Origin of the sequence: Rhizobium leguminosarum bv. viciae USDA 2370 (genome assembly GCF_002008365.1) — a bacterium.
Classification (GTDB): Bacteria; Pseudomonadota; Alphaproteobacteria; order Rhizobiales; family Rhizobiaceae; genus Rhizobium; species Rhizobium leguminosarum.
Genome location: NZ_MRDL01000037.1, coordinates 1 through 114,985, shown reverse-complemented (window position 1 = coordinate 114,985; position 114,985 = coordinate 1). Strand labels below are relative to the sequence as shown.

Annotated in this window: 104 protein-coding genes, 15 pseudogenes and 1 other annotated feature; of the genes and pseudogenes, 58 read left to right on the top strand and 61 right to left on the bottom strand. The window is 59.8% G+C overall.

Annotation, left to right across the window (positions count from 1 at the left end; translation table 11 throughout):
* Positions 1-325 precede the first annotated feature (325 nt).
* Positions 326-1,234, bottom strand: coding sequence for a LysR family transcriptional regulator (locus BS629_RS19565; protein WP_018245294.1), 909 nt, complete (start codon positions 1,232-1,234; stop codon positions 326-328).
* A gap of 251 nt (positions 1,235-1,485) precedes the next feature.
* Between BS629_RS19565 and BS629_RS19560 the strand changes: the two genes are divergently transcribed.
* From BS629_RS19560 to BS629_RS19540, 5 genes are read left to right on the top strand one after another with little or no spacing between them, the layout of a single operon-like run.
* Entirely contained in the window at positions 1,486-2,262 is a 777-nt protein-coding gene (locus BS629_RS19560; RefSeq protein ID WP_018245293.1) for a 5-oxoprolinase subunit PxpA, read from the top strand.
* Positions 2,263-2,280: 18 nt separating this feature from the next.
* Entirely contained in the window at positions 2,281-2,523 is a 243-nt protein-coding gene (locus tag BS629_RS19555; protein WP_018245292.1) for an acetyl-CoA carboxylase, read from the top strand.
* Positions 2,520-3,905, top strand: a complete 1,386-nt coding sequence (locus BS629_RS19550) for an acetyl-CoA carboxylase biotin carboxylase subunit (protein ID WP_018245291.1) — start codon at positions 2,520-2,522, stop codon at positions 3,903-3,905. The genes BS629_RS19555 and BS629_RS19550 overlap by 4 nt, the downstream gene beginning before the upstream one ends.
* The gene (locus BS629_RS19545) at positions 3,905-4,780 is read left to right on the top strand and encodes a 5-oxoprolinase subunit B family protein (RefSeq protein WP_018245290.1); all 876 of its coding nucleotides are present in this window, start codon (positions 3,905-3,907) and stop codon (positions 4,778-4,780) included. The genes BS629_RS19550 and BS629_RS19545 overlap by 1 nt, the downstream gene beginning before the upstream one ends.
* Positions 4,770-5,741, top strand: a complete 972-nt coding sequence (locus BS629_RS19540; protein ID WP_018245289.1) for a 5-oxoprolinase subunit C family protein — start codon at positions 4,770-4,772, stop codon at positions 5,739-5,741. The genes BS629_RS19545 and BS629_RS19540 overlap by 11 nt, the downstream gene beginning before the upstream one ends.
* A gap of 22 nt (positions 5,742-5,763) precedes the next feature.
* Here the strand turns inward: BS629_RS19540 and BS629_RS19535 are convergent, their stop codons facing one another.
* Positions 5,764-6,783, bottom strand: a complete 1,020-nt coding sequence (locus BS629_RS19535; RefSeq protein WP_018245288.1) for a GntR family transcriptional regulator — start codon at positions 6,781-6,783, stop codon at positions 5,764-5,766.
* Between the two features lie 559 nt (positions 6,784-7,342).
* On the opposite strand from BS629_RS19535, the gene BS629_RS19530 reads away from it, so the two are divergent.
* The 13 genes from BS629_RS19530 to BS629_RS19470 all read left to right on the top strand — a co-directional run bounded on the left by BS629_RS19530 (position 7,343) and on the right by BS629_RS19470 (position 20,224).
* A complete protein-coding gene (locus tag BS629_RS19530; RefSeq protein WP_018245286.1) occupies positions 7,343-8,431 on the top strand; it encodes an ABC transporter ATP-binding protein in 1,089 nt (362 codons plus the stop codon).
* A 37-nt stretch (positions 8,432-8,468) separates the two neighbouring features.
* Positions 8,469-9,368: an ABC transporter permease gene (locus BS629_RS19525; RefSeq protein ID WP_018245285.1), complete on the top strand. Its 900-nt coding sequence runs from the start codon at positions 8,469-8,471 to the stop codon at positions 9,366-9,368.
* 1 nt (position 9,369) lies between these two features.
* Positions 9,370-10,215 (top strand): ABC transporter permease, encoded by an 846-nt coding sequence (locus BS629_RS19520; protein ID WP_018245284.1) that lies wholly within the window; start codon positions 9,370-9,372, stop codon positions 10,213-10,215.
* Positions 10,215-10,952, top strand: coding sequence for an SDR family NAD(P)-dependent oxidoreductase (locus BS629_RS19515; protein WP_020493426.1), 738 nt, complete (start codon positions 10,215-10,217; stop codon positions 10,950-10,952). Before BS629_RS19520 ends, BS629_RS19515 begins: the two co-directional genes overlap by 1 nt.
* A 13-nt stretch (positions 10,953-10,965) precedes the next feature.
* On the top strand, positions 10,966-11,739 hold the full coding sequence (locus tag BS629_RS19510; protein ID WP_018245282.1) for an SDR family NAD(P)-dependent oxidoreductase: 774 nt from the start codon (positions 10,966-10,968) through the stop codon (positions 11,737-11,739).
* A gap of 103 nt (positions 11,740-11,842) precedes the next feature.
* Complete coding sequence (locus tag BS629_RS19505) at positions 11,843-13,078, top strand: ABC transporter substrate-binding protein (protein ID WP_018245281.1); 1,236 nt, start codon at positions 11,843-11,845, stop codon at positions 13,076-13,078.
* A gap of 105 nt (positions 13,079-13,183) precedes the next feature.
* The gene (locus BS629_RS19500) at positions 13,184-14,293 is read left to right on the top strand and encodes an ABC transporter ATP-binding protein (protein WP_018245280.1); all 1,110 of its coding nucleotides are present in this window, start codon (positions 13,184-13,186) and stop codon (positions 14,291-14,293) included.
* Positions 14,294-14,346: 53 nt separating this feature from the next.
* The gene (locus BS629_RS19495) at positions 14,347-15,228 is read left to right on the top strand and encodes a polysaccharide deacetylase family protein (RefSeq protein ID WP_018245279.1); all 882 of its coding nucleotides are present in this window, start codon (positions 14,347-14,349) and stop codon (positions 15,226-15,228) included.
* A 12-nt stretch (positions 15,229-15,240) separates the two neighbouring features.
* Positions 15,241-15,573 (top strand): hypothetical protein, encoded by a 333-nt coding sequence (locus tag BS629_RS19490; protein ID WP_018245278.1) that lies wholly within the window; start codon positions 15,241-15,243, stop codon positions 15,571-15,573.
* A complete protein-coding gene (locus tag BS629_RS19485; protein ID WP_018245277.1) occupies positions 15,566-16,606 on the top strand; it encodes a CobW family GTP-binding protein in 1,041 nt (346 codons plus the stop codon). The genes BS629_RS19490 and BS629_RS19485 overlap by 8 nt, the downstream gene beginning before the upstream one ends.
* On the top strand, positions 16,603-17,817 hold the full coding sequence (locus BS629_RS19480) for an ABC transporter substrate-binding protein (RefSeq protein WP_018245276.1): 1,215 nt from the start codon (positions 16,603-16,605) through the stop codon (positions 17,815-17,817). The genes BS629_RS19485 and BS629_RS19480 overlap by 4 nt, the downstream gene beginning before the upstream one ends.
* Positions 17,818-17,836: 19 nt before the next feature.
* Positions 17,837-19,210 carry an amidase gene (locus BS629_RS19475; protein WP_018245275.1) on the top strand — a complete coding sequence of 458 codons (1,374 nt, stop codon included), beginning with the start codon at positions 17,837-17,839 and terminating at the stop codon, positions 19,208-19,210.
* Between the two features lie 45 nt (positions 19,211-19,255).
* The gene (locus BS629_RS19470) at positions 19,256-20,224 is read left to right on the top strand and encodes a cyclase family protein (RefSeq protein WP_018245274.1); all 969 of its coding nucleotides are present in this window, start codon (positions 19,256-19,258) and stop codon (positions 20,222-20,224) included.
* A 213-nt stretch (positions 20,225-20,437) separates the two neighbouring features.
* On the opposite strand, the gene BS629_RS19465 is transcribed toward BS629_RS19470, so the two are convergent.
* From BS629_RS19465 to BS629_RS19395, 15 genes are all read right to left on the bottom strand, one after another.
* Positions 20,438-21,595, bottom strand: coding sequence for an iron-containing alcohol dehydrogenase (locus BS629_RS19465; RefSeq protein ID WP_018245273.1), 1,158 nt, complete (start codon positions 21,593-21,595; stop codon positions 20,438-20,440).
* 12 nt (positions 21,596-21,607) lie between these two features.
* Positions 21,608-23,359, bottom strand: coding sequence for a nitrilase-related carbon-nitrogen hydrolase (locus tag BS629_RS19460; RefSeq protein WP_018245272.1), 1,752 nt, complete (start codon positions 23,357-23,359; stop codon positions 21,608-21,610).
* 27 nt (positions 23,360-23,386) lie between these two features.
* Complete coding sequence (gene urtE / locus BS629_RS19455; RefSeq protein ID WP_018245271.1) at positions 23,387-24,082, bottom strand: urea ABC transporter ATP-binding subunit UrtE; 696 nt, start codon at positions 24,080-24,082, stop codon at positions 23,387-23,389.
* Positions 24,082-24,831 carry an urea ABC transporter ATP-binding protein UrtD gene (gene urtD / locus BS629_RS19450; RefSeq protein ID WP_018245270.1) on the bottom strand — a complete coding sequence of 250 codons (750 nt, stop codon included), beginning with the start codon at positions 24,829-24,831 and terminating at the stop codon, positions 24,082-24,084. The genes urtE and urtD overlap by 1 nt, the downstream gene beginning before the upstream one ends.
* A gap of 1 nt (position 24,832) precedes the next feature.
* Positions 24,833-25,972: an urea ABC transporter permease subunit UrtC gene (urtC, locus tag BS629_RS19445; RefSeq protein ID WP_018245269.1), complete on the bottom strand. Its 1,140-nt coding sequence runs from the start codon at positions 25,970-25,972 to the stop codon at positions 24,833-24,835.
* Position 25,973: 1 nt separating this feature from the next.
* Positions 25,974-26,867 carry an urea ABC transporter permease subunit UrtB gene (gene urtB, locus BS629_RS19440; protein ID WP_018245268.1) on the bottom strand — a complete coding sequence of 298 codons (894 nt, stop codon included), beginning with the start codon at positions 26,865-26,867 and terminating at the stop codon, positions 25,974-25,976.
* 144 nt (positions 26,868-27,011) lie between these two features.
* Positions 27,012-28,262 (bottom strand): transporter substrate-binding domain-containing protein, encoded by a 1,251-nt coding sequence (locus tag BS629_RS19435; RefSeq protein ID WP_018245267.1) that lies wholly within the window; start codon positions 28,260-28,262, stop codon positions 27,012-27,014.
* A gap of 246 nt (positions 28,263-28,508) precedes the next feature.
* Complete coding sequence (locus BS629_RS19430) at positions 28,509-29,117, bottom strand: ANTAR domain-containing response regulator (RefSeq protein WP_018245266.1); 609 nt, start codon at positions 29,115-29,117, stop codon at positions 28,509-28,511.
* Between the two features lie 11 nt (positions 29,118-29,128).
* Positions 29,129-30,280 (bottom strand): transporter substrate-binding domain-containing protein, encoded by a 1,152-nt coding sequence (locus BS629_RS19425; protein WP_018245265.1) that lies wholly within the window; start codon positions 30,278-30,280, stop codon positions 29,129-29,131.
* A 354-nt stretch (positions 30,281-30,634) separates the two neighbouring features.
* Positions 30,635-31,114: a MarR family winged helix-turn-helix transcriptional regulator gene (locus tag BS629_RS19420; protein ID WP_018245264.1), complete on the bottom strand. Its 480-nt coding sequence runs from the start codon at positions 31,112-31,114 to the stop codon at positions 30,635-30,637.
* A gap of 134 nt (positions 31,115-31,248) precedes the next feature.
* Complete coding sequence (locus BS629_RS19415; protein ID WP_018245263.1) at positions 31,249-32,280, bottom strand: 2,5-dihydroxypyridine 5,6-dioxygenase NicX family protein; 1,032 nt, start codon at positions 32,278-32,280, stop codon at positions 31,249-31,251.
* 59 nt (positions 32,281-32,339) lie between these two features.
* Complete coding sequence (locus BS629_RS19410) at positions 32,340-32,981, bottom strand: N-carbamoylsarcosine amidohydrolase (protein ID WP_018245262.1); 642 nt, start codon at positions 32,979-32,981, stop codon at positions 32,340-32,342.
* 13 nt (positions 32,982-32,994) lie between these two features.
* Complete coding sequence (locus BS629_RS19405; protein ID WP_018245261.1) at positions 32,995-33,747, bottom strand: maleate cis-trans isomerase family protein; 753 nt, start codon at positions 33,745-33,747, stop codon at positions 32,995-32,997.
* Between the two features lie 77 nt (positions 33,748-33,824).
* Positions 33,825-34,625 (bottom strand): alpha/beta fold hydrolase, encoded by an 801-nt coding sequence (locus BS629_RS19400; protein WP_018245260.1) that lies wholly within the window; start codon positions 34,623-34,625, stop codon positions 33,825-33,827.
* A complete protein-coding gene (locus BS629_RS19395; RefSeq protein ID WP_018245259.1) occupies positions 34,622-35,758 on the bottom strand; it encodes an FAD-dependent monooxygenase in 1,137 nt (378 codons plus the stop codon). The genes BS629_RS19400 and BS629_RS19395 overlap by 4 nt, the downstream gene beginning before the upstream one ends.
* 357 nt (positions 35,759-36,115) lie before the next feature.
* Between BS629_RS19395 and BS629_RS19390 the strand changes: the two genes are divergently transcribed.
* From BS629_RS19390 to BS629_RS19320, 15 genes are all read left to right on the top strand, one after another.
* The gene (locus BS629_RS19390; RefSeq protein WP_245268266.1) at positions 36,116-36,655 is read left to right on the top strand and encodes a (2Fe-2S)-binding protein; all 540 of its coding nucleotides are present in this window, start codon (positions 36,116-36,118) and stop codon (positions 36,653-36,655) included.
* Complete coding sequence (locus tag BS629_RS19385; RefSeq protein ID WP_018245257.1) at positions 36,652-40,194, top strand: molybdopterin cofactor-binding domain-containing protein; 3,543 nt, start codon at positions 36,652-36,654, stop codon at positions 40,192-40,194. Before BS629_RS19390 ends, BS629_RS19385 begins: the two co-directional genes overlap by 4 nt.
* 11 nt (positions 40,195-40,205) lie before the next feature.
* Positions 40,206-42,890 carry a hypothetical protein gene (locus BS629_RS19380; protein WP_018245256.1) on the top strand — a complete coding sequence of 895 codons (2,685 nt, stop codon included), beginning with the start codon at positions 40,206-40,208 and terminating at the stop codon, positions 42,888-42,890.
* A gap of 17 nt (positions 42,891-42,907) precedes the next feature.
* Entirely contained in the window at positions 42,908-45,145 is a 2,238-nt protein-coding gene (locus tag BS629_RS19375) for an MGH1-like glycoside hydrolase domain-containing protein (protein ID WP_018245255.1), read from the top strand.
* A 366-nt stretch (positions 45,146-45,511) separates the two neighbouring features.
* On the top strand, positions 45,512-46,588 hold the full coding sequence (locus BS629_RS19370) for an ABC transporter substrate-binding protein (RefSeq protein ID WP_032981498.1): 1,077 nt from the start codon (positions 45,512-45,514) through the stop codon (positions 46,586-46,588).
* On the top strand, positions 46,578-47,492 hold the full coding sequence (locus BS629_RS19365; protein ID WP_018245253.1) for an ABC transporter permease: 915 nt from the start codon (positions 46,578-46,580) through the stop codon (positions 47,490-47,492). Before BS629_RS19370 ends, BS629_RS19365 begins: the two co-directional genes overlap by 11 nt.
* Before the next feature lie 10 nt (positions 47,493-47,502).
* On the top strand, positions 47,503-48,282 hold the full coding sequence (locus BS629_RS19360; RefSeq protein ID WP_018245252.1) for an ABC transporter permease: 780 nt from the start codon (positions 47,503-47,505) through the stop codon (positions 48,280-48,282).
* Complete coding sequence (locus tag BS629_RS19355; protein ID WP_018245251.1) at positions 48,269-49,318, top strand: ABC transporter ATP-binding protein; 1,050 nt, start codon at positions 48,269-48,271, stop codon at positions 49,316-49,318. The genes BS629_RS19360 and BS629_RS19355 overlap by 14 nt, the downstream gene beginning before the upstream one ends.
* Before the next feature lie 2 nt (positions 49,319-49,320).
* Positions 49,321-49,917, top strand: coding sequence for a cysteine hydrolase family protein (locus tag BS629_RS19350; protein WP_018245250.1), 597 nt, complete (start codon positions 49,321-49,323; stop codon positions 49,915-49,917).
* A 52-nt stretch (positions 49,918-49,969) separates the two neighbouring features.
* The gene (locus tag BS629_RS19345; protein WP_018245249.1) at positions 49,970-50,449 is read left to right on the top strand and encodes a MarR family winged helix-turn-helix transcriptional regulator; all 480 of its coding nucleotides are present in this window, start codon (positions 49,970-49,972) and stop codon (positions 50,447-50,449) included.
* Between the two features lie 32 nt (positions 50,450-50,481).
* A complete protein-coding gene (locus BS629_RS19340) occupies positions 50,482-52,824 on the top strand; it encodes a beta-glucosidase family protein (protein WP_077988350.1) in 2,343 nt (780 codons plus the stop codon).
* Positions 52,825-52,837: 13 nt separating this feature from the next.
* Positions 52,838-53,167, top strand: coding sequence for an XdhC family protein (locus tag BS629_RS19335; RefSeq protein WP_018245247.1), 330 nt, complete (start codon positions 52,838-52,840; stop codon positions 53,165-53,167).
* Positions 53,167-53,874 (top strand): XdhC family protein, encoded by a 708-nt coding sequence (locus BS629_RS19330; RefSeq protein WP_018245246.1) that lies wholly within the window; start codon positions 53,167-53,169, stop codon positions 53,872-53,874. The genes BS629_RS19335 and BS629_RS19330 overlap by 1 nt, the downstream gene beginning before the upstream one ends.
* Complete coding sequence (locus tag BS629_RS19325; protein WP_018245245.1) at positions 53,871-54,068, top strand: hypothetical protein; 198 nt, start codon at positions 53,871-53,873, stop codon at positions 54,066-54,068. The genes BS629_RS19330 and BS629_RS19325 overlap by 4 nt, the downstream gene beginning before the upstream one ends.
* A gap of 300 nt (positions 54,069-54,368) precedes the next feature.
* Positions 54,369-54,986: a nucleotidyltransferase family protein gene (locus BS629_RS19320; protein ID WP_026242397.1), complete on the top strand. Its 618-nt coding sequence runs from the start codon at positions 54,369-54,371 to the stop codon at positions 54,984-54,986.
* Between the two features lie 163 nt (positions 54,987-55,149).
* On the opposite strand, the pseudogene BS629_RS19315 reads toward BS629_RS19320, so the two are convergent.
* Positions 55,150-55,365: pseudogene (locus BS629_RS19315) on the bottom strand (IS6 family transposase); the annotation flags it as partial.
* A 51-nt stretch (positions 55,366-55,416) separates the two neighbouring features.
* Positions 55,417-55,707: pseudogene (locus BS629_RS38405) on the bottom strand (class I tRNA ligase family protein); the annotation flags it as partial.
* 41 nt (positions 55,708-55,748) lie between these two features.
* Here BS629_RS38405 and BS629_RS19305 point away from each other — a divergent pair.
* Positions 55,749-56,086, top strand: a pseudogene (locus BS629_RS19305) (HipA domain-containing protein); the annotation flags it as partial.
* A gap of 78 nt (positions 56,087-56,164) precedes the next feature.
* On the opposite strand, the gene BS629_RS19300 reads toward BS629_RS19305, so the two are convergent.
* Positions 56,165-56,638: a VOC family protein gene (locus BS629_RS19300; RefSeq protein WP_018245242.1), complete on the bottom strand. Its 474-nt coding sequence runs from the start codon at positions 56,636-56,638 to the stop codon at positions 56,165-56,167.
* Between the two features lie 564 nt (positions 56,639-57,202).
* Complete coding sequence (locus tag BS629_RS19295) at positions 57,203-57,421, bottom strand: helix-turn-helix domain-containing protein (RefSeq protein ID WP_018245240.1); 219 nt, start codon at positions 57,419-57,421, stop codon at positions 57,203-57,205.
* A gap of 330 nt (positions 57,422-57,751) precedes the next feature.
* Here BS629_RS19295 and BS629_RS19290 point away from each other — a divergent pair, with 330 nt between their 5' ends.
* The gene (locus BS629_RS19290) at positions 57,752-57,958 is read left to right on the top strand and encodes a hypothetical protein (RefSeq protein WP_018245239.1); all 207 of its coding nucleotides are present in this window, start codon (positions 57,752-57,754) and stop codon (positions 57,956-57,958) included.
* 46 nt (positions 57,959-58,004) lie between these two features.
* Here BS629_RS19290 and BS629_RS19285 read toward each other — a convergent pair whose 3' ends face one another.
* On the bottom strand, positions 58,005-58,295 hold the full coding sequence (locus BS629_RS19285) for an AraC family ligand binding domain-containing protein (protein WP_280806753.1): 291 nt from the start codon (positions 58,293-58,295) through the stop codon (positions 58,005-58,007).
* 150 nt (positions 58,296-58,445) lie between these two features.
* Here BS629_RS19285 and BS629_RS19280 point away from each other — a divergent pair, with 150 nt between their 5' ends.
* Positions 58,446-58,742 (top strand): hypothetical protein, encoded by a 297-nt coding sequence (locus tag BS629_RS19280; protein WP_018245238.1) that lies wholly within the window; start codon positions 58,446-58,448, stop codon positions 58,740-58,742.
* A pseudogene (locus BS629_RS39830) lies at positions 58,732-58,997 on the top strand (hypothetical protein); the annotation flags it as partial. The gene BS629_RS19280 and the pseudogene BS629_RS39830, both read left to right, overlap by 11 nt.
* A gap of 177 nt (positions 58,998-59,174) precedes the next feature.
* Here BS629_RS39830 and BS629_RS19270 read toward each other — a convergent pair.
* Positions 59,175-60,104: a sugar ABC transporter substrate-binding protein gene (locus tag BS629_RS19270; RefSeq protein WP_018244093.1), complete on the bottom strand. Its 930-nt coding sequence runs from the start codon at positions 60,102-60,104 to the stop codon at positions 59,175-59,177.
* 710 nt (positions 60,105-60,814) lie between these two features.
* On the opposite strand from BS629_RS19270, the pseudogene BS629_RS39825 reads away from it, so the two are divergent.
* Positions 60,815-61,024 (top strand): annotated as a pseudogene (locus BS629_RS39825) (ISL3 family transposase); the annotation flags it as partial.
* 121 nt (positions 61,025-61,145) lie between these two features.
* On the opposite strand, the gene BS629_RS19255 reads toward BS629_RS39825, so the two are convergent.
* The 11 genes from BS629_RS19255 to BS629_RS19205 all read right to left on the bottom strand — a co-directional run bounded on the left by BS629_RS19255 (position 61,146) and on the right by BS629_RS19205 (position 72,351).
* Entirely contained in the window at positions 61,146-62,327 is a 1,182-nt protein-coding gene (locus BS629_RS19255; RefSeq protein WP_018245236.1) for an amino acid aminotransferase, read from the bottom strand.
* Between the two features lie 55 nt (positions 62,328-62,382).
* On the bottom strand, positions 62,383-63,165 hold the full coding sequence (locus BS629_RS19250; RefSeq protein WP_018245235.1) for an ABC transporter ATP-binding protein: 783 nt from the start codon (positions 63,163-63,165) through the stop codon (positions 62,383-62,385).
* Between the two features lies 1 nt (position 63,166).
* Positions 63,167-64,027, bottom strand: coding sequence for an ABC transporter permease (locus tag BS629_RS19245; protein WP_026188656.1), 861 nt, complete (start codon positions 64,025-64,027; stop codon positions 63,167-63,169).
* Between the two features lie 24 nt (positions 64,028-64,051).
* Positions 64,052-65,068, bottom strand: a complete 1,017-nt coding sequence (locus BS629_RS19240) for an ABC transporter substrate-binding protein (protein ID WP_018245233.1) — start codon at positions 65,066-65,068, stop codon at positions 64,052-64,054.
* A gap of 125 nt (positions 65,069-65,193) precedes the next feature.
* Positions 65,194-66,339, bottom strand: a complete 1,146-nt coding sequence (locus tag BS629_RS19235) for an alpha-hydroxy acid oxidase (RefSeq protein ID WP_077988348.1) — start codon at positions 66,337-66,339, stop codon at positions 65,194-65,196.
* Positions 66,340-66,342: 3 nt separating this feature from the next.
* Positions 66,343-67,632 (bottom strand): hypothetical protein, encoded by a 1,290-nt coding sequence (locus BS629_RS19230; RefSeq protein WP_018245231.1) that lies wholly within the window; start codon positions 67,630-67,632, stop codon positions 66,343-66,345.
* Positions 67,633-67,664: 32 nt separating this feature from the next.
* Positions 67,665-68,396 carry a histidine utilization transcriptional repressor HutC gene (gene hutC, locus BS629_RS19225; protein ID WP_018245230.1) on the bottom strand — a complete coding sequence of 244 codons (732 nt, stop codon included), beginning with the start codon at positions 68,394-68,396 and terminating at the stop codon, positions 67,665-67,667.
* Between the two features lie 36 nt (positions 68,397-68,432).
* The gene (locus BS629_RS19220; RefSeq protein WP_018245229.1) at positions 68,433-69,446 is read right to left on the bottom strand and encodes a zinc-dependent alcohol dehydrogenase; all 1,014 of its coding nucleotides are present in this window, start codon (positions 69,444-69,446) and stop codon (positions 68,433-68,435) included.
* Between the two features lie 4 nt (positions 69,447-69,450).
* On the bottom strand, positions 69,451-70,779 hold the full coding sequence (hisD, locus tag BS629_RS19215) for a histidinol dehydrogenase (RefSeq protein ID WP_018245228.1): 1,329 nt from the start codon (positions 70,777-70,779) through the stop codon (positions 69,451-69,453).
* 281 nt (positions 70,780-71,060) lie between these two features.
* Positions 71,061-71,831 (bottom strand): SDR family NAD(P)-dependent oxidoreductase, encoded by a 771-nt coding sequence (locus tag BS629_RS19210; protein WP_018245227.1) that lies wholly within the window; start codon positions 71,829-71,831, stop codon positions 71,061-71,063.
* 145 nt (positions 71,832-71,976) lie between these two features.
* A complete protein-coding gene (locus tag BS629_RS19205; RefSeq protein ID WP_018517409.1) occupies positions 71,977-72,351 on the bottom strand; it encodes a winged helix-turn-helix transcriptional regulator in 375 nt (124 codons plus the stop codon).
* A 94-nt stretch (positions 72,352-72,445) separates the two neighbouring features.
* On the opposite strand from BS629_RS19205, the gene BS629_RS19200 reads away from it, so the two are divergent.
* A complete protein-coding gene (locus BS629_RS19200; protein ID WP_018245225.1) occupies positions 72,446-73,192 on the top strand; it encodes an NADPH-dependent F420 reductase in 747 nt (248 codons plus the stop codon).
* A gap of 74 nt (positions 73,193-73,266) precedes the next feature.
* Here the strand turns inward: BS629_RS19200 and BS629_RS19195 are convergent.
* Both BS629_RS19195 and BS629_RS19190 read right to left on the bottom strand, forming a co-directional pair.
* A pseudogene (locus BS629_RS19195) lies at positions 73,267-73,535 on the bottom strand (transposase domain-containing protein); the annotation flags it as partial.
* 56 nt (positions 73,536-73,591) lie between these two features.
* Positions 73,592-74,179, bottom strand: a complete 588-nt coding sequence (locus BS629_RS19190; protein WP_018245223.1) for a TetR/AcrR family transcriptional regulator — start codon at positions 74,177-74,179, stop codon at positions 73,592-73,594.
* 98 nt (positions 74,180-74,277) lie between these two features.
* On the opposite strand from BS629_RS19190, the gene BS629_RS19185 reads away from it, so the two are divergent.
* From BS629_RS19185 to BS629_RS19165, 5 genes are all read left to right on the top strand, one after another.
* Positions 74,278-75,390, top strand: a complete 1,113-nt coding sequence (locus BS629_RS19185; protein ID WP_018245222.1) for an efflux RND transporter periplasmic adaptor subunit — start codon at positions 74,278-74,280, stop codon at positions 75,388-75,390.
* A complete protein-coding gene (locus BS629_RS19180) occupies positions 75,390-78,500 on the top strand; it encodes an efflux RND transporter permease subunit (RefSeq protein WP_018245221.1) in 3,111 nt (1,036 codons plus the stop codon). Before BS629_RS19185 ends, BS629_RS19180 begins: the two co-directional genes overlap by 1 nt.
* Positions 78,501-78,502: 2 nt before the next feature.
* Positions 78,503-79,126: a TetR/AcrR family transcriptional regulator gene (locus BS629_RS19175; RefSeq protein WP_018245220.1), complete on the top strand. Its 624-nt coding sequence runs from the start codon at positions 78,503-78,505 to the stop codon at positions 79,124-79,126.
* An 83-nt stretch (positions 79,127-79,209) separates the two neighbouring features.
* Positions 79,210-80,043, top strand: coding sequence for an SDR family NAD(P)-dependent oxidoreductase (locus BS629_RS19170; protein ID WP_018245219.1), 834 nt, complete (start codon positions 79,210-79,212; stop codon positions 80,041-80,043).
* Positions 80,044-80,438: 395 nt separating this feature from the next.
* Positions 80,439-82,145 (top strand): SulP family inorganic anion transporter, encoded by a 1,707-nt coding sequence (locus BS629_RS19165; protein ID WP_018245218.1) that lies wholly within the window; start codon positions 80,439-80,441, stop codon positions 82,143-82,145.
* A 290-nt stretch (positions 82,146-82,435) separates the two neighbouring features.
* Here the strand turns inward: BS629_RS19165 and BS629_RS39260 are convergent.
* A pseudogene (locus tag BS629_RS39260) lies at positions 82,436-82,710 on the bottom strand (IS5/IS1182 family transposase); the annotation flags it as partial.
* A gap of 235 nt (positions 82,711-82,945) precedes the next feature.
* Between BS629_RS39260 and BS629_RS19155 the strand changes: the two are divergent.
* The 3 genes and pseudogenes from BS629_RS19155 to BS629_RS39815 all read left to right on the top strand — a co-directional run.
* A complete protein-coding gene (locus tag BS629_RS19155; protein WP_026188655.1) occupies positions 82,946-83,650 on the top strand; it encodes a carbonic anhydrase in 705 nt (234 codons plus the stop codon).
* 7 nt (positions 83,651-83,657) lie between these two features.
* Positions 83,658-85,184, top strand: coding sequence for a SulP family inorganic anion transporter (locus BS629_RS19150; RefSeq protein WP_018245215.1), 1,527 nt, complete (start codon positions 83,658-83,660; stop codon positions 85,182-85,184).
* Between the two features lie 26 nt (positions 85,185-85,210).
* Positions 85,211-85,426 (top strand): annotated as a pseudogene (locus BS629_RS39815) (IS3 family transposase); the annotation flags it as partial.
* Positions 85,310-85,417 (top strand) — a sequence feature (AL1L pseudoknot). (Overlaps the previous pseudogene by 108 nt.)
* Positions 85,427-85,826: 400 nt before the next feature.
* Here BS629_RS39815 and BS629_RS19140 read toward each other — a convergent pair.
* The 3 genes from BS629_RS19140 to BS629_RS19130 all read right to left on the bottom strand — a co-directional run bounded on the left by BS629_RS19140 (position 85,827) and on the right by BS629_RS19130 (position 87,840).
* A complete protein-coding gene (locus tag BS629_RS19140; protein ID WP_018245214.1) occupies positions 85,827-86,351 on the bottom strand; it encodes a metallophosphoesterase family protein in 525 nt (174 codons plus the stop codon).
* A gap of 66 nt (positions 86,352-86,417) precedes the next feature.
* Positions 86,418-86,963, bottom strand: a complete 546-nt coding sequence (locus BS629_RS19135; RefSeq protein ID WP_018245213.1) for an MOSC domain-containing protein — start codon at positions 86,961-86,963, stop codon at positions 86,418-86,420.
* A 247-nt stretch (positions 86,964-87,210) separates the two neighbouring features.
* A complete protein-coding gene (locus tag BS629_RS19130; RefSeq protein ID WP_018245212.1) occupies positions 87,211-87,840 on the bottom strand; it encodes a hypothetical protein in 630 nt (209 codons plus the stop codon).
* A 62-nt stretch (positions 87,841-87,902) separates the two neighbouring features.
* Here BS629_RS19130 and BS629_RS39805 point away from each other — a divergent pair.
* Positions 87,903-88,026, top strand: a pseudogene (locus BS629_RS39805) (VOC family protein); the annotation flags it as partial.
* A 71-nt stretch (positions 88,027-88,097) separates the two neighbouring features.
* Here BS629_RS39805 and BS629_RS19120 read toward each other — a convergent pair.
* The 5 genes from BS629_RS19120 to ku (BS629_RS19100) all read right to left on the bottom strand — a co-directional run bounded on the left by BS629_RS19120 (position 88,098) and on the right by ku (BS629_RS19100) (position 92,810).
* Positions 88,098-88,889, bottom strand: a complete 792-nt coding sequence (locus BS629_RS19120; RefSeq protein ID WP_018245211.1) for an SDR family NAD(P)-dependent oxidoreductase — start codon at positions 88,887-88,889, stop codon at positions 88,098-88,100.
* 1,523 nt (positions 88,890-90,412) lie between these two features.
* On the bottom strand, positions 90,413-90,637 hold the full coding sequence (locus BS629_RS19115) for a hypothetical protein (RefSeq protein WP_018245210.1): 225 nt from the start codon (positions 90,635-90,637) through the stop codon (positions 90,413-90,415).
* A 91-nt stretch (positions 90,638-90,728) separates the two neighbouring features.
* Positions 90,729-90,977 (bottom strand): DUF982 domain-containing protein, encoded by a 249-nt coding sequence (locus BS629_RS40545; protein ID WP_370091266.1) that lies wholly within the window; start codon positions 90,975-90,977, stop codon positions 90,729-90,731.
* A gap of 109 nt (positions 90,978-91,086) precedes the next feature.
* On the bottom strand, positions 91,087-91,896 hold the full coding sequence (gene ku / locus BS629_RS19105) for a non-homologous end joining protein Ku (protein WP_018245209.1): 810 nt from the start codon (positions 91,894-91,896) through the stop codon (positions 91,087-91,089).
* A gap of 11 nt (positions 91,897-91,907) precedes the next feature.
* Positions 91,908-92,810 (bottom strand): non-homologous end joining protein Ku, encoded by a 903-nt coding sequence (gene ku, locus BS629_RS19100; protein ID WP_018245208.1) that lies wholly within the window; start codon positions 92,808-92,810, stop codon positions 91,908-91,910.
* Positions 92,811-92,993: 183 nt separating this feature from the next.
* Between ku (BS629_RS19100) and BS629_RS40230 the strand changes: the two genes are divergently transcribed.
* Positions 92,994-93,209 carry a DUF3606 domain-containing protein gene (locus tag BS629_RS40230; RefSeq protein ID WP_077988346.1) on the top strand — a complete coding sequence of 72 codons (216 nt, stop codon included), beginning with the start codon at positions 92,994-92,996 and terminating at the stop codon, positions 93,207-93,209.
* 90 nt (positions 93,210-93,299) lie between these two features.
* Here the strand turns inward: BS629_RS40230 and BS629_RS19090 are convergent, their stop codons facing one another.
* The gene (locus BS629_RS19090) at positions 93,300-93,755 is read right to left on the bottom strand and encodes an NUDIX hydrolase (protein WP_018245206.1); all 456 of its coding nucleotides are present in this window, start codon (positions 93,753-93,755) and stop codon (positions 93,300-93,302) included.
* A gap of 83 nt (positions 93,756-93,838) precedes the next feature.
* The gene (locus tag BS629_RS19085; protein ID WP_245268265.1) at positions 93,839-95,287 is read right to left on the bottom strand and encodes a CYTH and CHAD domain-containing protein; all 1,449 of its coding nucleotides are present in this window, start codon (positions 95,285-95,287) and stop codon (positions 93,839-93,841) included.
* Positions 95,288-95,427: 140 nt separating this feature from the next.
* On the opposite strand from BS629_RS19085, the gene BS629_RS19080 reads away from it, so the two are divergent.
* Positions 95,428-95,883, top strand: coding sequence for an NUDIX hydrolase (locus BS629_RS19080; protein ID WP_018245204.1), 456 nt, complete (start codon positions 95,428-95,430; stop codon positions 95,881-95,883).
* A gap of 123 nt (positions 95,884-96,006) precedes the next feature.
* Here BS629_RS19080 and BS629_RS19075 read toward each other — a convergent pair whose 3' ends face one another.
* Both BS629_RS19075 and BS629_RS19070 read right to left on the bottom strand, forming a co-directional pair.
* Positions 96,007-96,675, bottom strand: a complete 669-nt coding sequence (locus BS629_RS19075; protein WP_018245203.1) for a hypothetical protein — start codon at positions 96,673-96,675, stop codon at positions 96,007-96,009.
* Positions 96,676-96,819: 144 nt separating this feature from the next.
* Entirely contained in the window at positions 96,820-97,107 is a 288-nt protein-coding gene (locus tag BS629_RS19070) for a hypothetical protein (RefSeq protein WP_026188654.1), read from the bottom strand.
* A 505-nt stretch (positions 97,108-97,612) separates the two neighbouring features.
* Between BS629_RS19070 and BS629_RS19060 the strand changes: the two are divergent.
* Both BS629_RS19060 and BS629_RS39255 read left to right on the top strand, forming a co-directional pair.
* A pseudogene (locus BS629_RS19060) lies at positions 97,613-97,980 on the top strand (IS66 family transposase); the annotation flags it as partial.
* Between the two features lie 238 nt (positions 97,981-98,218).
* Positions 98,219-99,142, top strand: coding sequence for a hypothetical protein (locus tag BS629_RS39255; protein ID WP_018245201.1), 924 nt, complete (start codon positions 98,219-98,221; stop codon positions 99,140-99,142).
* Between the two features lie 174 nt (positions 99,143-99,316).
* On the opposite strand, the gene BS629_RS19050 is transcribed toward BS629_RS39255, so the two are convergent.
* Both BS629_RS19050 and BS629_RS19045 read right to left on the bottom strand, forming a co-directional pair.
* Positions 99,317-99,592: a hypothetical protein gene (locus BS629_RS19050; RefSeq protein ID WP_018245200.1), complete on the bottom strand. Its 276-nt coding sequence runs from the start codon at positions 99,590-99,592 to the stop codon at positions 99,317-99,319.
* A 94-nt stretch (positions 99,593-99,686) separates the two neighbouring features.
* A complete protein-coding gene (locus BS629_RS19045) occupies positions 99,687-100,013 on the bottom strand; it encodes a hypothetical protein (RefSeq protein WP_018245199.1) in 327 nt (108 codons plus the stop codon).
* Between the two features lie 39 nt (positions 100,014-100,052).
* Here BS629_RS19045 and BS629_RS19040 point away from each other — a divergent pair, with 39 nt between their 5' ends.
* The gene (locus BS629_RS19040) at positions 100,053-101,063 is read left to right on the top strand and encodes a hypothetical protein (protein ID WP_245268263.1); all 1,011 of its coding nucleotides are present in this window, start codon (positions 100,053-100,055) and stop codon (positions 101,061-101,063) included.
* A gap of 115 nt (positions 101,064-101,178) precedes the next feature.
* A pseudogene (locus BS629_RS19035) lies at positions 101,179-101,382 on the top strand (integrase core domain-containing protein); the annotation flags it as partial.
* Between the two features lie 291 nt (positions 101,383-101,673).
* Here the strand turns inward: BS629_RS19035 and BS629_RS19030 are convergent.
* A complete protein-coding gene (locus BS629_RS19030) occupies positions 101,674-102,699 on the bottom strand; it encodes a sensor histidine kinase (RefSeq protein ID WP_018245196.1) in 1,026 nt (341 codons plus the stop codon).
* A gap of 206 nt (positions 102,700-102,905) precedes the next feature.
* On the opposite strand from BS629_RS19030, the pseudogene lov reads away from it, so the two are divergent.
* Positions 102,906-103,962: pseudogene (gene lov / locus BS629_RS19025) on the top strand (blue-light-activated histidine kinase).
* Positions 103,963-103,964: 2 nt separating this feature from the next.
* On the opposite strand, the gene BS629_RS19020 reads toward lov, so the two are convergent.
* The 3 genes from BS629_RS19020 to BS629_RS19010 form a co-directional block, all read right to left on the bottom strand.
* Complete coding sequence (locus BS629_RS19020; RefSeq protein ID WP_018517405.1) at positions 103,965-104,786, bottom strand: DUF1206 domain-containing protein; 822 nt, start codon at positions 104,784-104,786, stop codon at positions 103,965-103,967.
* Positions 104,787-105,069: 283 nt separating this feature from the next.
* Complete coding sequence (locus BS629_RS19015; protein WP_018245194.1) at positions 105,070-105,576, bottom strand: Hsp20/alpha crystallin family protein; 507 nt, start codon at positions 105,574-105,576, stop codon at positions 105,070-105,072.
* A gap of 58 nt (positions 105,577-105,634) precedes the next feature.
* Positions 105,635-106,120 carry an Hsp20 family protein gene (locus BS629_RS19010; protein ID WP_018245193.1) on the bottom strand — a complete coding sequence of 162 codons (486 nt, stop codon included), beginning with the start codon at positions 106,118-106,120 and terminating at the stop codon, positions 105,635-105,637.
* A 444-nt stretch (positions 106,121-106,564) separates the two neighbouring features.
* Here BS629_RS19010 and BS629_RS19005 point away from each other — a divergent pair, with 444 nt between their 5' ends.
* Positions 106,565-106,876 (top strand): DUF982 domain-containing protein, encoded by a 312-nt coding sequence (locus BS629_RS19005; protein WP_077988345.1) that lies wholly within the window; start codon positions 106,565-106,567, stop codon positions 106,874-106,876.
* A 142-nt stretch (positions 106,877-107,018) separates the two neighbouring features.
* On the top strand, positions 107,019-109,664 hold the full coding sequence (gene ligD / locus BS629_RS19000; protein WP_026188653.1) for a DNA ligase D: 2,646 nt from the start codon (positions 107,019-107,021) through the stop codon (positions 109,662-109,664).
* Positions 109,665-109,773: 109 nt separating this feature from the next.
* Here the strand turns inward: ligD and BS629_RS18995 are convergent, their stop codons facing one another.
* The 4 genes and pseudogenes from BS629_RS18995 to BS629_RS18980 all read right to left on the bottom strand — a co-directional run bounded on the left by BS629_RS18995 (position 109,774) and on the right by BS629_RS18980 (position 113,772).
* Positions 109,774-110,979, bottom strand: coding sequence for an MFS transporter (locus BS629_RS18995; protein WP_018245190.1), 1,206 nt, complete (start codon positions 110,977-110,979; stop codon positions 109,774-109,776).
* A gap of 302 nt (positions 110,980-111,281) precedes the next feature.
* Entirely contained in the window at positions 111,282-111,890 is a 609-nt protein-coding gene (locus tag BS629_RS18990; RefSeq protein ID WP_018245189.1) for a J domain-containing protein, read from the bottom strand.
* Positions 111,891-112,274: 384 nt separating this feature from the next.
* Positions 112,275-112,477 (bottom strand): annotated as a pseudogene (locus tag BS629_RS18985) (IS66 family transposase zinc-finger binding domain-containing protein); the annotation flags it as partial.
* A 110-nt stretch (positions 112,478-112,587) separates the two neighbouring features.
* Positions 112,588-113,772, bottom strand: coding sequence for an MFS transporter (locus BS629_RS18980; protein ID WP_018245188.1), 1,185 nt, complete (start codon positions 113,770-113,772; stop codon positions 112,588-112,590).
* A 166-nt stretch (positions 113,773-113,938) separates the two neighbouring features.
* On the opposite strand from BS629_RS18980, the pseudogene BS629_RS40540 reads away from it, so the two are divergent.
* A pseudogene (locus BS629_RS40540) lies at positions 113,939-114,048 on the top strand (DUF4105 domain-containing protein); the annotation flags it as partial.
* A 123-nt stretch (positions 114,049-114,171) separates the two neighbouring features.
* Here BS629_RS40540 and BS629_RS18975 read toward each other — a convergent pair.
* Positions 114,172-114,584 (bottom strand): annotated as a pseudogene (locus BS629_RS18975) (IS6 family transposase); the annotation flags it as partial.
* Positions 114,585-114,715: 131 nt separating this feature from the next.
* On the bottom strand, positions 114,716-114,853 hold the full coding sequence (locus BS629_RS38930) for a hypothetical protein (RefSeq protein WP_155256964.1): 138 nt from the start codon (positions 114,851-114,853) through the stop codon (positions 114,716-114,718).
* Positions 114,854-114,985 lie beyond the last annotated feature (132 nt).

Here is a 114,985-nt window from a genome sequence, read left to right as displayed (position 1 = left end):
TCTGGCCACAAAGGGGCGACGGAGAGAACCATCAGACGTGCGAAGAATCTCGACATAATCATCGATGAGCTCGGTATCGACTATCTTAATGATCTGAGGCGCGCAAAGGGGCGCGACGATGGCTGTATAGCGGTGGTTGGCTTTGCCTGCGGCAGCAGCGTCGGCACCACAAGACTTGGCGCGAAAATCATTCCATTTCACGTTGGCGGCAAATCCTCCCGGCGTCCTCCTTGCCAGGCGCCGACGAATAGCCGCGGGAGCGCGTTGTATCATCAACTGGGCGCGCCGGCAGCCATTCCTGGCACGCCGAGTTTCGAAGACGAATTCATGCATTGGTGCCCGGCAGGCCGAACGCCTGCTGAAAATATCGGCGAAAGGCGTGCATGGCCGGGGTGAAGTCGGTTTTGGCGCGCCAGGCGAGGCCGACATCCATCGGTGGCACCGGATCCGTGATGTTGATCGTCTCGATCCGCCGGCCTTCCAGCGACCAGGGGCGGTGCACCATATCGGAGAGGATCGCGACGCCGAGGTTGTTGGCGACCATGGAACGTACCGCCTCGATCGACGAGGTGCGCAGAATCACCCGCGGCTGGTAAGGCGTCGTGCTCCAGTACTTCAATGACGAATATGCCGCCTCGTCCACCGTCAGCATGATGTAGGGCTCCTCGGCGATATCCTGCAGGCCGACGTCCGCACGCTTCAGCAGCGGATGCTGCGCGGACACCCAGAGCCTGCGGACGGAACGCAAAAGCGTCTCCGTGGTAAGTGCGTTATTCAGGATATTCGAAGTCAGCAGCACCGAAATGTCGTAGCGATTGACCAGCAGGCCTTCCTCGATCGACTCACGGTTCACCTCGTAAAGCTGGATGCGGAGCTTCGGATAAAGCCGCCGCATGCGCTCGATGTGGAGCGGCAGAAAGTAGCCGATGACCGTGTAGGTCGCCGCGACAGTCAGATCGCCCTCGATGTCGCTGCTGACATAGTTCAGATGCGTTGCCTCATCGACCTTGGCGAGGATCTCGTAGGCGTAGGAAAGAAATTGCCGACCGGCGGCGGTCAGTTCCATGCCCTGCGGCATGCGGGTAAACAGTGCGACCCCGATTGATTTTTCCAGCTCCTTAATTGCGGTCGTCACTGCCGATTGCGAGATCGAGAGTTGTGCAGCCGCATAGGAAATCTGCCCCTGCTCGGCAGTTGCGACGAAATAGCGGAGTTGTCGGAAACTGAGGCTCATGGTTCCGTATGTCCCATCGAATTATCTGAACTCAGCGTCAATAAATTCGATTGGCTGCATATGATTTATGCGCGCGCGTTGTGAATTGGTGGTGGAATCGAACTAGATCATTGGAAATCAACATAAAGTTTTTGCCTTTGATTTGAGCGCAGGTATCTCTTTTCTCGATAATGATGGCGCAAAAATTGAATTTTTCAAATCCTGTTTTGTCACGTAGCGTCTTCGCCAGATGACAACCGCGGAAAGACAGTTTGAAAAATATCGTCGATATCAACTGCGATATGGGAGAGGCCTTCGGTCGCTGGCGGATCGGCGACACGCAGGATGCCTTGCTCATCTCCCACATCAGCTCGGCCAATATCGCCACAGGCTTTCACGCCGGCGACCCGAACCTCATCGACGAGACCGTGGCACTTGCCGCGGCTCACGGGGTCGGGGTCGGCGCGCATCCTGGCTATAATGACCTTCAGGGCTTCGGCCGCCGCAAGATTCTCGGCAACAGCAAAGAGCTGGTCAACGACATCATCTACCAGGTGGGGGCGCTGCGCGAGTTCGCCCGCCGTCACAGCGTGCCGGTGCAGCATGTGAAGCCGCATGGCGCGCTTTACATGGAGATGGCGGTCAATTCGGATTTCGCCCAGATCTTCGTCCAGTATCTGCGCACAGTCTCGCCCAACGCTTTTGTCTTCTGCATGGGCGGCTCGGCGACGCACCGGGCAGCACTTGATGCCGGACAGCCTGTCGTGCGCGAGTTCTACGCAGACCGCGACTACGACGACAGCGGTTCGATCGTCTTTACCCGCGATGCCGGCCGTCCGGACCCGATGGTGCTGGCGCAGAAAGTGCTGCGCGCCTGCCAGGAAGGCAAGGTCCGCACGGTCTCAGGCAACGACATCGACATCGAATTTGAATCCATCTGCTTTCATTCCGATACGCTCGGCGCGCTCGATATCGTTTTGAGCATGCGCGAGCTTCTGATCGGTGCGGGAATTCGGATCGCGCCGGTGTCGCAGATCCTTGGCCAATAGATTTGTGGAGATCGACCAGTGAGCAAGATTGAAATCCGTTCGCCCCTGCCGGGCACCTTCTATCGGGCTTCGGCTCCCGATGCTCCGCCGTTCAAGACGGATGGTGATGACGTCTCCGAGGCCGAGACGATCGGCGTGATCGAGGTGATGAAGACATTCCAGGAAGTTACGGCCGGCGTTACCGGCAAGGCGATCACCTTCCTCGTCGACAATGAAGAGCCTGTCATGGCCGGGCAGGTCATTGCGGAGGTCGAAGCATGACGATCGGCTCGGTGCTCGTCGCCAATCGCGGGGAGATCGCCGTTCGCGTCATCAAGGCGGCGAAGGCGCTCGGCATCCGCACCGTGCAGGTGTACAGCGCAGCAGACGCAGATATGCTGGCGGTGCGGCTTGCCGACGAGGCGGTGAACATCGGCCCGCCGGCGGCGAAGAAATCCTATCTCGACATTGCGGCAGTGATCGCTGCCGCCAAGGAGGCCGGTGTCGATGCCGTGCATCCGGGCTACGGCTTTCTGTCCGAAAACGGCGATTTTGCCGATGCGGTTCGTGACGCCGGCATGATCTTTGTCGGCCCCTCGGGCGATGCAATCCGCACGCTCGGCGACAAAGTGGCGGCGCGGCAGGTGGCAAAACGCGCAGGCGTACCGACGGTGCCTGGCAGCGAAGGGCGTGTCACAGGGCTCGATGACGCCCGCTTGCTCGCGATCGAGATCGGTTTTCCTGTGATGATCAAGGCCGCGGCCGGTGGCGGCGGACGTGGTATCCGCATTGTCGATAGCATCGCTGAGCTGGAGCAGCAGTTTCCGCTGGCCACGGCCGAGGCGCTGGCCGCCTTCGGCGACGGCGGGCTTTATATGGAAAAGGTCATCGGCCGCGCCCGACACGTCGAGGTGCAGGTTTTCGGCGACGGGCGGAATTTCGTGCATTTCTTCGAACGCGAATGCTCGCTGCAGCGGCGGCGCCAGAAGGTGTGGGAAGAGGCGCCCGCCTTCCTGCTGCCTGCCGCCGTGCGCGAACGACTCTGCATGAGCGCCGTGGCGCTTGCACGCGAGGTCGGTTATCGCGGGGCCGGCACGGTCGAGTATCTCTACGACGACGATACGGGCGACTTCTACTTCATCGAAGTCAACACCCGCATCCAGGTCGAGCATCCCGTTACCGAGATGATTACCGGGTTCGACCTGGTGCAGGAGATGTTCAAGGTCGCGGGCGGTGCATCCCTTTCGGTCGCCCAGCGAGATATCGTGGCCAGCGGCCATGCGATTGAGTGCCGCATCAATGCCGAGGATCCGTTCAAAGCCTTCCAGCCGTCGCCAGGTACGATCGCGTCGCTGTCTGTTCCGGAAGGCGAGGGCATCCGGTTCGACACGATGCTTTACGAGGGCTACACGATCCCGCCCTTTTATGATTCCCTGCTCGGCAAGCTGATCGTGCACGCCGAAACCCGCAAGGCCTGCCTCGAAAAGCTTGCCGCGGCGCTGACGGCTCTCGCGATCGAAGGCGTGCCGACGACGGTGCCGCTGCATCTGGCGCTTGCCCGCGATGCAAGCGTCGGCGCGGGCGCCTTCCATACCCGCTTTCTCGAACAATGGCTGGAGCACGATTTTCCCGCTTTGGCCGGCCGGACCCAGGAGGTTGCCTGATGCCTGCGCGATATACGTTCGGAGGTGACGAACACCTCTTCGTCGAATGCAGCAGCGAGATGTCGCTGGAAGCCTTCTTCAAGAGCCTGTCGATGGCGACAGCGGTTCGGGAAAGCCAGATCAGGGGCGTCACCGAGATCTGCCCGGCCAACGCCTCCTTCCAGGTGAAGTTCAATCCCGATCTCATCAAGCCTGACGACATCCTGCGGGAGGTGCGGGCAATCGAGGGCGTGGCGGAAAAATCCGAGCCGGTCCTGAAGACCCGCATCATCGAGATCCCGGTCTTCTACAATGATCCATGGACGCACGAGACGCTGATGCGCTTTCGCGAGCGGCATCAGGAACCTGGCGGAACCGACCTCGATTATGCTGCGCGGGTCAACGGCTACGGCGGTGTAGAGGATTTTGTCGCCGCGCATGCGGGGTCGCCCTGGTTCGTGTCGATGGTCGGTTTCGTGGCCGGGCTTCCCTTCATGTACCAGATGGTCGATCGACAGCGGCAGATCGAAGTGCCGAAATATCTGAGACCACGCACCGATACGCCCAAACTGACAGTCGGCCATGGCGGCTGCTTCGGCTGCATCTATTCGGTGCGCGGCGCCGGCGGCTACCAGATGTTCGGCGTCACGCCGATGCCGATCTTCGACCCGACGCAGCAAACGAGTTACCTGCGCGATTTCATGGTGTTCTTCCGTCCTGGCGATATCGTCAAGTTCAAGCCCGTCGATCGCGACGGATACGACACGGCGGTCGAAGAGGTCGACAAGAGGCTCTTCAGCCCGCCGATCCGCCAGGTCCGCTTCGATCTTCGCGAATTCAGCAAGGACATTGACGGTTACAACGCCGCGCTGGAGGGTATTCTCAATGGCCATTAAAGTGTTGCACCCTGGACTATCGACGAGCGTCCAGGATCTCGGCCGTCCCGGCTATTTCCACCTCGGCATCCCGATCGGCGGCGCCATGGACCGCTACGCCATGCGTGCTGCCAATCTGCTCGTCGGCAACGACGAAGGGGCGGCGGGTCTCGAGGCGGTCTTCATGGGGCCGAAGCTCGAATTCGCCGAGGACAGGCTCGTGGCCGTCACAGGTGCCGACATGCCGGCCAAGGTCGACGGCGTGGGGCAGCCTGGCTGGACCGCTTTCAAGGTCAAGGCCGGCCAGGTGCTGAGCTTCGACTTCCTGAAATCCGGCGCGCGTATCCTGATCGCGGTCGCGGGCGGCATCGACGTGCCGGAAGCGCTCGGCAGCCGCTCCACCTATCCGATCGGCGCGCTCGGCGGCTACAAAGGGCGGGCGCTGGCAGCCGGCGACGAACTGCCCGTCGGAAAGGCCGACCTTGCCGAGGAAGGAGAAAGCGTCGCCGAAGAGCTGCGGCGCAAGCCCGGAACGCCGGCAGCGCTGCGCGTGCTGCCGGGGCTCTACTGGGACCGGCTGACGGATGCCGCCAAGGCGAGCTTCTTTGCCGACGAGTGGAAGGTGGCGCCTGAGGCCGACCGCATGGGCTACCGCTTCCGCGGCGGGCGCAGGCTCGAATTTATCGACCGCAAGCAGCCCTTCGGCGCCGGTTCGGATCCGTCGAACATCGTCGACAGCTGCTATCCCTACGGCTCGATCCAGGTACCGGGCGGGACGGAGCCGATCATCCTCCATCGCGACGCGGTCTCCGGCGGCGGCTATTTCATGGTCGGCACGGTGATCTCGGCCGACATGGACCTCATCGGCCAGTTGCAGCCGCATACGCCGGCGCGCTTCGTCGAGGTGACGATGGACGAAGCGCTGAAGGCGAGGGCCGATCGGGCAGCACTGCTCGACCGCCTCCGCCAAAGCCTGTCGTGAGGTGACGCCGATGGCCGGCCGCTCACTCGACGTGCGTCAGGTAATCGGCCGTCACGCTCGGGCCGGGGATGATGGCAACGATCTTCATCTGGGCGATCATGCGTTTCATCGAGGCGTCGAGATGGGTCTCCAGCATCGCGGCGGCCGCATCGACGGCGCCGCGCATCAAAAGCTCGACGATCAGCCGCATCTCGGTGATGGCGGTCGGATCGTCAGGCAGGCCGAGATGACGCAGCAGCCGCTCGGCGGCGTTGACGGGCAACAGGTTGTTGCGGATCAGTTCCCGCGTCTTCTCGTTTGTCGTCGTCAGCACGCAAATGTCGATCATCTGCTCCTGAAGTTCCTCGAGTTTTTCGAGGTGGTCGACCGGTTGCGAAGCTTCGAGGCCGGCCAGGCGAGTGAAGAGCTCGGTCAGGCGTTCGCGGTCGACTGCGGCAGCGCCGGCCTTGAGCGCGGCGGGCTCCAGCATGCGTCGAAGCGTGAAGTGATCCTTGATCGTCTGGGCCGTCAACGGGCCGGCGATCCAGTGGGAACTCTGGTTCTTCCGGACGAGGCCGCGTTCCTGCAACCGGCTGAGGACGTCGCGCACCACCGTGCGGCTGACCTTGAAATGATTGGCGAGTTCGATCTCGATGATGCGGTACTGGCCGAAGACGACGCAGCCGGCCACGTCGCGCTCGACCGTGTTGTAGATGCGCGCCCAGGACGACCGGCTCTGCAGCGCCTCGTCGGCATGCTGGGCTATGACCAGCCCGAAGGACTTGATGTCCGTGCGGTTTGGTGTGAGCCCTGCATCCTGAGGTCCGACCAGGAAGCCACGTCCCTGGAAACGGTGGACAAGGCCATCGGCCTCCAGGCGAAGCAGGGCGCGCTGCACCGGCGCGCGCGACGTTTGGAGGATATCGGCGATCGGCCCCTCGAGCAGGACCAGACCCACCGGCAGCTGTCCGCCGACGATATTGTCGCGCAGGATATGCTCGGCAATCTCGTACCGACGCTGGGCCGTCTGTGCTGGGAGATTGCGTATCATCGGGCGGGGCATCCTCCATCCAATCGCGGATGGCAACAAAGTCGGAATTCTCTTTAGTGTATTTTGCCGTTCCGGACTATGTCAAAATAAATGTCTTTTGCATACCAAAATTGCATTATTTCGCTGAGCGTCGCTTGAGGCGGCGTTTGGTCGTCGTCTAGGCCATTTTGCCCCGCAGATGGTCAGACGGGCGGATAGCGCTCGCGGAGAGAGCTCGGATGATGCAGAAATGCGTGATTTCTGGCGAAGCATTGCCGAAAAGCTGCGCATAATCGTCCGGAATGCCCGTATCTCGTTTTTCCGGAATCCCTGCTTCCATACTGCGGTTTTGTGACTCTGTGTTGCTCTGCACAAAATGTCGACCGTTTCATGAAAAAGCCTATTGAATACAAAAATCATTTATGTCATCAATTCTGCACAGGGATGCCGGTAGAAGCATTCCGAGGGTGAACGACAAAAAACGTCAGACTGCCGATCGATCTTCCGCCGTGTGCCTTGCCGCCCACGAACGGTTTCGGCTGCCGTTTCGCAAGGCGCGCGGCGGCCTAGGAGCGATCCGTGCTGGTGCAAAATGGAGAGGCTCTTGTCTTCGGTTCTCAAGCTCGCAGGTGTCACCAAGGCTTATGGTACGCTGAACGCGCTCGACGGCATCGACCTGTCGCTGCCGAACGACAGCTACGTCTCGCTTCTGGGGCCGAGCGGATCTGGAAAGACGACGCTTCTGCGCGTCATCGCCGGTTTCGAGCAGCCGGACCTCGGCACGGTGATCTTCAAGGGTCAGCGTATCGAGACGGTACCGCCGCACCGGCGCGACATCGGTTTCGTCTTTCAGAATTTTGCCCTTTTTCCGCATCTGTCGGTCTCCAGGAACATCGCTTTCGGGCTGGAAAACCGTGCCGAGAACTCCGTGACCGATCCTGATATCGTGCAGGTCAGGGTCAAGGAGATGATTGCGCTCGTCGGCCTTTCGGGCCTGGAAGATCGCGGCGTCGGGCAGATCTCCGGCGGTCAGCGGCAGCGCGTGGCGTTGGCGCGCACGCTGGTGACGGAGCCGTCGCTGGTGCTGCTCGACGAGCCGCTTGGCGCGCTCGACGCCAATCTTCGCGCCCGCATGCGCAGCGAGCTCAGGTTGATCCGCGAGCGCTGCGGCGTCACCTTCCTGCACGTCACCGGCAGCGAGAGCGAGGCGCTTGCCATGGGCGACATGGTGCTGGTGCTCGACAGCGGCCGGATCGCGCAGGCAGCAGACGCCGACACGATCTATAACCGGCCAAAATCGCTGTCGGTCGCGAGCTTCCTCAACTGCTACAATCTTTTCGAAGGCCGGCTCGCCGGGGAGAGCTTCCTCAGCCCCTATGGTGCTTTCCCGCTCGGCGACCAAATGCAGTTCCGCGACGACCGCACCGGTTACGCGATCCGCTACGACCGTGTTGCGATCCGCCCGGCCGAAGTGCCCGCCGCCGACGACGAGGTGAGGCTCGAGGCGACCTTCGTCGCCGACGAATATTCGGGCGCCGCGATCAACTCCTTTTTCTCGCTCGATGACGGCCGCGTCTTCGAAGTGGAATCTCATCTGAGCCAGAGCATGCCGCCCGCCTGTACGCCGCAGTCGCGCTACACGCTCGTCTGGAAGCGCCGGGATGCCCTCGTTTACGCCTGATACTCTTACCGCATAGCGCGGGACGGGAGACTGATTGATGTCGATAAGTGCCACAACAGCCGAGACCGAAACCACCGTGGAACCGGTCAAGAAGGCATCCAGCAAGACGCTCTGGCTGTTGGCGCCGGGCGTCATCTGGATGTTGCTTTTTCTGGTAACACCCATCCTGATGATGATCTACGTGTCCTTCTGGACGCAGACGACGTTCAAGATCACGCCTGATCTCACCGTCAAGAGCTGGGTGACCTTCTTCACCACGGACACCTATCTCAGCGCTCTTTGGACGACGGTCAGGATCTGGTTGATCGTGCTCGCCTCGACGCTGGTCGTCGGCTATCCGGCGGCCCTCTACGTCGGCCTCTTCGTCAAGAACAAGACGATCCAGACGGCGCTTCTCGTCCTCTGCGTCATCCCTTTCTGGACCTCTTTCCTGATCCGCGTGCTCGCCTGGCGACCGATGTTGGGCAAGGAGGGGGCGATCAATCTCATCCTGCAGGGTCTCGGCATCATCAACCAGCCGATCGAGGTGCTGCTCTTCTCCGAACTCTCGGTTATCATCGGCATGACGCAGATCTATTGCGTCTTCATGGTCGGGCCGATCGCCTTCATGATGGGCCGCATCGACCAGAGCGTCATCGAAGCAGCGCAGGATCTCGGCGCGGGCTTCTGGCGCATTTTCCGCACCATCATCCTGCCGCTCACCATGCCGGGCGTGGTGGTCGGCGCGATTTTCGTCTCCGTCATGGTGCTTGGTGAATTCGCAACTGCCGCCGCGCTCTCCGGCCGCAAGGTGAACCTTCTCGGCAATATCATCGTCACCCAGGTCGGATCGCTGAAATGGGCCTTCGCCGCTGTCGTCGGCGTCGTGCTTACCGTGCTCATGGGCGTCGTCGTCGCGGCACTCTTGCGCGTCGTCGACCTCAGGAAGGAGCTCTGACATGCAGGCTGGCGGCATCAAGCTATCACTCGGCATCTATACGGCGGTCTTCCTGATCTTCCTCTACGCGCCAATGGTGGTGCTGGCCATTCTGTCCTTCCAGACAGGGCCGGAAGGCGGACCGCAGTTCCCGATCATCGAGTGGTCGACCTACTGGTACAAGCATCTCTTCGGCCTGACGCCGCCATCGCGCATCGCGCCGCTGCCGATCAACGAGGCCTTGGTCCGCTCGCTGGTGCTTTCGGTAATGACGATGATCGCCTCCACCGTGCTCGGCGTCACCTCGGCGCAGGCCTTCCGTCGCCGGTTCCATGGCTCGGGCGTCGTCTTCTACCTGATCGTTCTCGGCATGATGGTTCCTGGCGTTCTGGTCGGCCTCGGCATGGCGCTCGTCGCCAATGCGCTGGGCATCGACCGGCATTGGTGGAGTACGGCCTTCGTGCTGCACGTTGTCTACACCTATCCTTTCGCCTTTCTCGTCATGCTGGCGATCCTCAACCGCTTTGACCAGAGTGTGGAGGAGGCGTCGTGGTCGCTCGGCGTGTCGCCGGCACGCACCTTCCGCAAGGTGACGTTCCCGCTGATCTTTCCGGGCGTGCTCTCGGCCATGCTCTTTGCCTTCACGCTGTCTTATGACGAATTCTCGCGCACCCTGTTTGCATCCGGCCGCGACTTGACGCTGCCGCTTGCCATCTACGGGACCTTCTCGGTGGAGGTGCATCCGAACGTCTTCGCTTTCGGGGTGCTGACGACGATCTTCTCCTTCGCGCTGCTCGGCGTCTACGCCATCTTGATGGTGCTTTCCATCAGGCGCGCCAAGCGCGTCGCGATCCAGGAGGAGGCGTGATGCCGGTACCTTCAGCCATCGTGACGGGCGCCGGTTCCGGCATCGGTCGTGCCATCGCCATCCGGCTGTCGCAGGACGGCTATGCCATACTCGTCAACGATCTCCACCTCGACCGGGCGCAGGCGGTTGCCGACGAGATCGCAGCGGCTGGCGGCAAGGCCGTCGCGGTTGCCGGGGACGTTTCTTCCGAGACAGATACGGCGAAGGTCTACGAGGTCGCAGTTTCGGCCTTCGGCCACCCGCAGTTGCTCGTCAACTGTGCCGGCATCGTCCATCAGGCGCTGTTTGAAAACCTTGAGGTTGCGGATTTCGACCGGATGTTCGCGATCCATGTGCGCGGTACCTTTCTCATGACCAAGCTCGCTCTGCCATCGATGCTTGCTGCCGGGGATGGTGTCATCGTCAACGTCGCCTCGCAGCTCGGCCAGATCGGCGGCATCGAACTCGTCCATTATGCCGGTGCCAAGGCGGCGATCATCGGCATGACGAAATCGCTCGCCCGCGAGGTCTCGAACCGCGGCGTGCGTGTCAATGCCGTCGCTCCAGGGCCGATCAACACGCCGCTGGTGCGCGAGCTCTCGCAGGAGTGGCGCGTCCGCAAGGCCGCCGAACTGCCGCTCGGTCGCTTCGGCGAGCCGGAAGAGGTTGCCGCCACCGTTTCGTTTCTCGCATCGCCCGCCGCCAGCCTGTTCGTCGGCCAAACGCTTGGCCCGAACTCCGGCGACGTCATGCTCTAGTCAGGAAAACAGAATGACCACGATCTCCTCGATACCCCGCATCGTGCTGATCACCGGCGCCGGCATCGGCATCGGCAAGGCGACCGCCAAGGCATTTGCCGCGCTCGGCGACCACGTGATCGTCACGGATGTCCTCAAGGTCGAAGGGCGCGCCGCCGTGGCGGAGATTGAGGATGCGGGCGGTTCGGCCGAATTCATCGCACTCGACGTCCGCTCGACGTCCGCCGTCGATGCCCTGGTCGCCGACGTGGAGAAACGTCACGGCCGCCTCGACGTGATCATCGCCAATGCCGGCATCGCCCACAAGGCACCCCTCGATGTGCTCGATGACGACAGGTGGGAGCTGACCTTCGACATCGACCTCAAGGGCATCTTCCGCGTGGTCCGTGCAGCCGCACCCGGCATGAAGGCGCGCAAATCAGGCACGGTGGTGGCGCTCTCCTCGATCATGGGAGTCGCCTACGGCTGGGACGAGCACGTGCATTATTCCGCCGCCAAGGCCGGTGTCGTCGGCCTCGTGCGCGGGCTGGCAGTCGAACTTGCCCGCGACGGCATCCGCGTCAACGGCATGGCGCCCGGTTACATCCGCACCGCACAGCTTCTTTCGGAAGAAAACTCGCTCGGACCGAAGGGCGCGGAAGCGGCAAGCGCCTTCATCCCGATGGGGCGGCTCGGCGAACCGGAAGACATCGCCGACGTGATCGTCTTCCTGGCGTCGAACAGCGCAAGATACATGACCGGCCAGACGCTGGTCGTGGATGGAGGGCTCCTCGTGGGCCGATACTGACGGCTGGCGCGTCGGGACCGATCCCATCCTGACGCCGATGCCGGACGAGAACGATGGGTGGTCATGAAGGCCATCCCGGGGAACAAAAAACCGGAGAACGACAATGACAATTTCGATGGACATGAATCGACGTTCACTGCTGAAGCGATCCGCAGGCGCGATGGCGCTTGCCATCGGCGGCGGCACACACTTCCTCTCTTCGCGGGCAGCTTATGCGCAGGCCGCCAGCCTCGCCGGCGAGCAACTGCGCACGATCGGCCTTTCGGTCACCGTACAGGAACGCATCCTGGCCGACTTCAAGACGGCAAGCGGCGTCGGCACGACGTCCGGCACGGCGGCAACCTTCCCGGACGCGCAGACCCGGATCCTCTCCGGTTCGAAGGATTATGACGTCTGGGAAACGATCGGCGAGCGCCTTCCCTCCGTCGTCATGACCGATAATGCCGACCCGATCGAGACCGCGGGCCTGAAGAGCTGGTCGAATATCCGCGAGATCTTCACCAAGCCTGATCCGAAGTTCGACCCCAAGGCGCAGATCGTCGGTCAGATCTGGACGGACGAGACGCAGACGGCGCTCTGGATGGTGCCTTCGGTCTTCAACTTCGACTCCGTCGGCTATAATCCGGACGTGCTCTCCGACGAGGAAGCCAACAGCTGGACGGCGATCTTCGACAGCAAGTACAAGGGCAAGTCCGGCCTCAACACCGACCCGCTGACGGCCTTCGGCCAGGCGGTCATGGCGATGAACACGCTTGGCCTTTCCAATGTCAAGAACCCCGGCAATCCGACCGCCGCGGAAATCGACGAAGCCGCGAAGTTCCTGATCTCGAAAAAGAAGGAAGGCCAGTTCCGGGCGCTCTGGGGCGATTTCGGCGAACTCGTCAACTTCCTGGCATCCGGCGAAATCGTCGTCTGCGACGCCTGGCAGCCGGCGGTTATGGCCGTCAAGGCGCAGGGAAAGCCTTGCAAATACGCCATTCCGAAGGAAGGCTATCGCGCCTGGTCCATCGGCAACACCATGCTGAAGGGCACGCCGAACAAGGAAGCCGTCGTCGCCTATGCGGACTATTGGCTGTCGGGCGAACCGGGCATCACGGTTTCCGAGCAGGGTTACTATTCGCCGACCACCAACATCAAGGAGAAGATGGCGCCGGAAAAATATGCCTTCTGGTACGAAGGCAAGCCGTGGGTCGGCGCGCCAGAGCGCGGCATCAAGGAGGGCGATCTTCGCGACGGCGGTTCGCTCGAGACCCGCGCGGCAAACGTCGCCTACTGGCACCAGTGGCCGGATGAATACGACCACCTCATCCAGAAGTGGGACGAGTTCCTCAACGCCTGATGCGTTACTCCCAGCGCCCCTTCATCCCATCTGCGATGCGGAGAAGGGGCCACCTGGCAGGCGGCTGCGGTCGCCTGTCCTTTAACCCGCAACGGAACGACCGACATGATACATGACCTCGAACTCTACCAGATCGGAAAGGTCTACGATAACGGAACGCCGGCCGTGATCGATTTCAACCTTGCCGTCGACAAGGGCGAGTTCATCGCGTTCCTCGGCCCGTCCGGCTGCGGCAAAACGACGACGCTGCGGATGATCGCCGGATTCGAAAGTATCTCGTCCGGCAATCTGATGGTCAGGGGCGAGCGGATCAACGATATCGGCCCGGCGCAGCGGCCGACCTCGATGATCTTCCAGAATTATGCGCTCTTCCCGCACATGACTGTGCGCAACAATATCGGCTACGGCCTCGACGTGAAGCGCATGGAGAAGGTCCAGCGCAATGCAAAGGTCGATCGCATTCTCGAAAAGCTGGGTCTCGAGGACGTCGCCGACAAGCGCTGCGACAAGCTTTCCGGCGGCCAGCGACAGCGCATCGCGCTTGCGCGCGGTCTCGTGGTCGAGCCTGATATTCTGCTGCTCGACGAACCGCTCGGCGCTTTGGACGCCAACCTGCGCAAGACGATCCAGAGCGAATTGAAACTGTTGCAACGCGAGCTTGGCGTGACGTTCGTTTTCGTGACGCACGCCCAGTCCGAGGCGCTGGCGCTTTCCGACCGGATCGTCGTGATGAACCAAGGCCGGATCGAACAGATCAGCCCGCCGCATCAGCTTTATACGCGGCCAAACACGCCTTTTGTCGCGCAGTTCATCGGCCGCAATACGATCTTCAAGGGTGCAGTCAAGGGCCACGAAAAGGGACATGTCGTGGTCGACACGCCGCTTGGCCTTCTCGCCGGCGATGCCAATGGCGCGGTCGCGAACGGAGACGCGGTGAGCGTCGTGATCCCTGCCGAGGCAGTCGAGGTGCATGCGCTCGACAAGGGCGGCCGCGATGCGATCGCTGAGGCCTGCAGCGGCAATGTCATCGACGCCAGGATCCGCCGCTTCGACGTCGTCGGGCATATCTCGCATCTTTCGGTCGCCCTGCCGGACGGACGCATGCTGGCGCTCGAAGCCCATGTCGACAAGTATCCGCCCGGCGCTTTTGCCGTCGATGCGCTGGTTGCGCTCGCCTTCAAGCCGGAAAACGCCACCGTCATTCCCGCCCACTGAAAAGCCGGCCGATCAAAGCCGGACCAACGAGAACATCACAAGGAGACCTCGCAATGGCAAAAGAAATCTTCTGCAGCTTCGGCATCGACGTGGACGCCGTTGCCGGCTGGCTCGGCTCGTATGGCGGCGAGGATTCCCCGGACGATATCTCGCGGGGCCTGTTTTCCGGCGAAGTCGGCAGCCCACGGCTGTTGAAGCTTTTCGAGCGCTTCGGCATCAAGACCACCTGGTTCATCCCCGGCCACTCGATCGAGACGTTTCCGGAGCAGATGCAGGCCGTCGCCGATGCCGGTCACGAGATCGGCATCCATGGCTACACCCATGAAAACCCGATCGCCATGACGCGCGAGCAGGAGACGGAGGTGCTCGACAAGTGCATCGAGCTCGTCGCCAAGCTTTCCGGCAAGCGGCCGACCGGCTATGTGGCACCCTGGTGGGAATTCTCCAACGTCACCAACGAACTCCTGCTCGAGCGTGGCATCAAATACGACCATTCGCTCATGCACAACGACTTCACGCCTTACTATGTCCGCGTGGGCGACAGCTGGACCAAGATCGACTATTCGAAGAAGCCGTCGGAGTGGATGGTGCCGCTGAAGCGTGGTCACGAGACCGATCTCATCGAGATCCCGGCGTCTTGGTATCTCGACGACCTGCCGCCGATGATGTTTATCAAGAAGGCGCCAAACAGCCACGGCTTCGTCAACCCGCACGACATAGAGCAGATGTGGCGCGACCAGTTCGACTGGGTCTATCGCGAAATGGACTACGCCGTCTTCCCGATCACGATTCACCCTGATGTCGCCGGCCGGCCGCAGGTTCTGATGATGCTGGAGCGTCTCTACGCCCACATGATCAAGCATCCCGGCGTCAAGTTCGTGACGATGAACGAGATCGCCGACGACTTCGCCAAACGGTTCCCCCGCAAGAAGTAAGAGGTAAAGGCGATGTGTTCGCTCTGCGGTATTCTGGGTGGTAACGAGCACTGGGCCGACGCGGTCGCGCGACCCGGGGTCTATACCCGCACCGCCGAGCGGATCGACCGCCGGCGCGAGCGCGCCCGCCGTGTTGCGATTGCCAACCGCGTCCTCGACGCCTTTGGTCTCTCCATGTCCGACTGGCAGGGATCCTCCTTCCTGCTGTCGACCCGCACCGGAAAGACCGAGATCATCGAAGATCTCGGACACCTGTGGCCGGCGGCCGAGCGGCTTGCGGGCCGGCCGCTCGATCCGCTGGCCGAGACGCTTCTCGACCGGCTGGAGGCGAACCGCCATGGCTGATGCGTTTCCGGCCTTCACGCCCGTCACGTTGCTGACCGGTTTTCTCGGATCCGGCAAGACGACGCTGCTACGCCGGTTGCTGGCCGACCCGGCGCTCTGCAACGCCGCGGTGCTGATCAACGAATTCGGCGAGGTCGGCCTCGACCATCACCTGCTCGAGCGCATCGACGAGAACATGGTGTTGCTGCAATCCGGTTGCCTTTGCTGCACGGTGCGGGGCGAATTGGTCGATGCGATCCGCGACCTGCATTCGAAGCGCGAGCGCGGCATCGTCCCGCCCTTCGACCGGATCATCATCGAGAGCACCGGGCTTGCCGATCCTTTCCCCGTTCTTTCGACGTTGAAGGCTGATCCGGTTCTGCGGCATCATTTCCGATCCTCGGGCGTGATTGCCACCGTCGATACCGTCAATGCCGGGACGCAGCTTGCCGCCTACCGCGAGCCGATGCGGCAGGTGGCGGTGGCCGACCTTCTGGTGCTGACCAAGGCCGATATCGCTGAAGCCGGCCAAGTCGCGCGGATCACAGCGATGATCCGGCAGATCAATCCTGATGCGCCGATCGTCCTGGCGTCGGATGATGTCATCAGTCTGCTGGAAGATACCACAACCTGCCGCGCCGAGGCGATGCAATCGCCAGGCGGCTTCTATTGCGACGATCCCGGGCCTGTTCTTGCAGGCGAACATTCCGGCCGCATCCGGTCCTTCGTGCTGGTGAGCGAAGGCACGATCGACTGGACAGCCTTCGGCATCTGGCTGACCATGCTGCTCAACCGGCACGGCGACCGTATCCTTCGGGTCAAGGGGATTCTCAACATCGAGGGCGAGGACTTTCCCGTGGCGATCCACGGGGTGCAGCATCTGGTCCACACGCCCGTTCATATGCAATCCTGGTCCGGCGGGGACCGGCGGTCCCGCATCGTCTTCATCGTCGACGGCATCGAGCCCGCGGCAATCGAGCGATCGTTTGACGCCTTCAACGGGCTCGGCGTGACACAAGTCGCACCGCGGCGGATCGAGGAAATGCAGCCATGAGAAAAATGCCGACGCCGAAGAGCTTTCCGACACCCGCCCTCCATACAGAGGGCCGGATCAAGCTGCGCATCCTCGGCACGGCGATTTCGCTGCTGGAAGAACTCCGGCTCGGTGCCGAGCGCGATCTGGGCATGGATATCGAATTCGACAATCAGGACTTCATGACCGCCCAGCACAAGGCGGCGCTGGAGCCGATGACCTACGACATCTACGACCAGTGCTTCCACAACCTCGACATCGTCTGGTACTGGCGCGCCGTGCAGCCGATCGAGATCGAGCGGATCACGCTTTGGGACGAGATCACCGATCTGACGAAAACGGGCCGCATCGGGCCGAATGCGCGGATCGGGCAGGGCGATGCGCCGGTGACCAAGCTTTTCGTGCAGCCGAACCTGGCGCTTGCCGAAACGCCCTCGCAGCGCATTTCGATGCTGCCGACGACCCATAATTTCGACAGCTTCGCCTACCGGACGGATGCGGCAAATTCCAACCAGATGAGCTCCTGGGCAGCACTGCTCGATCCGCGCTGGCACGGGCGCGCTGCACTCGTCAACGAGCCGGCGATCGGCATCTTCGACGCAGCACTTGCGGCGCAGTCGGCCGGGCTGATGACCTTCGACAATCTCGGCAACATGAGCATCGAGGAAATCGACCGGCTGCTGGATATTCTGGAAGAGCGCAAGAAGGCCGGCTTCTTCCGCGGCTTCTGGCGTTCGGCCGAGGACGCGGCGAACCTGATGACGAAGAGCGACACGCAGATCCAGTCGATGTGGTCGCTTGGCATCAGCAAGCTGAACCTGCGCGGCTTCCCAGTCGAACTCGCCAATCCCGCCGAGGGTTATCGCGCCTGGCATGGCGGGCTCTGCCTTTCGAAACGGCTCTCCGGCCGGATGCTCGACGCGGCCTACGACTATCTCAACTGGTGGATTTCGGGCTGGCCCGGCGCGGTGGTGGCCCGGCAGGGCTATTACATGTCGACGCCGGGACGCTCGCGCCCGCACATGACACCGGCCGAGTGGGACTATTGGTACGAGGGCCTGCCGGCTGCGACGGACCTGCCGGGGCCCGACGGGCTCCTCCGCATCAAGGCCGGTGCGGTGCGCAGCGGCGGCTCCTATTGGCAGCGCGCCAATTCGATCGCCGTGTGGAACACGACCATGGATGAACACAATTATCTGGTGCGCCGCTGGATGCAGTTCGTGGCGGCGTGAGCAAAGCGGGAAAGACAGAATGGCACACCCTTACGGCTCTCTCTCGATCGCCCAGCTCTCCGCCCTCATCCAGGCTGGCAGCGTCGATCCGGTCGCTGTGGCCGAACAGGTCTTTGCCGCGATAGAAAGCCATGACGACAAGGCGATCTTCATTTCGCTGACGCGTGAGCGGGCAATGGCGGAGGCCGAAGCTTCATCGAAGCGGCTGAAAGATGGTCGTTCGCGCGGCTTGCTCGAGGGCATTCCGGTCGCCTGGAAGGATCTCTTCGATGTTGCCGGCAGTGTCACGGCGGCGGGGTCGAGGCTGCTTCTTCGTGATCAGGCACCGGCTGCGGTCGACGCTGCCGTCGTCTCCGCGCTGGCTGGCGCCGGCATGGTCGCAGCCGGCCGGGTCAACATGAGCGAGTTCGCCTTCTCCGGCCTCGGCATCAATCCGCATTTCGGCACGCCGAAAAACCCCCGCGGTACTGATGTCGCCCGCATTCCCGGCGGCTCGTCCTCCGGTTCGGGTGTTGCGGTGGCAGCCGGTCTCGTGCCGGTCTCGATCGGCTCCGACACGGGCGGCTCGGTGCGTATTCCAGCGGCGCTGAACGGTATCGTCGGCTACAAGGCGACGCGCGGGCGTTATCCGATGACGGGCGTCTTTCCGCTTGCCGGCAGCCTGGATTCGCTCGGGCCGCTCTGCCGCTCGGTACAGGATGCCGTCTGGGTCGATGCGGCGATGCGTGGGTTGACAGCCCCGACGGCCAGCCACCGTCCGCTTGCCGGGCTCGAACTCGTCATTCCCACCAACGTCGTCTTCGACGAGGCCGAGCCGGGTGTTGTTGCGGCCTTTGAGGCGGCCGTCGCGCGTTTGTCCGCCGCCGGCGTCATCTGCACGCCACTGGAAATCCCGGCCTTTGCGGAAATTCTGCATCTGATGGCAAGCCATGGAGCCCTGGTAACGGCGGAGGCCTACTGGCTGCACCGGGCGCGGATCACCGGGCCGGATGCCGGACTGATCGACCCGCGTGTGGTCTCGCGCACCAGCTTCGGTGAAAAGATCACCCTTTCGCACTACCTCGACATTCTCTCTGCCCGCACGCGGCTGATCGAGGCGGTGGACCGGCTGGTCGGCGACCGGCTGATTGCCTTCCCGACTGTCGCGCATGTGGCACCGCTGCTCGAGCCGTTGAAGACCGACGACCAGCTCTTCATCGCCACCAACGGCAAGACACTGCGCAACACGCTGCTCGGCAATTTTCTCGACTGGTGCGGGGTGTCGATCCCCTGCGGCACGGGTGAAGCCGGCATGCCGGTTGGCTTCCTGCTATCGGGGCTGGCACGCCGCGACGAGCGGCTATTGTCGATGGCGCTCGTCGCCGAACCGGTCATTCGCGGCGAAACGATCTGAAGGTGGCGGCTGCGGCGGCTGCGACGGTCAACAAGGAGACTTGCAATGTGCATGGCGTGTTATGTCGACGAAGCGACCAAGAGCAAGATCATCGCCTACAATGCCGAATTCCATAAGGTGACGAAGAGCCCCTATGGCAGCGACGACGAGATCGGCATGCTGAACCTGATCGACGCCAAGTCGCGTTCCGCAATCATCGGCCGCACCGATGCGTCGAAAGTCTTCGACCTTTCGGTCGACCATTTCGTCGGCATGCCCGGCTGGTTCGGCGCCGGTGACCAGCCCTATCAGATCTGGATGACCCACACGCCGCAGGGCGAGATCGTCGCAAACACCATGGGCGTGACGCGCCAACAGAACGAACTCGTCGGCTATTCCGGCGACAGTATTTCGATGTACACCCATTGTGGCACGCATATCGATACGTTCAACCACTTCGGCTATAACGGCGAGATATTCAATGGCTTCACGGCGCGTGATCACCTCGGCAGCCGCGCCTGGGATATTTGCGGCCCGGAAAAATATCCGCCGATTTTCGCGCGCGGCATTCTCCTCGATATCGCGGCCATGCATGGCGTCGACACGTTGCCGCCGAGCCATGCGATCGGCAAGGCCGACATCGCGGGATGCCTGAAGAAGCAGGGATTGAAGATCCTGCCCGGCGACGTGGTGCTGCTGCGCACCGGCCAGATGCTCCTGTGGCCGGATATGGCCTTCACCCGAAACACGCCCGGCCTCAACCGCGAGGGTGCGGAGTATATCGCCAAGCACGGCGCGCTCATGATCGGCGCCGACAATCTGACGCTGGAGCAGACGCCATCGGCACACGAGCTCAATTTCTTCCCCGTCCATACCTACCTGTTGGCGGAAGCAGGCGTGCCAATCCTTGAGATGGCTTTTCTTGAGGAGCTGGCCGCCGAAAGACTCTACGAATTCGCCTTTTTCGGGGCCTGCATCAAGCTGCGCGGCGCAACCGGCGCACCGATGCGGCCCGTGGCAATGCCTCTGACATGAGTGCGTTAGGGACCCGGTATCCGCACGTCCGGGTCATGTCGATCGGCTTTCGAGCCGAGACCGGCAGTGGGCAACGCTGCCTCCCTTTGTGAAACATTGTGGGACGGCGGCTTTTCGTAGCCGCGCTTTTCTGACGATAGGAAATTTGCTCCACATCTTTTCGTCCGATCCGTATCCTCAACTATGGCGCGATCGTGACAGCAGGGCATCTTCTTACCAAGCCGCCTCATAGATCTGAGTGGCGTCCCACAGCGACACCGTGCGCGGATTGTTGACCAGCAAGCGGGTCTGTTCCATCGCACTTTCCGCTAGCAGGGGAAGCCCGTCCTTGGGAATTCCGACATCGCGCAGGCGTACGGGCAGGTTGAGGCGCACAGGCAGTATTGCCAATCCTTCGACAAAACCGGAAAGCCGCTCAGCCAGACCGGCGGGCCCAAGATGAGGAAAAAGGCAAGGTGCCAGTTCCGCATAGGCATCACCGCACACCGTCGCGTTGAAGCGCAGGACATGCGGAAGGACCAGGCTGTTGGAAAGGCCGTGCGCAACGTGATAGCGGCCACCGATCGGGTAGGCGAGAGCATGGACGGCAGCGACCGGCGAATTGGCAAAGGCCTGACCGGCCAGCATCGCGCCGAGCAGCATCGCCTGCCGGGCGGCCAGATCGGTTCCTCTCATCACTGCGATCTCTAAATTCGCCCCGAGAAGCCGAAGGGCCTCCTTGGCAAGGGAACGGGAAACCGGATTGTTGTTTGCACTCGCGGAGGTGAAAGCCTCGATGGCGTGCACCATGGCGTCAATCCCCGTTGCAGCCGTCACGGCTGGAGGCAGGCCGAGGGTCAACTCCGCGTCGAGAAGCGCCGCATCCGGCAGCAGGACTGGCGATACGACGCCTTTTTTCTCGTATGCGCCCGTGGTGACGATGGAAATCGGTGTGACTTCGGAGCCGGTGCCTGCCGTTGTGGGCACAAGCACCAGCGGCAAGCGCTGCCCGCTGACTTTGCCCACTCCATAGATATCATCGAGCGCTTCGTCGCTTTTGCAGAGCAGAGCCACAAGTTTTGCGACATCAAGCGACGAGCCGCCGCCGATGCCAAGTACACCCGTGGCGCCGAAACCGATCGCCTGCGCCACAGCCGCATGAATGATGGCGTCCGGCGGGTCGGCGACAACACCGGTGAAGATCGATATTTCAGCGCCGCCGTCCGCAAGGCTTGTCAGGGCCGGCTGAACGAGCCCCGCTTTGACGACCCCATCGTCCGAAATCACCATGACGCGCGGTCCAAGCCGGGTTTTCGTCAGCTCCGAAAGCCTCGTGATGCAACCCGGTCCCGCGATGATCTGCGGGACGGTCGCGAATGTGAATGTGGACATCTTGCCGGTCTCTCACTGATGCCATTTGACGAGCGGCTGATAGTGATGCGGCTGGCGCATGACGACAAGATCCTTTCGCCGCACGATGTTCGTCGGATACGGCGTTTCGAGATTGGTGGTGTCGACGGTTGCTGCCGCAATCCCGTCCTCGTCCAGGATTGCCGATTCCTGGCGCGGAAAGGCAAAGGAATCCGGCCCGAACACCGCACTCTTGCCCAGGTATCCCCGCGCCGCATCCAGGACATTGGCGAAGGCGAAATAGACATTGTTCTCGCCGCCGCGCACGCGCAACGCATGCCAGTGGTAGGGATCGGCGCCCTTGGGGATCGGATAGTTATGCGGAATTTTCGTGCCGTTGTGGCCGCCGGTGAAAGTGCCAGCTATGGCTGATGGGCAAGCGACCACGTCGCATCCCAACAGCGCGAGCGAACGGATGGCTTCCGGATAGAGCGCGTCGTGGCCGATCGCCAGACCGACGCGGCCGATCGCTAGATCGTAGACTTTCCATTCGTCGCCGGCCGTCGCCCAGATGTCGGAAATGCCGAGATGCGTCTTGCGGTAGCTTCCCACAAGCCCCTCGGGGCCAGCGAGAACCGCACTGTTATAAACCTTGTCCCCATCCGCCTCGGCAAATCCGGCGACAAGATAGAAACCGAGCTTCATCGCCAGACGAACGAAGGCCGATACCGTCGGGCCCGAGAGCAGCTCCGCCCGGCTTTGCGGCGCCTCCAGTCCGGTCAGCGACAGTTCCGGGAAAACCAGAATGTCCGGCGCTGTTGTTGCCTTCGCCTCGGCTGCCAGATGGGCGATGCGGGCGAGATTGTCTGCGACGACGGAGGAGGGGGCGAACTGGGCGACTGCGGCACGCGATGCGCGTCCGCGCGGGATCGGCTGGTAGCCATAGAGACGGAAGTAGTCGCCCGGGTTCCAGGTGAAGCTGTTGGTCATCATGTTCATGTAGAGTTCGGGCCGGCGGGACTCAAACACCGGTTCGCACAGGACCTCGCGGCGGCGGGCAAGAGCGAGATCGATAGTGCCATAGGCGATCCCGTCGCCCGTATCGATGGATGCGGCGACCGTGCCGTCGGGATCGATCACGCAGCTTCCGCCGGAAAACTGCACGGTTCTCTCGAGTCCCCAACGGTTGCTCTCGATGACATAGCAGGCGTTTTCGAAGGCGCGATTGATCCAGTAGGGTGCCGGCGTGCGCTCCTGCAGCCAGTTGGAGATATGGCAGATGATGTCGGCACCCGCGAGCGCCTCCAGACGCGCCGTCTCGAAGAAGTGCAGATCCATGCAGACCAGCATCGAGATCCGGCCGATTTCCGTTTCGAATACCTCGTGGACGATGTCACCGTTGGCAGCCCATTTCGGCTCCGCAATATAGGGATGTGATTTGCGATGCCGGCCAACGACGCCCTCAGGGCCGATCAGCACGGCGGTATTGTAGTAGAGTTCGCTCGCCGGGTCGACTTCCGGCATGCCGACGACGATATGGCAGCGGTGTTTGCTGGCAATGGCCTGGAAAACATCCGTGGTCGGTCCGGGGATAGTCTCGACGAAAGGTTTCACTTCGGCTCTGTCGAACCAGCAATAGCCGGTCGTTCCCATTTCGGGAGTGACGATCAGGCGCGCGCCTGCCTCCGCTGCCTCCTCGCAAAGGGCTGCCAGCCGGCTGATATTGCGCGCCTTCTCGAACATGGTGGGTTCGAACTGGATGGTGGCGGCGGTGTAGTTTTGTGTGGATGTCATTGTCGTTCCCATTGTCTTTGTGGAGGATAGCCGGCTGTTTCAGACAGCCATATGCCGGTGAACAAGCGCGTCGGAGAGAGCATCGATGGCGCCGACCGCGACCACGCGCCCCTTCTCAAGCATCGCGAACCGGTGAGACGCGTGCCGCGCAAATGCGACGTTTTGCTCGACGAGGATGATCGTCATGCCGATTTCGCGATTGAGCCGGATGATGATCTTTTCAATCTCCTCGACGATGGAGGGCTGGATGCCTTCGTTAGGTTCATCGAGAAGCAGCACTTTCGGATCTGCGGCCAGCGCGCGGGCGATGGCGAGCTGCTGCTGCTGGCCGCCCGAAAGCACGCCACCCGGCCGATCGAGATTGGCCATCAGGTATGGAAAAAGCTCTGGCACCAGCGCTGGAATCTCGCGTTTGCCATCGGTGCGGGCAAAGGCGCCCATCAGGATGTTCTCGCGGATGGTAAAATCGGGAATGATCTCTCTGCCCTGGGGGACGTAGGCGATGCCGGCCCTTGCCCTTTCATGTGTCGGGGATGCGGCCATGTCCTTTCCCTGCAGAAGCATCTCGCCCGTCATGCGGTCGGTCAATGCCATCAAGGTTTTCAACAGCGTTGTCTTGCCGGTGCCGTTGCGGCCGAGGATGCTCGTCACCTTGCCGGCCGGAACATCGAGGGTGACGCCGTGCAGGACATGGCTGCGGCCGTAATAGCTGTGCACGTCTTTCAACGACAGCATCAGGATATTCCTTTCGAACCGAGATAGGCTTCACGGACTTTCGGATTGCGTTCGATATCTTCGACGCTTCCCTCCGCCAGAACCTCTCCGAGATGGAGAACGGTGATGCGTTCGGCGATCTCGCGGACGAATCCCATGTCGTGTTCGACGACGAGGATCGTATGGCGGCCTTTGAGATTGTTGATGATCTCGGCGGTCTTGCGGGTTTCGGCCTGGGTCATCCCGGCTGTCGGCTCGTCAAGCAGAACCACCTTGGGATCCTGGACGATGAGCATGCCGAGCTCCAGCCACTGCGTCTGGCCATGGCTGAGATAGGCGGCCATCACATCGTGTTCGGCATCGAGGCCGATGAGGGCAATGACGTCGTCGACGCGGTTCGCCTCTGCACGCGAAAAGCCGAACCGAAGATTGGCGAGTACCGAAGGATTGCGGCAATTGGCGACCTCCAGATTCTGTCGCACGGTAAGGTCCCGAAAGACGCTGGGGATCTGGAATTTCCGGCCTATGCCGGCGCGTGCGATGCGGTGTTCGGGCCAGTTGGTGATGTCGGTGTCGTAGACGAAGACCCTGCCCTGGGTGCTGCGCGTCTTGCCGCTCACCAGATCCATCAAGGTCGTCTTACCGGCGCCGTTTGCGCCAAGCAGCACACGTAACTCGCCGTCGAAGACGGTGATGCTGACATTGTTGACGGCGCGGAAACCGCCGAAATCGACGCCGAGACCGTCGATGGTCAATGCAATGGCACTCATATCACAATGCCTCGCTTTGCCGCGGCAGGGCCGGAAGGGCCTCAGCTGGTTTGCGCCGGCGGACGAACCACCGCAGCACGTCATGCGCGACGCCGCCAAGGCCGCGCGGCATGAACAGAACGACCAGCACGAAGATCAGACCGATGATCGCTTTCCACGCCTCGACCAGCGCCTCGGTCTCGCTGACCTCCGCTTCGATCATGTTGATCAGAATTGCGCCGATGCAGGCGCCAAGCAGAGACGAGCGGCCGCCGACGGCAGCCCAGACGACCATCGTCACGGAGAAGGACAGATCCATGAAGGTCGGAGAGGCAAACTCCGCGACGACGACGTAGAGCATGCCGGCAACGCCGGCGATCCCTGCCGAAATGACAAAGAAGAAGACCTGGTAGAGCGAGACGTCGAAGCCGAGATACCGGGCGCGCACCTGGTCATCGCGGATCGCCTGCAGGATCATGCCCGCTCTGGTTTCCACGATAAGACGCGCACAGATGAGTGTCAGCGACAGGCTTACGGCGCATAGATAATAGGTCGCCCGGCTGTAGGGATCGAATTCGACGCCGCCGATCGTGAGCCAGCCGAGATCCGTCAGGCCGTTGAAGCCGTTCGTCACCGGCTGCGCATCGACCATGACGAGGCGGACGAGCAGAACGAGCGCCAGCGTGATGATCGAGACGAAAACGCCGGAAATGCGCTTGCGGAAAACCAGCATACCGAGTGCGCCGGCAATCACCACCGGAAGCGCGATGCCGAGCACAAGACCCACCGACTGGCTTTGAAAGGGAAGCCAGAGGAATGAGCCCTTGTTGATGCAGCAAAGTTCCGTCGGCGCGCCGGGCTCGGCATTCCAGAGCATGAAATCCGGAACCGGCTTGTCGGAACCCTGTTGGAGACTGGTCAGGCTCGACAGCTTCAACGACATGGCCAGCATGTAGGCGCCCAGGCCGAAAAACAGTCCCTGGCCGAGATTGAGAATACCGGCATATCCCCATGTGAGCGCGATGGCGACGCCCAGCATTCCGTAGACCAGGTATTTCGAAATGCGATTCAGCCAGAATTCGTCGCCGAAAACGGGGGCTGCAAAGATCACCGCGATGAAAAGCACATAAGCCGCGATCTGGAATTTCCGTTCAATTCTCATGTCAGCGTCCCTTGAACGAGAACAGCCCGCTGGGCTTGACGAGGATGACGAAGATGACGACGCCGAACACGACGGCGCGCGCCAGGATGTCGTTCGTACCGATGGCCACCAGGGCATTGATCTCGCCGAGCAGGCCTGAGGAGAGGATGGTGCCGAAAAGGCTGCCGACCCCGCCGGTCACCACGACCATGAAGCCGTCGACGACCATCGTCGTGCCCATGTCGGGAAAGACGGTCTTGAAGCCGGACATCATCACGCCGGCGACGCCGGCAAGGCCCGACCCGAACGCGAAGGTCATGGCGTTGACGCGTTTCACGTCGATGCCGCAGGCTGCGGCCATTTTCGGGTTCCGGATGATGGCGCGGACCTGCATGCCGGCCGCCGTCCGGTAGAGGATGAACCATGTCGCCAGTGTCAGCGCGGCGGCAACGGCGATGATGAAGGCGCGGTAGGCGTTGATATCAGCGCCGGCGAGCCTGAACGTGCCCTGCAGGTAGACAGGCACGGCGACGTTCTGCAGGCCGGCCCCCAGGCCTTCGACGTGAATGTCGAAAAAGGACAGGCCGAACTCGAGCCGCACGGCCTGCTGCAAAAGGATGGCTATTCCCCAGGTGGCGAGAAGCGTGTCCAGCAGACGGCCGTAGAGTCGCCGGACGACCACCCGCTCGATCAGCAGGCCGAGCAGGGCCGTGACGACGAAGGCCAGAGGGATCGCGAAGAGAAGGCTTGCTTTTAGCCAGATGCCGGAGAGGACGGCGACATAGGCGCCGATCATGACCATTTCGCCATGGGCCATGTTGATGACGCCCATGGCGCCGTAGGTGATGGCAAGGCCAAGCGCGACCAAAAGAAGGATCGAGGCGAGACTGAGGCCGATAAAGAGAATGTCGAGCATAACGCCACCGTTCGTGAGAAGGGCGGGCCGAACTCTCCTGCGCCTTGCCCATCCGGATGGCAGCTTGCGGAAGAAGAGGGGAGGCCGGCCTTACCGAGAGATGATCCCGCCATCCATGGATGGCGGGACGTCGCGGGGAAGGGGTCAGCCCTTGAGCTTTGCGGCGTCGAGACCGTTGCTGGTGCAGAATAGATTGCTCTCCGTCTCGCCATAGGCCGAATAGGGCAGGGGCTTGATCGGGGCCGGGTAGGCGTTCACCACCTTGCTCTGGCCGTCCGCCTGCCATTGCCCGATGCGCGGCGTCAGCCAGCAATGCAGGTTATCGGGATCGGTGGTCACCTTGCCGCCGGGTGCTTCGTAGGTTTGGCCGCGAATGCCGGCCCTGATCGCCTCCGCAGAAAGATCGCCGGATTTTTCGACGGCCTGCTTCCACAGGAAGACCTGGAAATAGGCGGCTTCGAGTGAATGGTAAGTAACGGCTTTTGGATCGTTGACGAACGTCCTGAAGCGGTCGATGAAGCTCTTGTTTGCCGGTGTGTCGATCGACATGAAATAGGGGAAGGAGGTATAGCTTCCTGCCGCATATTCGGCGCCCATCGCCGCGATTTCGATTTCGGAGGTGACCGTCGCGCAGATCGGCAGAACCTCCTGTGAAAGCCCCTGGTTCTTGAACTCACGATAGAAGGCGATGATGGAGTCGCCGACCACGTTGGACAGGACCACGTCGGCGCCCGATTCCTTGATCTTGCTGACCATGACGGCCCATTCCGAATGGCCAAGCTCCAGATATTCGTCCGCCACCCATTCGGCGCCGGCTGCCTCGATCAGCTTCTTGGAAACCTTGGCCATCTCGCGCGGATAGACATAGTTCGAGCCGACGATGAAGAATTTCTTCTTGCCCAGTTTCTCGACGATCCAGGGGATGTAGTTGGAGAGCTGTTGGTTCGGAACGGCACCGGAATAGACGACGTTGCGCGAGCACTCGAAGCCTTCGTAATGTGTCTGGTAGAACAGCATCGCGCCCCGTCGCTCGAAGATCGGCAGCACGGCCTTGCGGCTGGCCGAGGTATGGCAGCCGAACACGGTGGAGATCTTGTCCTTGAGGATCAGCTTCGAAGCTTTCTCGCTGAAGGTCTTCGGATCGGAAGCTCCATCTTCGACGACCACCTCGACCGGACGGCCGAGAACACCGCCGGCCGCGTTGATTTCGGCAACGGCCATCGTGACGCCGTTTGCCAGAAGCTTTTCTGCAACCGAAAGCCCGCCCGTTTGCGAATAGAGCGCACCGACCTTGATAGGATCGGCTGCGAAGGCGCGGCTGCCCAGAGCCGGCAGGGCGATCGCGGCAGAAGCGGTGGCTGCGGTTTTCAAAAATTCACGTCTGTTGAACACCATCTTGGTTCCCCTTTTTTTGATTGGCGCACGACGGCACGGCCCGCCGAACGGCGAGGCTTTCATGCCGGAAATGGGTAGAGAACTGACGTCACTGTCAGCAGACAACAAAAAACCCGCGAGGCTTGTCACAGCCTGCGGGCACCCTTGCCATCACCGCATCACGGCTGCGCCGTGTGCAACAGCGGCACATGGCTTCGTCAAGCGAAGGGATGTGCCGGAGGCGTTTCGTTCGAAACACATGAAAAACTAATCATGTTTCTGGGCTGGGCGCAAGAGTTGTTCGGCGTTGATAATCGAATTGGCGATTTCATCGATGGGCACGCGCCGGGCCATCGCCTGCTCGCGCATTTCGCGGTAGGCCTCGGTCTCGCTGGTGCCGCGGTTGGCCATCAGAATCGCTTTTGCCCGTGCCAGTTTCTGGTCACCTAGAACCTTGCGCTTGTACTTGCGTGCCTCCTTGACGAGCTTCTGGCGTTCGAGCCACAGGTTGCGGGCGATGGCCAGATTGGTGAGGAGGCCGAAGGGTTTGATCGGTCTTTCGACGATGGCAAGCGCGCCGCTTTCCAGTACGATCTGCAACGTTGAGGGGTTTTCGTAACCGACAATGGCAAGCATGGTCGGGGCCGGGTTGGGAAAGGACTTCAGCAGACGCTCGATTTCCGGTCTCGCCTCGTCTTCCATGGCAAGGAAGACGACATCCGTGCCATGCGGCAATTCGGCCGGCACCGGCCAGAGACAATTGACCATGCAACCGATACGGCGCAGATGATCCACGAGAAAATCTCCCTCGGATGTCCGAGGGTGGATGACCACAACTTTGAGATCCCGCAGATCCCTGAGAAGGGCGAATGACATCTCGCTCCCTCTCAAACCGGGACGCTATGCGGGGAAGACTGCGTGAAGTCCGGGCGATATTCGCGCATGAACGGATCAGGCGCGACCCGGAGCGACGGATCGTAGACGATGTCGTAGCTGCCCTGCGCATTCACCCTTGCCACTCTCGGCCACAGATGCGTGTGGTTCGTCAGCCGGTCTATCTTAACCGCCCCCTGCGGTGCATCGTACTCGACTTCAGAAAGAGCCGGCAGAAGCTCCTCGAGCCTGTCGCTGCCGGCGTGCTGCAAAGCCGCCGCATAGAGATAAACCTGGAAGTAGGCGGCTTCGGCTGGTGCTGTGGGCGGCATCTGCAAGCCATAGCGCCGTTCGTAAGCGGAGACGAAGGCGCGGGCGCGTGGCGTATCCAGAGACGCAAAGAAGGGGGCGGCGGTAATGTGCCCTGCGGCCACCTCCGGCCGCATGCGGATCACGTCGGCCTCGCTGGTCGACTGGCTCGAGATCGGCATCGTCGCCGCATCGAATCCGGCCTCCTTGAATGCTGTGTAGAAGGGGATGATACCGTCACCGACAATGGTCGAATAGATGACGTCCGGCTTTGCCGCGTGAATATGCCGGATGATTTTGGCGACGTCTTCGGTTTTGAGGTTCAGGGGAACATACATCTCGTCCAGCACCTGTCCGCCGACCTGAAGAAAAAGGTCGCTGATCGTCCGGTTGGATTCATAAGGATAGACGTAGTTCGAGCCCACGAGGAAAACCCGCTTTCCATAATGCCTGGTCAGGAAGTCGACCAACTGGACCGAGTTTTGGTTGGGGGCCGCCCCCGTATAGATGCAGTGCCGGGAATATTCGAACCCCTCGTACAGCGTCGGATAAAACAGCAAAGCGTCACGGGCCTCGATGACGGGAAGGACGGCTTTGCGGGTGCTCGACATATGGCAACCGAATACGACCCGGACGCGATCTTCGTCGCAAAGCCTGACTGCAAGTTCCTTGTAGAGATTGGGCGTCGATTGCGGATCGTACACAATGGGCTCGATAGCCCGCCCGAGCACGCCTCCCGCCGCGTTGATTTCGTCGATCGCCAGCAACGTTGCCGCCCTTTGGGTTTTTTCCACCGCTCCGGTCACACCCGTTTCGGAGAACAGCACACCGACACGCCAGCTTTCTGAATGCATCATCGTCCACCAAAAAATAAAAAAGCTCCCGCCCGTTTCCGGTCGAGAGCTACCCTGCTCATGGAATATCAGCGGCCCATTGGAGCCTGCCAGTCCATGATGGCAGTTTCTTTGTCGGGTGACAATAGCGGAACGAAAGGCCGTGCGCGGCTATCGGCTTGCATCCTCAAGCAGCATCGCAGCGCCTGTCATCGCGATAGTGCAGCGTTGCCGACCGAAGCGCCTCTCGATCGAAATATTTTCGTAATTGCGAGAGCGACTTGATTGCGCTGTATCGATCAACCTCCAGAAAAATTCGCTTTCGAGGAGCGGGGCGGTAGTTCGAATCCCTTCAAGAGCAGGGACCCCAATCAACACCTACTGATCAGTCTCATCGTCGGCGATTTTGCGCAAGAGATACAACAACGCGATGCGTTCCGCCGGATTGAGACGCGCGACAGTCTTTTCACTGATGAGGTAGGCTTGCGGATACATGTCCTGCAGCAGGGCTTCCCCCTTGGGCAGCAAAGAGATCACCACCTTGCGGCCGTCAGCCTCGTCCTTGGAGAGATCGATCAGTCCGCGGGCCTTCAGCCGCTCGACGATGCCACGGATGGTCGCCTGGTCGACGGACGTTGCCTTCACGAGCTCGACCTGCGAGCTGGGACCGAGATCGTGCAGCGCGCACAGCGTCACGAACTGCACCGACGTCAAGTCCGGATCGCTGGCATTGGTCTGGAAAATCGACAGATGGCGCTGATAGGCCTTGCGCAGGAGATGCCCGACTTGCTCCGTCACTTGGTAGCCATTTTGAGGCGCCGGAGCTTCTGGCAGCTGTTCGGTCTCTTTTGCGGTCATCGTCGATGTGGTCCATCAGTTACGGCGTCTTTGGCGGGAATGCAGGAAACACCACAGCATGTTGCGACGGTCAAGGCGTGGCACACCGCCAACCCGCTCCGCGCGATTTCACGCGGAGCGGCTGGCAAGCCCGGTTATTTGAAGTTGTGCTTCATTTCCTTCACGGCGATGTCGCCATCCAGAACCATTGGCTCATCATCGAGGAACAGCGAGCAACCGCGCATCGGGATATCCAGATGGCACGCGGTGTCGTTCGGGCCGCCGAGCTCGTTGTTGGGGCCGGTTGAAAACATCACGTTGCCGTAGAAGGAGCGTGCCTCCATTCCCATGCCACCGGGGAATTCGCCCGGTACCATGCGATGCCACTTGGCGTTCTGATTGAGACCCCAGCCGACATGGCTCATGCCCATGCCACGCGGGTCGTTGAAACCATCCATGTAGGACTTGACCAGCTCGGCATCGAGGCCGCCGCGAATATCGGTGATCCATCCGTTTTCAATCGTGTAGATGATCGGGTCGCGCACGTAGATGTTCTGCGGCAGCAGGATGTCGCCCGGAGCAACGACGATTGTCCCGTCGACGCCATCGTCGTCACCGCCGGTGAAGACAAAGCCGGACGGCCAATGATCCCAGCGGCCCGGCTCGTCCGTGCACGCATATTCGGTAATGGCGGGATAGGTGTTGAGCTTGTAGGTGACGTCCGTGCCGTGCGGAGAGGTGATCCGCATCACCTTCGCCTTGGACAGCAGGTCTCCGGCAAATTCGACGCGCTCGCGCAGTTCCTTGGTCGGCAGCATGCGTGCCAGAATTTCTGGCGGTTCGACGGCGGTCAGGATACGCGTGCCGGCCGCCTGGATCGCCATCTGCTCCGGGCTGAAGAGCAGGAAGATGCAGTCGATCAGCATGTCGGCAGCCTTCAGGGCCTCCACCGCTTCCGGCATGGCGGCGAGTCCCGTCTGGCCGACCGCCCAGGCACCTGCCGGTGGCACCGGCGGCAAACGCATGTGATACATCTTGGCGCCAAGACGAATGCCTGCCGCCATGAAGGCGTCGGCGTAATCGAGGCGCTCGCTGCCCTGGGTCAGGACGATGAGTTTTTCGCCCTCGTGGACACCCGACATCTTCAACTGATGCAGGCAAATTTCCGTGAAGCTGAATTGATCCATGCTCGTTCCCCTATCTTGTTTGAAGGCTTAGGTTTGAAGTCTGGGGCGTTTCCCCCAAATTATGCGCGGTCGGACCTGACTTTGGCGATTTCCGCGATCGCCTCCTCCCTCGAAACGACATCGCCATATTTGCTGTCGATGTCGAAGAGATTGGCATTGTGCGGATCTGGGTGCCGGTCGCCGACGCACTCGCGCACCACGATGCCGCGGAATCCATGCTGGACCGCATCCACGGCGGTGGCGCGAATGCAGCCGCTGGTCGAACAGCCGGCCATGATCACGGTGTCGATCCCCTGCGCATGCAACTGGGAGGCAAGACTGGTGCCGAAGAAGGCGCTGGCATATTGCTTGACGATGACGAGTTCGCCGCTGGCAGGCTCGACGCCGTCGCAGAATTCGGCCAGCACGTTGCCTTCGACCATTCCTTTCATGACAGGCGACTTCTTCACCCACATCCCGCCATCGGCGCAGTCTTCCGCAAGATAGAGGATGCGCGTATGGATGATCGGGATGCCGGCTTCGCGGGCGGCATCGATGAGCGCCGGCGTCTGCGCGACCGCGTCAACCACGCCAGGGGCGTAGAGAGGCGCGCCCTCGGTGGTGTACCCCTTTAGGAAATCGATGACGAGGAGGGCAGGGCGCTGGCCGAAGCCGATGCGGTTGCCCCAGACGCCCTGATAATTGCTTTGCGCGCTCTGCATGATCGGCCCCTCTTCAGTATGCGCCCGACAGAAGTGCGCCGGCGCCTGGCGCGACGGCTTCCAGACCGAGCTTCTTGAGCATGCAATAAGTGGTCGCGACGGCGGCGGTCAGTACCGGTTTGCCTGTCATGGCTTCGACCTTGGCGATGACGGGCAGCGATGGCATCTGCACGCAGGCCGATAGCACGATCACGTCCACATCGGTCAGGTCGAGCGTCTCTACGATCGCCGGAAGATTTTCCGGGTCGTGGCGCGCCACATCCAGATTGTCGGGGATCTCGAGTGCCCGCCAGTCCACGACCTCGAAGCCTTCCTCGCGAATGTAGTCCACGACCAGCTCCGTCAGCGGTTTCATATAAGGCGCGACGACGGCGATCTTCCTCGCCTTCATCACCTTCAGGCCCTCGATCAGGGCGCCGGCACTGGTCACGACGGGAATGTCAGTGCCATTCTCCTGGGTGCGACCCATCAGGCGCTTCTCCGACTGGCGGTGATAGCCGAGGCCCATCGCCATGATGGCGACCAGGCACGCGTATCCGAGAACATCGACGCGGGCGTCGGAGAGCTCGACGGCGCAACGGTCGGATTCAGCGTCCATTGCCGCCAGTTCTTCCTTCACCACTTTCTTCATCCGCATGCGGCTGGAGTGGAAAGTGAAGCGCTCGGGCCGGATGGACTGGCGTGCCGTCAGCATGGCGGGAATTTCGGTCTCCATCGTCGTGTTGGAGCTCGGAACGATCTGGCCGATACGGTAATACTTCTGCACGGGTGAAATCCTTTGCTTCGCAAAAAAAACGGCTCTCAAACAAACGGCGGTGGATCATCGCCCCACCGCCGCTTCAATCAACGGGAGAGAAAATCTCCAAGCGCGGCAAAGAAGCCGTCGAAATCATCCCATGGAATCATATGCCCTGCATCTGGCACCCGGGTAATTTCCAGCCCCGGATAAAGCGAGCGGGCCTCGTCCACGTCGACGCTTTCGATCACGCCGCCACGGCCGGCGACCATCAACATGGCCGGCTGCTTGAGCTTCGGCAGATCCGGAAAGATGTCGTCCTTGTGGAAGTCCTCGAAAGCGGTGACGATCGCGGGCTCGTAGCAGCTGTGCAGCCATTCGGCGCGCAGCTTCAGTTGCTCGTCGGTCCATGTCGGACAAAACGCCTTCATGCCCTCCGCGTCGATGCCCTTCAGCGCCAGGCGGATGCTGTCGACATACCAGGTCAGCTTGCTCGGGTAGGCGCGGCGTCCGGGGCCGGAGACCGGCGGATCGATCAGCGCCAGCCTCGAAAACGCCTCCGGCGCCGCAACGGCGGCACGAATGGCGATGCGCGCGCCCATTGAATGGCCGAGCAGGGCGGGAGTAGCAAGTCCAAGCGCCAATGCGAAGCCGACGACGTCGGCAGCCATGGCGTCGAGGCCGTAATCGAGGTCGGGGCCAGTCGACGACAGGCCGCGGCCGCGTACGTCGATCACATAGACGTCGTAACGCTCGGCCAACCGGTCGGCGACGAAACCCCAGGTGATCGCGGGGCTGGTGATGCCCGGGATCAGGATGACCGCAGGGCCTTTGCCGCCATAGCGCAGATAGTGCTGTCGGATGCCATTGGCGAAGACGTTCGCTCCGTACAAGGCGCCGCCGCTCATGCCGCAGTCTCGCTCTTCAGGGGGGCGGCATAGATATCATAGCCGTAGACCCAGGCCGGATCCTCCTGTTTGAGCAGGAAAGTGTTGGCGTTCGAAACGCTCTGGACACGCGTCGCGCGATCGCGGCGGTTGGTCTCATACAATCCGAAAGCGGTGCGGAAGTCGTTGACGCCGGTTTCCTGCAGGCAGCGGGTCAGCATGGCGGCGTCTTCGATCGCCATCGCGGCACCCTGCGCCATATGCGGTTTCATCGGATGGCACGCATCTCCAAGCAGCACAAGACGGCCCTTGCTCCAGAGCGGCAGCGGGTTACGGTTGAACAACGGCCATTTCGTCACCCCATCGGTGCTTTCGATCAGCGCCTGGATGATCGGATGATAACCCTCGAACGCCGCCGCCATCTCGTCGCGGCTGCTGTCGACGAAAGCCGAATCGAATTCCCAGGCCGGATGCGGAACGCCGGTGACATAGTAATATTCGTCGCGCCGAGCCGTCGTGTAGTAGACCATCATATGACGGTCCGGACCCCACCACTTGACGCAATCCTCGAATGTCAGATCGTATTTCTTCAGTTTGTCGGACGAGATCAGGGCGCGATGGCCGACCCAGCCGCTGTAATTCGGCTTCTCTTCGCCGAGCAGCGTTTCGCGAACGCGCGAATTGATGCCGTCGGCGCCGATCACGATGTCGGCGCGTATCGAGGTTCCGTCTTCGAATTCGATCAGCACATCGGTGCCGCTGTCGTCGAGGCGAGCCAGCTTCTTGCCGAAATGCAAGGTGCCTGGCTGTAACGCATCGCACTGGATGGCCTGCAGGTCGCCGCGGTGAACGGTGCAATAGGTCTGGCCGTAGCCTTCAAGCGAAATCCGGGCGGTGTATTCGCCGGTAATGCCGTCGCGGCTGAACCAATGGCTCGGCGTGCTGCTGATGCCGATCACCTTCTTGTCGACGCCGATGCGCTCGAAAATCTTCAGGACGTTCGGCCCCATATGAATGCCGGCGCCCAGGCGCGAGAATGCCGGTGCCTGTTCATAGACGTTGACGTCGAAACCTGCGTGTTGGAGCAGCGCACCCGCGACAGCGCCGCCGAGGCCGGCGCCGATAATCGCGATCTTTTCTTTTCCGTTAGACATAGCGACCCTTCTTAGCTGTCTTTCGACGCATTGTTCCCACGATTGGAGGCTTGGCAAAAATTCTAGCGCATACGCTCTAAATTGCAATAGCGATGTTCTGATTTTTATCAAGACGACACAAAAAACGCCTTGCTGATTGGATATACTAGCAAAATCCCGATGATGAAATCCGACTTGTCTTTTGTCATTATAAAGCGTATGCACTTCTTAATAATAAAAGGGGCAATAGATGCGAAGAGTCGGTGACTGTCGCATCGTTATGGTTTGCGGACGTCCGAGTGATGTCTGCTGCGTAGCGGTACGGCCGATGGAAAGAGGCGAGGTCTGTGTTTCGTTCTCCGGGGCGGAGGGCCTGCTTTGACACTGCCAGTTTGCTTCAGTTTGAATGTGAACGATGCCGTCGAGAGCGTCGAAGCAAGCCCGGAAACACCACTCCTCTATATCCTCAGAAACGATCTCTCCCTCAATGGCCCGAAATACGGTTGCGGGCTCGGTGAATGCGGCGCTTGCGCCGTTCTCGTCGATGGTCGCTCCGTGCGCTCCTGCACCGTGCCTCTGGGTGCCGTCGGCACTCGCCGCGTCACTACGCTTGAGGGTCTCGGCACGCCCGAGCATCTGCATCCAGTCCAGGCGGCGTTTATCGACGAGGCCGCCGCTCAATGCGGATATTGCCTGAACGGCATGATCATCGCCACCACAGCCCTGCTCAATCGCAATGCCGATCCCGACGAGGACGCGATCCGCGAGGCGTTGCGCCATCATCTGTGCCGTTGTGGAACGCACATGGAAATACTTGCCGCGGCCAGGCGGGCGGTCGCCTATTCCAGGGCCGAACGGACGCGACGATCCACGCCGGACGATATCTCATCAAAAGCTGCGAAGGAGGTCTCCCCGTGACCGACCACCGCCAAATGCCGAAATCCGCCTATATGTCGGCCGCCGACATGCTGCTTGTTGTCAACGATACAAGGCTTGGCGACGGTGCGGAACTCTACATCGCGGTGGGCGCCGATAGCCGTGTGACTGCGTTCAACGGCCATGTTGATCTAGGGACGGGCATCCGCACCTCTCTGGCGCAAATCGTTGCCGAAGAGCTCAGCATGCCGTTCGAGCAGGTGGACATGGTGCTCGGCACGACCTCCGCCGCGCCCAACCAGGGCGCGACCATCGCCAGCGAAACGATCCAGATCACCGCAGTGCCGCTGCGCCAGGCCGCCGCCACCGCCCGCCATCATTTGCTCGCCAAGGCGGCTGAGAAGGGCGGCGTGCCGCTTGAGCGGCTGCGACTGGAAGACGGCATCATCCGTGCCGATGGCGGCGAGAACTGGCAGCTCAGCTTCGGCGACATCGTCGCCGGCAGCCATGTCAGGCTGTCGATCGATAAATACGCGGCCCTTAAGCCGGCCTCGGACTATAGACTGGTCGGCTCGTCGCGGCCGCGCGTCGATATCCCCGAGAAGGCTACGGGGCGCTGGACTTATGTGCATGATGTGCGCGTGCCGGGCATGCTGCATGGCCGCGTCGTTCGCCCGCCTTATGCGGGGTTCGATCACGGCGATCATGTCGGAAACAGCCTGATCTCCATCGACGAAACATCGATTGCGCACATCAACGGGCTGGTCGGCGTCGTCGCCCTCGGCGATTTCGTCGGCGTGGTCGCGACCCGCGAGGAAAACGCCATCGAGGCGGCCAAGAGCCTGAAGGTCGTGTGGCGCGCGCCGCCCGAGTGGCCGGATCTCAACGCGCCGGAAAAGGCGCTGCGCGCCAATCCGTCGACTGCGCGCAAGCTTGCCGATCTCGGCAATGTCGATATGGCCCTGGCCGGCAGTGCCCAGCCGATGAACCGCACCTATGTCTGGCCCTACCAGATGCACGGCTCGATCGGGCCGTCCTGCGCGGTAGCCGATTACAGTGACGCAGGGCTGACCGTCTGGTCGGGGACGCAGAACCCGTTTCCAATGCGCCGCGATCTGGCGCTGCTGCTCGACATGCCGGAAGAGCTGATCCGGGTCGAGCGGTTGGAGGCGGCTGGCTGCTATGGCCGCAATTGCGCCGATGACGTCACGGCCGACGCCGCCCTGCTGTCGCGCGCCGTCAAGGCACCTGTCCGGGTGCAGCTGACGCGCGAGCAGGAACATGCCTGGGAGCCGAAGGGCGCCGCCCAGGTCATGGATGTGCGCGGCGGTATCGACCTGGAGGGCGGTCCGTCCGCCTATGATTTCGAAACCCGCTATCCCTCCAATCTGGCGCCGACCCTTCCCTTGATCCTCACCGGCAAGATGCCGCCAGTTTCCGACGTCGTGCAGATGGGCGATCGCACCGCCATCCCGCCCTATGCCTACGGGAACCTCCGCGTCACCGTGCACGATATGCCGCCGATCGCGCGTGCTTCCTGGTTCCGTGGCGTGTCGGCAATGCCCAACACCTTTGCGCACGAATGCTACATCGACGAACTGGCAGCCGCCGCCGGCGTCGATCCGGTCGAGTACCGGCTTCGCTACCTCCACGATCCGCGCGCCGTCGACCTGGTGCATGCGCTGGCCGAGCGGGCGAAATGGGTGCCGCATACGACATGGGGCACGCTGGGTGGTGAGGGCGACCTGCTCTACGGGCGCGGGTTTGCCTATGCCGTTTACGTCCATGGACCGTTTCCGGGCAAGGCCGCCGCCTGGGCCGCCTGGGTCGCCGATGTCGCCGTCAACAAGAAGACCGGAGAGATCGCGGTCACCAAAGTGACCTGCGCGCAGGATTCCGGGATGATGATCAATCCCGACGGCGTGCGCCACCAGATCCACGGCAATATCATTCAATCCACCAGCCGGGTGCTGAAGGAAAAAGTCGAATTCTCCTCGACCGCCGTGCAGTCGAAGGAATGGGGCGGCTATCCGTTGATCACCTTCCCCGAGGTGCCTGATATCGACGTGCTGATGGTGCCGAGGCAGGACGAGCCGCCGCTCGGGGTCGGAGAATCCGCCTCCGTTCCCAGCGCCTCGGCCATCGCCAATGCCGTTTACGATGCCACCGGCATTCGCTTCCGCGAACTACCGCTGACGCCGGAGCTGGTACTCGCCGCGCTGAACGGCAAGACGGATGAAGCGCCGGCTGCCCCGGTGGCGAAGAAGCGGAAGTGGTGGAACATCGGTCTGTCGGCCGTCGGTGCCGTCGCCGCTTTGTCCGGTATCGTCACAATGGCCTCGCCTTGGCGTTCTGCTATCGGCACTATTCCGCGACCCGATGCCAACGTCTACAGCCCGGCCACCATCGAACGCGGCAGGCTTGCGGCCGCGGCCGGCGCCTGCAATGTCTGCCATGTCGGTGATGACGGCACACGCTTTGCCGGCGGCCGGCGCTTCGACACGCCGTTCGGCGCCGTCTATGCCACGAACATCACCCCGGACACTGAAAGCGGCATCGGCGCGTGGTCGTATCCAGCCTTCGAACGGGCCATGCGAGAGGGCGTCAGCCGCGACGGCCATCACCTCTATCCCGCCCATCCCTACACCTCGTTCGCGGGCGCCGAGGAAGCCGATCTTCAGGCACTCTACGCCTACATGATGACGCAGGCGCCGGTCGCCGAAAAGGCGCCGGAGACAAAGCTCAAATTTCCCTACAGCATCCGCGCGATGATGGCGGGCTGGAATGCGCTGTTTCTGAAAGCTGAGCCGTTCAAATACGTCGAGACCCGTGGTGCGCAATGGAACAGGGGCGCCTATCTCGTCGAGACGCTCGGTCACTGTTCGGCCTGTCACACGGACCGAAATGTGCTGGGCGCGGAAAAGAGCGGCAGCGCCCGGCTCTCGGGTGGCTTTGCCGATGGTTGGGAGGCGCCGGCTCTCAATGCCTTCGCCAAGGGCCCTGTCAGCTGGACGGCGGACGCCTTCTACGACTATCTGCGCACCGGACATTCGCGCGATCACGGCAGTGCCGCCGGCCCGATGGCGCATGTCGTCGAAGTCATGCAGCCGCTGCCGGATAACGATATCCGTGCCATGGCAACATATCTCGCCAGCCTCAACGAGGCCCCCGCCGATAGCAACGCACAAAGCGAGGCCGCCATTGCCGCAAGTGAAGCGGCCAAGGCTGTCGCCGCTCGGGTTTCGCCGAAGGGCGAGCGGCTGTTCAACGGCGCCTGCGCCACATGCCACACCGGAAACTCGATCCTGTCGTCGCTGGCGCTCAACAGCAACCTGCATGCGGCGACGCCGGACAATCTCATCCAGGCGATCCTGAACGGTGTCGAGGCGCCGGCGATTCTGGCGCAGACCACCGGCCGTGAGGCCCCGGAAGTAATGTCGATGCCGGCCTTTCGCCAGACGCTGAACGAAAGCCAGATCAAGGATCTTGCCGACTATCTGAGAGCGCGTTTCGCGCCCGACAAGCCGGCCTGGACGGAAACGACCAACGCCATGCAACGCGTGACGGCGGCAACCCACTAGGGAGCAGACGATTGGAGCAGATCCGAACCGGGCAGGACATCGATCGCCGCGACTTATTCGAGAACCCGACAACAGCGTTCCGGCCGTCGGCCTACTGGTTCTGGCATTCGATCCCGACAGAGGAGGTCTGCCACGCGCAGCTTGCCGATTTCAAACAGAAGGGGATCGGCACGATCCTGATCCAGGCTCGGCTTGCGATGTCGCGCGACGACTACCTGTCGCCGGGCTACCTCGTCGCCTATCGCGCCGCGGCCGGCATCGCCGCCAAGCTGGGGCTGAAGCTAGGGATCTACGACGACTATAACTGGATCAGCGGGCACGCCGGCGGCCGGACAGTCGTGGACCGCGACGACCTGCGCGAGCGCCATCTTTTCTGGATGTCCTCAGGAGATCCGCGGGGTGAGATCAGTGGCATTCATCCGCCTTTCACTCGGAAGATGGGATCGGACATTTTCGAGTGGCAATATGAAGGCGGTCGGGTCGAGTGGTGCGAATGGATGGTCGCGTCGGCCCTGCTGCATTCCTCCGGTGAGGTTGGCAGTCTGGACGAGATTGTCGATGTGACCACGCAGACATCAGTCGTTAGAAGCGACGGTGTTTCCTGCACCTACGCATTCGACGGGGAGATTAAAGACGGCCAGACGATAACGGTATTCATCAGCGCGCGCTCCACGACGTCCCGGCTGATCAACTACCTCCTGCCGGAAGCCGCGGAGCGGTTTATCGACGTCGGGCTCGATCCGCTCGTCGAAGCGCTTGGTGATCTCGTGCCTGATCCCGTCGGTTTGGTCTTCTATGACCAGCCGGCGGCCGGCTTTTACAAATGGGATCAGATTTCGGGCAGTCTTGGCAACAGTCTGCTATTTGCTTCGACGCTGCCGGATGCCGTTTTGCAAAACACGGGCCAGCCGTTCGCCAAGACGCTGCTGGCGCTGCTGCGCAATGTCGGGCCTGACACCTTGCGGCTGCGCGCGCAATTTTATGCCGCTTATTCAGCCCTGATGAACGATGCCTTCTCGGGCACGCTGCGTCGATGGGCCGAACGCAAGGGCATCGCACTCACGGGGCACGAAATCCTGCCGCATATCAGTTCGTGGGCCTTGAACGGGGGCTTCACCAGCATTGACCCCAGGGTCGCGCTTGCCGTGGATTTCTTCGGCATCGATGCCTACAGGCATGAGACGACGGTCGACTCCAACAATTTCGTCGCACAGCTGGCGCCCAAGCTCGGCGATTCCGTTGCCCGCTCGAATGGCCGCAGCCGCTGTGTCGTCGAAACCTATGCCAGTGCCGAGCGAACGCCGGTGCGCGCCGCCGGGCAATGGGAACTGACGCTGGAGACGATGCGGGCGCAGGCAATCCGGCTTTATTGCCTCGGCACTCGCCAGTTTCTATGGCACGGCGTCTACCAGACGGATGGGCGCGACAACGATCCGACGCCCTTTACCAATCCGCGTTTCGATTTCGCGCCGGGCATCAACTTTGAGCCCTGGTGGGGCTATCATGACCTGTTTTCGCAGGAGACCGCGCGTATCTCAGCCTTCATCGAGCCGGCCACACCCCGCACCCCGGTCGCAATCCTCTATCCACTTCATACCGCCTTCGCAGAAGGCCCACGCCACGGCCATGCCACCCACATCGGTGCATGGTGCGAAGGGCTTCTGGCCAGGCGCTGCGACTTCATGTTCGTCAGCGAGGCCGATCTGGCCAAGGCGAGGATCGAGGACGGCCAGATGCTGGTCTCGGGGCTTGTCTTCGATGCCCTGATCCTGCCATCGGTGACCGTGCTGGAGACGAAAAAAACGGTGCGGGCACTGGAGACCTTCCGCGCCGCTGGCGGTGTCGTCTGGTCCTCCGGAGATCGCCTGTCGACCGTTTGCGATGCCACCGATCCGATGGCTGCGGTGGCGTCGACGCATATCGATCGGATGCCCGGCGGCAGCGATATCGACGCGCTGCTGGCAGGGCTTCCGCCGTCCGGTCCTGTCATCACCGGCCATCCCGCGGACCGGCTCTGGCAATGGGCCGGATACGAGGACAATGGCTGGTGGCGGATCGTTCTCTTCAACGATGGTGAAGCCGCGCTGGAAAGTGAGATTTTCTTCAATGACGGTTTCGACTGCGAAGTCTGGTCCGCCACGACAGGCAAGATCGAGGAGGCCGCTGCCTTCAGTCAATTGACCGTCACGCTCGAAGCGCAGGAAGCGCGCTGCCTCCGCCTGCGTCAGACAACGCATGGGGGCGCAGGCGATGGCCATCTCTCGAACCAGCCAGCGCTTGACCCCGCGCGCGCCGTCTCACTTGTCGATGGTTGGAGTTTTGCGCCGGCGGCCAATGCGGCATTCGTGCCGATTTCGGTTGAGACCGGATGGGAGACGCAGGGATTTGCCGATTTGTCCGGCACCGGGATCTACCGGCTGGCGCTGGAGATCGGCGACGAGGCCGACTGGTTTCTCGAGTTGCCTGACGTCGCGACCGTGGTCGCCGCCAGCCTGGACGGCCGGCAGATCGATCGGCGGGGCTGGCGGCCCTATCGTTTTGCGCTCGGCCGGTTGCGTCCTGGCGTCCATTCGCTCGAGTTGCGCGTCGCCAACACGGCGGCAAACCGATATTACGCCAACACGCCTTATCTCGGCGATACGGCCGACAAGAGCGGCCTGTCCGCAGTACCGAAACTTATTCCGCTGACACACTGACCGGAAGTTACAGAGCCATGCTACAACATTCGACAATCCCCCTGATGCGTGCCTGGAACAGCTGGTCAAGCCGGCCGGCCGAAATGGTCTTCCTGCCGCTCGGCGTGCGGATCACGCCGGTTCTGTATTCAACGCGTAGCAGGACGACCTCCGCGATAGAGCCGCGGCGCGACGCCGTTCGCCTCGGCCGTCACACCATTGACGGCTCGTTGATCGAGCTGGAGACAGACCTCAGCGGTACGACGGTCTCGTTTTCGACGACCAAGACCGACCCCTTCGCCGTACGCGGCAGGTGGACCGGCAAGGTGTCGGCCGAATGGGGGCTGCGATTTTGGGTGACGCTGGCGATCTCCTCCGATGGCGGTGAGGTGGCGGTCCATGATGCGGCACGCAACATTACGCTGCTGAAGGTTGGCACGCGATTCGTGGCGGTCGCGACCGCCGAGGCGCCGGTGCACGTCACCGGCCACGACACGATCGACGCGCTGCGGGCGGACTTCGAGGAGAACGGCTATTTCTACACCGCCACGCGCAAAAACGAAGCGCCGGTGATCGCCCTGCGCTTCAATCTTGAGATGATGCGCCAGGGCGCCTATGCGGCGGGCGTCGCCGACAGCGCCGAGCTCGCGATCGCAAAGGCGAAGGCCTGCCTTGCGGCCGGCGCGCCGGCTGAGCTCGCCGTGGCGCAGACCGGCCTGTTCGAGGGCGCCCTCGACGCAATGCGCGACGTGGTCGCCTGGAACACCATCTGGGACGAGACCAACGCGCGGCCCTATACGGCGGTGACGCGGATTTGGAATCTCGGGAAATTTGCCGTCTGGTTCAACGACCAGATTTTCGCGGCCCTTCTCGCCGGCGTGTTCGACGCCGATCTGGCGCGCGAAAACATGGCGACCGCCATGGCCGGCGCAACGCCGCAGGGCAATATCGCCTGCATCGTCACCTCCAACGATGCCTGGGTCGATCGCACCCAGCTGCCGTTCGGCGCGCTCGTCGTCTGGCAGCTCTACCAGCGGACCGGCGAACGGTCGATGATCCAGGCAAGCTACGACGCGCTGGTGCGCAATCGGCGCTGGTGGCAGGACAATCGCGATCCCGATGGTTTCGGCCTGCTGTCCTGCGGCACCTCTGATGTAGGTGAGGGCCTGTACAAGGGCACTGCCTTCGGCGCGCGCAACGAGACCGGCATGGACAACTCCGCGACGCATGACGAAGCGATCTACGATCCCGTCACCCGGACGCTCTCGACCTTCGACCTCGGCCTCAACTGCGCGGCCGCTCTCGATGCCGAAATGCTCTCAAAAATGGCCGTCGTGCTCGGCAAGCATGACGATGCCCGCCAATTCGCCGCTTTGGCCGAACGCCACCGGACGCTGATCTCGGAAACGCTCTGGGATGAAAGTCGCGGCATCTTTGCCAATCGACAGCGGCGCGGTGGTTTTGTCCGATCGCTGTCGCCGACCAGCTTCTATCCGCTGCTTTGCGGCGCCGCGACGCCGGCTCAGGCGTCGCGCCTGCTTAAACATCTGAGCGACGAGACCACTTTCGGCGGGGACTTCGTGCTGCCGAACGCGACGCGTGACGATCCGGCCTTCGCCGACAACGTCTACTGGCGCGGCCGCATCTGGCCGAATGTCAACTACATGGTCTGGCTCGGCCTGCGTCGCTACGGTTTCACGGCCGAAGCGAGCAAGCTCGCCGGCCAGAGCTACGACCTGTTCATGAAGAACTGGCGCGAGGATCGCATCGCCTCCGAAAACTACAATGCCGTGACCGGCGAGGCACTGGACCAGGGTGACACCGACCCGTTCTACATCTGGGCCGCCATGCTGCCATTGATGGCAACCGGCGAAATCGTCGAATTTGATCCGTGGACGGGCTGGACAGTGCGCAACACCGGCCGCGACCTGGCGCTCGGGCCAATGTTGTCGCCATCGGGGACTTTGCATCTGCAGGTCGAGGCCGCTGCTTTGTCGATGACGCTCAATGGCCGCGTGATGTTGCGGACGGACCTGCAAACGACGCTGTCGCGCATCGTCATGAGCGATGGACGACTGGCCTGCACCATCGCGCCTGTTGCCGCAGCTGGCTACATCGATCTGCCTCGGTTGGATATCGGCGATGTCCTTGCTGTTCGTCTTGATGGGCGGGGGATCGGCTATGTTGCAAGCGCAGAAGGCATACGCCTCACGATTGCTGAAAGCGCGCAGGACCGCCGACTCGACATCTATTTTTCCGCTGCAGACGCAAGGTAGCGCTTGACACCTGTCATTTCGTCATTAATAGTTTGTATGCAAATAAAAAAATAAAAAGACTGATTTCAAAGATCAGAGGGTTTGAACTAAAGGTCCACCGACAATCGAATGATTTAGGTGGGTCATTATCGAAGTACGGCACCGATATCTCGGTTATGAAGTCATGTTCCGCTCTTTGCGGCGCAGGCTTTTGCTCGCCTGGAAATCATGCGCCTCGAGCCTTCGCTCTCCTCTGGTTATAGTTGGTACACAAATTAGTTGATGTGCATTTGGCATGTCTTCTGTTTTCGGCCTTGCCGATCCGTTGAGGTCGCTGACCGCGGTCACGATCGTCCATAACTGTGTATGTTCAAGAGGGGTGCCACAATGACTGAACTCACCAGACGCAACACCATGAAATTAATGTCCGCGGCGCTTGTCGCTGGCGTCAGCTTCTCTAGCCTCCCGCGCAAGGCTTTTTCGGCGGGCACCATCACGGTCCTGAACTGGCAAGGCTACGGAACGGACGAAAAATGGTCTGTCGAGGCTTTCGCGGCAAAGACCGGCATCACGGTCGTTCACGACTACTATAGCTCGGAATCGGAAATGCTCACCAAGCTGCGCACCAATCCGGGGGCTTATGATCTGGTTATCCTCAATGCTGCGCGTTGCGCCCAGGCGGTTGCCGAAGACCTGCTGCAGCCGATCGATTTCAGCAAGGTTCCAAACGCCTCAACGGTCGATGAGACCCTCCGCGCCAACCCGAACTTCAGCAAGGACGGCAAGGGCTATGCCGTTCCTTGGGTCTGGGGCATGACCTCGCTTGCCATCCGTGAAGGCATGACCGTTCCCGACAGTTATGCGGTCCTCGCAGACCCGGCCTATAAGGGTCGTGTTGCCATGGACGACGACGCCATCATCAATGTCGGTGTCGGCGCGCTGATGAGCGGGCAGGACATCAACGATCCCAAGGATCTGGCTGCTGTCACGGCCGCACTGAAGTCCATCAAGCCGAACGTCAAGTTGCTGTGGTCGACGGAAGACCAGTGGAACAAGTCGTTCGCCGCCAAGGAATTCGACCTGTCGCTGTTCTGGTCGGGCGGTTCAGTACGCTCCAAGCGCGTTTCCAAACTTCCGGTTCAGTTCGTAGTGCCTAAGGAAGGCGGCGTCGGTTGGGTCGATGGTCTCGGGATTCCGTCATCGGCGCCGAATCCAGAAGGTGCTCTTGCCTTCATCAACTGGATGATCGATCCGACATTTTATGTCGAGTGGGCAACCAAGATAGGGGCGCCCGCCTCGTCGAATTCGGCAGCCCTTTCGGCACTCCCCGCCGACGATCTCACGCGTTTGGTGCACAAGACCGAGTACTTAAAGACGACGTCCTTTGTCTCGGGCATTCCCGACGACCGCCGTGAAGCCTTCAACAATATCTGGCAGGAAGTGAAAGCCTTCTATGCAGAATGATCGAGTGATTTCAGCGTCAGAGCGCGGACCTTCGGGTCCGCGCAGCCGGCGCCCGCTCCCCCCATGGATATCGACGACGGCACTGCTGCTGCCGACCTATGGATGGCTGACACTTGCCGTTTTCCTGCCGCTGCTGACCATGCTCGTGTTCAGCTTCATGTCCGCGACACCGATGGGCAAGGCCCCGATCGTCTTTACGCTGAAGCAGTACCGCGCGTTCATCGACCAACCCTATCTGGTCGGGATCGGCATCACGTCGCTGCTGATCGGTTTCTGGACGACGCTGTTCTGCGCAGTGCTGGGTTTCCTGGCGGCTGTGGCTTTGGTCCGCTCGACCTTCGGCAAGACGCGTGAGATGTTGTTGATCCTCATTCTCCTGCCATTCTGGACCAACGGTCTTGTGCGCGTCTTTTCGTGGACCATGGTACTCCGGGAAAACGGCTTCCTTGACAATCTCCTGCATATGATCGCGCCCGATGCCGGATCGATCGGTTTTCTTTATACGCGCTATGCCATCGTGGTCGGTCTTGTTCACGGCTATCTGCCCTACATGATCCTGACTTGCTACATCGCGCTTGTGGCTATCGATGACGCGATCATTGAGGCTGCATCGAGTCTCGGCGCGCGCTGGTGGACCATTTTGTTCAAGATTTTGGTGCCGCTCGCCGCACCCGGCCTGATTTCTGGCTCCGTTCTGATCTTCATTCCGGTGATCGGCTCTTTCATGGAACCGCGCATCCTGGGCGGACGTGTCGGCGTCACCATGGGAACGGTGATCGAAGACCAGTTCACGCAGGCCTTCAACTGGCCGCTGGGCGCATCTTTGTCCTTTACGCTTCTGGCCGTCGTGCTCGCCATTTTCGCAACCTTCTCCGGCGCTCTGCGCCGTGGCACGGTAGCTTGAGGAGAGGATCATGAAACCGCTTGGCCGTATCTATCTCATTGCGATCCTTATCTTCCTCTACACGCCCATTCTCGTGATGATGGCAATGGGGTTCAACGCATCGCCGCTCTATGAACTGCCCTTCAGCTTCTCGTTGCAATGGTATCAGGCTCTGTCGAGCAACACCGTGCTTCTGACGGCTGGCCTGAACAGCATCGTCATCGCCACGATCACGGCAGTGCTGGCGACGGCGCTTGGGACCATGGCTTCGGTGGCGCTGTCGCGACGGACATTCCGCGGCAGGAGCCTGCTGCAGCTAATGCTACTGCCGCCGATTGCCATTCCGTGGCTGATTACCGGCACGGCGATGCTGATCTTTTTTTACTGGAGCGGCATCGGGCGTGGCATGCATGCCCTGCTGATCGGCCACGTCGCACTCGCAATCCCCTATGTGGTTCTGGTGGTCGGGACCGGCTTCCGTACTATTCGTGCCGATCTGGAAGAAGCAGCCATGAGCCTCGGATCCACACCGGTTCACGCCTTTTTCTCGGTGACATTGCCGCTGCTCTATCCGAGCATCCTAGGCGCCGCGCTGTTTGCCTTCGCGGTTTCGCTCGACCAGTTCGTGATTTCCTACTTTCTCGCAACGCCCGGCTACACCACGCTGCCGGTGCAAATCTACTCCTCGATCCGCAAGGGCTTCACCCCCGAAATCAACGCGATCTCGACCGTACTTCTGCTCGGCTCGATGACGATCATCCTGATTTTTGCGCGTTTCGCCAAGCCTGGAGACACTCGTGACAAACGTTAAAGTCAATTCCGTCGCCAAGACCTACGGCACCACGCCCGTCCTGTCGGATATCACCACCGAGTTTCCCGAAGGCTCCTTCACCAGCCTTCTCGGCCCATCCGGTTCCGGCAAGACCACGCTTCTGCGCATCATCGCGGGCTTCATCAAGCCGGACCAGGGTATCGTCAGGATCGGCAACAACGATGTCACCGACATCCCTGTCTGGGGCCGCAACATTGGCATGATGTTCCAGTCCTACGCACTTTTCCCGCATATGACGATCGCCCAGAACGTCGCCTTCGGTCTCGAACGTCGAGGCATCAAGGGCGCCGCCGCGCGCAAGGAAGTTGATCGGGCTCTTGAGATGGTCCGTCTTCCCGGCTTCGGCGACCGCACGCCCAAGCAACTGTCCGGGGGTCAGCAGCAGCGCGTCGCACTGGCCCGCGCCATCGTCATCAAGCCGAGCGTACTTCTTCTCGACGAGCCGCTGTCGGCGCTCGATCGCCGCCTTCGCCAGGAGATGCAGGTCGAACTGCTGCGCATCCAGCGTGAAAGCGGCCTGACGACGATCTTCGTTACCCACGACCAGGAAGAAGCGCTGACGCTGTCCGACAAGGTGGCCATCCTCGACAAGGGCCGCATCGTTCAGATCGGCGAGCCGGAAACCGTCTACGAACGGCCACTGACGCGCTTTGCAGCGGAATTCCTCGGCGATTCCAACTTCCTCACCGGGACGGTGGATAATGGAGCCGTGCGTCTGGCCGATGGGACGGTCGTCCGGACAACTGGGACGTTGCCATCAAGCGGATCCAAAATTACGCTTGCGGTTCGCCCGGAAAAGATGTCGATCGTATCTGGTCCGACGGACGGCAATAGCCTAACGGCACGCATCACCACGGTCATCTATGCAGGTCCCGTGCTTTCCTATCTGCTAGAGACTGCCGATGGCCTGCCGCTGAAGCTGTTTGCGCAGAACCGCGATGGGAAGATTCTGAGCGATGGAGACAGCATCACCCTGAGCTGGGCCCCGGAACACACCGTCTCGGTGGCCGACTGATCATGGCAACCGCGCCGCTCTCCAAGAATACGTTGCATGTCGTCATCGACATGCAACGTCTGTTTGCCGAGGAAACGGCGTGGCATACACCAGCAATCGCCGACATTCTTCCGAACGTGCTGGCGCTCAGCCAAGCGCGCCCGTTCGACACGATCTTTGTCCGATTTGTGGTTCCGCAGAACGCGGAAGATGCAAAAGGCCGCTGGAAGAACTACTATCGCCGCTGGTCATCGGTGACGCTGGATGAGCTCGACGCGACCGTGCTGGATCTGGTCGCGCCGCTGGCGGCGATCGCCGGTCCTGGCTCCATCGTCGACAAAGAAACCTATTCCGTCTTCGGTTCGCCTGGTTTCGCCCGCCGCTTGCAGAACTCGGGAACGGACACTCTGATTTTCTCAGGCGTCGAGACAGACGTCTGCGTCTACGCGAGCGTTCTCGATGCGGTGGACGCCGGCTACCGGGTCATCCTGGCCGAGGATGCGCTGGGAAGCGGTGACATGAAAGCGCACGCCATGGTAACCGAGATCTTGGTGCCGAGGCTTTCGGAGCAGATCGAAATCTTATCGACAGAAGCCATCCTGGATTTATGGCGAGACTGAGTTCGACAATGCGATTGCCAATCACGACGAACAGGCAGATTTGAGAGATCCGATGGATGTTCCCTTCAAAGACAAAGGCGGCCGCAGGAAGGCGGCACAGCCTAAGGTTCAAGGCCAGCAGGCCGAGTATGCGCTTGGCGAACAGATCGGCTTCTATCTGCGGCAGGCAAACCAGCGGCACGTGGCGATCTTTGCGAGCCTGATGGCGGAGAAACTGACCACGACCCAATGGGCAGCGCTGGTCAAGCTCAACGAACTGCAGCCCTGTTCGCAGGGCAATCTCGGCCGTGAAACCGCCATGGACATGGCGACAATCAAGGGGGTCGTCGATCGACTGGTGAAGCGCGGGCTGGTTCACACAGCACCCGACGCAACCGACGCACGGCGGTTGGTGCTGACGCTGACGCCGGACGGCGAGGCGACGGTGGCTCGCAACCTGTCGGTCGCACTGCAGATTTCGCAGGAAACACTGAGTAACCTGACGGTTGCCGAGCGCATGATGCTAATGGAACTCCTTCAGAAAATCTGCTGAGCCGACGCCTGCCGTAACCTCGGAGACTACCCATGTTCCAGCTCAGCGAAGACGAAATCCCATCGCTCGTTGGCCAAATGACCGTCGGCGAAAAGGTCGCTCTACTGAGCGGACGCGGGCTGTGGAAAACGGCATCGATCGAAAGGCTCGGCATCCCTTCGGTCGTCATGACCGATGGTGCGTATGGCGTGCGCTATTCGACCACCCAGATCGATGCCGGCGACAACGACGAAGACAGTCTCCAGGCATTCCTCGATCTCGTCGGGCAACAGGGCGATGGGCCAGGCGGCATGTTCGGCGCCACCCGCCCGGCCACATGCTTTCCAAACGGCAATCTGCTTGGCTGTTCCTGGGATATCGATCTTGCCTACCGCATGGGGGCGGCACTTGCGGCCGAGTGCCAGGATTTCGGCGTTCATCTGCTACTTGGCCCCGGCATCAACATCCGGCGCACGCCATTGGCTGGGCGGGCCTACGAATATTATTCCGAGGATCCCGTCATCAGTGGTGAACTCGCTGCTGCTGTCATCTCAGGCCTGCAGGATCATGGCGTCGGCGCCTCGCTGAAGCATTTCGCCTGCAACAATTCGGAAATCGAGCGAACCACGACCAGTTCTGACGTCGACGAGCGGGCCCTGCGCGAAATCTATCTGGCGGGCTTCGAGCGGGCAATCGAAAGGAGCGCGCCGTGGACCGTGATGAGCGCCTACAATCCGCTGAACGGCATCCAGGCAGCCGAGCATCATTGGCTGCTCCGCACCGTGCTGCGCGAGGAATGGGGTTATGACGGACTGGTCGTCTCCGACTGGCATGCGATCAAGGATCGTGGCGCCGCGCTCAATGCCGGCACCGAACTCGACATGCCGGAAAGCCAGCCGCGCAAGGCGCGCCTTCACGCCGCGATCGAAGCCGGCGACGTGCCGACTGAGTTGATCTATGCCGCCTGCGCCAGGGTTCTGGCGTTCGTGGTCAAGTGCAAGATGCACGAGGAGCGCGGCACGGCGGCGGATCTCGACGCGCATCATGCGCTGTCACGCGAAATCGCGGCGGAGTCGATCGTGCTGCTGCGCAACGTAGGCAAGGCGCTGCCACTTGATCCCGGCCGCCCGGGCGAGCTTCTCATCGTCGGCGATGGCGCTGTCATTCCGGTCATCCAGGGCTCCGGCTCGGCCACCACCAATCCTTATCGCGTCGACAGTCCCTTGGCTCAGATCGCCAAGCGGGCCGGAGACACCTTGACGGTGCGGCATCAGCCCTTCTCCTGCGCCGCGCAGGGGGACCTGTTGGCCTCGATCGAGGCGATCGTTGAGGCTGCGTCACGCGCCGATGTCGTTGTGGTGTTCGCGGAAAACGAGAAGAGCCGCCACGGCGAAGGCAATGACCGCGACACACTGAAGCTCGCCGCCAGCCACGACGCCCTCATCAAGGCACTGGCGTCAGCCGGTCGCAAGATCGTCGTCGTGCTGTCGATGCCGGATACCGTCGAGATGCCGTGGCTCCACGATGTTGATGCCGTGCTTGCCAGCTTCTATGCCGGGCAGGGCGGCGGCGAAGCGATCGCCCGTATTCTGTTCGGCGAGCAGAACCCTTGCGGTAAACTCTCTGCCAGCATGCCCGCGCGCGTGAACGATATTCCAGGCTGGCACACCTACCCGGGCGAGCACGGGCGGCATGTCTATAGCGAGGGTATTTTCGTCGGGTATCGGTTCTATGATTTAAAAGAAATCGTCCCCGCTTTCCCGTTCGGGCACGGGCTCAGCTACACCTCGTTTACGTATGAGAATATGGAGCTCGACAAGAGCGAGATCGGCGCGGATACGAGTTGCACGGTGCGTGTTACTGTCCGTAACAGCGGATCGGTCGCCGGCAAGGAAGTCGTCCAGCTTTATGTGCGCCCGCTTGCGCCCGGCCTGAAGCGGCCAATCCGCGAACTCAAGTCCTTCGCCAAGCTGCATCTGCAGCCTGGCGAGACGAAGACGGTGAGCTTGACGCTGAGGCAGCGCGATTTCCGCTATTTCGATACGGCACGCTCCGCTTGGGTTCTCGATGCGGAGGCTTTCGTGATCGAAGCTGCGGCATCCTCGCGCGATATCCGCTTGTCAGTTACTCTGCCATGTAAGTTGCCCGCTCCTGTGTTGCCACTGATTTCGCCCAATTCTCCAACAGCCCTCGTCTTTGCCCACCCTAGGGCTGAGGCTGTTCTTGTCAGTTTCTTCGTCGCCAGGCTTTCGATCTCAAGTGCAGAAGCTACGGCGCTTCTTGCAAAAACGAAGGGGTCCTTTCTCGGATTCTACGACACTTTGAGCTGGTATGTCGGAGATAGCGTCAAAGAGACGGATATCGCCAAGATCTTTGCAGGACTAAACGACCATTGACCTGAGGGCCGAAATGACAACCGCAATATACGCAACCGACCCCCTTTTTGCTGCCGAAGAATGGATAGCAGCTGGTCGTGATGTTTCGATTGCGACCGTGATCGAAACCTGGGGTTCGGCGCCGTGTTTGGCGGGCAGCCATCTAGTGGTCGACGCTGATGGCAATTTCGAAGGCTCGGTCTCCGGCGGCTGCATCGAAGGTGCGGTGATCACGGCGGCCATCGATGTGATTGCCGACGGCAAGGCGCAGATGCTGGAATTCGGTGTCGCGGACGAAACTGCCTGGCGAGTCGGCTTGTCCTGCGGCGGGCGCATCCGCGTCTATGTCGAAAGGATCGGCTGATGCGCCTCAACAGTCTGCAAAGCCTGAACGCCGCGCGTCGAAAACGTGTTGCCGCAGTGCTTCTGACCGATCATCATGCCGACGAGGAGCATGTCATCCTGGAAGGTGACCCGATCGAGGAACCGTTTGTCGCACTCGTCGAACGTGCCTTTCGGTCCGGCCGCTCTATAGCCTTCGACAGCGCTTCCGCAAGCGGCTTCGTCAACGTTTACATGCCCGCCCCGCGTATTGCCATCATCGGCGCCGTCCATATCAGCCAATGTCTGACGCAGATGGCAAGGCTCGCTGGCTTCGATGTGCGGGTCATAGACCCTCGCACGGCCTTTGCGACGCGGGATCGCTTTCCTGACGTGCTGCTGTCCGCCGATTGGCCTGCCGATGCGCTTACGGCCGATCCGCTCGACCGTTACACCGCCTTGGTCGCGCTCACCCACGATCCGAAGATCGATGATTTTCCCCTGGCCGCGGCATTGCGCACCGGCTGCTTCTACATTGGCGCACTCGGCAGTCAAAAGACCCACGCCGCGCGGACCGAACGCCTTGCCGCGGACGGCTTTGGCGCCGATGCACTTTCAACCATCCACGCTCCGATCGGGCTTGATATAGGTGCGTCCAACCCCGCCGAGATCGCCGTGGCCATATTGGCTCAGGTCATCCAGGCGCTTCACTCGCGCCGCCCTTCGCTCTCCTGGGATGGGCCGCAATGAAACGCCCTCAGTTCTTGCCGACGACGCTGGCTGGTCGCCTCATGCGCTACGACCTACGGAAGAAGCCCGTTCGAAGCGGCATGTACTATGCCAAGGCGACCTTGTGTAGCTGGAGCGGGCAGGCCTTCGTCAAGGTGACGGCAGCCCGCATCGGCGATACCATTCGGAGAGATGCCGCCGCCCATTGCCGATGAAGCCCGCGACTGATCATCGTCGTCGGTGCATGGCGATTTCATTCCCGCAGTCCTGCGCGTCGACATCCCGATGGATCCGGGAAACCTCATGGTTTTTCGGCGAGATCGGTACCTGTTATGCCGTCGGGGATCCGGGGTTACGCCCGCGGCCCAAAACGGAATGGCTTCGATCGACTGCCGGAGCGGATTCTAGCAGGGGAACATCCCAACGGGTACGATATTGGTCGCATGGGCGTGGGTGGACTGCTAATGGAAATCCAGACAGGGTCGATGCCGCGTGAGACCTTGAAGGAGACGTCATTGCAGCCAAAGGTCGCAATCGTCCTGCTGGCGGCAGGAATGGCAACGCGCATGGGCCCGAACGGAGGTCACAAGCTGCTGGCTGCTTTTGACGGCATGCCGCTTGTTCGCCGGTCAGCCCTGATCGCGATGGGCAGCGATGCCGCATCGGTCACGGTTGTCGTCGGCCATCGCCAAGATGACATCCGCAAGGTCCTGGTCGATCTCCCGGTGACGATCATCGCAAATCCGGCCTACCCGGCGGGCATGGCAAGTTCGCTTACGACGGGCTTTGCCGCTGCCGCGGCCGACGACACGGAGGGCGTTCTCGTCATGCTCGCTGACATGCCGGGCGTGACCACAGACGATTTGAACAGAATGATCACCGCGTTTCGCGACGCCAATGGCGCATCTATTGTTCGCGCCGTATCGCAAGGCAAGCGCGGAAATCCGGTCATCCTGCCGCGGGCGCTGAACGATGCCGTTCTCCGCCTGGAGGGAGATGTGGGCGCCCGCCATCTGATCGAAACCTCCGGGCTGGCGGTGACAGACGTCGAGATTGGTGATGCGGCGCAGATCGACGTCGACACGCCGGAGGCGATCATTGCGGCCGGCGGGACACCTGCTGGAACAGTCTGAAGGCTTATAATGTTGACTGAGCCAACCTCGGCGAGCCGTGATCTCGTCGTACGGCTGTCACTGACGGCTATCTGCTCGACAAGCTAGCCAGGGACGGCGCCTGTGTTCGAAGGGCTATGTCACGTTGTTCGCTTAATCGCCGACAAAGCGTTTGCCGATGAATTTACGCAGTTGCGCCGGTCACGACTTTCCAATGCGCTGATGCGATGACTATGGGTGCCGAGGGCTGAGCGTTTCTGGTGAGACGGGACGAAATAGTTCTGGTTGCTGAAAAGACCGAGATGAAACGTTGAAAGCCGCCGGCAGATCGAAATCCATGCATCATCCGTTCTCGTTTTCGAGGTGGCACATGAGAATTCTCAGCGCGATTGTTCAGGCCCATATTGCGAAGCAGGTAATAGTGCATTGCGTCCTTGGTCTGATAGTACTCCACGAGGCCCATCGATGCCGTTGCCCGCCGATTTTCCGATCTTTCGCCGTCTACCGTTAGGTAGCCATGAACGAAGATCGATGACGGGAGCAGCACTTCGGCAGACAGGAGTATCGCTGGCCATTAAATCGCGTGAAACTTGGAAATTTCCTTGCCGACAAAGTGGGAGGGCTCGCCTTGCTGTGCCCAGTTTCGCCAGAACAGGGTTTCGTCGGAACCGTAATCGAGCCTTCTGAGATAGTTCGCCAGAGCATCGAACCAGACATAGATAACGTCGTTGCTCCCAGGCACGGGCACGCCCCAGCCGCGTGCTCGTTCAGCACTACGCGAAGGCGCGCAAATTCATCGCAAAATTCTCGAGCAGCTCTGACACGTATAGCGTGGTGAAGGGCGAATACATTGCCATGCGCCTGGCCGCGCTTTCAGGTCTGAATGTATCGCCTGTAAAGGTCGTCCGAGCGTCGGGGAAGGACGTATTGCTTGTCCAGCGCGCTGGCAACGCTTGGTATCGCCGGTCGATGGTATCCGCCTTGACCATGCTCGAGCTCGACGAAATGCACGCGCGATATGCAAGCTATCAGGATCTGGCTGAAAGCGTACGCGTTTTACCTCCGTTCCTGAAACATTGAGAGAGCTGTTTTCTCGCCTTTGCTTCAATGTCCTCGTTGGTTGGCAGACGGGTTGCCGACACTGGCTATTGCGCCTTGAAACGTTGGCGGTAGAGTGGGCGGCCAAGTTGCCGACGACGCTATCCTCGAACGGCCGCTTCAATTGCCGCGACGTCGATCTTCTGCATCTTCATCATCGCGTCGAAGGCTCTTTTTGCTTCAATCCCACCAGTTCTCATGGCATCCATCAAAACGCGCGGCGTGATCTGCCACGAGATTCCCCAACGGTCCTTGCACCACCCGCATTCGCTTTCCCGTCCGCCATTTCCAACGATGGCGTTCCAATATCGGTCGGTTTCCTCCTGGTTTTCTGTCGAAATCTGGAATGAGAATGCTTCACTGTGTTTGAAGGTTGAGCCGCCGTTCAATCCGACGCAAGAGACACCGGCAACCGTAAATTCGACAACCAAAACGTTGCCGACTTTTCCATCCGGATAATCGCCGGGTGCTCGAATAATGGCTCCGACAGCGCTATCAGGGAAAGTCTGCGCATAAAAGTTTGCAGCTTCCTCGGCATCTTTCTCGAACCAAAGGCAGATCGTGTTCTTGGCCATTTCAGTCCCTTTCATGATTTGGTGTGAGGGGTCTAGCAGTCGTCATGATTGAAAGACGGACGAGTTATCGAGGAACCGACATCATCCCAAAAAGATTCTTTGGTCGGCAACGGTAGCGATATCGGCGCGGGAGATGACGGCGGAGAAAATCGTCGTCTTCAAGCGATAAGGTTCGTCATCCAAATCTTATTTGCCCAAGGCGACGATGGGGCTCTTGAGACGATATGAACTTCTGACCCGTCAAAGATCAAACCGCTGCCCGCGTCCATCGAACAGGACCAGCGCACTCCCGGTTTAGTGCTCAATGACCCGGTAAACTGCGCTCGGCAAGGTGACGCGCGAGCGTCTCTAAAAAGCAAGGTTGCGACGAATGACTTCAGGCGCTCGGCAAATTGATTTGGGCCAGCCGACTCGTCCCAGCCGGGCTGAGTCAGGCGCTTAATTGTCCCTATAAGCTGTACCAGCATTGGACGGCTTCCCATTGAAGCGCGACCTCTACTCAATGAGCTGCGGCAGGCACTCTCCTTGAAGTAGCTGTGTAACGATGTCAGCGCGTCGCGCGTCTCAAATCTTGTCTAAAACCCCTAGAGCGGCTGCGGTTCTTCGGATCCTCGACGCGTCGAAATCCGCGTCGTTCTCCAGAGCTGTCACCTCCGCAACAGTCAGACCAGTAGTTTCTGCGACGTCGTCCAGCGAATAGCCGCGAGCCTGGCGAGCCTCTGCAAGCAGGGCGCCGATGGACGGGACAACAGGGGATTTCGCAATCTTCGAGGCCATGTTCATGTCGTTGAGGCTCCTTTTGGCGGCCGGAAAACGTGCAAACCGTTTTCTAGTTCCACCGCTGCCGACCGCGTCCGGCAGCGGACGATTTCTCGATTTCCGCGGGCGCTCTTTCTATCAGTTTGTGCGACGGAGTACAGATCTGACGTGATGAAGGAGCGGACGCCCCTTGCATGCGGCCGACGAGAGGTATCGTAGATGCCGCCTCAGGCGAAACAAACAGATCGAACTGCTGTCTTTCGCTACCTCGGGTTCATTCTTAAAACGACTCTTCAGACTACATCGTCCGACAGATCCGCTATAAGGGATCGCTCGTACAGATCAGGAGAAAACATGGAGACCGTGGAGATCAGCAACCGCAGTGACTTGGCGCTCTGGGCAATCCAACGCGCGCAAGCAATCGTTGCGGCCGAAGGTGCGGCCTTCGCGATGGCTGCTCGTGATATGAATGAGGAAGCGCTGGCGGAGACTGCCGCCGCACTTGGCAAGGCCATCAGCGATGCCATGCTCGAGGTCTTCGACGGCCTGCTAGAAGAATAGTCTCAAGCTTGAGTCTCGGGATAGCAGGCGCTTTCTGACCAATATTTTAATATAATTTTTGGTCAGTAATCGAGTGAAAAGCCAACTGAAATCCAAGGGTTGAGATGCGCGGCTGATTGCGCGCGGTATCGGGCTGCGCCAACGCGTGGATCGAAGTGAACAAATCTGAAATCTCGGAGCTGCTTGGTTGCTCCGGTTGCGCCGAGCCGGCGTCGCATGCGAAATTGAAGGCGCCTCCCCGGCATTCGATCCAGTGCTCGACCCATCCGGTACGGCGATGCGGGGCATACCGGTGCCGGGCACCGGGAAAGAGCAGGAAAATAGAGCCTTCGGGTATCGTTGTCGGTCTCCACCCGTCCGGTGCCCGCTCCCCGTCGTCATTCCCATGGTGGATTGCCGCGAACTCCTGGATCGCAACCCCTACTGCTATTGAACTTCGCCTTCCTGTTCAACACAATCTATATTCTGCTCAACACGGGAGATTCTTATGGCTACCCAACCACGAACTGTTGCGGAAAGCGAAGCGGAAGTCGCGTTGACTCGCAATAGGCTCGTACTTGAGCAAGCGAAGGCCGTCGGTCTCCTTGGTACGGCGAAGAATACCCGCTTGTCGGGGCGAGTGCCGTCGGAGTTGATCGAGGCAGCCAAGAAGCGTGCCCATGTTACATCTGACACTGAGTTGCTGGAATTGGCGCTTTCACGGCTGGCTCTCGAAGACGACTTTGGCGCACGTCTGGTGGGCCGCAAGGGCCGCATCCCGACGGATATCGATCTTGGGATTTGAACTCTCTGAAATCCCGCGATCACTAAAGCCCCAGAAGCACGTCGGGACGCTCGAGCGCAGGCCCCGACGAAGATCTTCCTTGGGCTGCCGACGAACCGGCAATCGGAGGGCCTCTGTTCCTGGATACGAGCGTCTACCTGGATGTTTCAAGGGCGCTCGCCGGTGGAGGTCGATAGGCTGATCACGTATCGCCTATGTCACCATTCGGCGGTCTGCCTGTCTGAGCTGACCCATGCCTTCGGCCGACTGGACCCTAGCGGAATAGCCGGGGGGCGCTGGCAACAGATGTAAACTGCCTGCAGCTCCACGACAACGCCGCGCGGTTTTGTCGGGTCTAGCCGTCTCGGTAGCCGCCGAGAACGTCGGCTGTCGCCTGCACCGCATACTGATGCTGTGAGGTGCGGGCAAAGCCCGCACCTTTTGCTCATCGCCTCAGTTCTTGGTGACGAAGTCCTTGACGTTGGCAGGCGTCACGAGCTGGAAGGGAATGTAGACCTTCTTGTCGATCTTTTCGCCCTTGGCGAGCTTGAGCGCTGCATCGAGCGAGCCCTTGCCCTGGCCGGCGGCATCCTGGAACACCGTGACGTCGAGATCACCCGCCTGCATGGCGGCAAGCGCGTCCTGCGTGGCGTCGACGCCGCCGACGACAACCTTGGTCATATCCTTGCCGGCTGCCTTCAGCGCCTGGATGGCGCCAATCGCCATTTCGTCGTTGTTGGAGATCACGGCGTCGAATTCGATGCCGCTGGAGAGCCAGTTGGTCATCAGGTCGGCGCCCTGGGTGCGGTCCCAGTTCGCCGTCTGCTCTTCGACGATCTCCAGACCCTTGCATTCATCCGTCTTGATGACGTCGTGGACGTCCTGGGTCCGCATGCGCGCAGCCTGGTTGGAGAGCTCGCCCATGATCACGACGGCCTTGCCCTTGCCGCCGAGAATGCGGCAGATTTCCTTGGTTTCCAGCGTGCCGGATTCCTGCTCGTTGGAAGCGACGAAGGCCTGCTTGTCCGGCAGCGTGTCGACGTTGACCGGCTGACGGTTGACGTAAACCAGCGGAATGCCGGCATCGGCCGCGAGCTTCGACATTGCCGTGGTCGCATCGGTATCGACAGGGTTGACGATGATTGCATCGACCTTGGAGGCGATGAAATTCTGGATCTGGCTCTGCTGCTTGGAAACGTCGTTCTGTGCGTCTTCAACCTGCAGCGTCACACCGCTGAGTGTCTTTGCATAATCGGTCATGCCGTTGCGCAGAACCGTCAGGAAATTGTCGTCGAATTTCGCCATCGAGACGCCGACAGTTTCTGCGTGAGCCGCCGTCGACATGACGAGCGCCATCGCAGTCCCCAGGATAAACTTTTTCATTTTACTTCCTCCACAAAGCGGTGCCCGGCTGCACCCTCCTCACGCCGGAACTCCAGGCATTTGCTCTGAAGCCTATTCTATCTCGCGATCGATCTCGTTACTCACCGCACTGACACACAGCTTCAAAGCGCCGGCGCGGCCGCCAACCGCCCATAAGAGCCGGACTCGTGTGGCTCAGCGCTTCAGTTGAGCCTTTTGTTTCACCGCGCTGGCCGAATCCTTCAAGTGAGCGCAAAGCGCGTGGATGGCATTCGCTATCTCCTCATGAGTTCCGTTTTTCCGGTGGAGCGAAATTGACCGCTTCACGAATCTCTACGCGAAATTCCGCAGCAATCCATCATTCTGGCAAGGAGCTCACTTGCATTCTTGAAAGAATGTTGAGGGAAATGAGGGAATCCCATCATCCCCAGATGTTTTCGGGATGACGATATCGAAGGGCACGAGCTGGCCGATCTCGGTTGAGAAAGTGATCGTTATTCCAGGTGCCCCCGACGAAATCCGGAACCCGGCAAGAAGCGAGCGCATCCCGAAAATTGGCGGGATTGCAAGCCTCAGAACACTGGAAATCGCTTGCGCCCTAGCCTCCAGCCAGGTCACCCAGATCTGCACTAATTGTCGAAATACCTTTGGGGTGACGTTCGTCCTTTTCGCTCAGTGAAACGCCCTTGTTGTTGCAAGGTGCAGCGGTGCTCCAAACTGCACTTCAAGGGTTGCTCCGCGTCGTCCGTCGGCGCGCGCGCGCTCCAACGGAAACGCTGAATGTCATTGGCATCTGTGACTGGGCCTGGCGTCGCAGCTGCCGCTACGGCAGCATAGTCTGTGATTTATAGAGGCGGAGCATCGTGGGGTTGTTGCCCGACCGCGAGATGGCAACGGCGGAAGCGTGGCTTGCCGTTCATCCAGGCATCACGGCCGTGTCGCACCGTTTCAGAACGCGTTCTGCGATAGCGAATGGCGTTGACGCTTCATTTGCAGATTGACCCGTTCAAGTTAGCAGAAGACGCCCACAGCTTCGCCCACTGAACTGGCAGGTCCTTGGGCTCAGAGCACCGAAACAACAGCCTTGGCGAGGTCGTCGAGCCGGTCTTCCCTGAGGCCCGCGACATTGAAGCGGGAATCACCAACCATATAGATGCCGAATTCATCTCGCAGGCGGTCGACCTGCGCTTCGGTCAGGCCGAGCCGCGAGAACATACCCCGATGGTCGGCAATAAAGTCGAAGCGCGAGGTGTTGGACTGGCGACGGAGCGCTTCGGCAAAGCCCTTTCGCAGGTTGAGCATACGAAGCCGCATAGCTTCTAGTTCGGACTTCCAGTCAGCGCGCAGTGTATCGTCCTCGAGGATAAGGCGGACGGCGGCGGCGGCATGGTCCGGCGGCATGGAATACAGCACGCGAGTGGTGGCGAGCGCCTGACTGCCAGCGATCTTTACACTTTCTGCGTCCCTGCCCATCAGGATGACGGCGCCGACGCGGTCGCGGTAGACCGAAAAGTTCTTCGAGCAGGAGGTGGCGACAGCCATTTCCGGCACCTTGCTTGCGAGCAGGCGAACGGCGGCGGCATCTGCCTCCAAACCGTCGCCAAAGCCTTGATAGGCAAGATCGATAAAGGGAAAAAGGTCGCGTTCGACGAGAAGATCCGCCACCAGACCCCATTGCTCGATCGTCAGATTGGCGCCGGTCGGGTTGTGGCAGCAGCCATGCACCAGAATGATGTCGCCGGCCTTTGCCTGCTTCAATCCCTTGAGCATGGCCTCGGCCTTCACCGTGCCGCTGGCGGGATCGAAATAGGGATAGGTCGCGATATTGAGGCCTGCAGCCTTCAGGATCGGTACATGATTCACCCAGGTCGGGTCGGAGAGCCAGACGGTGGCGTCCGGCCGGGCCTTTACCAATAGGTCGGCGATCGTGCGGAGTGCGCCCGAGCCGCCCGCTGTCTGGCAGGCGAACATGCGCGAGAGATCGGCCTTCTCGCCAAAGACCAGCTTCAGCATGGCCTTGTTGAAACCCTCATCGCCTGCCATGCCGACATAGGTCTTGCTCGTCTGGCTTTCATAGAGGCGCTTCTCAGCGTCACGCACGGCCCGCATGATGACGGTCGCACCCTGCGAATCCTTGTAGACGCCGACGCCGAGATCCATTTTCGTCGGCCGTGCGTCATTTCTGTACAGAGCCGAGAGGCTGAGGATCTTGTCTGGCGGCGCGGCAGTGAGGGTTTCGAACACGGCTTTTCCTTTGAATTAAGGTCGAATGCGGAGACGCTGCCCCGCGTCGGCTGAATCAATGCTCGAACTCGCTTTGCGACCCGGAGCGTATTGCGGCAAGAACCTGCTTTTGAAGAGCAACGAATTCCGACGTTGCAATCATGTCCTGGTTTCGTGGACGGGAAAGCCCGACGTGGAAAGTCGCGTTGATGCGTCCCGGATTGATGCTCATCGCCACAATTCGGTCGGACAGATAGACGGCTTCTTCGACATCGTGCGTGACGAACAGGACGGTCAGCCGATGCTCTTCCCAGATTTGGGTCAGCAGTTCCTGCATCTGGTGTCGGGTCAGAGCGTCGAGCGCGCCGAACGGCTCATCCATCAATAGCATTTTCGGTCGATAGGACAGGGCACGTGCAATGGCGACGCGCTGCTTCATGCCACCCGACAGTTGCGACGGAAATGCATCGGCGAACTTGGTGAGCTTCACCAGTTCAATGTGGTGGCGGGCGACATCCCGGCACTCGGCAGTCGGCAACCCGGCCGCCTGCAGGGCGAATTCAACATTCTGCTGCGCGGTCAGCCACGGCAACAGCGTGTAGGATTGGAAGACAACGCCGCGATCGAGCCCGGGACCGACGATCGGCGCTCCATCCGTCAGAAGAAGGCCATTGTCGAAGCCCTGAAGTCCGGCGACGATCGACAGCAGCGTACTCTTGCCGCAGCCGGAAGCACCGACCAAGGAGACGAATTCGTTGTCAGCGAGTTCCAGGTCGATACCGCTGAGGGCGTGGACGGGGCTCTTCCTGCCACCATACCATTTGTTCAGACCCTCGATCTTTAGTTTGGGTTCGCTCATCTCAATGCCTTGCAGCGTAACGGAAGAAGATGCGCTCCAGGGCCTTCATGCTTTGGTCTGTGATCAGACCGAGCAAGCCAAGGAGCAGGATGTAACCAATGATCGTCTGCGTCTGGAAATATCGCTGAGAGACGACGATCCGATAGCCGAGGCCGGACGTCGCCGCCACAAGTTCTGCCAGCACAAGCCAGGTCCAGGCCCAGCCGAGGCTGATGCGCAGCGTGTCCCAGATGCCGGGGAGGGCAGACGGCAGGACGATGCGGCGCAGGATCCTGGTTTCTGACATTCCGAGCGTACGGCCCAGTCCGACGAAGTCGGTCGGCACACGCTTGACGCTGTCCATGACCATCAGTACCTGCTGGAAGAAGGTTCCGATAAAGATGATGACGAACTTCTGGATATCGCTTGTTCCTGCCCACAGTATGGTCAGCGGAACGAAGGCGACAACCGGCATGTAACGAACGAAGTCGACAAAGGGCTCAATAGCCGCTTCCCACGTCTTGAAACAGCCGATCATGATCCCGATCGGGATCGCCAGGGCCGATGCAATAAGAAATCCGACGAGCATGCGATAGATGCTGATCCCGGCATCCGTCCACAGCGTGCCATCGACCGCCAGTTCCATCATCTTGGCCCACACCGCTCCGGGCGAGGGCAGAAAAATCGGTTTCACCCAGCCGGTGATGGTAGCAACCCACCACACGGCAAACAGCAGCGCAAAGACGGCAACGGCAATCAGAAAAAACGACCGGCCGCTGATCGGATCCCCGATCCGAAAGGCACCAGGTGGTCTACCGACGCCCGCGCGCGATGGCGCGCGGGACCTTTCTTTCGTTGTGGACGACAATTCTGAGCTAGACATTACGGTCCCGTTGGTGGCCAGAGGTCACTTGTTCGCTGCATCGACAAACGATGTGTCGATCATGCTGTCGGCGGAAACGTCCTGGGTCACGAGGCCGGCTGTTTTGGCCGCCTTCAGAACGTCGGCGAAGGTCTTGGTCTTGAAGTCACCGGCAAAGGCCTTGGCTGCTTCGGCAGAGCTGTAGTATTGGACACCGTCGAAAGCCGTTTTCAGATCATCCGGGGAGGCGCCTACGGCCTTCGAGATGATGGTGCGGTCCTCCTCGGTATTGGCCTTGTAGTCGGCCAGAGCCATGTCCCAGGCCTTGATCATGGCCAGAACCTGCCCAGGCTTCTGCTTCAGCACCTCCTCGCGAACGACGAGAACGTCGGAGACTAGGCCCGGATCCTTGCCGGCTTCAAAAAGCAGCTTGATATTCTTGTCCTGGGCCAGCGCCGTTGAAATGTAGGGCTCGTAGGTGACCGCGACGGGAACACGGCCTGCAATCAGTGCCGTTCCAGCATCAGCTGCCGGCATCGGCACGCGGACGATATCGTCGATCGTCATACCGTTGCTGGCAAGCGCGTAGTTCAGCAGGATGTCGCTTGTCGTGCCTTCCTCGAAGGCGATGTTCTTACCCTTGAGGTCAGCGACGCTCTTGATGTCGCTTCCGGCCAGGATCGCGTCCGCCTTCAGGCTGAAATCAAGAAGCGAGACGATCTTCACCGGCAGGCCGGCGGCAACCATGGCCATGGCCGTATGCGTGGCGATATTGGCAGCGTCGAGCTGACCGCTGGCAAGTGCCGCGTTGATGTCCTTGTCTTCGCTGAAGTTGACAAGTTCGACATCCTCAAGGCCTGCTTTCTTGAACAAGTCCTTGCTGGCGGCGACGTGCCATTGACCGTAACCGAGCCAGGGCTCGATGCCGATCTTGAAGGTACCCGGCTCCGGTTTGGACGGGATTTGATCCTGGGCGTTAGCCTGCGCACTGGCAAGAATGCCGACGATCCCGAGCGCGATCGCTGCGCGGGAAAACTGCTTGCTGATGGATTTGTAGTTCATTGGGAACCCCTCTTTTGATGATTTTAACGGATCACAAAGCTTGCATCTTCTTAGGTTTGACGCCCGACCATCAAGCTCTTGGTGGCGGACATTGCGTACTTGTCTCCTTTCGCCGGCGTTAGCGGTTACTGTTTGAGTATGAGGTGCGAGCCACGTTCCTTTAAGTCGGCGATGGAGCTCACGCCCATCAAAGCCAAGGTAATCGAGATCTCCCGGCGTAATGTCTCGATCGCACGGTCGACGCCGGCCTGGCCTTTAGCTGCGAGACCGTAGGTATAGGCCCGACCCAACATGACACCATCGGCGCCCATTCCAAGTGCCTTGACAATATCGCTTCCCCTTCGCACGCCCCCGTCGAGCATCAGCGTGAAATCCGGTCCGACTGCGGCCCGGATGTCGGGAAGCGCTGCAATCGTGCTCATGGCGCCATCGAGTTGGCGACCGCCATGGTTCGAGACCACAATGCCGTCGACGCCGATCGCCTGTGCCTTTTTGGCATCCTCAGGTGAAAGGATGCCCTTAATAATCAGTTTGCCTTTCCACCGGTCGCGCAATGCCTCGATGTCCTTCCATGCGAGCCTTTTGTCGATGCGCCTGGAAAGATTGGCGGCCTGTTCGAGCGCTCCCCTCCCGAAGTCGGTGCGATGCTCGACCGCCCGAACGGAGGGCATGCCGCCGCGACCGATATCGAACAACCAGCCAGGCTTCCGGCATAGACTGGCGAACAGTCGAGGTGTGACACGCGTAAGAGATCGGAAGCCGTTTCGCACATCACGTTCGCGGATGGCGGTGATGGCCGTATCGACGGTCACGTACAGCGCCTCGACACCGGCCTCTTCCGCAGCGCTTAGAAACTCCTCGCAAAGCGCGCGGTCGTCGAGCACGTAAAGCTGAAAATGTAGCACACCGTCTGTCGCCTGCCGGAGGTCTGCCAGCGACGCGATCGAGAAGGTCGAAAGGCAGAAGGGGATGCCGGCAGCGTGAGCGGCACAGGCTGCCTTTTGTTCTCCGTTTCTCGCGTAAAGGCCAAGAAAGCCGACCGGCCCCAGCATGAATGGAAGAGGATGGCGTCGCCCGAGGTATTCGGTCGCCAGATCAGGCTCGGCATAGTTGCCGAGGACGTTCTGACGCAGTTGCAAAAGCGAGAAATCGTCCCTGTTTCGACGATAGGTTTCCTCCGCAAAGGAGCCGCCGTCGATGTAGTCAAAGAAGAGCTTCGGCAATCGCTTGCGAGCGGCCAGCCGGAGGTCATCGATATTGACGATCGTCACGATCTACCCCTCCGGATCTATCGTTGCGAGGAAGCGGGTCATCAGGTCCTCGCCCTCATCAGGCTCCGAGCCGACCATCATGGCCACAGAAAGCCCGATCAGGGAGGATGTCGGATTGTGGCTTGTCGCACCTGCGCGCAGGTTCATGACAAGCGTCGGGCATAGGAAAAGCCCGAGCCGGACAACTTTTCGCCAGTCTTGAGGAAGCATGTCGCGCTGTTTGAGGGCGGCAAGCAATGGCTTCCACATTGCTTCGGCCTTCGTTTCCAAAAGCGCCTTGCGAACCGGGGTCAGCTTCCAATCGAAATCCGCAAAGAGACGGCCGTTCTCGTAGTTGGCTGTGGCCTTGAATTTCTGTTCGGCAAGAGCCGGATCGTAGAGCCAGTAGGGATGGGCGAGGATATTGTGGAAGGTCGTCTTCACCTCCGCCAGAAGCGTCGGGATGTGCTCGCCGGCAAAGGCTGGGTCAAAGAAGGACAGGCTCGCGCGCCCTTCGCGCCGTTCGAACCAGACATTGGCGTTATGAGCGTCGCCGTGTGCCGTCACCCCGCCACTATCGGCCAGACGGACAGGGTTCAGTCTTTCATGCGCGGCGTCGAAAAGTTGGCCGAGAGTTTCGCTATACTCGATGCCATTGATGACAAAGCGGGCTTTCGAGAGCGAATCCCAGGAAAGCGTGACGCCTGGAAAGTCAAATGTCTTGCCGACATAAAAACTCTCCAGCCGCCCTCCAGGGTAGGTCCCTTTCGGGGCTGTCACCAGTCGATCGCGGAACAGGCGATGAACCGGCTCCTTCATGACCGCATCTGGAGTGACAGGATGCAACGTCCTCAGATAGACCGATAGGACGGTCTCATTGAGCCGGCGCTCCGCATCCACGGCCTGGCGTGCCATTTGCTCATCATGAAGCCCGTCGAGGGTACGCAGAGCATCGGAAAAGCGCGGATCGGTCCTGCGCCTGTAGACGAGGATCTGCTCGCCTGGAAGGGTCGACATCATAAGCGGCTGATCTACCGGCAGGCCGGCCTTGGCAAGAATGTCGGCGCGATAGTACTCACCGCTCATCTCCTCCTCGTTTTCCTCCTGATGGAATTTGAAGAAGTAGGGCTTTCCGTCGGCCTCGAAGAAGCCATTCAGTGAATTGAGGCTGTATTGATCGTGGTTGATCGCCAGATCGCGTGCGTCGACCCCAAACAGATCTCGCAACAGGTCGGCAAGAAGAGCTTCGGCACTGCCGTCGCCCCTCTTGGCATTTTCCCGTATGGCTGCCGTCCGACTGTTGGGCTGCCCCATGCTCTCTCACTCCTGCAATGACGCGAAGGTTTTCATTTTTTGGGCGGTAAGTATCTGCTGCCAAGCGAATAGCGGCTGCCGACATAGGTGAAGGTATTGACCGTTGCGATCGCCTGCCCCGTCCACGTTTTTCGGTTGAGGACCAGGCAGCTATCGCGCTCACGAATGTGCAGGAGGCGTGCATGTCTCTCCGTCGCCGGGATGGCGCTGATGAGATGCTCGACTTCGGTTAGGGGTGTGCTGTGCTGAAGGTAATCGTAGGTGCCGATGGACGTAAAATCCTGATCGAGATAGTTCTTTACCAGCTCTGTATTGACATAGCGCTCCTCCAGCTGAACAGGGACGCCATTCTCGTAGTGAACGACCATCGAGTGATCGACGGGGCAAAGCTTTCTGAACTCGAACGCGTCCAATAGCATTTGATCCGGCCGCTCGATCCGCTCGAGCAGGATCACCTCCGCGCGGTGTTGGCTTCCACGCGCCTTGATCTCGCTGATGATGTTGCTGATCTCGATGAGTGTCGACTGTGCTTTGGGAGGCGAGACGAACGTCCCGACCCCCTGGACCCTGCGCAGATAGCCTTCGGCGGTCAGTTCACGAAGCGCGCGATGGACCGTCATGCGAGAAACGCCGAGCGAAGACGTCAACTCGTGCTCGGACGGAAGCTTCTCGTTCTGTGGCCAGTTGCCGTTCCCGATATTGTCGAGCACGAAGTCCTTGACCTTTTCGTAGAGCGGCAGCGCGGTGTTTGAAAGGCCGGGCAATTTCTATCTCCGTCTCACGCCGAGGCGTGTGCTCGATCAATCGGCTATTCGAATGATCGTCTTTATTTTGGTTGAACGACCATCGATCAGTCGGTGGTATGCATCAGGAATTCCGTCGAGTGAGTTCAGGATCTCGCTAAATTGCAGAAGTGCAGGCTGCAGCTTTGGCAACATCGCGATGGCATCGGCGAGTTCGTCTTCAAAGGCATGGCAGCCAATCAGGGAAATCTCACGCTCGACGAGGACATTGGGATCCAGATCCAGTTTCCCATGACTAATACCCACAAGAGCGAAGGCGCCGCCCCCGTCCAGAAGTTCGATGCCTTGCGCGATGGCTTTTGTACTTCCCGTTGCATCCACCGCGTAACGCAGTCGCGCGTCGCCGAGTGCGGTTCTTGCTTGCGACTTATCCAGTGCGACCACCGATCCTCCGCAAATTGCGGCCACCATCTCGGCACGGCTGCCATTCAAATCCGCAAACAACAACTTTCCATCGTGGAGATGTGAAAGCAGCAAACCGCAGAGACCGCCTATCGTCCCGCAGCCGACTAGGAGAATCGCCTCGCCTTGGGGTGGGTTAAGCCGTCGTATCGCATGAAGGGCGACAGCCAAAGGTTCGGCCATGGCCGCCACTGCAGGATCAAGTGACGGCTCGTGTTTGAAAACCAGACGAGCGGGTAGTTGGGCCTGCTCCGCAAATCCTCCGTCGCATACCTCGCCGACGAAACCGAGATGTTCGCAGATATTGGTGCGGCCTGATCTGCATGGTTCGCATTGGCCACAGTAAAAGCGGGAGTCAGCTGCGACGAGGTCACCGATCGCGAGACCTTCGACACCCTCACCAAGCGCGGAAACGCGCCCGCAAAACTCGTGTCCAGCGGTGGATGGGCGCCTGCTGATCCATTGACCGGTTCGGTAGTTGTGAACGTCCGAGCCGCAGATGCCCGCGGCGCGAACGTCGATCGTCACGTAGCCCGCGGGCGGCGACAGAGGTTTGTCGACTTCCTCGACCCTGAGATCAAACGCGTCGTAAAGCCGAACCGCCTTCATCCTGTCAGCCTCGCTTTGGCAGATAGTTGTCGCGGACCGCCGAGACTGCGTGCGCGTGGGATGAGAAGCCTTCATATTCCGCCAGCTTGTGGGCACGCTTCGCAAACTCGGGATAGGCCGACGCTGTCACGTAGCCGATCGAGCTGCGCTTCACAAAATCGGTCACCGACAGCGGGCCGAACGTGCGCGCCCAGCGGCTCGTCGGCAGCACGGCATTTGGACCGAGGCAGAAATTGGCGATGCTGACAGGCGTATGCGGACCCATGAGGATTTCTGCAGCCTCGGTGATCTTTCCGAGATGGGCGAAGGGATCCTGCGAGAGGATTTCGAGATGCTCCGGCGCGTAGGCGTTGACGAAATCGTAGCTTTCCTCGATCGAGGAGGTGAGGATGATCCCACCGCATTTGCCTGAAAGGACAGCGCTCGAAAACTGAACCCGCTGTTCGGTCATACGTGCCCAATGCTCCGGCAGCGCGGCGAGGGCCTCCTCGGCCACGCGGCGGCTATGGGTCACGAGATAGGCGGAAGAGTCGGGACCATGCTCGGCCTCGATCAGGAGATCGAGCGCGGCAAGGCCGCCATGGACAGTGTCGTCCGCGAAAATGATCGCTTCCGAAGGGCCAGCAGGCAGGCCTGTGTCGATGATACCTGACAGGCTCCGCTTGGCTGCGACCACCCAAGGGCTTCCCGGTCCAACGATCTTCAGTGCCGGCTTGATCGTTTCCGTCCCGTAGGCAACAGCTGCGACTGCCTGAGCGCCTCCTACCTTGTAGACAGTTTCCACACCGGCCAGACGCGCTGCCACCAGCGTTGCGGCGTCCACGCTACCGTCCGGGGCAGGCGGAGTGACGATCGCCAGATTGGGAACACCTGCCACGACGGCCGGGACGGAGGTCATCATCGTGACCGACGGAAACGAACCTTTGCCGCGTGGAACGTAAAGCGCGGCGGACTTGATCGGGGTGAAGCGGTCGCCGGCAAAGGCGCCTGGCTTGATCTCCTTCAGCCACATGGCTTCAGGCTTCTGCTCTTCATGAAAATTGCGAATATTCTCAATGCCGAAGGTGATGGCCTCGATCACATCCTCGCTAACGAGCTTGAAAGCCGCATCGAATTCCGCCTCCGTTGCTTTGATCGTTGCTTCTGTAATATTTGCCTTGTCGAGGTCGCGGCCGAAGCGGGCAACGGCGCGGTCACCCTCGGTGCGCACGGCCTCAAGGATTGGTGCCACCTTCTCGATGAAGCCCGAGATGTCTGTTTCGGACCGTCGCAAGAGTGCGGCCTGCTCATCCGGTCCAAGATTGGAATATTCATGAAAGGTGACGTCGGTCATTGCTCATACCCTTATTGGCGCACAGAGGCGCTGACAGCCGCTGTCGTCCGCGCCCTGCCGGCGCGACGATATATCGTCCCTACAGGTCATGCGGAAACGCACCGCAAGTCGGTGGCAACCGGGCAATACCCTGCAAGCTGTTCGTGCGAGGATGCCGGATATGGTTATCCGGCAAATTCCCAGGAAGTCGAAGACTTCGTTCCCGTTTTATTGTCTAGAGTTGTCTATACATCTATAGACAATATGATCATTCCCGTGCTGTCAAGCGTCAATTTCCGTTTCTATATCGATGCCAGAAAGCCGCCGTCGACAGGAATGCATTGGCCAGTAATGTAGGCCGATGCGCCACTTGCAAGGAAGACGACGGCGCCGCCGATGTCGGAACCATCACCGAACCGCTTCTGTGGGATCTTGTCGAGCATTTTCGCAGACCAGCCCTTGTCCTGATAAAACCCTTCGGTCATCGCTGTTCGGAAATAGCCCGGAGCCACCGCATTTACGCGGATCCCTAGCGGCGCCCATTCCGCCGAAAGCGCGCGCGTCATACCCAGCAGTCCCGACTTCGAGGAGCCGTAGGGCACAGCGGTCGGGATACCGACGTAGGACGTGAGGGAGCAGAGATTGATTATGCTTCCACCGTGGGGTCGGCGCGACATCCGGCGTGCTGCGGCCTGCGACCAGAAGAACGCGCCCTTGAGGTTGGTGCCGATGATCTTGTCCCAGATCTGTTCATCGACCTCGAGCGAGGGAGAAGTCTGTTCGTAGCCGGCATTGTTGACAAGGATGTCGACAGCGCCAGTGATGTTTTCGAACTTGCTTAGCGTCTCGTCGATGGACGAGATGTCTGTCACATCCTGGGCGCTCGTGATGCAGGTCCTGTTAAGGGCCTCAATCATCTCTTTGGTTTCGCTCAGCGAATTTTGATCGCGTGCCGTAACGCAGACATCGGCACCCGCTTCGGCAAGCGCCAGCGCAATCCATTGGCCCAGGCCGCGGCTGGCACCGGTTACAACTGCCACTCTTCCTGCCAGATCGAACATCTTATTGGCCATGATGATCCCCTTGCTTCTGCAGGATAGAACCATCGTTCAAGAACGATGTCTATACATGCATTGACAAAGAGGCATTCCCATTCGTGCCAGAAAGACGCATGCCCCGCCTAGTAAGCGTAGGCGGCATCCTAACCCTACAATGTTGTCAGGTCGCTCTTTCCGCCAGTCGCTCCCTGCGCATGTAGGCCCAGTCAACAAGTTCGGCCATCGAGGGTCCCAGGGCTTTGCCCATCTCGGTCAGCTCGTATTCCACCTTCGGCGGCACCTGAGGATACACGGTACGGGTCACGATTCCGTCCTTTTCCAGTTCCTTCAGTTGCTGGATGAGCATCTTCTGGTTCACGCCTGCGCAGCGCCGTTCGAGTTCGGAAAAGCGAAGAGCCTCTTTCGCTCCGAACAGTTGGCAGATGATCACGATCTTCCACTTGCCTTCCAGCACACGCAGGGCGTCCGTAGTCGCTTCCGCCCATTTGAGATGCTGTTGCGGGTCTCCGCACTTCCAGTCACGATCCGCTGCCATACTTACCTTTTGGTGGGTAACCCACTTATCAGTCAGTTCTTGTTGATACTGCAGTATCTACTATCTTGTGGTGCAGAACAACAGGAGCATCAGCATGAAAATCGGCATAATTGGCATTGGCAACATCGGCGGCACCATAGCTCGCAAACTCGCGTCTGCGGGGCATGAGGTCAGGGTGGCCAACTCCAAAGGCGCGGTCGCTGTGCGGCCCTTTGCGGAGGAGATCGGAGCTACGGCGACCGACACGAACGGAGCTATCTCCGGAGCGGATTTGGTCATCATGTCCATCCCGCTTCCCGCTATCGAAAGGCTGCCGAAAAACCTCTTCAAAGACGTCCCCGCGAGCGTGCCGGTCGTTGATACCAGCAACTACTATCCGGGGCTGCGCGATCCGCAGATTGCCGACCTTGATGCAGGCGAGGCCGAAAGCGTGTGGGTCTCCAAACAAATCGGCCGTCCCGTCATCAAGGCGTTCAACAACATCCTTGCGCATTCTCTGGCGGAACTGGGTCAACCTGAAGGGACGGACGGTCGGCTGGCCGTAGCGGTCGCCGGAGATGATGACGCAGCGAAGCAGCTTGTTATGGGGATCGTGAACGAGGTCGGATTCGACCCGGTTGATGGCGGTACGCTTGAAGAGTCCTGGCGCCAGCAACCCTCGACGCCTGGCTATTGCTGCGATTACGATGCAGTCGCCATGCGCAGGGCACTCAATGCGGCGGTAAAGGGTGAAGCACCCAAGAAACGTGAACAGCTCACGAGCAAAATGGCAACTCTCGGCCCGAGCCCCACCCATGATGATGTCGTGGCGATGAATCGCTCCCTCAACCCACTAACCTGAGGTGGCACCATGTCAAAAGTCGTGTCAGAAAACCCGTAGGAGGATCATATCCGCCGGGTCCGCCAAGATGATGGTTACGTTTTGCAATGGAGCGTCGAGTATCTCCACGGAAGAAGGCAATCGATCCGCCTTTGCTCATGGCCTTTAGCGATGGCGGTGAGGGTGCTGGTTAAATACGCAAGCGGATCGACGTCATTTAAGTTGCTCGTCTCGATGAGCGAGGCGATGGTCGCCCAGTTGTCCGCTCCCGCGTCATGCCCGGCAAAAGTGCGTTCTTGTGGTTGAGGGCAATCGGCCGAATGGTCCTGTCGACGCTGTTGTTGTCGATCTCGATGCGACCGTCCAGACCCTTCCCAATATTTGGCGTCCGGACCAGGTCACCGAACCCAGCGATAGTCTTTAGGTGATGCCATCACCGCGCGCAATGCGCCTGACTTCGCCAGCGGCTGCGTCGAGGATGCCTTGCGACAAATTCTCATCCTGCAAGATGCGCGACAGCGTGACGGCGCCCACCATCAGAGACAGTATCGCCATCGCCTTGCCGCTGGGATTTGAGCTCTTGGCGTCGTCCATCAGCTCATCCAGCACCTCAAAGTGAGCGAGGATACCATCCTCAAATGGACGCCTGACCTCTTCACTCTGCCGCGCCGCGTCCGATCCCAACGCCACTAGAGGGCAACCGTCACCCTTTTCTCCAAGATGTCCGGGTGAGAGGTAGAACTCCATGACTGCTTCGAGGGGATCGGAACTTGTCGCAGCCGCCGTCGACCATCTGCGTGTAGCGCTTTCCAGCGCGCGCCTGGACGCCTGGGCTGCAAGATCGTCCTTGGACGAGAACTGCTTATAGAACCCACCTTGTGTAAGGCCCGCCCCCTTCATCAGATCTTTGAGGCCAATACCGTCGAAGCCGTGCTCTCGAAACAGACGGCTTGCGACGTTGATCACCGTTTCCCGGTTCTCCTCGGCCTGTGCCCGGCTCACTCTCATACTGATCTCCGATTAGATTTCATTTGACATCTATAACGCAATTAGATTTAGATCGCAATCTAAATCATCCGGATCGCTGGTCAAGAAGAGAACTTAAGATGAAACGCAAACATGTCCTGACTCTCGTGGGCCTCGCGGCAGCGGCGGGTGCCGGTGCCTATTTCGTGGTTTTCGGAACCCCTAAGTCGGAGGCAGAGGCTGCGGACCCAAGGACTGCCTCGCCACTGGTCAGGGTGGCAGAGGCGACAAGGACTGAAACGGCAGAGCGATCTTTTACCGGCACGGTTGCTTCGCGAGTACAGAGCAATCTGGGCTTTCGGGTTCCGGGCAAGATCGTTCAGCGGATGGTCGATGTGGGCCAGCAGGTCAAGCAAGGCCAGGCTCTGATGCGCATCGATGAAACCGATCTTCAGCTTGCTCTGACGGCGAAGCGCAATACGGTTACCGCAGCGCGTGCTGTCCTGATCCAAGCACAAGCAGACGAGAAACGGTATGCGGCGCTGGTCAAAAATGGATTGGCCGCCACCCCGCAGCGTTATGAACAAGCGAAAGCGGCCCTCGATACGGCCTCGGCACAGCTTGCCGCGGCTGAAGCGGACGCCGAGGTTGCGGAAAACGCCGCCTCCTATAGCGTTCTTCTTGCAGACTCGGATGGAACGGTCGTCGATACGCTCGGAGACCCGGGACAGGTGGTGTCAGCGGGACAAACGGTGGTTCAACTGGCGCAGGCGGGGCCGCGTGAAGCCGTTGTCTGGCTACCGGAAACCCTGCGGCCCGAGACAGGATCCGAAGCGCAAGCCAGTGTCTATGGAGGCGAGGGTCTAAGTGGAAAAGCCCTTTTGCGACAGATTTCCGATTCTGCCGACCTGCAAACCCGGACCTACGAGGCGCGGTATGTTCTCGAAGGCGCCGCTGCCTCTGCCCCGCTTGGTTCGACGGTGACGATCAAAATATTCGACGCGAACCGGCGATCGGAGGTCGCCGTACCAGTCGGTGCCATCCTGGACGACGGCAGCCGGACAGGTGTGTGGGTTGTCAACGGGGCCACATCGACCGTGAACTTCAAGCCTGTCGAGATCAAGCGGATCGGCGAGGAAATGGCATTTGTCACCGGAATAGGGGTTGGTCAGCAGGTTGTCGCTCTGGGCGCGCATCTACTGGAAAATGGCGCGACCGTCAGGACGGCTGCGCAGCAAGAGGTGACAAAGTAATGAGCTTCAATCTTTCCGCCATCGCGGTTCGCGAACGCGCCGTTACATTATTCTTTATTGTCCTGTTGGCCGCCGCCGGGGTCTATGCCTTTGTCAAATTGGGCCGCGCCGAGGATCCCTCCTTCACCATCAAGACCCTGACGGTAACCTCAGTTTGGCCGGGCGCCACCGCGCGTGAAATGCAGGATCTTGTCGCAGAGCCACTCGAGAAGCGTATCCAGGAACTCACCTGGTATGACCGCGTCGAAACAACGACGCGGCCTGGCTACGCATTCCTTACAGTCACACTCAAGGATAATACTCCGGCGTCCGCAGTTGAAGAGGAGTTCTACCAAGCGCGCAAGAAGCTCGGCGACGAGGCTCGAAATCTTCCGCCCGGCGTCATGGGTCCCTTTGTCAATGATGAATATTCCGACGTGAGCTTCGGCCTTTACGCATTGAAGGCGAAGGGGATGCCGATGCGGGACCTCGTTCGGCAGGCGGAGGTCATCCGCCAGGATCTGCTGCATGTTCCGGGCGTCAAGAAAATCAACATCCTCGGGGAGCGCCCCGAAGAGATATTCGTCGAATTTTCCTATGCCAAGCTCGCGACACTTGGAATATCGGCGCAGGATGTTGCCGCAGCCTTGCAGAGGCAGAACACGGTGACGCCCGCAGGCTCGATCGACACGCGCGGGCCACAGGTCTTCATCCGTTTCGACGGAGCCTATAATAGCGTACAGGCAATTGCCGACACGCCGATCGTAGCAGGTGGACGAACGGTGAAACTCTCCGATCTGGCGGATGTACGGCGTGGCTATGAGGATCCGGCCACTTACGTCATCCGTCACAATGGCGAACCGGTTTTGATGTTGGGCGCCGTAATGCAGCAGGGCTGGAATGGCCTTGACCTCGGCAAGGCGCTTGAAGCCCGGTCCGCCGCGATCGCGCAGACACTGCCGTTGGGCATGACCCTTACAAAAGTTAGCGATCAGGCCGTCAATATCGACGAGGCGGTCGGTGAATTCATGCTGAAGTTCGCCATGGCGCTTGGCGTCGTGCTGTTCGTGAGCCTTGTCGCACTCGGCTGGCGCGTTGGCATTGTCGTGGCACTCGCCGTGCCGCTGACGCTCGCCGTCGTCTTCCTCATCATGCTGGAAACCGGTCGGTTCTTCGACCGCATCACACTCGGCGCGCTCATTCTTGCGCTGGGCCTTCTCGTGGATGACGCCATCATCGCCATTGAGGTTATGGTGGTGAAGATGGAGGAGGGCATGGATCGCATTAAGGCGGCCGCTTATGCCTGGAGCCACACGGCGGCACCGATGCTGTCCGGCACACTCGTCACAATCATCGGACTGATGCCCGTTGGTTTCGCCAAGTCGACTGCAGGTGAATATGCCGGCAACATCTTCTGGGTCGTGGGATTTGCCCTGATCGTTTCCTGGATCGTCGCGGTGACTTTTACGCCCTACCTCGGCGTGAAGATGCTGCCTGACATCAAACCGGTGGAAGGTGGACACCACGCCATCTACGATACGCCGAACTATCGCCGCTTGCGCTCATTCATCGCGTTTGCGGTTCGCCATAAGTTCATGACCTGCGCCGTGGTCGGCGTGACGATGGCTGTCTCGGTCGTCGGGATGGGAGGGGTAAAACAACAGTTTTTCCCGACATCAGACCGGCCTGAGGTTCTCGTCGAAGTTCGCATGCCTGAAGGTACGAGCATTCAAACCACGACGGCCGCGGTGGAGAAGGTCGAAGACTGGTTGCAGGCCCAGCCGGAAACAAAAATCGTCACCAGCTATGTAGGGCAGGGCGCTCCCCGCTTCTTCTTTGCCATGGCGCCCGAGTTGCCCGACCCCGCCTTCGCCAAGGTTGTCGTGCTGACGCCCGATGCGCATGCACGAGAAGAGCTAAAGCATCGCCTTCGCGCCGCAATCTCTGACGGCCTTGTTCCAGAGGCATCCGTACGCGTCACGCAGCTCGTATTCGGTCCCTATACGCCGTTCCCGGTCGAGTTTCGGATCATGGGACCGGATCAGGAGGAACTCTATAAGATTTCCGAGCAAGCTCTGGCAATTATGAAAACTGTGCCCGATGTCCGTCAGGCCAATCGCGATTGGGGCAATCGAACGCCTGTGTTGCGCTTTGTCCCTGATCAGGAGCGGCTCAATCTGATCGGTCTTTCACCGTCCGAGGCAGCCCAGCAGATGCAGTTGCTGCTGAGCGGCATCCCTGTCACGCAGGTGCGCGACAACATCCGCAACGTGCCCGTCGTCGCACGCAGTGCTGGCGAGAACCGCCTCGATCCATCACGCCTTGCCGACTTTTCGCTGATGAGCCGGAATGGTCGCCAGGTTCCCCTCGATCAGATCGGGCATTCCGAAATCCGGTTCGAGGAACCGATCCTGAAACGGCGCGATCGGACACCGGTCATTACGATCAGGTCGGATATCAACGAGGCGACGCAGCCGCCGGAGGTCTCCCAGCAGGTGATGAAGGCCCTTCAGCCGCTTATCGCATCGCTTCCAGTGGGATATCGCATTGAGATGGGCGGCAACATCGAAGAATCGCTCAAGGCCAATGTCGCACTTGTTCAAGTCTTCCCGTTGATGATCGCGGCCATGTTGATTGTCATCATCCTCCAGGTACGCAGCCTTTCGACGATGACGATGGTCATGTTGACCGCGCCTCTTGGACTTGCAGGCGTGGTCCCAGCGCTGCTTCTGTTCAATCAACCCTTTGGATTCAACGCCATTCTCGGTTTGATAGGACTGGCCGGCATCCTCATGCGCAACACGCTGATCCTGACGGAGCAGATCAAGGAGAACCAGGCTGCAGGTCTCGACGACTATCACGCTGTCATTGAAGCAACCGTCCAGCGGACTCGTCCTGTCATCTTGACCGCGCTCGCAGCCGTACTGGCCTTTATACCGCTGACGCATTCGGTGTTCTGGGGATCGATGGCCTATACGCTGATTGGCGGAACGGCAGCCGGGACCGTGATGATACTGCTCTTCCTTCCAGCCCTTTACGCGGTGTGGTTCCGGATCAAGCCTGCAAAAGAAGAGAGCCACGAGGAAGCCATTGAGCGTCTCGAACCGCCGATAGCACTGGCTGCGGAGTAGGAATGTTGTGCCCGACCCGACGAGCCCTCCGCACCCGTACAGAAACGCATACCGATCTCTGGCGGGAGCGAATCCTCGATGTGGCGGAAGAACACTTTCGGCGCATCGGGTACAAAAAGACATCGGTAGCCGACATAGCATCCCACCTCGGGATGAGTAGCGCCAATATATATCGCTTTTTTCCTTCAAGGGCGGCGATCAACACGGCGATTTGTGGTCGCATCATCGGACAAACAATGCGGTCTGCAGCTTCGATTGCACAGATGGAGGGGCCGGCTTACGAGAAGCTGGTAGAACTTTTCAATCAGCTTCACAGGGAACGGAAAAACACCTTCCTGCACGAGAAGCCGGTTCATGATCTGGTTGTCGCCGCAACGGCACAGAACTGGGCGATCATCGGTGCGCATAATAAGCATCTCGTGGCGATCATCGAGGCGATTGTAAATGATGGGATCGACACAGGCGCGTTTCGTGTTGATGCGGCGAAGGCCGCCCGATCTCTGATGAACGCCCTCATGCCCTTCTACCACCCTGTTCTCATAGAGCAGGGGGTCCGAGACGGCGTAGATACCGAAGAAGGTCTGCGTGATCAGATCCACTTTATTCTGAAAGCAATCGATGCGTGAAGCGCTCGAATATCTCCATTCGCCATCAACCCCGAGGGAATCAAACATGGGGGGTCAGGTCCAGTTAATTGACAGGAAAACGAATGCAACACAGTGCTGACACGGGAACGCAAATCTCCGTCGTGGAAAAAATTGATGGCGCTCCCGGAAAACGTGCCCTGATCACCGGTGCGTCAAGTGGCCTTGGCCTCGAATTTGCTGAACTGCTCGCGGCGCAAAAAGTCAATCTCGTACTCGCGGCCCGGCGCAGGGAGCCAATGGAGAAGCTCGCTGCCGAACTTCGGCGGAAGCATGATGTCGATATCGTTGTCGAGCCAATCGATCTTGCCGCTCCAGGCGCTGCTGCCCGTTTGAAGACCAGCCTGGATGAGAAGTCGCTACAGATCGACATCCTGGTGAACAATGCCGGATACGGGTTGCACGGCGATTTTCTCGAAACACCGATCGAGCGCACCACCGATATGATCCAGCTCAACATCACGGCGCTCACCGAACTGAGCTATGCTTTCGGACGTGACATGGCCGCCCGGGGATCGGGCCAGATCCTTCTCGTGGCAAGTCTCCTTGCGCTTCAGCCGGTTCCCAGCTTTGCTGCTTACGCTGCGACGAAGTCTTATGTACTGGCGTTTGGAGAAGCCCTGCACGAAGAGCTCCGTCGGCAAGGCGTGGTCGTCACCAGCCTTTGCCCAGGGCACACCGAAACGGGTTTCGATACAGCTGCCGGGGCTCCGGTCTCACCCATACTGCGCCTTTTGACAATGAAGCCCCGTCCAGTCGCCGAAAGCGGCCTTCGAGCACTCTCTCAGGGGAAAGCGTCCGTGATCGCCGGGTTCATGAATAACGTCGTTGCCTTTTCAAATCGCTTGACGCCACGTTCGATGCAGCGAGCCACCATGAAAAGAATTCTGGGGCCATAGAATGATCATTGTTGCCGCCCCATACCGATATCCGGACAGGCCGGTTTCCAATCCCCAGCGTGCAATGCTTCATCGACATGGCATCTACCGCCGCAGCGGTCCCTTCAGTCGATTAATGCATCCAGAATACCCTGGCGATCATCAATGGGTATCGACAAGAGGAAGAAAGGCTCGCAGCATATCGCCGTTCCATATAACGATGCGCGTGCCGCTGATCTTCGATCAGGATGACTATCCCCCGTGGCCGAGTTCTTGAAGTAGGTTACAGTAAGATACGACCGCGGAATTCGATCCGCATTTGATCGCCAAGGAGCGGAGCTAGAGTGGTGTCGCTTCCTTGATCAACGAGTAGTCGTGGCTAGGAACCGATAGACTCCCAAACCTTGCGAGGACCTATGGTACAGCCCAGTGTCAAACCTACCGCCCACTCCGCGCTACCCATCGTCAATTGGGTCCGCGGCTACCAGCATGACTGGCTGTCGCATGATGTATTCGCCGGTGTCGCGCTCTGGGCGGTCATGGTTCCTGAAGGAATGGCTTACGCCGGTATCGTCGGTGTCCCGCCGATCATGGGACTTTACACGATAGTCCCGGCACTCCTTGCCTACGCACTTCTCGGTAGCTCATGCCAGCTTGTTGTCGGACCCGATACGGCGACCGGTTTGCTCTCTGCGTTGACCGTTGGTGCCATCGCGACCCAGGGGACGGCGGATTTCAATTCGCTGACGTCAACACTGGCGGTGCTGATCGGCTTTCTCTTCCTGATCTTTGGTTTCATGCGGATGGGGTGGATCGCCAGCTTTATTCCTGCGCCGGTTATGCGGGGGTTCATAGAAGGTCTCGTCTACGTGACGATCATCGGCCAAGTGCCTCATCTGCTTGGTATCGAAGGCGGATCGGGGAACTTTTTCGACAAGCTCTCCAACATCTTGGCACACCTGCCGGACGTCCATGTTGCGCCTGCCGCAACCGGTCTGCTTTCGCTCGCTACCATGTTATTGCTTCGCCGTCTGGTGCCGCTCGTACCGGCAGCTCTCGTCGTCATGGCCGTTGCCACGATCGCCATCGGCGTGCTTGGCGGAGAGGCTTTCGGCGTGCATGTAGCGGGCCACATCCCCTCAGGCTTGCCAAGTCTGGCCCAGCCAAACCTTGATCCAGCAATATGGTTGCAACTTGCGCCAGGCGCGCTTGCGATCGTGATGGTCGGATACGCGGAAGCTCTTGGGGCGGCCAAGGCGGCCGCACTGGAAAGCGGCGCCGAGATTGACCCGAACCAGGAACTCATCGCACACGGACCCGCGAACATGTTAAGCGGGCTTTTCGGCGGTTTCCTCGTAGTGGGCAGCCTCTCCAAGACATCGGTGGCAATGGCAGCAGGCGCACGAAGCCAAGCAGCTAACCTGGTCGCCGCTGCGCTCTGCTTCCTAACGCTGATTTTCTTGACCCCGCTTTTCCGCACGATGCCGCAACCGGCGCTAGCGGCCGTTGTCATCGCGGCAATGCTGCATCTGTCGAAGCCAAGCTACTTACGGCAGCTGTTCTTGCGCAGCCGCTGGTCTTTCGCGAACGTTCTCATTGTCATTGCGGGTGAGTTGATCCTTGGCGTGCCACAGGGCATCGCGCTTGGAGTCGTGCTATCTCTCCTGACGCTTATCTATCTCGTAAGCCACCCACTCAGCGCCGAACTTGGTCAAGTCCCAGGGGTCGAGGCCTATCGGGATGTGGAACGCCATCCAGACGCAAGGACGTTTGACAGGCTCTTGATATGGAGAGCTGGCGGTGACCTTTTCTTCGCGACCATCGGACGAATGGCCGGCATGTTGAAAGAAGCTCTGAGCGCACGACCCGAGGTCAGATGCGCGCTGCTCGACTTTAGCTCGGTAAACTTTATCGACGTGACTGCAGTGGACGGGCTTTCTGTCCTTATCAAGGACCTTCGGAGCGTGGGCGTCACCGTCGCATTCTCCCACGTTCGGGACCCCGTACGAGATGCCATGCGGCTTGCCGGGATTGAGGAATTGGTGGGACCGGGCAGGTTCTACGAACGGACAACGGACGGAGTGAATGCATGGCTGGAGGAAAGCAATTCCTTGGCTGGCTAAGTTACGGCATGGGATAGAAAGATGCAGATTTGCCACATGCAGCGTTTCTCACGAATGGAACCTATACAAGTCTGGTATGCCAGCACAGACAGCATGACCGTGTGACCAGCAGCCCCGATGGCCATGGCATCTTTCGTCGAAAGCGATTCGATGAGCTTGACGAGGCAGTCGCCGTTTAACCTGGCTCTGTGCGCATATCCGCCGTGATGGGTCTGACTCAGACCCCAACTTTGGCAACCACCTGGCCGAGCGAGGCAGCGGGCGACCAAAGCCGATCCGGCCAGCAGTATCTCAGCCCCTTGGCGGCGCCCCGCTGGTGCACCAGCGTGCTGATGGGCGCCGATGATGATGGGCTCATCGATCACATATTCGAAGTCTGGATCGTGCGAGATAGCGGCGAACGTGCGCCACGAGATACCCTTCCGGCTCCCGCTGCTGAAACGGCGGAAGACATTGTTACACTCGCCGAATCATTCCGGCGGGTCGCGACAGGGCGAGCCGGTACGCACCAAAGCACTGCTTCCACAAACATGCGGTTGTCGCGGCCGGACGAACTGCGTGTGCGGCAGCTTTGAATCTGATTTGCTCATGGCAGACCGTCTTGCAAATAACCTGCGACGTGAGTTGGAATTAGCCAGATCACATCTCGTTCAAAAAATGTTGCGCTGCAATATGGTGTGGAGCTCTTTTTTTCGGAGTTCCTTTCCCTTTATCTACGCTTGCGAAAAGATCGCTTCTGCAACCCGCCGGATGAGCGACAACCTCCCAACCCGATGTCCGGCTAGAAAGAGGATCCGAATATGGGTGATCTCCTGAAAGGTATCTCCAATTTTCGCGGCGCCGTGTTTCCTGGTCACTCGGCGCTTTACCGCAAGTTGGCTCGCGAAGGCCAGCAACCACATGCCTTGATGATATCTTGTGCTGACAGCCGCGTAATGCCGGAAACGATAACGCAGTCCGGTCCCGGCGATCTCTTCGTTTGCCGCAATGCAGGCAATATTGTTCCGCCCTTTTCGACCCTCAATGGTGGCGTCTCGTCGGCTATCGAATACGCTATCCTCGCGTTAGGTGTCAGCGACATTGTCGTTTGCGGTCACTCCGATTGCGGGGCGATGAAAGGGCTGTGCCGGCCGGAAATGCTGGAACCGATGCCGAATGTCGCAGCCTGGCTGCGGCACAGTCACGCCGCCTTTTCGATTGTTTGCCAAGCCTATCCCGACAACCTTTCCGAAGCCGAACGCGTGCGTGCAGTGGGCATGGAAAACGTCGTTGTTCAGCTCGACCACTTAAAGACGCATCCGTCCGTGGCTGCAAAGCTCGCGACCAACGAGATCACCCTGCATGGCTGGTTCTTCGACATCGAGACGGGCGAGGTCCAAGTCTATGACGGGGCTTTGGCAAGTTTTACCGAGGTGCAGGAGGGTGAGGCGCTGCCAGTCGCCTTCACAGGGCGAAATCACCCGCATGTCATGCCGCGGGTTTCTGCAACGCTTGCCGGGGAATAGTGACATCATGAAAAACAGCTCTGCATTTTCGCGCGACCTGGCTTCGTCTCTGGTCGTTTTTCTTGTCGCCATTCCGCTCTGCCTGGGCATCGCCGTCGCCTCCGGGGTACCCGTGGCCATGGGACTTGTCTCCGGTATCATAGGTGGCCTCGTTGTCGGGCTTCTGGCGGGCTCGCCTCTTCAGGTCTCAGGCCCTGCCGCTGGTCTTACCGTCATCGTCTTCGGCTTCGTCGACCAGTATGGAATTGCCCTGCTGGGGCCGGTCCTGCTCGTCGTCGGTCTCCTGCAGATCATAGCGGGTTTCCTCCGGATCGGCTCTTGGTTCAGAGCAATTTCGCCAGCCGTGGTTCATGGTATGTTGGCCGGCATCGGCATTTTGATCATCCTCGGGCAGGTCCATGTTCTGATGGGCTCAAAGCCCGCGGCGGGAGGCATCGAGAATGTCACCGCTTTCGACGAGAGCGTCGGCAGACTATCGGGCGCCAGCGTGACCAACGAGGCCGTCGCACTGCTGGTTGGTCTCATCGCTCTCCTCGCGATGGTCTGCTGGGAGAAATTTCGCCCCAAATCGCTGCCACTCGTTCCTGGGGCGCTTGTCGGGGTTGCAGCCGCCACGGTCCTGACCACCGCGCTCGACCTCCCAATTGCCCACGTATCTGTGCCTACCTCACTCCTTGAGAGTATATCGCTGCCGACCGCTGAGAATTTTGCCAACTTGGTGCAGCCCGGCGTCATCTTGGCGACCCTGATGATTGCCGTCATTGCGAGCGCCGAAACACTTCTTTCGGCAGCGGCAGTCGATCGGATGCATGACGGCGGACGCACGCGCTTCAATAAGGAGCTGTTTGCCCAGGGCGTCGGCAACGGACTGTGTGGCCTGCTCGGTGCATTACCTATCACGGGTGTCATTGTCCGGTCATCGGCCAATATTCAGGCGGGGGCACGCACGCGAATCTCGGCAGTATTGCATGGCCTATGGATCCTGGGCCTGGTGGCGCTTTTGCCGGATCTTCTGGAAATGATACCGTTGACGGCGCTCGCCGCTGTCCTGATTGTCACCGGCTGGCGGCTGATCAGCCTTCATCATGTGCGCCACCTGTTCGAACACCATGGTCTCATGCCGGTCGGAATCTGGGCCGTCACAGTGGCGATGGTCGTCCTGCAGGACTTGCTGGTTGGTGTGGCGCTCGGACTTGCGCTGTCGATCCTCGAAGTTCTTCCCTATCTGCGCCGAAAGCAGGCGATCCGGCATTCCGAAGTCAACGGCGAAATACATGTTCGGCTGCGCGGAGCGGTCACCTGCAAGGACGTGCCAGCGCTACTTAATACGCTCGAAGGGCTGCCTGAAGGTCGTAAAGTCAGTATCATCGGCAGTCACCTGCATTACATTGATCACACGAGCGCGGAGACCATCAGCGAATGGCTCCGGCGCGAGACGAAATCCGGTCGAACGGTTGAGATCCACCCGCCCCAGGCAGCGCGTCATCCCCGCCTCAAGCCGCTATTTGAGCGATTCTCCGCCGAAGCCGCCTGATCGTCTTCGGGCGGGCGATTGCGTTTAAACGAGCAGGCCTGCTGTGTAATGTTGCAGAAAGATGAAGGCTCTTGAGCAGGGAACCGGGACCTTCTTCAGGCCCACGAGATCTTGCGCGAGATGTATGCTCATTTCACGAAGGCGGACCTCGACCGCCCATTGAAGCGATGATCGTTCATCGACGAACAGTGTTCGGGGTCGAGCCGATCTGCAGGCTACTGCCGATCGGCTCGTCAATCTGGTGTGAGACTTCAATGAGGACGGTAGCGGTATTCTTGGTGCCGTTAAAATGCGCTGAGGGTCAGCACGGCCGAGAACACCAGCAGGGTTGCGGATCCGCATCGCCGGGCCAGCAACGGCATTTGTTTTTCACTTCCCAGAACAATTCTGCCTGTCGACAGCCAGATCGAGGATGTAAAAAGGACGACGAAGGCGAGGGTCGCGGTGGCGGCTATCCCAGACACATCCTGCGCGGGGGCATCATCGTGAGCCCGATGATAAGTGCCTTGTGGCTTGGCCGAACGAATGGGAAGGGGTGCCTAGAGTTCGAGTCCACTCAAAAGCATAACGGCTCCAACACCGCACCACCAGGTAGCGGCCGTTGGCGCCTGAGAAACGGCTTGCCCTCGCTGCACGCCTTCTCTATTCGTCCAAAATGCCTCCTCCACCCATGACGAAACGCTTCCTTGTCAAAAGGAGCGCCAGCGTGACGGGGCGAAGTCCCTGCCCATCGACGCCGACGTCGTACTGGCGGGGAAGAGGCTTCAATCTGCCATGCGAGTGGCCATGCAGATTGATCGACTTCTTGCCCATCTGGTTCCAGGTTCGAAAAGCGTAATGGCACAGGATAAGATGACGTTCCTCGTGGCGGAGTTCCGCGTAATGCTGCACGCTTTCCCAGCCCGGCGAATTCGTGGTCGTCGCCGGGTCATTGTTGCCGATGATCAGGTGCTTTCGACCGTTCAACCTGGCAAGCAGCTCGGTACAATCGCCCGCTCTTGCCGACATGAAGTCTCCCAGGTGCCAAACCTCGTCGTCAGGCCCGACCGTTTCGTTCCAAGTGCGGATCAGGGCGTCATCGTGTTCGACCACGTCGGAGAATGGACGTCTGTCGAGGCGAAGGACACGCGGGTCGCCGAAATGAGTATCGCCGGTAAAATGGATCATGTGCAATAACTGGCGTCTGGCGTTCGAACGTCGATGCGAGGGTGCTTCATGAACAATACGGGCGCCCTACACGACTTCGAGCGGAAGCAATGGTGGGACGGGAAACTCGATGGCAATAGCGTCGCCGGGAACGACGACTCCGCCCTTGAGCACGATCGTCATGACGCCGGTCTTCCGAATGAGTTCGCCGTTCGGTCCTCTGCCGAGGACGGCTTTGAGAAGTCCCGGCTGGAGGTTGTCGATCTGCGAGCAGGGATTGCGCAGCCCCGTGACCTGAAGCTCGACGTTCGCACCGAGCTTCAGAACCGTTCCGCGCGGGAGCGCCAGAAGGTCGACGCCGCGGGTGGTAATGTTTTCGCCCAGGTCGGCCGGACCAACCTTGAAACCTTGATCGGCAAGCTCGTCCAAAAGCTCCGCCTGGATCAGATGAACCTGTCGCAGGTTCGGCTGACTGGGATCGGCCCGGATCCGGGAGCGGTGCTTGACGGTCACGCCCAGGTGCGCGTCGCCCTCGACGCCGAGACCCGCGAGGATGTGGATCTCATTCATCTGCCTCTTCGAAAACCGATGTTTATCATCCGTCGCGACTGCGATCACCTGTCCGCGGTCCATGCGATCCTCCTCAAATTTCACCGAGACGTTTCCATACCTTCATGTGCATCGCCGGGGAAGCCATGGCAGAATTCCTCCTGAAAATCCGGGGTCACGCTGCGGACCAAAGCCGATTCATCAGCCACGAGTCATCTTCACCAGGGACCGCACATCGATACGTTGAAGGTCAGGGCGAGGAATTTCCAGGAACCTGAATGTGAAACAGGCTTGTGCTCCTGGGCGCCAGGACAGCGAATATGGGGTGGGTTCACCGAAGAAGGCCGTCGACGTTGAATTCTTCCCAGCCGCGCAGCTTCGTCGCTGCATCGTCCGGATGTCGTTCGATCGTCTTAGAAGACTTGCCAGCATTCTTCAGAGATCGCGTCAGCTTCGCCTTGTATGCTGCCCTGCGTCGGTTCTCCGCGGTCGCCGCCAAATCCTCCTCCCGCCATTCATCGACGACGCCCCGATTGAGAAGGTCTTCCACGACGCGCGGGTCGAACACGTGGAAGGTGATCTTTCGTGCTCGACCGCGCAGTTTCACGGTGCGCGTGCCAGCGCTCGGCAGACGGCCGTCCTTGAGCCAGCGATGACGCTCGCTCGTCTTGATCGACAGGATATCCTGGATCTCGCGCGGGATTACAGGCATGCTTTCGATGTCTTCCAGCGCAGTGGCGACAACCGACGCCGCGCCATGGAATTCTGCCTTGGCACTTGCAGGCATCGCCAGCGTGAGTTCTCCTTGCTCGATATCCAGCGACTTTTTCGAAGCGATCGGCAACCGCGCCCGCAGCTCGAGGAGAATTCCCTTGACGCGGACCGAAGATCCCAGGGTCGCTGATGGCGGCAGCACCCACGTCCTGACCAGCTCCACATCGTTCTTTTCGTGTTTCGGCATGAACCCTAGATGGGATAAGCAGTGTTCCACGTCAACGAGTAGTATCACCAGGATAAGCCAACATCGGGATCGTCGTCGAAGCCATTGGGGGTGGCGATAGACTTCTTTCGCGAGCTCGGCCTCGAACTCGAAGGCCGCGCGACGATCGAGGGCGAATGGGCTGGTCGCGTCACTGGTCTGGGCGACCACCCACGATCGGTGGGTCGTAGGTGCGCTGGTAGGCATGCCATACCGCCTGCAGCGGTAGGTCGGTGGAGTCAGAGCGTGTCGATCAGCCCTCCGTCCACACGCATCGAAGCGCCCGTCGTTGCGGACGCCAAAGGGGAGGCCAGGTAGGTGACGAGGTTGGCGACTTCCTCCACGCTTGCAGCTCGTTGGATGATCGAACTGCCGCGGTGCTTCTTGACAAAGTCCGCCGCGACCTCCTCGATCGGTTTCCCGGTCTTCGCCCGCTCATCGGCGAGCATCGCCTCGACGCCTTCGGAAAGTGTGGGGCCGGGGAGGACGGAGTTCACCGTGACGCCCGTGCCAGCCATGCGCTTGGCAAGGCCGCGGGCAACGGCGATGTCTGCCGTCTTGCTGACGCCGTAGTGGATCATCTCGACCGGAATGTTGAAGCCGGATTCCGACGCGATGAAGATGACGCGGCCCCAGTCGATCTTCTGCATGCCGGGTAGATATGCACGTGAAAGCCTGACGGCGGACATGACGTTCACCTGCCAGTGACGGTCCCATACCTCGTCGTCCGCGTCGAAGAAATCGAGCGGCTGAAAGATGCCCGCATTGTTGATGAGGATGTCCACATGAGGAACTTTGGCGAAGAGTGCGTCGCATCCTTTAGCGGTTGCGAGATCGGCTGCGACAGCGGTCACGCTTCCCCTGGCACCTTCGCCTTTCAGGCGTTCGGCGGCATTTGCGGTCTTTTCTTCGGATCGTCCGTTGACCACCACGTCTGCGCCCGCCCTCGCGAGCTGGCGGACGATCGCGTATCCAATGCCTTCGGTCGATCCCGTGACTAGCGCGGTCTTGCCTGTGAGGTCGATCTGCATCTTCTGCTCCTGTGAGGTTGGATCACAGAACGTATGAACTGGCGAGCGGTCTCGCAACCGTCCAGGATGCGGATAATCCTTTCGGGTAGGGGAAGGAGCCGATCGAAACCAATCAGGTTTGTTACCGGGCGGCCCGGTCGGCCGCTTCCTCGTCTTCGCCGCCCGGTCTCCCAAGCCTGAAGGGATTGTCCCCGTTTATCGAGATCAAACGCGAAGATGGACAGTGAGGTAAACGAGCCTAGCATCGGCCCTCGCTCCAATTTGCCGTGAGGCTTCGCGAAGTATTCGTCGATTTCCGTCTTCACCTTTGCTCGCGTAAGATACTGAAGCTTCTGACGAAGCTTTTCGACGTCTTCGTCGGTAGCCGGGCCTGGACTGCGCGATCGCGGAACCTTTCGCGCGATCGTTCTGTGCTCGATTTGACCACAAGGCTGTTTGCGCTCGTCTTTAATTCTCTACCTTTATTCAAATAAACTGAAAAAACAACTTTGGATACACTTCCGGCGGAGCGTTATATAGTGGGAACTTTTGAATGCCTTTGGTGGTTATTTATACGGTCGCTCGGCGATTGTTGCTTACCCCAAGCAGACAACACTCCTGTGCGCCGGGCGGCCACTTCGCCCGAGCGTTTACTTGTTTGACTGAAAGCTCTCGAATGACTAGCGGACGTAATAATCGTGGGCAGGGAGACGTTCCCCCAGAGGCAGGCTTCGCAAATCGCCTGCTAGTCCGTATTACCCGCCTGCCTAGACCGTTTCGTCGGGCGATTGGATGGACTGTTTACCTGGCCCTCGTGCTGGTAATGTTCGCGGTGACCTTGTTGCCGGTTTGGTGGTCGCAATAAGTTCCCGACAGGCCATCGGCCGTTGTGCAGGCGAGACGGCGGTCCGTCTGATTCGCGGAGCTTCTTGCCGGGCGACTTGAATTAAACACAATCCGACGCTATTTAACGGTCATCGGCGTTGCTGGTGAGTGCTCCACGCGAGTGTTCGCGACTGCCGAAGTCGCTTATCTGCTTTTGACCACGGATGTACTGGCACTGGTGTGAAGAGCGATGTTGGAAAGGTCGGTGCGATTTCGCCCCGGCCTTTTTTATTTGCCCGTTGGGCGGGCAGGCAGGCGTTCCATCTAACGACATCAGTATCGTTGCCAACAACGCTGGCCGCGTCACCAGGGTTCAAACTGGGTCGACCCGGTCGAAAGTCGACGTTCCTACAGCGAGCGGGGTGGATCCGGTTGGACGACACGCTCGATCCATATTCCCTGAGCAGATCACGCAAGAGCGCGACGGGTACCGGTATCGGCGCGCTCTCGGTGGGTACAGGGACGTTGGACGTGTCTGGCGTTCGGAGGGATGGTGAGGTCGAAATCGGTTGGAGGGAGCAGGGCAGCCCCGTCGTCGAACCTCCCGCAAGTTCCGATGGGTTATGGCAAATTTCTCCATCGGGCAGTTTGGCGGTGTGAACGCCCGACAAAAAGGGTGCCCCGTCGAGAGCCTTCGGTCGCTTGCCCGATAAACGGTCTCACTCGGCGGCTTGCCGGACAGGGTATTCTTCTGGGAGCTCCGCCGGAGCGATGATCTCGAAGTCCGCGGGCATGGCGTGCTGATCGGTTCCCAGGAGCGCCAGCGTCCAATAGTCAGGATCCTCCCCGAAGACCGTAGAGACCCGAACGATCGTTGGTTGTCCGTCGAAATACTTCGAGGACTTCGCCCAGTAAAATGCATGCGGAACCAAACTCACTGCCATGACGCCTACTCCCGTGACCTGTGGACGATAGCAGAAAACCCAGAAATGAGAATGCCTGAGCTCGTCCAGGTCGTCATCTGGTGGAGAATGATCACCCGTCGACCGATCCGGCTTCCAATTCACGTCTTCGCACGACGACTTTCCGGCGCGGAGACGCGGCACGGCTCCGAAGCCGCTGTTCGTCGTCGGGCAATACCTTCAAATGGGCGGCTCGAGCTGCAGACACGAAAACTTGTCTCGCCCTCGTGGGCTGCAATTCGCCTTGAGGCGACCGCATACATGAGGCAAGCGCGTGCTGCCATGTCGGACCATTTAGATGCCTGGGCCATCTCTCCGACATCAAGATGCCCATCAGGCCCGATATCGTGGATGCCGTTGCGAAGTGTTCTCGATCGGGCGAAGACACGGCAATTTCCATGATTGGTATCGCGCTCACGTCGTGCATGATGTCACCGGGCCTTGCCCGATTTCAGCTCTGCGGCCACGGACTTTTTCAACGCGTCCATGATGTTCACGACATTCGAGCCCTGAGTGGCGTCCGGCTTGCCCTTCGCGGCCTTCTTGGCGGGCTTGAGAGCCCTCTTCTTCTCCGCAATGATCTTCAGCAGGCTTTCTTGGATCGGGTCGCTGACCATGTCCGAGGACCACCGGGAGGTCTTCTGCTTGATTAACTGCTGGACTAGCGGAATCAGTTCGGGGTCAGCCTCTTCATCGATTCCTTCGAAGTAGGATTCCTCGGGACGCACTTCGTCGCCGAACCGCAGCGTCCAGAGAACGATGCCTTCGCCGCGAGGTTCGAGAACGACCGCACGCTCCCGACGACCGATTACGAGCTTCGAGACGCCGACGACTTTGTCCGATGCCATCGCATCTCGAATGACGGCAAACGCTTCATGTCCGACCGGGTCGTCGGGCATAAGGTAATGGGGCTTCTCGAGATAGACCCATTCGATGCTCTCGGCCGGCACGAACTTGTCGATGTCGATGGTCTTCACCGTATCAAGAGCCACGGAGTCGAGGTCGTCGTCCGTCAGAATGACGTAGTCGTTCTCGCCGCGGGCGTAGCCCTTGGCTTCGTTTTCGTCCTTCACCGGCTTGCCCGTCACCGAGTCGACGTACTGTGAGACGACACGATTTCCTGTTTCCCTGTTGAGCGTGTGGAAGCGAACCTTTTCGCTGTCGCTTGTCGCCGGACTCATTGCCACGGGACATGTAACCAGCGACAGCTTGAGATAGCCTTTCCAGTAGGGGCGCGGCATGGCTGGTCTCCTCAGCTCGCTTTACGCTGCGCGGCCGGCGCCGCCGCGGATTTGCCCGAGGCGCGACGGGCCTTGTCGCGGCTGGAACCGGCGTTGGCATTGGCGGCCGTCCGCTTCGGCTTGCTCTCCGCGGCCTTCACCATCCTGGCACTCTCTCGAAGCGCGGCAAGAAGGTCGTTCGGTTTCGAGACCTTGACTTCCTTGCGCTTCGGAAGCGCCTTACCTTCGATCTTCGCCTTCACCAGTTCCGCCACGGCGGCTTCATAGCGGTCATCGAAGGTCGCAGGATCGAACTCGCCCTTCTTCGTCGAGATGATGTGCTTTGCGAGATCAAGCATCTCGCCCACGATTTTCATCTTCGGCATTTCTTCGAAAGCCTTCGCAGACGAGCGGACCTCGTAGTCGTAGTTCAGCGTCGTTGCGATCAGACCCTTGCCGTGCGGTCTGATCAGGACCGTGCGCATCCGTCGGAAGAGGACCGTGCGGGCGATGGCCACGACCTTCGACTTCTTCATTCCGTCCCGCAACGCGGCGAAGGCGTCGCCGCCCATCTTGTCGGGCGTCAGATAGTAGGGCTTGTCGAAGTAGACGTCGTCGACATCGGCGCAAGGAATGAATGCCTCGATCTCGAGCGTCTTGTTGCTCTCGGGGATCGCTGCGGCCACTTCTTCGGGGTCGATGATGATGTACCGGCCGTTCTCGATCTCGAAGCCCTTCGTCTGAGCTTCTTTCGGAACAGGATCTTCGGTCTCGCTGTCGATGAAGACGCGATTGACGCGATTGCCAGTCAACCTGTTGATCGTGTGGAACGTGATGCGTTCCGAGGTGCTAGCGGCGGTGTAGAGCGCGACGCCGCACGACACCTCGCTAAATTTGAGGAAGCCCTTCCACTGAGCACGATGACCACCCGCCATGACCCTTCACTCCCGAATCACTGAGTCGCGACTCAAGACTCGACGAGCTGATTCGTTCCGACTTGAAACGAATCATTTTTCAATGGCTTACGCCTGTTGCTTAGGAAACTGATTCCGGTCGCGGATCACCATTTCGATAAAGCCTGGTCGGCAGTGTTAGCCGTTGCCGGAACTTCCTGATTCATCAGTCGTTTAGGAAGAGAACTCAACAGGAGGCACTTCCCAACGGCAAACACCAGCCGAGGCCGCGCGCAAGATCGAGCCCGTGTGGCGGGAGGACAGGATCACGAGGTCCAGTATGAGGCGGAAAAAGAACGGGTCTCGAAGTCGAAGGTCAGGGAGACTGTCAAAAAAGTCGGCAACAGCCGCAAGAAGGTCGAAGCTAACCTGGAGAAGTAGAGGCGAGTTCACATTCCAAGAGGAACTCGTCGCTGACGAAAGGCGGAACGGGAATTCCCCACATCGATAATATGTCCGCGACCGATCGAGCTAGAGGAGTCGTCCCGCACGCTTGAACATCCGTCCAAACTTGAGCAGTAGGCGCTCAAGCTCCGGTTCGTCTACGCGGCGGGCGGCCTCCATTGGCGTCAGCCACACGGAGTCTCGCTCGGCCATCTCTGGAAAGCGCTTTCGGTTACGGCGGACCTCCAGTAGGAAGACGGCAACGACTGGTCGCGCTCCACTTCCGTCCTGCATAAGTTTGTCATAGAAGAACTCGCCGAAGGGCTTCTTCTTCGCCCTTCCGATCACGCCAGCTTCCTCCCAGGCTTCACGTTCCGCCACCTTGCGCGGCTTAAGACCTGATATCGGCCAGCCCTTCGGGATCATCCAACGTCTCGTCTCCCGCGTCGTGATAAGAAGCACCATTGGCCCCTTGGGTGTGTTTCGGAAACACAATGCACCATATTGCTGGATCGGCTTCGGATAGACGTCAATGTCATTCATCGTGTCTGCTCATGTTCATCGACGTTCTCGACCGTGCCGGATAGGCTGAGGTTCCTTCGCTTGAGGTTCATGGCGTCCTCATGTCAGCGCCAGAAGCGCTTCGTGTCGATGACCTCATCTACTGAGGACTGCGCCATGCGGATCAACGCATTCTTGTCATCGTGAGAAACGACAGAATCTCGAGCAGGGTGGTTGGCCAGTCCATGCTGCGCGAGCACCTTCGGTCCGGTTGCCAGATCGTTCAGTGCTCCAAGATAGTCCTGCAGCTCCTCCATCGCTGCGATGAATTTCCGGTGCCGGCGCGTGCCGCGCTTGTCGTCGAACAGCGATCCGAAGAACTCGGCCGCGTAGCGAAGCTTTTTAGCGTCCTTGCGAACCTGGTGACGATGCTCGTCGTCGGTCTCAGCCAACGCACTGCCATGCTTTTTCAGCTTCTTACGCATCTTCTCGATGGCCCTCGCGGCAAACTCCGAGGCCGATGTGTCCTCGGAAGTTGCGCTGCCGCCAGTGCGATCGAGGTCACATTGAAGCCACTCGTTGAAATCGATAATGAGCGCGCGCGCTCGCGCCGACCCCAGAGCCTCGACAGCGTCGCCGTATGCCTTGTTGCGGGCATCCTTGAGCTTGGCCCGAAGATCGGAGTCCTTCGCTTTCATAAGCAGGACGTCGAGATTACGTGCTTCGCCGAGGACGCCGGCGAGCCAGCGAAGCTCCTCTTGGATCCTTTTCGGCTCGTCGCCCATCAGGAGCGGCCTGAACAGAGAGAACGCAGAGCGGAGACGCCGCAGAGCTACCCGCGCTTGATGAAGGGCTTCCGAATTTCGTCGCTGGAGAAGGATTTCTTCGTTGAGACGGAACTGCCGAAAGCAGGACGCGGCGATCTCTCGAAAGGCGCTAGACGCCTTGATGTTTCGTTCGAGATCGAGGCGCTCTGCCTTGAACATGAATTGCTGCCTGTCCAGAAGCGCGAGGCCCCGATCTGACTTGGACTGAATGCCGAATCGGAACGGCGCGATCGCGTCGATCTTGCGAATGAAGATGAATAGGTCCTTCGGATCGCCGTCCTTCAGTTCAACCTCGATTTCCTGAACAGGCGAGCGCCTGTTGCCAGACACTACGTCTCCCCGATCAACGACCACCTCCAGCCGAGAGCCGTTCAACTCGATGTTCCAGACGCGACGCTCAATGAACACGGTGAAAGCGGCTTCCACCTCAAGTTCCGGTCCGAACTCGCTTATGAGAGGGCTCGTATGGTCGAGGACGGGTTCATTGCCTTCAATGGACGTCTCCCATTCTGAACGAACAAACAGTGATTTCGCCGGCCCGGATGCCTTCACAGTCTGGACGTGGGACGCGCCGGTAGAGCGGACACGCAGAGAGAACCCCTTCTCCGACAGCCGACGATCGTCCGTCTCGAAGTAGGTCGAAGACTGCTGCAGCGCCTCGTCGGGCTGTCCGAGAAGATCGGAACCCAAAAGGCTCTCAAGGGCTTCGCTAGAGAGGTCGAGCTTGATTTCGATTTCTGATGGCAAGGCAGGCTCCATTCTGATTGGATGCTCATCAACGCTGGAGGCCCTGTCATAGTTCGGTCGCGTCACGACGTGATGAAGCAAACTGGACTCTTCAACTTTGTCCAGCTAGCTTGCGCGGGCTTCGAAACCGGAGGCGGACGATGCTCAACGAAAGCGCCCAGACAGAACTTACGAAAACGGTGTCTGGTCGCGATATCGCGCAGGCTGGTGCTCTCTGCTACCGTCGGAACGAAAACGGTGGAGTTGAAATCCTTTTTGTAGGCAGCCGACGGAACGGTCGATGGGGCATTCCGAAGGGGCACGTCGAAGGTGGTGAGGTCAGCAGCGCCGCGGCGCTGAGAGAGGCGTTCGAGGAGGCCGGGGTCTCAGGCGTCGTCGACAAAACCGTGTTCGGTACGTTTTCTTATCGGAAGGACACGAGTCCCAACCAATACCACGTGGCCGTCCATCTTCTTAAGGTCTCGATGATCGCGGACAAGTTTCCGGAGAAGGGTGTCCGAAAGACACGGTGGTTCCCCTTGGAGACCGCGTTGCGGGAAGCGGCGCAGCCGGGCTTGCGGCTGCTACTCTCAAGCATCAGGTCCATTAACCTCTGACTACCGAGTGTCGATGATCCGAACGACACCGTCAAGCCGCCAGATCGGGAGAGATGCGACATAGGACTTCGTGATGGTCAACGGTCCCGTCGTCCGCTGGGCGCCTTGCGCCCGGACGGGACGCTACTCGCCCTCTTCACCTGTCTTCGGGAAGAGATGAGTGACATTGGAACCAGGGGTCGGAACCCTCGCTGCCGTCTTCTTGATGCCGTTGCTGCGTTCGCCAGCAGCTTGTACGACCGAGGCAAATCCATCGCGTTGCCTGTAGTAGTCAGGTTTTTCCGGAAGACTGAGATCAAAATCGGCAAGCAGTCGCTCGATGAGGTCCATCGCCTTCGCCGCGATCACCGCATAGCCCTCCTGGCGCCGCTCGAAAAAGCTGTCGAAGCCTGGGCCGGAGAGATCAAGGTTATCCAACGCGTTCCCAAGGTTCGTCACCCGGTTCGATAACCATAAAGCTTCGTGGAAGAGCTCGTCGCCGAGGAGGCTCAAGTCTTCAGCCCGTGGGAGGACAAGAACCGGATCCGCTGTGTGGAAGACGAACTCGCCTTCGTTGACTGGGTTGAATTCAGGCGTATCGTGAACGGCAGCGTATGCGGCGCCGACAAAATCGTCTAATGCCAGAGCTGTCAGCATTGCCGCGCTGCGCGCTTTGGCTTTTGGGTTCCGACCGCGTTCGGCAGCCGTCCACCGCAGCACGCTCGGTATGATCGTGCCGGCGGCGAAACAGCCAGCCCCAATCATCGCTCCGACTAGCATGATGCCTTGAGTTGTTTCGAAGAACTGCGTCAACACTTACCTCGTAGAGTTCGAGAAGCGATTTGCATCGGTCGCACGCAGAACGGAATCAGTACCGGCTGTTGCAGTGTGCCTCGCTTGAAAGCGATTAGGAATGCTCTCCCGAAAGATGAGATCTCGACAGAGTATATTCAAGGTTTAGTCCGTATGCCCCCTTTGCGAGGGAACCACACCGATAGTTGGGACAGGTGGTTCCTGTTGCCGCATTTTGTTGTCTTGCTCGTCACCGGGGCTAAGTGCGTCGCGCACTTCATCGTCTTCCCAACCCGCCTCGATGGCGGAAGCCACAAGCGTCTCGATTTTCTCGGTTTCCGACGCATGCGAAGTCTCATCCAGGCGGCGTCTGGCGGTCTCGAGGCACTGACGGAGGTTCGAAGCGCGACTGGGGTCGTTACGGTCGTAGCTTGGTGATGCGATGTAGGTCATGGGAAGCTCCCTGCTGATCGAGAGGAACACCTGAACAGAACTCCGGTTCCACACTACGCATCTGCGGTAAGCGCCGTCGTTTGCCGCCGGCGCTTACGTCACGCATTGGCGCTGATCCGCCTGCATCCCCTTGGCCTTAGGCGTTCATCAAGCGTCATCCTGGCGAATGGCCGGTGGCTGTGCTGCAGATGGACCATATGCTCTGACCACGGCAGTCTGGCTGTCTTGGAACTTTCGATCTCGCAAGTCTGTTCGTACTGTTGAATGGAGGTACTGGCCATGTCCAAAAAGAATAATGACAAAGGGGGCAATCCTAAAGACCAGCCGGTCAATCACCCTGACCGTAAAGAAGTGCCACCGGAGCCTGACGATCACAAACACCCGGCTCGAGATACAAGGGAGGCACCGGTGCCCAACCCAAACGATGAGCCTGTCGACAAACCTTAGCAACTGCCAGACCGTCGTGAACCGACTTTTGGATCGTAACCGATGTTCTCATCCCACGGCTTATGTCGCCAAATACTGGGATGGTCTTTGTGTTTTCCTGACCGACGGTCCATCGAGATCGATTACAACACCGTCGAGAGAACCATCCGGCCGATAGCGCTTAATCGTAAGAATGCTCTCTTCGCCGGACACGATGCTGGAGCGGAGAACTGGGCGATCATCGCCTCCCTCATCGAGACGAGTAAGCTCAACGGTGTCGATCCGTTCGCCTGTCTCACCGCCACTCTCAACGCCATAGCTAACGGCCACAAGCAGAGCCTTATAAAGGAACTCCTGCCGTGGAATAACCTGGCACGGCAATATGCATTCAAAGCCTTCTATCCGGCACATTGCGGACTTCTCCCGACATTTGATCCGTCGTTTTAACCCGCCAAAAACGACCGGCGTCTATGGATGTCTCAAGTACCGTGCGAGGTTGCCGTTGAGTGCTTTAACTCGTCAAGGTTTGTTGGCCTCGTGCGCACGGCGAAGAGCCGTCGTCGTCGCGGCTCCACTCCTCGACATCAAGCGAGAAAACTCGTCAGTATGGGAGCAGGGCACCGCTTACCCCAAGAACTCGGTGCCAGCGAAGGTTTCGAACCATTCCCAATAAGCGGAGACAGCTTTGAAAAAATTCAATCCCATTCGAACGCGGGAGGTGATGGGCGGCACTATCGCCCGCGCACTTCGTGCCGAATACGATCCCGCGATGCCGATGGGGAATGTTGCGGTGCATGAGATCAACGATGTTATCTCTGCCTGGCTGGTGCGTCATGACAAGGAAATAACACCCGTTCTTCCACGTGCGCTCCAATGGTTGGACAAGGCCATCGAGGGAAAAGAAGAGGAAAGGTTTGGTCCTTTTCCCTGTTCCCACCGCAGGACTTTGCACTGGGCCAAGGCCCTTGGCCACTGGATGCACGGTAAAGGAAACGACGAAGCATCGTGGAAAACCGCTCAGGATGCAGAGATTGAATACATGCGAACCGGCTTTACCAAAGTACTCGGTGTCGACAAGTTTGACTACAAGCTCCAACGTTTCGTTCCTCAGGAAATCAAGGGCCTGCCGTATAGTTCACGGAGACTGCTCGTCGACGGAACTCTCGACGATTTCATGGCGTTCAGCCTCCAGGCTGGTCAATACGACACCGCAGTCGAAGAATATGAGCGACATCTAAAGCCGAAAAACCCATCACTCAAAACAACGTTAAAGCCACGGGCGTTTGCCTATGCGCTCTGTCTGAAAAAATTAGGGCGGGCGCGATTTGGCGACAATGACCTGTTGGAGGCCGGGCAGCGAATGTTGCGGGCCAATCTCGAGGAAACATGGTTGGGAGTCGGCCAATATGAGCGTGCGGCCACATGGTTGAAGATCGTCTATTGGGACCGCGACCAGACCCTGACGCCACTGGAGACCATCCTTAAAGCCTATGACAACATGCCAAACGTACCGTTGCCTGATTTCATGCTGGCAACCCGGTCCGAACTTGAGCCAAATTCCCTTCGAATGAGGTGGGCACAGTTAGTCAAAAGACTTCGGTTCAAATGAGGTTTTGCATTGATAACGTGAGCACTGATTTCGTAAGCGGTGTCCCGCTTACACGTTGACCGAGCTGCGTTTTGTAGTGCCGAGTGCTTTAGGATGAGGGGATAGCCCTGCGGAGATTTACTCGGCCTCAATAATTCCACGGCAGCAACCTATCGATCTGGCTCTGAGCCTGGTTCATAGGTCCTTCCTCTCAAGCGAGCAGACTTCGAGATCGTCTTCGTCGAAAACCACCTCGGCCACTCCAAACGGGGGGCCATCAAACCAGCCCATCGCATCTGCCTGCTCATAAGTAGGCGTTTCGTGCTCTTTCGTGCCACCAGCCTGGACGGTCGTCATCTCAACCGGATGGACGCGAATCGCGACAACTGTGCGCGTTCCGACGTCGGTACACCGCCACCGCCTCTTCCCGCACCAGAACTCCAGACCGATCTGAAACTCCGAGTGTTCCATGCATGATCTCCCTGATTTAGTATGTGATGATTACAAATAGCCGAGTGTCGGGTCTTCGAGGCTGCTGCTATCTTGTAAAAGTCGAATCAGGAGGTCACAAACCTGACTCGCGCCGAACAAGGCGCTCTCTCCAATCCAGCCACGCACGGTTTATGATGGTTGTTTCCTCAACCGGAGCGCCCATGGTCCAATACTGTCGGCCGTCGATGTCAAGGTAGACAGAGCTTCTACTAGTTGGCTCAAACCACCTTCGTTCGCCCTGGGTACGGATGAATGAGACGGCTTCCTCAAACAGGGCCTGGTCCTCCGGCGGATCGTCGAATTGCCGTACCGAGTATTCGTGCGGCCACTGCGGCATGGTTTTCGCGTAACGCCAGTGGCGCGTGCCGATGAACTTCTTGAAGTCATCAATGCTATCCATTAGGTCTCGTCTTTGCTCCTGAAGTTCAAGAGGCTAATCATGCGACTACTCATGAGCCACCTCGCCCAATTCAGCTCGCTCTCCAAACAGGGAGAGTTGCTGTGCACGCAGGGGCTTGCCTACCTTCTTCAGAATTCGGATGCACGCAAGAGCTTTGGGGACCATATCTCCAAGATGGTGGGCAGAACTATCAACGCCGACTTGACTTGGCGAGCCGAGGCTCGACAGAAAGACGGTGCCCGCCCCGACTTGGAGGGCTGCACGGCTGACGGAAAGCTCGTGGTCAAGATAGAGGCGAAATTGGGCGCGGCGTTTGGCGAGGGCCAACTCAGTTCGTACCTTGGCGACCTTCAAGAAAGCTCTGATAGTGGAATGTTGCTGGTGCTGGTACCTCATTATCGGGTTGCTGCGATGAAAGCATCGGTGCCGTGTGTGTCCGCTCCTACCGAGGATGGTCCTTGGCAGCGGGGTGCAACGTCCGACTTTTCGGTTGCGGTGATCGATTGGGAAGGGGTCTTGGTCGCCCTGAAAGATGTTCGCTCCGAACCGTTCCGTGGTGACCTTGCCCAATTTCGGGCCATGTACAGGGTCCTTCAGGGCTACGACATCGAGCCACTGAGGAGTGTCTCTGAACTGTTCGCTTGGCGCGAGCGGAAAGAGGTATTCGTCAATCTTGTGGATCGCGTTACCCGCCGCTTGGCGCAGCAGAGCCGAGTCCTCCCAATGGGCAAGGACGGTCCCGACGACTACCAGCGTCGATATGTCTGCCTACCGCTTGGCGCAGACGAGCCCTGCTTCAGCGTGGGGGTCCGCGATCCTTTTCCGGGGTACACGACGCCTATCTGGCTGCGTTTCCACCGTCTTACGCCCAAGTTCTCGGTTATCCGCGAACGTCTTGTCGCGTCTGGCTTCGCGCAGCGATTAACTGAGTGCGGTGGCCACATCTGGATACATCTCGATGTTCCGCTCAATGCCGACGGCGAAAGTCTGGTTGATTCGTTGGTTGAGCAAGCACAACGGGTTATCGAGGTCGCGTACCAGCCATTGTGACACACAGACGTGTGTCCCGCAAAATCTCTGAGAAGCGGCAGTTATGCTTGCCCCGGCGACGACTGGTGAATGAGTGACTGCCCCGGTTTTCTCACAGCACCTCTGCCGTGCTGGGGACAATGCCTTCATCGAAGCATTCAACGGCCGCTTCCGAGCCGAATGTCTGAACCAGCATTGGTTCCTGACCCTTGCGGATGCCCGCGAAAAGATGGAGGATTGGCGCAGAGACTACAATGAGGTTCGGCCACATGGTGCCATCGGCAATAAGGTGCCAGACTTACTAATGAATCCGGGAGGCGCAACCAGCCCACCTCCTTGAATGAAGCCGGAAAACTCCAGTCTCCGGTGGTCCAGAATCCTGGGGCGGTTCAAAAACCGCCGGGGCTCTACTCGCCGCCGGATGAAAGTTCAGTGGCAGGTCACTAGGACTTCCGAGTTCGGCGTTACCTCACAAGACGGCCCTCACCGTGGGCTTACGTGGGATCAGGACAGCGCTTACTTTGGATCGGGTTCGCTGTTGCCTGGAACAAGGAAGATCCAAACGTCTCGCGATGACATCATCGATGTCTTTGATTTCTCGAGCGCCGGCCATCCTAGCGTCGCAATCAAACTATTCCTCGGCGTCGGAACAGTTCTTATATTGCAGCTTCTGAAGTGGCGCATCCAGCCTCAGGATGAGCCCGGTCGGGGCGTAATCAAGAGAGACCTCCCCGAAAGCGGACAGGCTGGAGCTGACGAGCCGCGTGCCGAACCCCTTCTTGGTTGGAGTTTCCACCGCCGGACCTCCAACCTCCTGCCAAGTGAAGTTCAGGCTCGGGGCGCCCGCCTTGTCGCCTACCGACCACTCGATTGCAACAGTCCCTGTATCCTCCGAAAGCGCACCATACTTATTGGCGTTGGTGACGAGTTCGTGCAGCACGAGGGAGAAACAAAGGGCCGCCTGTGGACTCAATTCAACGTCGGGACCGCTTGCTTTGAAACGTCCTGACGTCTGAAGTCCGAGATTAATCGCGGTAGCCTCGACAATCGTTCCCATGGTCGTGCCCAACCAATTTTGCTGCAGCAAAATATCGTGTGCTTTCGAGTAAGCATTGATCCGCGCAGAGATCGATTGTTCCGCTTCCTCCAGAGAGCTGGCGTTTCGAAAGGATTGACTGGTGATAGCCTGAACGACGGCCAGCGTGTTTTTCATGCGGTGAGAGAGTTCGTGCATCAGGACGCGCTGTCGCTCCTCGTTTTCTCTCTGCTCGGTGCGATCTCTCAGAATCTTCACAAAGCCCTCGACTTCGCCATCATCCGACGTCAGCGCCATCATCTGACCCGACGCCCAGAACAACGATCCGTCCTTGCGAACGTGCCAGCGTTCATCGTTGCCATGGCCTTCCGCTAAAGCGGCGGTCATCTCCCGTTGGAGAATCCCCGCCTGCAGGTCTTCCTGCGTGAAAATGACGGCTGCGGGCTTGCCGATAATCTCAGCCTCGTCCCATCCGAGGATCCGTCGCGCACCCTCATTCCACGTAGTCACCAGGCCATCGAGATCCATGGAGATGATCGCATACTCGATCGCGCTCTGCAGAATGGCTTCGAGAAAGCGCTCTCGGGAGCGGCTGGAACTGGAAAAGGGTTTCATGATCATATTATACGCGCGAACCTTTCAAGGCCTGCAAGGCTGAAAGGCCTCATCCTGATTTTATACCGGACGCCGTCGCGTTGGCAAAGGCCGCAGCCGTGACACGTTGTCGGGCAAGTCCCGGAGGAGCGATCGCTAAAGCCACACAACCTTCTCGGAAACAAAGATACGCGAGCCACGTTATCAAGCGACGTCTTAGTGAGCGTGGAAGCATGACAGGCCATTCGAGAGAACAACTCCACGGGGATTTGCCTTCCGCATCTTCAAAAGCAGCTTCCGCCGATCGGAAGGAGTTGGCAGCGATCGCATTTGAACGCACCCGGATGCCGATGGTCGTCACCGATGGGCGAAAGCCGGATCTTCCGATCGTGCTCGCAAACAAGGCATTCCTCGAACTGACAGGTTATGCGGCGCCTGAAGTGCTGGGGCGCAACTGTCGTTTCCTGCAGGGTCCCGCGACGTCTCCGATTGCCGTCGCCGAAATTCGTGCGGCTATCGCCGGCGAGCGTGAGGTCAGCGTCGAGATCCTCAATTATAAGAAGAGCGGTGAGCAGTTCTGGACGCTTGCATCTAAGTCCCGTCCATGGGGATGACGGAAGGATCCTGTATTTCTTTGGCTCTCAAATCGACATGACGGAGTACCGGCGGATCGAGGCACTGGAGGCCTCCGAGCATCGCCTGCTGATGGAAGTCGACCACCGATCCAACAACGTCCTGGCGATCGTCGACAGCATCGTCCGCCTGAGCAACGCCGATGACCCGGCCCTTTATGCCGCCGCTATTCAGCATCGGGTGCAGGCGCTCGCCCGTGCCCATACCTTGCTTGCTGAACGAAGATGGACAAGCATTTCTGTTGAGGAGCTTATTCGTCAACAGGTGACGCCGTTCGCGGCCACCCGCGCTTTTTTTGCCGGGCCGGATATCAGAATGGATGGGCCGGTCGTCCAGCCCCTTGCGCTCGTGTTCCATGAACTCGCTGTCAACGCAGCCCAGCACGGTGCGCTCGCCGCTGCGCGAGGCAGACTTTCAATCAGTTGGAAGCCCAAACCGTCCGGAGCAGGCTTTAATATCCGGTGGCAGGAGGTGGGCTCGCGCCCTCTGCCTACATTCGCCAAACGAGGTTTTGGCACGGTGATTGTCGGCGCAATGGTCGAAAGGCAGCTTAAAGGGCGAATTGAGAAAACTTGGTCGGAGGATGGGCTGCTTATAGACATTGAGATCCCATCGGCAGGCTCGACCTATGACGGCACCTTGGCACCGGAACACTGATGTCAAGAACCTGCCATCGGGATCGAACGCTTAGCGTCCGCCAACGATGGGCTCCTAACGATGCGGTACCGTGCCTCGACAAGATTATAGAGTCCGAAAGCCGCCAATCCAACGGCGACCGCGACATACAGAAAGGATCCTAGCGGAAGCTGGCGCAGCCATTCCAGGGCGTCGCCCATGCTACCGGCTTGTCCAGGATCCACCCTGAAACCTGCATAGGCGAAAAGTACTCCGGTAGCCGCAAACACCACGCCGCGGGCGACAAGGCCATAGATGCATACCAACGTCACGATACCCTTGTGATCAGGTATCTGAAGGTGGCGCTCGAACTTCCTGGTGATGCCCTTCACGGCCGTCACGACGCCGCCGATGATGAAGCCGGCGCCGACCGCGATCGCAAAGTAGGATCCAAACGGCTGCGACATGATCCATCCTGCCAGATCCTTCTCACCAGAAGCTTCGCTACCTCCTCCCAGGAAAAAGGCGTTCCCGAGCGCATATGCGGCAAGCCCGAGATAGGTGATGGCGCTGCCAAAGAGCGCGGATCGGATCGCCAATGCCTTCCCGTCCCTACCGTGGCCGTCGCTGTCTGCCAGGGACTGCGCCAACCTCCAGGCAACAAATCCTAGAAGGCCGAGCCCGATCAATCCGACCCATACGCGACCGAGCGGCTGTCCAAGGAGTGCTGAAAGCGCGGATTTCGTTTCGGGCCGGCCACCGGCCACGCCGGAGAAGAGAGCAAGCCCGGCCACAAGGAGAAAGACAACGCCGCGCGCCGCATAGCCGCCTTTGGCGAGCACATCAAATCGATTTCCCTTGGTCATCAGCGGTCCCGTCGGTTTCAGCGCGCCATATTCAACGCGCCAACTCGCTGAAAGTTTGCTGGAGACCGGCAACGATGCAGCCACAGAACGGCGGGGCCATATCCTGGTGACGGAACGCCACAGGTGGGCTGGTTGTTGTCGGCGACCATTTGAATGCGACAATACCGAAGCGTTGCCATCATGTGGCAACCTCGCTGCCAATACAGCGAGATTGGCAGCAGGGCCTGACAATCGCATGCCACTGCTGCCAAACAACGCGCATCACCCCAAACACATCTCTCTTTTAGCTATTGATCGTGATGCGCTTAGCAGTCGATTGTTCCGACCCCGAGCGGGGCAGAGTGACAGTCAAAACGCCATTCCTGAAGGAGGCCGAGATTCTGTCTTCCTCTACCTCGCTGTTTAAGGAAAGACGGCGTTCGAAGCGGCCATAGAACCGCTCGGAGAACTGCCGGTCTTTGTCGTCGTTTTCGCCAAGCTTTTCACCCCGGATGGTCAAGACGCCGTTGTCGAGCAAGACTTCAACGTCTTTCTCGTCCATGCCAGGAATATCAGCGGTGACGCGGATTTCCTTCTCGGTTTCCGAGACGTCGATCTTCGGCCAGGAGCTTTCAAACATGAAGCCAGAACCGCTGGCCGGGAACCGATGCTCGAAGCCACGGAAGACATCATCAAACAGCCTGTTCATCTCGCGATGAAGCGCCAAGAACGGATTATGATCTCTGCCTGCATAGTCGGTCGGAACCGTACTCTTGCCGCGGCCCCGCGAAATTAGATCACGAACACTCATCTGTACCTCCATGTCTGGCCGCGCCGGCAAGTCCGGCGCCGGCCGTCATCTAGTTCGATTATGCAACCTGCTTTCCGCCTTCGATCTGAAGCGGTGCAGTCTGCTTTTCAACCTGCTGGGCTTCGCTGGCGCCGATGGGAATGCGCCGCGGCTTCATCTCTTCGGGGATCTCCAGTTTCAACTCGACCGACAGAAGACCGTTTTTCAGGCTTGCCCCAGACACCTTGACATGGTCGGCGAGCTCGAAGCGCCGCTCGAACGACCGGCCCGCGATGCCGTGATGCAGATATTGCGCGTCCTCCTTATCGGCTTTCTCACCAGCAATAATGAGCACGTTTCGCTCATGCGTGATCGAAAGGTCCTCCTCGCCGAAACCCGCGACAGCAATGACGATGCGGTAGTCGTCATCGCCCGCCTTGACAATATTGTAAGGCGGCCAAGTGTCGACAGGTTGAACCCGCTGCGCATTGTTGAGGAGGTTGAAAACGCGGTCAAAGCCGATGCTGGACCGGTAAAGGGGGGCGAAGTCGAATTCGTTTCTCATAGCCATATCCTCCGTAAAGCAACATGGAATGAAGACGCATTGGAAACTTGCGTCTCCACCAATTCAGCCCCGTTAGTGGCGGCTGACGAAACTGATTTGGTTGCGGAGTTTTCAGGGTTCAAGAGCACCCCAGACAAAAATTGGCACTCTGGACACTAGAGTGCTAAAATTGGGTGTACCATTGATGAGCTGCCGTTTTCTGAACGGCATTTTCTAAGGCCGATTGTTGAAAAGGCGCTCTCATAGTCACGCCAACAGGCGCGCCGTTCTTGACCGTGTGATGCCCATCGACTTTTCACGCATGTCCCCGCCGGGCAATCGCAGGCGCAATGGTGAACGGCCCGTTGATCACCAAGGGGATTTGTCTGACGGGCCTTGAACGATCGGCTACCCCCCACAATATCATTTTCATCAGGACCATTGGTGGCATGAAAGGAGGAAAAGATGCCGCTGAACGATGTTCTATGGACCCAGCCGGTGAGAATCCGGCTGCAGTGCGGTTTGGAGCGCACCTTCGCAGGCGCATACGACGCCTTGGATTTTCTCGAGAACGAATGGCCGCTGCGTCATGGTGAGCGCCATCAACGCGCAGTGAAAACGTGTCGTGGCGTCCTCAACGGCAGCATTCCCAGCATCGTCGCGCGCGAAGCCTCCGTGGCGGCTTGCCTCGAAGCGGGCATGCCATCCGTTCTGGCCCCGTGGAAGAGAAAGCCGACCACGCATCCGGCTCGGCCAGCGCGTCTCGTTGCCAATTAAAGGAGAATCGATGACCTCGCCTCCGATGAGGCGAGGTCTAGCATAAGCGCCGCTTTTCCCGTTATTTGGCTGGACGAACGCCGTGATGGAACTTCTGAGTGCCAGCCGGCATTTCGCTGTCGGGACTGTTTCGGGAACGACCATGGCCAGCGATAAACTGTCGACCTATCGATCGAAGCGCGACTTTCAAAAAACGGCCGAACCGAGCGGCGAAAAGCGCCTCGCGCGCAGCAACCGTCGTCGTTTCGTCATCCAGAAGCACGACGCGACCCGACTGCATTACGATTTGCGCCTCGAACTCGACGGCGTCTTCAAGTCTTGGGCTGTCACCAAAGGCCCGTCCCTCGATCCGCACGACAAGCGGCTGGCCGTCGAAGTGGAAGATCACCCGCTGGACTACGGTGATTTCGAAGGCACCATTCCGAAAGGCCAGTATGGCGGCGGCACTGTCATGCTCTGGGATCGCGGTTATTGGGAGCCGGAAGGAAAGAAGAGCCCGGAGCAGGCGCTGGCGAAAGGCGATTTCAAATTCACGCTGGAAGGCAAACGCCTGCATGGCAGCTTCGTGCTGGTGCGCATGCGCAACGACCGCGACCGTGGCAGCCGGACAAACTGGCTGCTGATCAAGCACCACGACGAATTCTCGGTCGAGGAAAACGGCGCGGCCACACTTGAGGAAAACCAGACATCAGTTGCCTCTGGCCGTACCATGGAAATGATTGCCGCCGGCAAGGGACGAAAGCCCAAGCCCTTCATGGTCGAGGGCGGCGACGTTCAAGCCGATGCCGTCTGGGACAGCAATCACGGACTGGCTGCCGAAGAGCGAAAAGAAGACACTGGAGCTGATCGGAAGGCGAAAACGGCCACAAAGGTTGATCTACCGGATTTCATTGCGCCACAGCTCTGCCAGACCCTGGAGCGTCCGCCCGCCGGCACCGGCTGGATTCACGAGATCAAGTTCGACGGCTACCGTATCCAGATGCGCGTACTGGACGGGGAGGCGACGCTGAAGACCAGGAAAGGGCTCGACTGGACGACAAAATATCCCGAGATCGCCGAGGCGGCATCGACACTGCCCGATGCGATCATCGACGGCGAGATCTGCGCCCTCGACGATAATGGGGTTCCTGATTTCGCGGCCCTGCAGGCGGCCCTTTCGGAAGGCAAGACCGGCGAACTCGTCTATTTCGCATTCGACCTTCTCTATGAGGGTGGCGAGGACGTGCGATCTCTACCGCTCGTCGAGCGCAAGGCGCGGCTTCAAAGGCTTCTGTCCGACGCCGGCAGCGATCCGCGCATCCGTTTCGTCGAGCATTTCGAAACGGGCGGTGATGCAGTTCTCCGGTCTGCCTGCAAGCTCTCACTGGAAGGCATCGTCTCGAAAGAGGCCGATGCACCCTATCAATCCGGCCGCACCGAAAACTGGGCGAAGTCGAAATGCCGCGCCGGCCACGAGGTGGTGATCGGCGCCTATGCCAAGACCAACGGGAAATTCCGATCCCTGCTGGTCGGCGTCTATCACGGCGACCACTTCGTCTATGTCGGCCGCGTCGGCACGGGATATGGCGCAAAGAAAGTGGAAACGCTGCTTCCGAAGTTGAAAGCGCTCGAGACGGCGAAATCGCCCTTCACCGGCATCGGCGCGCCGAAGAAGGAGGCCGAGGTCACGTGGCTGAAGCCCGAGCTCGTGGCGGAAATCGAATTCGCAGGCTGGACGGCCGACGGTATTGTCCGGCAGGCGGCCTTCAAAGGGCTGCGCACGGACAAGCCGGCCAAGGAGGTCAAGGCCGAACGGCCGGCGAAACCCGCGCAGACAGACGTGCCGCAGCCGGTGGCGGAGACGAAGGCCATGCCGGTCCGGCGAAAGGGCGCCAAGGCCGAGGTCATGGGCGTGACGATTTCCAACCCCGACAAGCCGCTATGGCCTGATGCCAATGATGGCAAACCTGTCACCAAGGAGGAACTGGCCCGTTACTACGAAATGGTCGGTTCCTGGCTGATCGAGCACATCAAGGGACGGCCATGTTCCATCATCCGGACGCCCGACGGCATCGGTGGCGAGCAGTTTTTCCAGCGCCATGCGATGCCCGGCACCTCCAACCTGCTTGAACTGGTGAAGGTCTTCGGCGACAAAAAGCCTTATTTGCAGATCGACCGCGTCGAAGGCCTTGCTGCCGTCGCGCAGATCGGTGGCGTCGAGCTGCATCCCTGGAATTGTGAACCGCATCAGCCTGAGGTGCCGGGCCGGCTCGTCTTCGACCTTGATCCAGGTCCGGACGTGCCATTCTCCGCGGTCGTTTCGGCAGCCCGCGAAATGCGGGACCGTCTCGACGAGTTGGGCCTGGTCAGCTTTTGCAAGACCACTGGTGGCAAGGGCCTGCACGTCGTCACGCCACTCGCAATCAACAAGCGCAAGCCGCTTTCGTGGGCGCAAGCGAAGGGTTTTGCCCACGACGTCTGCCAGCAGATGGCGCGTGACAATCCCGATCTCTATCTGATCAAGATGACCAAGAGCCTGAGGGATGGCCGGATCTTCCTCGATTATCTGCGCAATGACCGGATGGCGACGGCAGTGGCACCTTTGTCGCCCCGTGCCCGGCCGGGTGCCACCGTCTCGATGCCGTTGACATGGACACAGGTCAAATCGGATCTCGACCCGAAGCGCTTCACCATCCGCACCGTCCCGACCATCCTCTCGAAATCATCGGCCTGGGACGATTATTGCGATGGCCGGCGGCCACTGGAACAAGCGATCAAGCATCTCGGCAAGGGGCGAGTTGCCGTATGATCTCGCCGCTCTTCGAAAAGGCCTGACCGGCAAAAATCAGGCGGCGATTGCGGCGAAGATGCTAACATATAATAGCCCTTGTGCCCGGCAGCGGCAGCATCGGCAGATGCTACTCGGCCTGCACACTCTGGTCCTTCGGCAGCAAAATCGTCATCGCCGCCGCGACGGCGGCCGTAACTGCAACGGCGAGATAGATGCCGCTGAAACTCTGGGTCGATGTCTTGATCACGGCGCCAAAGAAGTTCCCTGTGGTGCCGCCGATGCCTTGGAACACGGTGCAGATGCCTAAGACAGTCACCGCGACGCGGGGCGTGGCGCGATGTGAGACGTAGGCCGGCAGCAGGCCATAGATCGGATAAAAACCCAGCGAAAAGAAGATGCCTGACAGGAGCGAGAGTTCCATGGAGGGATCGAGGACTACGAGGGCGCCGGCGGCGAGGAAGCTTGAGTAACAAGCGAGCATGGCATGGCGCGCTCCGAGGCGCGACGATATTGTGCCAATGGCGAAGCCTGCGCTGATCCCCACCGCCCCGATCGTTGCCCAGAGCCATGAGGCAAAGCCGACGGAATAGCCGAGTTCCTCGCGCAGGAACGGCGAGAGATAGGTGAGATAGGGATATGGCATCAGGCCGTTGATGAAGCCGAGCGCGAAGATCAGCGCCACCCATGGCATGATGGAGCGCAGGCTTGCTGAACTGCCGGCAGTAGGCGCGCGCGTTTCGTGACTTGTCCCGCTGTCGAAGAGGCCGGCCCGCCCGAAGAGAATGTGGGTGACAATGGCCAGTGTAATCGTGGCCGCGCCCGTGAGGTACCAGACCATCTGCCAGTGGCCGCTTCCGGCGTATGCGGCCACGAGTGCGCTGTTGATGAGGACGCCAAAGGCCGGCGCGCTGGAGATCAGGCTCATGGCAAAGCCGCGCTGTTCAGCTCCCACCACCCGCGAGGCGAGATTAATCATCGGCACGAAGGTCGATGCGCCCGTTGCGCCGGCGACCATCAGCAGCCCGGCAACAACATAGAGATTGTCGATGATGGGGATGCCCGACAGGCAAAGCCCGCAGAGCGACACGGACGCCACCACCGTCCGCGCTGCACCGATGCGATGGACGAGCCAGGTGCCGAGCACGGCAAATGCCACCGTGGAAAACTGGACTAGGCCGGTGACAGTGCCGACGAACGCATAGTCGAAGGCAAGATCTTTCCGCATGTCGGGGATGATCTGGGGAAACAGGCTGAGGCCGAAGCCGTAACACGTGCCGACGCAGGCGATCATGACGGCGACGAGAACGTTACTCGGGATTCGCACGCTAGTCATGATGATCGGCCTTTGTTGGCAACCGCGTTCCCCCCGCTCGACGCGATGATCATCTAGCATGGGCAGCCGGTGGACTGTCGGGTCTGCGACGCCTGTTGCCGATATTGCCGCGCTTCGGGTGCCCCGGCATTGAGCGCGCCAATAGTCTTGCGCGCGCCCGGGCATGGTCGTGACCGCGTCTGGTGCAAGGCGGCCATCCAGCCTGGCTTGCAAATCGCAGAGGCTAATGTTCGAGCGGCCATCAAGGCAGTCGCAACATGCTTCGGCAGGCCCTCCCATCTGGCCGCGACGAGACCTCCCGCCTAGCAGAACCCGTTCAACTTGAGAATCTTATGGGCGTCGATTGCCGCCCGGAGTTCATCTTCGGAGTTTCGATCTCCTCGGTTAGCATCTGGATGGTGCATCTTCAGCATCTGCTTGTAGCGTCGTCTAATCTCCTCAGACGTCGCGTCCTGCGAAAGGCCGAGCGTTTCGAAGGCTTTTGCTTCCAATACCTTGAGCTTACGTCGCTGAAGATCAGCTTTCGTTGTTTGATGTTGAGCAGCAATCTTGCGAGCGTTAAGGGTTTTTGCCGTACCGGAGCGAACGGTCGAAGGAAGCGGCATCTCTGTCGCCTGATCAACGCGGGTCCCCCACGTCTTACGGCTGCCGTTTGCTGCTTCCCTCTGATAGCGGGCGGTCACTGGATCAGACAGATTGCTCGCGAAATTATATCCCTTATTGTATTCCCTCGCATGTTGCGCGCAGAACACCAGGTATAATCCTTCCGCATCTCGCCCGACGGGCGCACGATTGGTGCCGCCGCTTTCGCAACCGTCCCACTGGCATTTCGACTGGTAAGGCTCGCGGAGCGGAGCCGATTTTTTGCTCGTTGGCCTCAGGCCGACGAAAATCTTCGAATCAAACGTCATCGCGCGTTATATGGCGGTCTCATCGAGGCGGCAAGCAAACCATCCACGAGATTTCAGAAAGATGACGATGGAGGCGCGCCGATAGTCGGGACAGGTGGTTCCTGCTCCGGCTCTTTACGCCTTGCCCGTCACCGGCGCTCAGTTGCCTCGCGCACTCCATCCTCGTCCCAACCCCCTCAATGTCTGAAGCGCGATGAGCGTCTCGATTTTCGCCCTTTTCCACTACCTGCGAAGTCTCATTGAGTTGGCGCCTAGCAGCTCGAGACATGACGAGGTTCGGAGCGCGATCCACATCTTCACGGTGGTAGCTGGGCGATGCCATACAGGTCATTTGGCAGCACCTTGCTAATCAAGAGGTTGAGATCGATGCCTTGGCTGCCCCTTGATCTGGGCTCGCCGATAGAGCGGGTCGGCGTGCTTGGACACTAGGACATGTGCGATGGTCGTCTCCGTCGGCAATCCAGCCTGGATCAATCCTGCAGGAGCCTGAGCCTGAACAACACCATCGATCCAGACACGGCAGGCGTATAGGGGCGACGGGTGACGATCACGCGGAACTGCGCCGGGATGACATCCAGCCGCTCGGACGGACATCAAACGTATACATGTCAAGGGAGCACCGAGCACGCCGCTACGGCGTGCTCGCCTATGCTTTTCGCTGAACCAATCGAGCCGCCGAAACCGGCAGCTCGATCCGTCACCCGTTGACCCTCCGAACGCTCGCAACGCTGACGTCGCAGGCAGCCCGGCGCGTAGCAAGCACCTTGACCGAAAAGAGCGCGTAGATGATCAACGGAAGGCAGACGAGATAGGATGTCCTGATGCCCGCATGTTCGGCAATGAAACCGAGCAGCGGCGGCGCCAGGAAGAAGACGACGAAGGTCATCTGGCCAAGGGCAGCGACGTTGAGATGGGCCGCGCGATCTGTGCGCTGGGCCGCCGCCGAGACGGCGAGAGGATAGACCGCGCTGCAGCCTGCGCCCATCAGGGCAAAGCCCGTCAGCGCGACATAGGCATGCGGCGCGCCCCAGACGGCGCAGATGCCGATCGCCGAAAGAACAAGCAGCATCGTGGCGACGGCCCGCGCGCCAAACCGATCGACCAATGGATCGACGAACAGGCGCGCCAGCGCCATGCAAAAGGTAAAGAGTGTCAATCCCAGTCCGCCGATGAAGGGCTCGGCTGAAAACACGTCGCGCATGTAGATCGCCGACCAGTCGATCCCGGCACCTTCGACGAGAAAGGCCGCGATGCCGATTACGCAGAGCGGCATGAGGCCCCAGGTGGGAAGCGCTACCAGCGGCACCTTGCCTTCGTTCAACGCGATCCGCGCCGGCGCATTGCGCATGCCGGAAATCGCCCACATGCCGAGCACAAGCACCGCGGCAAAGGTCATGGCGAGATGGAGCTGCATCGAAATACCGGCTTGGCGGACCACCGAAGAGACAAGCGCCGTGACGAAGAAGCCGAGGCTCCAGAAACCATGCGCCCTGTTCATCACGCCGCGTCCCAGCTGCGCTTCAATGCGGTCGATCTCGACGTTGAGATTGATCTCCAGCGCCCCGGCAAGCAGCCCCTCGACGAAGAGCACACAGAACACGACCGGAGCCGCACCGATCCACGGCACCAGCGACAGCAACGCAGACGTGCCGAGAACGGTAATGAATGCCGTCGTCCGCGCGCCGAGCCGGGCGATCAAGGGCGAAGACAATGTCAACGAAATCAAGGCGCCGATCGCAGCCCCTATCAACGTCAACCCAAGCTCTGACTTGTCGACGCCAAGCGCCACCTGCAAATCCGGCATCCTCGACAGCAGCGCCCCAAGTGATACGGCGAAGAGAAAAAAGCAGACATAGATCCGCTGCTGCGGCGCGATTTTCATGATGCAACTCCGGGTATCGACGCTCGAAGCCGAACGCGCGCTTTTGGATTTGTGATGTCTATCTCACAGGGCCAAAGATCGAAACTTGTTTCTCACGGAACGCCTCGGAGAAGGTGATTAGAGACCGGCGCGATTTGCCTAGCCGCGGTGAGGTCCGCGTGCCGTTGTGATCGGTCTCCGCTCCAATTTTGCGGTGAGGACGTCCAGATCTACCGCCTGAGGGCTTCGCCGGCGGCTGAGAGGCTTGTTCTGCGCGAGTACGTCTCCGACGCAAACGGCCCTCGCGGCCACAGGGTTGAAAGTGATTGATCCCTGGTCCCGATAGCGACTGTGTGTTCGCGTTGGTTCAAGGGGAGGAACATCGACGCTAAGTGCGTTGCTTACTTCGTAAGGTCATAGGGCCGCCCCGTAGGAGCGCAATTTGTTGGTGATCATACGCTTTGGCAGCATGCCCTGCTTCTTCAGGCGTCGCGCCAGCAGGCGCTTGGCCGCCTTGGTGTTGCGGCGCGACCGCACGATCTCATCGAGCACATATCCATCCTGATCAAACGCTCTCCACAGCATTTCTGGCCATTGACGCGCACCACGACTTCATCGAGATACCAGACATCGTCTTCAGTCGACGCCTTATGGCGTGTGCGGCGCCCATAATGGCCGTTCTTTCGGCACCATCGGCGAATGGTCTCATGCGAAACGACGATCCCGCAATCGAGCATCATTTCCTCGACATCGCGCAGGCTCAGATTGAAGCGGAAGTAGAGCCAAACAGCGCGGGCCACGATTCCGATCGGCCCCTCGCCTGAGGGCGGGATGACCGACCTTGATCTTGAATGACTGGTAGCCGACCGGCCGCCGCGGGCGAAAACAGTGCGCAGAATGCCTCGTCGCTAAGATGAAAGTCCAGACCACTGGCACAGGCGCGGACCCCGGTCACGGCGGCTTCCTAGCAGCTAATGCCGACTGCCTCGCGCGATGACATCGCCGATATCGCCCGGTCATTGGCGCGGCCGGCCAGCAAGCGATCTGCGCTGCGGTTCATCGGCGATATGAGCGACATGATGCCGACTCGCTGATCTGCCACTTCCGCCTCCGTCAAAACCTCCTACTAAGATTGCAGTCATCGCGTCCTGCCCCGGCTCTGGTCCTGCCAGGCTCGCGCCGCCGGCAACGGCTTTGCCGTCCTCCACTGCGTTGCGGCCCTGCGGGTGCAGGC

Coding starts and splice junctions, on each gene's coding strand:
- BS629_RS19565 (WP_018245294.1), bottom strand. CDS start 1,234: ATGAGCCTCAGTTTCCGACAACTCCGCTATTTCGTCGCAACTGCCGAG.
- BS629_RS19550 (WP_018245291.1), top strand. CDS start 2,520: ATGACGATCGGCTCGGTGCTCGTCGCCAATCGCGGGGAGATCGCCGTT.
- BS629_RS19545 (WP_018245290.1), top strand. CDS start 3,905: ATGCCTGCGCGATATACGTTCGGAGGTGACGAACACCTCTTCGTCGAA.
- BS629_RS19540 (WP_018245289.1), top strand. CDS start 4,770: ATGGCCATTAAAGTGTTGCACCCTGGACTATCGACGAGCGTCCAGGAT.
- BS629_RS19535 (WP_018245288.1), bottom strand. CDS start 6,783: ATGCCCCGCCCGATGATACGCAATCTCCCAGCACAGACGGCCCAGCGT.
- BS629_RS19530 (WP_018245286.1), top strand. CDS start 7,343: ATGGAGAGGCTCTTGTCTTCGGTTCTCAAGCTCGCAGGTGTCACCAAG.
- BS629_RS19525 (WP_018245285.1), top strand. CDS start 8,469: ATGTCGATAAGTGCCACAACAGCCGAGACCGAAACCACCGTGGAACCG.
- BS629_RS19520 (WP_018245284.1), top strand. CDS start 9,370: ATGCAGGCTGGCGGCATCAAGCTATCACTCGGCATCTATACGGCGGTC.
- BS629_RS19515 (WP_020493426.1), top strand. CDS start 10,215: ATGCCGGTACCTTCAGCCATCGTGACGGGCGCCGGTTCCGGCATCGGT.
- BS629_RS19510 (WP_018245282.1), top strand. CDS start 10,966: ATGACCACGATCTCCTCGATACCCCGCATCGTGCTGATCACCGGCGCC.
- BS629_RS19505 (WP_018245281.1), top strand. CDS start 11,843: ATGACAATTTCGATGGACATGAATCGACGTTCACTGCTGAAGCGATCC.
- BS629_RS19500 (WP_018245280.1), top strand. CDS start 13,184: ATGATACATGACCTCGAACTCTACCAGATCGGAAAGGTCTACGATAAC.
- BS629_RS19495 (WP_018245279.1), top strand. CDS start 14,347: ATGGCAAAAGAAATCTTCTGCAGCTTCGGCATCGACGTGGACGCCGTT.
- BS629_RS19490 (WP_018245278.1), top strand. CDS start 15,241: ATGTGTTCGCTCTGCGGTATTCTGGGTGGTAACGAGCACTGGGCCGAC.
- BS629_RS19485 (WP_018245277.1), top strand. CDS start 15,566: ATGGCTGATGCGTTTCCGGCCTTCACGCCCGTCACGTTGCTGACCGGT.
- BS629_RS19480 (WP_018245276.1), top strand. CDS start 16,603: ATGAGAAAAATGCCGACGCCGAAGAGCTTTCCGACACCCGCCCTCCAT.
- BS629_RS19475 (WP_018245275.1), top strand. CDS start 17,837: ATGGCACACCCTTACGGCTCTCTCTCGATCGCCCAGCTCTCCGCCCTC.
- BS629_RS19470 (WP_018245274.1), top strand. CDS start 19,256: ATGTGCATGGCGTGTTATGTCGACGAAGCGACCAAGAGCAAGATCATC.
- BS629_RS19465 (WP_018245273.1), bottom strand. CDS start 21,595: ATGTCCACATTCACATTCGCGACCGTCCCGCAGATCATCGCGGGACCG.
- BS629_RS19460 (WP_018245272.1), bottom strand. CDS start 23,359: ATGGGAACGACAATGACATCCACACAAAACTACACCGCCGCCACCATC.
- urtE (WP_018245271.1), bottom strand. CDS start 24,082: ATGCTGTCGTTGAAAGACGTGCACAGCTATTACGGCCGCAGCCATGTC.
- urtD (WP_018245270.1), bottom strand. CDS start 24,831: ATGAGTGCCATTGCATTGACCATCGACGGTCTCGGCGTCGATTTCGGC.
- urtC (WP_018245269.1), bottom strand. CDS start 25,972: ATGAGAATTGAACGGAAATTCCAGATCGCGGCTTATGTGCTTTTCATC.
- urtB (WP_018245268.1), bottom strand. CDS start 26,867: ATGCTCGACATTCTCTTTATCGGCCTCAGTCTCGCCTCGATCCTTCTT.
- BS629_RS19435 (WP_018245267.1), bottom strand. CDS start 28,262: ATGGTGTTCAACAGACGTGAATTTTTGAAAACCGCAGCCACCGCTTCT.
- BS629_RS19430 (WP_018245266.1), bottom strand. CDS start 29,117: ATGTCATTCGCCCTTCTCAGGGATCTGCGGGATCTCAAAGTTGTGGTC.
- BS629_RS19425 (WP_018245265.1), bottom strand. CDS start 30,280: ATGATGCATTCAGAAAGCTGGCGTGTCGGTGTGCTGTTCTCCGAAACG.
- BS629_RS19420 (WP_018245264.1), bottom strand. CDS start 31,114: ATGACCGCAAAAGAGACCGAACAGCTGCCAGAAGCTCCGGCGCCTCAA.
- BS629_RS19415 (WP_018245263.1), bottom strand. CDS start 32,280: ATGGATCAATTCAGCTTCACGGAAATTTGCCTGCATCAGTTGAAGATG.
- BS629_RS19410 (WP_018245262.1), bottom strand. CDS start 32,981: ATGCAGAGCGCGCAAAGCAATTATCAGGGCGTCTGGGGCAACCGCATC.
- BS629_RS19400 (WP_018245260.1), bottom strand. CDS start 34,625: ATGAGCGGCGGCGCCTTGTACGGAGCGAACGTCTTCGCCAATGGCATC.
- BS629_RS19395 (WP_018245259.1), bottom strand. CDS start 35,758: ATGTCTAACGGAAAAGAAAAGATCGCGATTATCGGCGCCGGCCTCGGC.
- BS629_RS19375 (WP_018245255.1), top strand. CDS start 42,908: ATGCTACAACATTCGACAATCCCCCTGATGCGTGCCTGGAACAGCTGG.
- BS629_RS19370 (WP_032981498.1), top strand. CDS start 45,512: ATGACTGAACTCACCAGACGCAACACCATGAAATTAATGTCCGCGGCG.
- BS629_RS19365 (WP_018245253.1), top strand. CDS start 46,578: ATGCAGAATGATCGAGTGATTTCAGCGTCAGAGCGCGGACCTTCGGGT.
- BS629_RS19360 (WP_018245252.1), top strand. CDS start 47,503: ATGAAACCGCTTGGCCGTATCTATCTCATTGCGATCCTTATCTTCCTC.
- BS629_RS19350 (WP_018245250.1), top strand. CDS start 49,321: ATGGCAACCGCGCCGCTCTCCAAGAATACGTTGCATGTCGTCATCGAC.
- BS629_RS19345 (WP_018245249.1), top strand. CDS start 49,970: ATGGATGTTCCCTTCAAAGACAAAGGCGGCCGCAGGAAGGCGGCACAG.
- BS629_RS19340 (WP_077988350.1), top strand. CDS start 50,482: ATGTTCCAGCTCAGCGAAGACGAAATCCCATCGCTCGTTGGCCAAATG.
- BS629_RS19335 (WP_018245247.1), top strand. CDS start 52,838: ATGACAACCGCAATATACGCAACCGACCCCCTTTTTGCTGCCGAAGAA.
- BS629_RS19330 (WP_018245246.1), top strand. CDS start 53,167: ATGCGCCTCAACAGTCTGCAAAGCCTGAACGCCGCGCGTCGAAAACGT.
- BS629_RS19325 (WP_018245245.1), top strand. CDS start 53,871: ATGAAACGCCCTCAGTTCTTGCCGACGACGCTGGCTGGTCGCCTCATG.
- BS629_RS19300 (WP_018245242.1), bottom strand. CDS start 56,638: ATGGCCAAGAACACGATCTGCCTTTGGTTCGAGAAAGATGCCGAGGAA.
- BS629_RS19295 (WP_018245240.1), bottom strand. CDS start 57,421: ATGAACATGGCCTCGAAGATTGCGAAATCCCCTGTTGTCCCGTCCATC.
- BS629_RS19290 (WP_018245239.1), top strand. CDS start 57,752: ATGGAGACCGTGGAGATCAGCAACCGCAGTGACTTGGCGCTCTGGGCA.
- BS629_RS19280 (WP_018245238.1), top strand. CDS start 58,446: ATGGCTACCCAACCACGAACTGTTGCGGAAAGCGAAGCGGAAGTCGCG.
- BS629_RS19270 (WP_018244093.1), bottom strand. CDS start 60,104: ATGAAAAAGTTTATCCTGGGGACTGCGATGGCGCTCGTCATGTCGACG.
- BS629_RS19250 (WP_018245235.1), bottom strand. CDS start 63,165: ATGAGCGAACCCAAACTAAAGATCGAGGGTCTGAACAAATGGTATGGT.
- BS629_RS19245 (WP_026188656.1), bottom strand. CDS start 64,027: ATGTCTAGCTCAGAATTGTCGTCCACAACGAAAGAAAGGTCCCGCGCG.
- BS629_RS19240 (WP_018245233.1), bottom strand. CDS start 65,068: ATGAACTACAAATCCATCAGCAAGCAGTTTTCCCGCGCAGCGATCGCG.
- BS629_RS19230 (WP_018245231.1), bottom strand. CDS start 67,632: ATGGGGCAGCCCAACAGTCGGACGGCAGCCATACGGGAAAATGCCAAG.
- BS629_RS19220 (WP_018245229.1), bottom strand. CDS start 69,446: ATGAAGGCGGTTCGGCTTTACGACGCGTTTGATCTCAGGGTCGAGGAA.
- hisD (WP_018245228.1), bottom strand. CDS start 70,779: ATGACCGACGTCACCTTTCATGAATATTCCAATCTTGGACCGGATGAG.
- BS629_RS19210 (WP_018245227.1), bottom strand. CDS start 71,831: ATGGCCAATAAGATGTTCGATCTGGCAGGAAGAGTGGCAGTTGTAACC.
- BS629_RS19205 (WP_018517409.1), bottom strand. CDS start 72,351: ATGGCAGCGGATCGTGACTGGAAGTGCGGAGACCCGCAACAGCATCTC.
- BS629_RS19200 (WP_018245225.1), top strand. CDS start 72,446: ATGAAAATCGGCATAATTGGCATTGGCAACATCGGCGGCACCATAGCT.
- BS629_RS19190 (WP_018245223.1), bottom strand. CDS start 74,179: ATGAGAGTGAGCCGGGCACAGGCCGAGGAGAACCGGGAAACGGTGATC.
- BS629_RS19185 (WP_018245222.1), top strand. CDS start 74,278: ATGAAACGCAAACATGTCCTGACTCTCGTGGGCCTCGCGGCAGCGGCG.
- BS629_RS19180 (WP_018245221.1), top strand. CDS start 75,390: ATGAGCTTCAATCTTTCCGCCATCGCGGTTCGCGAACGCGCCGTTACA.
- BS629_RS19175 (WP_018245220.1), top strand. CDS start 78,503: ATGTTGTGCCCGACCCGACGAGCCCTCCGCACCCGTACAGAAACGCAT.
- BS629_RS19170 (WP_018245219.1), top strand. CDS start 79,210: ATGCAACACAGTGCTGACACGGGAACGCAAATCTCCGTCGTGGAAAAA.
- BS629_RS19165 (WP_018245218.1), top strand. CDS start 80,439: ATGGTACAGCCCAGTGTCAAACCTACCGCCCACTCCGCGCTACCCATC.
- BS629_RS19155 (WP_026188655.1), top strand. CDS start 82,946: ATGGGTGATCTCCTGAAAGGTATCTCCAATTTTCGCGGCGCCGTGTTT.
- BS629_RS19150 (WP_018245215.1), top strand. CDS start 83,658: ATGAAAAACAGCTCTGCATTTTCGCGCGACCTGGCTTCGTCTCTGGTC.
- BS629_RS19140 (WP_018245214.1), bottom strand. CDS start 86,351: ATGATCCATTTTACCGGCGATACTCATTTCGGCGACCCGCGTGTCCTT.
- BS629_RS19135 (WP_018245213.1), bottom strand. CDS start 86,963: ATGGACCGCGGACAGGTGATCGCAGTCGCGACGGATGATAAACATCGG.
- BS629_RS19130 (WP_018245212.1), bottom strand. CDS start 87,840: ATGCCGAAACACGAAAAGAACGATGTGGAGCTGGTCAGGACGTGGGTG.
- BS629_RS19120 (WP_018245211.1), bottom strand. CDS start 88,889: ATGCAGATCGACCTCACAGGCAAGACCGCGCTAGTCACGGGATCGACC.
- BS629_RS19115 (WP_018245210.1), bottom strand. CDS start 90,637: ATGGCAGTGAGTTTGGTTCCGCATGCATTTTACTGGGCGAAGTCCTCG.
- BS629_RS40545 (WP_370091266.1), bottom strand. CDS start 90,977: ATGTCGGAGAGATGGCCCAGGCATCTAAATGGTCCGACATGGCAGCAC.
- ku (WP_018245209.1), bottom strand. CDS start 91,896: ATGCCGCGCCCCTACTGGAAAGGCTATCTCAAGCTGTCGCTGGTTACA.
- ku (WP_018245208.1), bottom strand. CDS start 92,810: ATGGCGGGTGGTCATCGTGCTCAGTGGAAGGGCTTCCTCAAATTTAGC.
- BS629_RS19090 (WP_018245206.1), bottom strand. CDS start 93,755: ATGAATGACATTGACGTCTATCCGAAGCCGATCCAGCAATATGGTGCA.
- BS629_RS19080 (WP_018245204.1), top strand. CDS start 95,428: ATGCTCAACGAAAGCGCCCAGACAGAACTTACGAAAACGGTGTCTGGT.
- BS629_RS19070 (WP_026188654.1), bottom strand. CDS start 97,107: ATGACCTACATCGCATCACCAAGCTACGACCGTAACGACCCCAGTCGC.
- BS629_RS19050 (WP_018245200.1), bottom strand. CDS start 99,592: ATGGAACACTCGGAGTTTCAGATCGGTCTGGAGTTCTGGTGCGGGAAG.
- BS629_RS19045 (WP_018245199.1), bottom strand. CDS start 100,013: ATGGATAGCATTGATGACTTCAAGAAGTTCATCGGCACGCGCCACTGG.
- BS629_RS19040 (WP_245268263.1), top strand. CDS start 100,053: ATGCGACTACTCATGAGCCACCTCGCCCAATTCAGCTCGCTCTCCAAA.
- BS629_RS19030 (WP_018245196.1), bottom strand. CDS start 102,699: ATGATCATGAAACCCTTTTCCAGTTCCAGCCGCTCCCGAGAGCGCTTT.
- BS629_RS19020 (WP_018517405.1), bottom strand. CDS start 104,786: ATGACCAAGGGAAATCGATTTGATGTGCTCGCCAAAGGCGGCTATGCG.
- BS629_RS19015 (WP_018245194.1), bottom strand. CDS start 105,576: ATGAGTGTTCGTGATCTAATTTCGCGGGGCCGCGGCAAGAGTACGGTT.
- BS629_RS19010 (WP_018245193.1), bottom strand. CDS start 106,120: ATGAGAAACGAATTCGACTTCGCCCCCCTTTACCGGTCCAGCATCGGC.
- BS629_RS19005 (WP_077988345.1), top strand. CDS start 106,565: ATGCCGCTGAACGATGTTCTATGGACCCAGCCGGTGAGAATCCGGCTG.
- ligD (WP_026188653.1), top strand. CDS start 107,019: ATGGCCAGCGATAAACTGTCGACCTATCGATCGAAGCGCGACTTTCAA.
- BS629_RS18995 (WP_018245190.1), bottom strand. CDS start 110,979: ATGACTAGCGTGCGAATCCCGAGTAACGTTCTCGTCGCCGTCATGATC.
- BS629_RS18990 (WP_018245189.1), bottom strand. CDS start 111,890: ATGACGTTTGATTCGAAGATTTTCGTCGGCCTGAGGCCAACGAGCAAA.
- BS629_RS18980 (WP_018245188.1), bottom strand. CDS start 113,772: ATGAAAATCGCGCCGCAGCAGCGGATCTATGTCTGCTTTTTTCTCTTC.